Genomic DNA, 114084 nt, shown 5'->3' on the forward strand with positions numbered 1-114084 from the left:
GAGTTCACAAGACGCGTCGGGGTGGTCGCCATGGACGCGTTCGCCGGCTGGAAGCAGGCCGTCGAATCCGTCGTGCCCCACGCGGTCGAGGTCATCGACCCGTTCCACGTCGTGCAACTGGCCGCCGCCCGCGTCACCAAGGTGCGCTGCCGCCTGCAACGCGACGCCACCGGCAGGCGCGGTGTCAAGGGCGACAGGCTCTACGACTGCAGGCGCGCCCTGCTGACCAGCGACGAATACCTCGGCGCACGCGGCCGTGCCAGACTCATGACCCTGTTCGCCATCCAGACCAACCACGACCTCATGCTCGCCCACGACGTCTACCAAAGGGTCATACACGCCTACCGGTGCGACGACCGGCGACGCGGCGAACGCATGATGCGCGAGCTGATCGACGACCTGACCGGACCGGGGCGCTACAAAGGCTGCCGGGAACTCGCCTCCCTCGGCCGCGTGCTCAAAAGACGCATGCGCGACATCCTCGCCCTCTTCCGCCACCCCCACTCAAGCAACGGACCCACCGAAGCCATCAACGGCAGGCTCGAGACCCTGCGCGGCAACGCCATGGGCTTCGCCAACACCACCAGCTACATCCAACGATGCCTCATCCACAGCAGCCAACTCAAAGACATCCTTACACACTAACCTGAGAAGAGCCCCATTCGTAGATGACCGACTCGCCTTTCACCGCTCGACTATCAAATGCCAATCTCTGCTCTCCTTTACCTATCGCACACGCACGCCAATCACTGCACCACCAGCCGCGGATCGTCATGCAGGCGCTCGCGGAACGCTTCGATGGCCCATGGCAGCACGTTGAGCTCGCGTGCCATGCCGATCGTATTGCCCTCGTACACGGCCTCGGCGTACGCGTACTCGAGCGGCGAGATCAGCATCGCCGCCGCCTCGATGTCCGCGCGCCGCTCCGCCCACCGGTCGCACCGGCAGCCGGCGTCACGATGCCTCGCGTGGCTGATCTCATGCGCGAGCACGCAGCGGCGCTGCACGTCCGTCAGCCGCGAATCTAGGACGATCAGATCCAATCCGGGCACGTAGCAGCCCTCATAGCCGCCAAGCAACGGCTGTTCGGCCACACGCGCCCAGCGTGACGCTTCCATAAGCAGTGAATCTTCCATATCGGCTGATTCCTAATTATGCGAAGAATCACGGTGTAGGCCGGGAAACGAAGAGAGCCTACTACGATACAAGTCCCAGCCCCCTGCCATCGAGGATGCTGGAATAGGGGAGCACCTGTACGCCGAGATTCTCGAATGCGGTCCGGGCGTCCTTGTTCAACGCGTGCTCGCGGTCATCGCCGATGACGATGAGCTGTGACCCGCGCCGTTCCGGGCTGAGCACTGTATCCTGCCATGCAAACATGATGTCCCTCACCGCGGTCTTGTTGAACTGGTTCGGCGCATCGCAATACCGCGTCGGATGATCTGCGTTCCGCTGGAACAGGAAGTCGAAGCTATGCTCATACGTGCTCGCTCCGCGGATAATGATGTCACGCGTGAAGAACACGCCGCTCGATTCCAAGGCGTTGGCCACATCCTCGGCGAAATACGTCGCCACACGCGACGACGACGTCTCCGACAACGACCGCACATGCATGAGCGCCTGCACGAACCGATTCAACGCATCGGGCCGCGATCCCCCGGTCTTCAGCGTCACGACCCCGCCGTCGGCCGAAGCGCCGAACCTGCGCAGAATCGTCTCCATGCGGTCGCCGCGTGCGCCGGTCATCGATACGCCACGCATGGAAAGATCCGCCAAGGTCCATCCATCATCAGAAAACTCCGTCTGCCCGTCACGCACACGCATATAGAAACTCAGGTAATCATCGGATTCATCGAGCAGGGGCAGGCTGATCTCTGTCCAGCCGTTGCGGGCGCGGGTGGAGGATTGTTCCACCAGCCACTGCGAATACTCCTTGACGGGGTCCATCACCTGCGTCTTGTTCATGACAGGCTCCCTTGCATGTTCGGCCTCTCCACCACATGGAATTCATCGAGCAATCTGATTATATCCGCAACAAAATCCGGGCTGCCTATGTCTACCGCAACGGCAAACCGGTCATTGAAGCCCTCACGATACACATGCAGGTGGGATCCGTGCACCATGGTCCCATCCGGGTTCGAATGCACCCGTGAATCACCCACGCATAACCGCATCAGCATTATGTTCCCATTCGAGCGTAACGCGCAGATGCTTGAACGCCCATCGCCAAGACCTCCTTGGTACATGGCTATCGTGAACCGCTCGCCAGCGTCGGAGACGACCGGAAAGCTCTTGCCCTGCTCGCGTGGGGCCGGCACTGTGAAATAACTGACCGCCGTACGCTTGATTGCTTCAATCAGCGCATCGGCTTCACTCTGTGTAAGAGGGAAGCCATCCTCTTTCCTCTTGGCCATCGCAGACTCCTTTCTTCTTGCGGACAACTCCCTCGGCAGTATCACCGGCTGGCATCCGTTCCTCAGGTTCCTCTACCGCGTGATAATGCGAGTCGAAAAGTCCCTTGACGGAAGCAGCAGACTCGTCACGAAGTACGTGGCCATTGTCAAGGTGCTCAGCCATACCTCCGCGGCATCGCAGCCAAAGCTATTTTGATGCGGCGAGACAACCCGTGACATGCGCAACACCCTACTGCACCACCAGCCGCGGGTCGTCATGCAGGCGCTCGCCTCCATGTCTGCGTGCCGTTTCGCCACAGGTCGCCGTGCCAGTGCCAGACTTGGGTTGCATTCAGATTCTACGCAAGGATTCCATATAGTCACAGTAGTCTTCGAAGCCGCCGACTCCCATAGAATCGAATACCTGTGGTGCGATGCCCGGCAATCTCTTCATGATGTACAGCATGAGGGACTCAACCTGCTGCAGGAATTCACGATGGTCCTTCTTCGTCAATACCAGCTGTAGATCTCGCATGAGCTGGAACAGCGAATTGTTCAGGCCGAATGGGCGTGCGCAATACAATCGCTCGTCATGTGCGCAGATGTTCCTAAAGTTCTTGATACGGCTGTAAATCGAATCCAGTTTCGCCGACGTGATCGCCATCGGCTTGCGATGCGACTTGGTGTAGAGGAACTCGAATTGCCGGGCGACGGCACCCCTCTCGGCAGGGCTCATGATTCGGTAGAACGTGGTGACCTGACCGATGCTCATGTCGTTCGCCAGCACCCAGAGCGGCACTTCACCATCATGGCTGGCGATGCAGTGGTGCAGATACTCCTTGCCGCCCCTTTCTGGGGCTCTGCCACCGTTGTCGATAATCTTCTCCATCGTGCGCAACATGCCCGAAACGATGTCCCGTTGCTCGGAGGATGGCTGAAACAGGTTCTCTCGATTCAGATACGCATTGGGCTCGTCGAGATGGTCCTGAGAGAAGCAATAGGCGCATACGGTACGAAGTACGGCTTCCGCCAAGGTAAGGGCTTTGAATACGGCGAACCGTAGTCTTCGGTCAAAATCAAAGAGAGTGAGGATGTCCTCGAACCGAGTGCCAGACATGAAACGGTCGTCTCCGGCGGCGGCACTTGCATCACGGTCCAGAAAAGGATTCTTGTAACCGTTCACGACAGAATAGTAGCCCTCGCGCATCAATGCCGTCTCGGTGTCTCGGTCACAGATGACCCCACGACTCTCAAGTAAGGAGATCTGATCATCGATAGAAGTAAACGGCTTATGCATCAAACCTCCATGTAATGCGCAAAGACCGTTTCACCGAAAACGGGAAACGGTCTTTACGAACTGGACAACGCCCAGCTTTCTCACATACCCCAATCTATCTGAGAATACCCGAGTTGGCAAATTCTCACGACACGCCGTCATTCATCGTTCACCGCATCCTCTGCCTTGATACGCTCGGCCATATCATAGATGTCGATACCATTGTCCGCGTCCGCGAGCGCAGCATTCGCATCATCGACAGCGGCGTTGGCGCAGCCTTTGTGGGTGTTCGCGAGCGCCATGTTTTGTGACTCGGTAATAGCTGATTGCAACGTCTGCGGAGCAGATTTTTCGAATAATTCGCAAAGTGTGCAGAACTCATCAAGCGTTGGAGGGCCCATCGTCTCAAGGAACAATCCCGAGAGGCGAGATGGCGTCATCCCAGTCATCTTCGCCATCTGCCTATAGGAAAGGTCCCTCCGGTCCTCTTCCTTGATCTTTGCGAGGATTCTTACCGCTGCTTTGTCCAGCGAGCTCCATCGTCGTGCTGTCTTTGCCATATACCCAGCATAGTGTATTCACTTATCGACACGCCGTCTTTATTTGAGTTGACAATTGTCTTTAAGTATGTACACTGAAGGCATGATGAAGTTACTTAAAGACAGTGGGTTGGAGCTTTCGCGGCTAGCCGTGGAAGAGCTGGACCGGATGGCGGCCTATCAGGGCGAATCAAAGACGTCCATCGCCGAGGCAATCGGCATGGGCAGGCCCACCGTCTCCGCCAAGCTCAACGGCCACAAGCGCATCACGCTTGACGAATTCATCACTATGTCACAAGCAATCGGCGTTGACCCGGTGCAGGTGCTGGCGAAGGCGCTCGCGTCCAAGGAAGGAGAATCGAAATGACGACCATGAATGAGAATCCGGTGTCGGTCGAGGAATTCGAACTGGCGAATCCGGCGCTTGTCGGGGCCATGAGGAACGCCGTCCGCAGGGAACTGGAACTCTCGCGCGCGGACGGCGCCGAATCAAGGCAGGCACGGGCCCTGCGCCGAATCATCGGGGAGGAGATCGCCGGCGCGCACCTTACCGAAAACGGCAACGAGGCAATCTATCGGATCAAGCGTGCGACCGACGAAGTGCTCTCGCAGCTATCGGCGTTGAGGGCCGACCTTGTCGCTGATCACATCGACGTCGTAGGCGATGGAACCGACCCCTCCATCAAGGTCGTCCAAACCAGCGGACAGATGCGCCAAGCCCTCGCACAGCAGTCGCATCCGTTCGTCCCGGTCAGCGGACTTCGCGGCCTCGCTGAACTTGTCCGATGCGGAAAGAAAACGGGAACGCCCCATGTCGTCACCTCCTTCCTGCAACTCATCTGCATCATCACACCAATTGTCGCATCAGCGCTCATCGCCAGACAAATCAAGGCGCTCGCGTCCAAGGAAGGAGAATCGAAATGAGCATCAGGGATTCGGGAGGGTTCGCCATCATGCGTCGCCCCGACCTCGACGCCAGCGGCGCGAAGATCTGGGAGGCCTGCATCCACATCGGCAATGGGCGGCACGCCACGATCCGGTACACCAAATCCGACCTGCAATATATCCGCGCACTGATCGGCAAGGAACTCAAGGCCGAGAAGGAGGAATCGAAATGACCACCACATGTGACCTGAGCGTCGACTGGAACCGATGCGCGTACTGCAGCGAACTGCGCGATCGCGTGCAATCCGCCAGTGACCTGCGTCTCGCCTGCTCGCAGAGGCTCGACCAGGCATGGGAGGAATACCGGGCGGAACGCGAACGCGGCGTCGTGTCGTTCGGTACCGTGACGCACCGTGCCTGGCAGGCGCGCATCGACAACCTCGACCGTCAGTTGCTCGCCGCCGACGCCGCGGCGGGGGAGGCCATCGACGAGTGGGCGGACTGCATCCACGAGCACCACCGCCGCTATGAGGCCCGACAGCAGGAGGCCGGGGATGGCGAGGCGTGCGCGGACGACATGCCCTGCATGGTCGATGTGCACACGCCATGCACCGGCCACTGCTGCACCGAACAGCAGGACGCCGCGGCCGATCTGGACGAACCATTCGAAAAAGAGGACAGGCTCGCGCGGGAACTGTTCGGCAAACTGTGGTACGGCGACGTGCCCGAACTCGACCTGCCGAAAAGCTACTCGACGCTCAGTCCGATGACACTGGCCCACTGCGCACGCGCCATCGGCCTGTACAAGCGCCTGCTCACGCACCACGCGCCCGACCTCACCGACAACCGCCCGGCATGGGTGGCGCGCCGCCTGATGGACGCGTTCTACGACGCCGCCGAAGCACGCGAAGACGCCCTCGCGGACGAGAAGAGGGAGCAGGAAACAGCTTCCTTCCCCACGCCGCAGGAGCGTGCCGCGGATTTCAGTGAACGCGACCAGTGTGACCCGGACGACGGCGAACGCGAGAAGAGCCGGGAGGCGGCCCGCAGGATCATCGCCGACTACATGGGCGTCGACCCGGACGACGTGCACATCATCTGCTCCGGCGTCTTCGGAGACGGGGACGCACGATGAGCGCGCCCAAGGACAACAGCCGCGTCCCATTGGGCGAACGCCTCGCATGGAGCCCCGAACAGGCCGCCCAGGTCTACAGCCTCGACGTACGAGGCGTACGCCACGCCATCAACACGGGCGAGCTCGACACCTTCCGCGCCCCCAACCGCGAAGGACTGCCCGGCCGACGCAAGGTCAGCCGCGCCGCCATGGACCGGTGGATCCAGACACTGACGAACAAAGAATGAAGGACACACAACATGAACGACCACGAACACCGACCCTCCATCCCCGCACGCCTGCTCGCCGTGCTCAGCGTCCCCACCGCCCTCGCATCGTTCCTCTACGTGGCATGCGGCGTCGGATTCTACCGCGCGCCGTGGGGATACACCATCGCATGGCTCACGCTCATCGCATCCCTCGCCTACGGCCTGCCCATGCTCGACACCACGATCGACACGTGCGCGATCATCTGGCATCGGACCAAGCGCGCGGCATGCCATGTGCGGCGTGCGCTCGCGGACGGCCATGCCAACCATCATGCTTCCGCGTCCATGCGTCCTGTGCGTGTGGTGCGCGGCTGCGGCAAAGGACAAGCCGCAAACACCAAATAACCGAACAGACGCGCGGGGATGCGGCGGGCCCATTAACTACTCTGGCGCCGCATCCACGCGCACGGGGCCGTGCAAGCTGGCCCCACCCGCATACGATCCGGCCGCTTCTCCCAACCCACGTGTTGGCCGGTGGCGATGCGCGGTGGAGGAGGGTGCGATTCCCTCCCGGCCCGCTCAGGTGGACGCGTCAACGTCACCCCCACGTCCGGTGATAGCCCCGGCCCGGGGGAGCGATGGGAGCGGGTGCGACCACATGCTCCTGTACTCACCGGGATGCGCTCCCAGCGCGCCCACCCACCTACCTACGACACCGAAGAGAAGAAAGGAACACACATGGAGATCGCCGCACGGGAACACACGTGGCCGGAGGAGGCGCAGTGCATGACGGCCGCGCACGACCGCCTCTGCGCCGAGGGGCGGCTGCGCCCGCTCGTCGTCGAGACCGTCATGGCCGACGCGAAGTGCTCGCACCGTGTCGGCCGCGTCAAAATCCACCAGACGGAAGGCGGCAGGACCGCGGTGAGCGCGCGCTCATGGCTCGACGGCCTCACCCGCGGCGAACTGATCCTAGTCGCGGCCGCCGGCCTCAAACTGCACAATCAGGCGATGGCCCGCGCCGCCCATTACACAGGCACGGACGCGGACTCGCAGACGGAGGGGGAGTGACATGGCGGGAGAGACCATCATCACCGTCGTCGGCAACCTGACGCGTGATCCGGAGCTGCGCACCGTAGGCAACGGCGCCACGGTCGTCAACTTCACGATCGCCTCGTCGACGCGCACGTTCAACCGCAACACCAACCAGTGGGAGGACGGCGACACCCTGTTCATGAACTGCTCGGCGTGGGATTCGCAGCATACGGCGCTCGCGAGCAACATCGCGCACAGCCTGTCCAAGGGCATGTCGGTCATCGCGCAGGGACGCCTCGTGCAGCGCACGTACGAGACCGAAAACCACGAGCAGCGCACCGTCGTCGAACTGCGCGTCGACACCATCGGCCCATCGCTGCGCCGCGCCACCGCGCAGGTGAACCGCCAACACAACAACAACGGCGCCGCGCCACAGTATGCGCAGCCGTCCACGCCCGGCTCGGGCGCACCATACCAGGGCGGCGCCACCCAGACGACAACCGCACAGGACCCGTGGGCCGCCGACGCCGCCAGCGGCTTCGGCACCACCTTCGGAGCCACGCCCGCCACCAACAGCGACGAGGACGACTTCTAAGGGCGGCCACCATGTTCGAGGGACTCATCGACTGGGACAAATACATCACAGCCAACCGCGAGCGCATCGACGAGATGCGCGGCGCCAACACAGACACCGATACAACCAACAACACCGAGACCGTAAGGGAGGCACGCATGGCACGGCCGAAAAACTCAGACATCCGCATGTGGTGGCACACCGCGTGGGGCGAGCTCAACGTCAACCAGCAGCATCAGGCGACAGCCCTCTACCTCAGGGAGCACGGCGAGCAATTCGAGCCGATCGCGCACGACGTCGGCGTCCTGCTCGCCGACAACCCGCACCGCACCCTCGTCGAGGCCGTCAAGCTCGTCACCACCATGAGCGACACCACCGGCGCGGACAGCGAACCGGCCCTGGCACCAGCCGCGGACGCCATGCCTGACGTGGCGGCGCTCGCGGACACCACCATGCGTGACGTGGCTGTCTGGGAGCCGGGCATGGTAGTCGGCGAGCTGCCGCCGGACGTGCGCGACGGGGTCGAGTCCGAGGCGGAACACAACGCGAGGGTCGCGCGTGAGCATCCCGGCCGGTGGGTGCTGCACCGTGTCCTGCACGGCACGGGCAGGGCCACCACGCGGGCGGCGCAGTCCCTCGCCTCGTCCGTGCGCAACGGCCGGCCCAAGGCCGCGTTCGCTCCCGCCCACGCGTTCGACGCGTGCGCCCGCAATGTCGCCGAGGGCCTGTGGCACGTCTACATCAAGGCCACCACGGGGGCGCGGCCATGATGGCGCCGACGCACGAGGACCCCGACTTCTGCCGCGAGTGCGGCGAGACCGTGCTCTCGCTCGACCTGACCGAGCGGCAGCGACTCGTCGCCAACGGCTCGCAGATGACCGTGAGCGCGGGCGCGCGGGCCGCGCGCAAGGACGCCAAGAACGCGCTCAAGGAGCGCGGCTACCATCTGGCGCGCAACCACATCGCTCGTCATCCCGGCTTTACGCCGTTTCGACGCTGCGATGTCGCCTATGTGGTCCTCTACCCGCGTCGGCAGCCGAACGCCGACCCGGACAATTTCTTCCCCACGCTCAAGCCCGTCGTGGACGGGCTGACCATCGGCGGGCTATGGCCCGACGACTCCAGCCGATACATCCGGCAGCGCACATTCCTGCAACCGCGTCGCACGACCGGCAAGACCGGATTGTGGCGCATCGAGATCCATATCATCCCCATCGAGGGAGAGGAGGAGTCATGAGCCTGCAAGCCACCACGTGGGCGCTCTACGACGCGACACGCGACCTCGACGCCAACGAGTTCCGCCTGCTCATGGTCATGGCCGACATGGCCGACCAGAACGGGCGCAACATCTACCCAAGCGCCGCAACCCTCGCCGACCTGTGCGGCGTGACCACACGCACCATCCGCACCAAGCTCGCCAGCCTCGAAACCAAAGGCCTCATCATCCGCGACGACCAGAGCATCCTCGCCCACATCCCCGCCAACCGCCGCCCCATCGCATGGCGCCTCAACATGGACGGCAACGCGCCCACCACGGCACCGGCGACGGTGGCGGAGGCCACACAACCTAGTGGTGAAAACATTGCACCCCAGACCACGGATCCAACCGGGGCGGCCTCTGGGGTGAAAACGGCCTCTGGGGTGAAATCAGGGGTGAAACCTGATAGGAAATCTGGGGTGAAACATGCTTTCACACAAACCCATTCCAAAGGAAGAACCGTAGAACCGGGAGAGGCCGCGCGCACGCGCGAAGCCGAACCCAAACCGCAACCCGCCGCCGGCACCGAGGCCGCGCTCGCCGTCTGGCAACCCAACGCCGAGGCCCGCGCCCTCGCCGACGGGGCGCACGCCGACCTCGTCGCCGAAGCCGAGAAATTCCGCTGCAAACAACTCGCCGACGGGCACATCGCCAAGAACCTCGACGCCGCGTTCACCCTGTGGCTGCGCCGCGGCATCGAAGGCGGCTACCTCACCCCAGCCACCCGCGAACGCCCATCCGACACACGCCACAAGCCCACGCCGCCAACCACGCACCGGCACACATGGGACTGCGCACACGTCAAAGCGATCATGAAACCACACGAAGCCGAATACAGCCACGAACGGCACGGATGGGGCGCATCCGACTGGATGACCGCCTGCCAAACCGAAGCAGACCGCCTCAACCAGACCGAAGGAACATCCGCCGCGGCGCTCGCGGACGGAGGCGACGCATGAACCCCATCGGCGCATTCGGCCTCGGCGGACTGACCGCCTGCATGCTCGCCCTCATCCTCACCGGCGTCATCCGCCTCATCGACGACCACCACGACCGCAAAGGAAAACACTGATGGCCACCAACGTCAGCGAACGCGCGAGCGCACTCAACGACGTGCTCGCCCTGCTGCGCGCACATGCGCAGGCCACCGCCGAGGACCACACCCTCGATCCGCGCCATGACCTGACCGACCGCGTCTACATCGCCGGCAAACAGGCCGCGCTCGCGGACATCACCGCCGCCATCGGCGACATGCTCGCGTCCCTGTGGGCCACCAACACCAGCGAGGGGAGCGGCGACACGTGCGCGACACGATCATCCTGACCATCATCTGCGCCCTCATGCTGCTCATCAGCTGGTGGGGCGACATCCACCACTTCTAACGATCCAAACAAATGTTCGAAGGAGACACCATGACCACCGAACCCGCCGCCTACATCTTCCACGAACACCACGTGCGCATCCTCACCGACCACAACGACGCGCCATGGTTCATCGCCAAGGACGTGTGCGACATCCTCGGCACGGACACCAAGGACCTGCGCGCGATCCTCGACACCGACGAAATCACAAACCTCGATACTATCGAGGTTCAGCCCACCGCCGGCCGCGCACCGCTGATCATCAGCGAATCCGGCTTCTACAAACTCGTGCTGCGCTCGCGAAAACCGGTCGCCAAGGAATTCCAACGCTGGGTCACCCACGACATCCTCCCATCCATCCGCAGACACGGCGCGTACATGACACCCGACACCATCAAGGCCGCGCTCGCGGACCCCGACACGATCATCATGCTCGCCACCCGCCTCAAAGAGGAAACGTCACAGCGCGAGGAAGCTCAGGAACAGGTGCGCACACTGGCACCCAAAGCCCAAGCCTATGAGGACTTCTGCGAAGCGCCCGGACTGCTGACCGTGCGCGACGCCGCCTCCCAACTGACCACCGCGGGCGTGCCCATCCGCGAATGCGAACTGCGCGCATGGCTGCTCGACCACAAATGGATCTACCGCAAGGACAACGGCTACCGACCCTACGCGGCACACAAGGACGCCGGACACGTGATGCTCGTGCCACCACGACGCCCCGGCAGGCACCACAACGGCACACCATTCGCACTCGACCCCACCTGCAAGATCACCCGCCGCGGCCTGACCCTGCTCTACCAGAGGATCGGCGCCGAACGCATGCGCGGACAACTCCACTACGACAACCAATACCCATTCGACGACCAGGAGGCATAAGCATGGTCAGCAAATACAAAACAGAAATGATCCTCAAATGGCACGCTGACGGCATCAGCGTCACCCGCACCGCCAGCCTACTCGGCCTCTCCGAAGCCGAGGTCACCGACGTCATACAAACCGGTGGAAACCCAACACCCGACAAACCACAACCACCCGAATTCAGCGACGTACCACTCTGGCAAGGCGACCGACCATGAACAACAACAACCCCCTACGCGCCGCGCTCGCGGAAATCAACGACCTCTACACACACCGCGAACAAGCCCGCGACCCATGGACGAGCGACCACTACGACTACGACGACGGGTACACGAGCGGACTCGCACAGGCGATCGCCATCATCGAAGCCCACCTGAACAACCAATAAAAGCCCCATCGTCCTTCCGGACTCAGGGGCGCCGATTCCACAAGCCATGATACCGGAAGGACACCCGCATGCAGCCCACCGCCACCCGCATCCGAGACGACATCCACGATCTGCGCGAACAAGCCGCCACATTGGAGGAGCTCGCCACACGCCGAATCCGCATCCCACACGACGGCGGCCGCGGCATGACCAGCGCACCCACACCCATCAACCTCACCGCGGCCGACCTGCTCGACCAGACCCTCGCGCTCGCCCGCATGCTCGCCACCACCGCCGGCCTACGATACGGCAGGAGCATGAGCGTGCATGGCCTGCTCAAAGGCCTCGACCGCGACGAACCCTGCGCAGCGCTCGCCACCCGTACGGACGCGTGGGACATCGTGCGCCTCGTCGACGACGCCGCATGGCACGCCCGACAACTCACCGAACCCGAACCCTCGCACCGGTACGTCGGAGTCTGCGAGCGCTGCGGCTACGGCGCATGGATCCCCGAGACCCAACCCATCAATGAGACCGACCACCGGTGCGTCATGTGTGGGCATATGAGCCCGATCGCACAGATCGCCCAAGCACACGAACTCCGCCTGCTCACCAGTGGCACGATCGGCACCGGAGCCGAGCTGCGCCAACAGCTACGCGCATGCGGCCTGCCCGTCAACGCGAACACCATGCGCTCATGGGTCAAACGCGGCCGCCTCAAACCAGTCGGCACCAACGACGAGGGCATACCGGTGTTCGCGCTCGCGGACATCCTGCTGTTGAGGCGCGGGCTTGACAAACGCGGGTGCAACGCCTAGGGTTACTAGTATTGCGCGACGCGTGTAGCTGAGCGCGAGGATACGGCCTCGGACGGTGTGGACTGTCCGGGGCCGTGAACGTATCGGGGAGCGGATCATGGGACGGGCCAACCCACGCAGCGCGAACGGGCACCGCCGCCGGCAGCTGCGCGCGCGTGTGCTCGCCGCGTACGACACGTGCGCGATCTGCGGGCAACCGGTCGACAAAACATTGCGCACACCACATCCGCTAAGCGCCGAGGTCGATGAGGTCATCCCGGTGTCGCGCGGCGGCGACCCGCTCGCATGGGACAACGTACGCCTGACGCACCGGCGCTGCAACCGGCTCAAGAGCAACAAGAGCGACGACTACGCGCGAGCGCAGCTCGAGCATCGGCCGCAGCCGCAGGCGACTTCGCTGCCGTTGCACGCGAGCGCGTGGTGACCGTCGCCCGACACGCCCGGAATGGTGGGGAGGGTACCCCGGTGGGCCTTGGAGAGGCCACCTCGGGTGCAGTGCCGATATCCCCCCAAGGATGCACCAATCGTTACATGAAACGATTCGTAACGAAAGAGCGGTGATGATCATGCGATGCTGCGTATGCGGGACAGAGCTGCAATACAGCGGCCACGGCAAGAAACCACGCTACTGTTCATCCTCCTGCCGCGTGAAGGCGAAACGCATGCGAGACAAGATCGGCGCCCGCCCCGCCGCCACCAAGAAAGAGAAAGCCGTGCTCGCTGGCGACGACTTCGAATATAAGGACCGCGACATCCCCGCCAACCGCCGACACGACGTCGACCTCGCCTTCGAACGCAAGATGGATGAACCGCTCGAGACCACACTGCGACGTAACCGCGCACGCCTGCAGGAAGCGATCGACGACCCGGACTGCCCGCCGGCGGCGCTCGCGGCGCTTAGCAAACAGCTGATCGCGGTGAGCCGCGAACTCATGGAGATACGGGGCAGTGACGACGTCCTCGCGATGCTCGACGACGATGAGGTGATTCACGATGACGAATTCAGGGCGGAAGCTGTCTGACCTCGCCTCACACCTCATCATCCCCGACGGCATCGTGAAGACCCGATTCCCGCGCATCGCCAAACTCGCGCAGATCGCCGGCATCACATACGACCCGTGGCAGCAAGGGCTGCTCACTCTCATGTACGGGCTACGCAAGGATGGAAGATACGCGTGCGGGGCCGGAGGACTCGCTGCAAGCCTGCCTCGACAGGTGGGCAAGACCTTCACGTTCGGCACCGCCGCGTTCCTCGATTGCCTGCTCACCCCAGGGCTCAAGGTGCTATGGACCGCACACCGCTCCCGCACCTCCGACGAAACCTTCGCCAGCATGCAGACACTGGCGCACGACGCGAAACTTGCCCGCTACGTGGCCACCATCCGCCGTGCCAACGGCCAACAGGAAATCGGATTCCACAATGGATCACGCATCCTGTTCGGCGCTCGCGAACAGGGGTTCGGACGAGGATTCGACGGCATCGACCAGATCGTGTTCGACGAGGCGCAGATCCTGACCGAACGCGCCCTGGACGACATGGTCCCCGCCACGAACACGGCCGCCAACCCGCTCATCGTGATGATCGGTACGCCACCCAAACCGGGTGACCCCGCCGAAATCTTCCGGGACAAACGACGGACGGCACTCGCCGGCGCGGACAAGGACCTGCTGTACGTCGAGTTCAGCGCCCCGCGCGGCAGCGACCTCGACAACCGTGAGACATGGGCGTCCGCGAACCCGTCCTATCCGCAACGCACCAGCGAGACAGCCATCGCACGTATGCGCGCCATGCTGTCCGACGACTCGTTCCGCCGTGAGGCGCTCGGGATCTGGGACAAGACCGACATCGCACACGCCATCGACCCACGGCAGTGGGAGCAGGCCGGCGTCAGTAGACGGCGCGACGGCGGCGCGGTCTCGTTCGCGATCGACATGCCGCCGGACCGTGCGAGTGTGGCGATCGGCGCGTGCATGCGATACGCGGACAAAAGCGCCCACGTCGAGCTCGCACGCTTCGAGAGCACCGGACAGAACGGCGTCGCTTGGGCGGTCGACTGGATCGCCGAACGGTGGGCCCGCACCTGCAGCGTCGTCATCGACGCACAGTCGCCGGCCACCGTGCTCGTGCAGGACCTCAAGGCCCGCGGAGTGCGCGTCACACTGACCAACTCCACCGACATGGGGCAGGCATGCGGCCGGTTCGTCGACATGCTGCGCGACGGCACACTGCACCACCTGCAAGACCAGGAAGCGCTCGACATCGCCGTCAAAGGCGCCACGAAACGCAACATCGGACAATCCGGCGCGTTCGGATGGAACAAACGCACGGCCGACGTGGACATCAGCCCGCTCGTAGCCATCACGCTCGCCCTGCACGGGTCGTGCACCACACACCGCAACCCGCTCGAGACCAGAAGGGTGATACGACTGCCATGAGCCTGACCTTCCCCAACACAATCAGTGGATTGGGTTCCAGTGAGCAGAAACTCTACCGCACGCTCCTGCGCCGCCTGATCGCCAAGCGCAAACGCAACGGGCTGCGCCGCGCCTACATGGACGGCCGCAATGAACTGCACGACATCGGCTACGCCCTGCCGCCCGTCGCCGCCGACATCGACATCGTCGTCGGCTGGCCCGCCAAGGCTGTCGAAGGCCTGTCCAACAGGGTGGCCATGGACGGTCTGCAATCCGAGTCCGGCGACGACCTGACCGACCAGGTGCAATCCATCATGGACGTCAACGATCTGATGGCCGTCGCCGACAGCGTGCACACCGACGCGCTCGTGCACTCCTGCAGTTTCGTGGCCGTCCTCGCGGGCGACGCGGATCTGGGAGAGCCGGCCGTGATCGTCCAGGAGTTCACCGCGGACGTGGCCACCGGCATCTGGGACAAACGGCGCCACCGGCTTGAAAGCGCGCTCCTGTTCGACGTGTCCGACGACTACAGGCGCATCGACTGCGCCTATCTGATGCGCTACGGCATGACCATCACCATCGAACACGACCGCACCGGATGGCACGTCGCCGACCGCTACGAGGACGACGCGGACCGCATCCCGTGCGAACTGTTCGCCTACAAGCCCGACGAGCGCCGACCGTTCGGCCGCAGCCGCATCGACCGCGCCGTCATGAGCCTGACCGACTCCGCGGTGCGCACGTTCCTCAGGAGCGAAATGCAGGCCGAGCTCTACTCGGTGCCGCCCCGCTACATCCTGGGCGCGAGCGAGGAGATGTTCTCCGACGAGGACGGTACCCCGATCCCGCGCTGGCGGCTCATGCTCGACCAGATGCTCATCCTGCCGCGCGACTCCTCATCCGGCGAAGTGCCGCAGGTCGGCCAGTTCACGCAGTACAGCTTCGAGCCGCACAGCGCGCAGCTGAGGCAGACCGCGACGATGTTCGCGTCCGCCACGAGCCTGCCGCCGGATGCAATGGGCGTGCTCACCGACAACCCCAGCTCGGCCGAGGCGATCGACAAGGCCACCAAGGAGCTGTGCCTGCTCGCCGAGAAATGCCACCGGTGGTTCGGCAACCCGTGGCGCCACGTCATCGACCGCGCGCAGCGGGCCGCCGGCGACGGCGACGTGCAGGCAGTGCGCCCTCAATGGCGTAACCCATCGACACCGAGCAGGGCTGCCGCAGCGGACGCCGCAGTCAAGCTCGTGCAGGCCAACATCCTGCCCGCCGACTCCGAAGTCACCTACGACATGCTCGACCTGAGCGACGAACAACGTCGCATCCTACGCATGGAACAGCAGCGCAAGCGCAGCGAGCAACGCATAGACGAGCTGCGTGCCAGCATGATAAACGGACGGGGGACGGCGAATGCGACTGAACCGAATACCCCTCGCACCCTCCAGCAAGGCTGAATTCGAGAAGCAGCTCAACGAGCTGCACAGACTCTATGAAGCGGATCTCGAGAATCTTGTCGATGCGGCGACCTACGAAATGGAGGCCTGCCGTCCAGAGGAACGACAGGATCTAGTCCTGCAATACACGCGTGACGCCAGCCAGCTGACCAACGACTACTACATGTCCACGCGCATGATGTGGGAGCAGTACGCAGGGGTGCAGTTCCCGGAATTCACACCCGAGCTCTACGATCCATATGAGACTCTTTACCATCAGGTAGGAGGCTTCAGTGGCACGGATTGGAACGGAACGAACTACACCCAGTTGACTGAAGGTCAGTCAAGAGCTGGGTTGAGCGTCGAATCCCTCTGGCCTGATTATCACAGCGTCGATGACTGGCAACAGCTTATCGCGGAGATGATTGAACGCTCGGCCCGTGATACGACGTGGAGCAACCAGGAAAAGGATCCGACACACCCGCGATGGGCACGTGTCACGATGGGGGCAAAGCCTTGTGCGTTCTGTATCATGCTTGCCTCCAGAGGATTCGAATACCGGACAAAGAACAGCGCGGAACTCGGCGGGTCGTTCCATGACGGCAAATGCCATTGCAAAGTGGTGTGCAGTTGGGGTGCGGATCAACGCATCGCCTATGAGCAGCAACACTACCGAGCTATGTATGAGGCGGCCAAGAAGGATGCTGGAAGCGTAGATGAAGCCAAGATCCTCATGTCCATGAGACGCAAGTACTACAGGCAACTCTCAGATGGAGTACGTCCGCCCAAGAAACGCACCTCATGGGTCAAGGAGAAAAGCTTCACAAACATGCGTGAAGAACAATCCTTGAGCCCGCGGCAATGGAATAGAAGACAGAAGGCGCTTGGGATACCGCCCGGAATCGACATGCTGGAGATGCATGAAATAGTCACGATGGAACGTTTCAAAGAGCTGGGTCAGCATTTCGTCTGGGTACCTCAAGAACGGGAGAGCTTCACGCCGACAAATGACTTCAGGTGGAAGGAACGCGATCTTCTCGTCGAGCTCAAGGGAACGACGAAAAAACATCCCACCTATACTACGCTTTCCTCTTTGATTCAAAAGGCCGTGAACAAAGCAGCTAAGCATGGTGTGGTCAAAGACACTTTCCTGCTCGACCTACGTGGGGCGAAGGTAGCTCCAGAAGTATTCGAGAAACTGGCTGGATACAACCTGAGGGTGCCGATTCCAATCCGGCACCTTTTCATCATGGATGATTCACCCGAAGGACTGTGGGAGATGACACTGGAATGAGAGAAGGGAGCCAATCCCGCGCTTTCCAACTGTTATTTCAAGCCAGCACGGGGACTCCCTTCACTTCAAAGTATACAACACCCGGTGGATTGCCGCAGTAGCCGACCGGAGCCGACTGTAAATCGGCCGCCATTGAGCCGCGCAGGTGCAAATCCTGCATCCACCACTCATCGCGGACCCCGCACGCCGCGTCGCTAACCGTGCGCACCACACAGCAAAGGAAACAGCAATGCCGAAACTGCACAACCCCGACCTCTGGCAGCAGTCCAGCCCGCGCCCGTACCGCACCGTCACCGGCAACGGCGAAGGCGGCTCGTCCGACACCGAACCGAAGGAACCGCCACAGCAGGAGCCAAACGGCGAACACGACGGCGACAGTACGGACGCGTCCAAGGAGTTCAGCCATGCACTCGCCAAACGCGTCGCCGAGATCGAGCAGAAGTACGAGGCCAAGCTCAAGGACTACGAGCAGCTCAAGGAAAAGGCCGCGGCCTATGACGAGCAGCGCGAGTCGGGCAAGTCCGACATGGACAGGCTCAACGAACGGATTGCCGCGATCGAGGCGGAGCGCGACAAGCTCGCCGCCGAGAAGCAGCGCCGCGAACTCGTCTCCCGCGTCGCCAAGGAGACCGGCATCTCTTCGGACGTGCTCGCCATGCTCGCCGCCGACGACGAGGACAGCCTCAAGGCCGCGGCCGAGACACTCAAGGAGCAGTTCGGCAAGACGGGACGCAGGGGAGCTCCACCGGCCGGCCACTCCGACGGGCATGCGCCCAAGGACGACCGCCATGGCATGGACCTGCTGCGCGACGCCTACAACAACTGACTGACGAAAGGAGGCCATCATGGCCATCACATTGACGGAGGCGGCGAAACTGTCGACCACCGATCTGCAAAAAGGCGTCCTCGAGACGTTCGTGCAGACATCCCCGGTCCTTGACCGCATCCCGATGCTCGAGATCGAGGGCAACGCCTACGCATACAACTCCGAGGCGACCCTGCCGGGAGTGGAGTTCCGCGCGGTCAACGGATCCTACTCCGAATCCACCGGCACCGTCAACCAGAAGAGCGAGACGCTCGCGATCCTGGGCGGCGACGCGGACGTGGACCGCTTCATCCAGCAGACCCGCTCCAACCTCAACGACCAGCGCGCCACCCAGACCGCGATGAAGGTCAAGGCGATCTCGTACAAGTTCCAGGACACGTTCATCAACGGCGACACAACGACCGATGCGAACAGCTTCGACGGGCTGAAGAAGCGCCTGACCGGCAACCAGGTCATCGACGCGGACACGAACGGCCTGAACGTCGTGGGCAGCTCGAACGCGGACATCCACACGTTCCTCGACAAGCTCGACGAACTGCTCGCCGCCGTTCCCGGCATCAACGGCACGAACGGCGCGATCTACGCGAACGCGAAGATCATCCGCAAGATCGCGTCCGCACTGCGCCATGTGAGCCTCGACGCGGTGCTCATGGAGGACATCGCCGGCAAACGCGCCATCCAGTGGAACGGCATCCCGATCCTCGACCTGGGCACCACCGCTGCCGGAGACGACATCCTGCCCCTGACCGAGACACAGGGCACCGCCTCCAACACGTCCTCCATCTACGCCGTCAGGTTCGGCGTGGACGAGGGCGACCAGGCCGTCACCGGACTGACCAACGGCGGCGTGCAGGTCGAGGACCTCGGCCAGCTGCAGAGCAAGCCCGCCTACCGCACGCGCATCGAGTTCTACTGCGGCATGGCCGTGTTCGGAGGCAAGGCCGCCGCGCGCCTGAAGGGAGTGCTCAATGGCTAGGAAAACCACCGCCGGCTCTGAAACAGAAACCGCCGGCGAGACACCGGCTGGGCGCATCGAGGTGTTCGACGTGGACTGCCCGGACGGCGCGCGCCGCCGGGTGACGCGCAACATCGACACCGGCGAGCAGACGGTCGAGCACGTCGGCGAGTAAAGGAGGACGGCCATGGCACCGTATACGGAACCGTTCGCGTCGGTGGACGAACTCGAGGCCGGATGGCACACGCTGCTCGACTCCGAACGGGCCAAGGCAGGAGTGCTCCTGGTCCGCGCCACGCGACTGATCCGCGCGCAATGCCCCGGATGGCAGGCGGCGGAACAGTCGAATCCGGGCATCTGCGCCGACGTATGCTGCGCCATGGTGCAGCGCGCCATGGCCGCATCGGGCATCGACATGCCGGACGGTGTCAAGCAGATGAGCCAGACGACCGGCTCGTTCCAGGACTCGTACACGTTCGACAACCCCAGCGGCAACCTCTACCTGCGTGACGAGGAACGGCGCGCGCTCAGCCCACGGCGCGGGCGCGCATTCACCCTCACCTACGCACAACGATTCGGGGAGGTTCGGGCATGATCCCAACCGACTATGAGACCGTGACGGTCTCGCGCAGCCGCGTGACCATGATCGACGGCCGGCGCCACAGCGAACCGCCCGAACCGGTCGGCACAATCGGTGTGCTTGTAGCGCCTGTCACACGGGAACGGCAGCTGGAGACCGGACGGGTCACGCTGGTCTCCGGCTATGACCTGTACCGGCGCGGACACGCCACGCTCGACATACGCGAGGGCGACCTCGTCGACGTGCGCGGCGAGACGATGACCATCACCGAAACCCCCATGCAATGGAGGCGCGGGGAACGCGTCATCGGCTGGCAATGGCACTGCGAACGAAGGGAGGACCAATGGGTAGATTCTGCCGCAAATTCACATTGAACCGCGCCAACGTGCAGAAACAGCTCCTGCACAACGAGCAACTGCTCGACAACGTGCAGGAACAGGTCGAGGGCATGGCCGAAGTGCACCCCAGCATCAAGGTGTGGCGCAACGACGACCGGGACCGCGGCTCAGTGGTCGCGACCATCCCCATGTCGGTCGAGGACGCGCACCGCGGCCTGATGAGCGAACTCCTGGGCAAGGTGCGCATATGAGCATGCGACTGCTCACGGCCGACCCGTCAGCCATCGTGGTAGACGCCATCCAGTCCGCGCTCGATGGTGTGCCTGTGGGCTACGACATGCCACCGGGCAACCGGAAACTGTTCCTCACCCTCGGTGCCGGGGCGCAACCCACGGCGGCCACCCAACGCTGGACCCTCACCATCAGCGCCTACAGTCACAATGACGCCGGCGTCACAGACCACACGGACGCGCAACAACTGTGGAGGCTGGCCGCGCAGGCCATGCTCGGCCACCGGCTCGACTGGCCGTTGTGCGACGTGGCGGTCCAGTCGGGGCCCATGGACAACCACGACGCCAACCTCGGCGTCGACTACGTGTACGGAGCCCTCCTGCTCACCGTTGCATGCATCTGAACCAACCAACAACCAGAAGGAGGCCAGCATGGCCACATCCACCACACCGTCCAAAGCGACGGCCCAGACATCCGTGACGGACACCGACTTCGTCAAATCCGGCAACGACGCCAGCTTCGTGCGCCTGATCAAAGAAGCGGCGGTCTTCCGCTACGACGTGGGCGACACCACCATAGGGGATCTCAAAGCGGACTGGAGACCGGCCGAAGGCAAGCTCCCGTTCGGCTATTTCAGCGAGGACGGCATCACCGTACACCCCGAATCCGGCGACTCCAACGACTTCGCCGCCCACAACGGCGACAACGTGGTCGCCATGACCAGCGGCGGATACTGGACCTTCGCGTTCGCCGCGCTCGAATCCAAGAAAGAGGTCCTCGAAACGTACTTCGACGCCACCGTGGCCGCGGACGGGTCCCTGACCGTGACGGGGACCGACGTCACCAAATACGCCCAGTACGTGATCGCCGGCCTCACCCAGGCCGGCAACCTCATCATCGTGCACCTGCCCAAGGCGCAGGTCAACGAACGTGAGGACTTCCAGTGGAACATCTCCAACCTGCTCAACTACGGCATGACCCTGCGCACCTACAAGGGCGGCACGGACGCGCCGTACATGTGGAAGGCATGGGGCATGGCCGAAGACGTCACACCCAACGCCTGACCCAACCCACCCATCAGGGCCCGCCACAGCACACACGGCGGGACCTCCCATATCCAGACACACGTATGACAAGGAAGAACCATGAGCGAGACCATCACCATCACACCGACCGCGGTATCCGCCGACACCGAAGCGGGTGCACGCCCGGTCAAGATCCAATACGGCCACATCAAGATGAGGCTGCCCCGATTGGACGACTCCGGACAACTTCCCATCGAACTGCTCACCGCGGGCCTGTCCGTCGTCGCCCGAGGATGGGACAACCTCACCCAGGACGAACAGATCGGCGTACTCGCCGTCTTCCTCGCCTACCTGCAACGCGAATACCCATTGCTCGGCCGCGAACTCGACAAAAGCGGCGACAAGATCGCCGACCTCGGCGCCATCATCAACGCATGGGGCTCATACGGGGACACCGACCCAAAAGCCTGACCCTCATATGGTTCTGGCGCAACCATAGGGCCACCCTCCAATACGACTGGCTCCACGCATGGCACAGCCTCTATAACCCTGACACGCTACCGCTGTACGTGGCATGGGGCATGTTCCGGGAGATCCTCAAGGACCATGCCAGCCACTGCCACGCCACACTCGCGAACTGGGCGTGGATCCCCGACGCGGCCGACCGCATCCTCTACGCATTCAGCCACTCAACGACCTCGGCCCGCAAACCGGACTGGCAACAACCCACCGACGCCACCGGCCACGCCCCGGACCCCAAACCACACGACCCACAGGCACGCCACACGCTCAACCAGCGCCTCGGCATCGAATGACCCCAACGGAGGTGACCCATGGCAGAGGAACTGGGAACCGGCTACATCATCATCAGCCCCAGCACCAAAGGCCTGGGCAAAGCCATCGAAGGGCAGATCGACCAGTCCACCGCCGCCGGCGTACGCAAATCCGGCCGCACCATCGTCAGCAACCTCGGCACGGCATTCAAAAAAGTAGGACAGGTCGGCCTCGGCGCCATCACAGCCGTCGGCGGCGGCCTGACCGCATTGGCCGCCAAAGGCGGCTTCGACCGTGCGCTCAACATCGAACGCGCCCAGACCAAACTCAAAGCCCTCGGCCACGACACCAAAAGCGTCGACGGCATCATGAACGACGCGCTCGCTTCTGTCAAGGGCACGGCGTTCGGTCTGGGTGACGCGGCCAGTGTCGCCGCCGGTCTGGTCGCCTCCGGCGTCAAACAGGGAGAGCAGCTCAAGGGTGTGCTCACCACGGTCGGGGACACCGCGCAGGTCGCCGGCGTGGAGTTCAGCCAGATGGGCACGATCTTCGGCAAGGTCGCCGCCACCGGCAAGCTGCAGGGCGATGAGATGCTCCAGCTCATGGAGGCCGGCATCCCGGTATTGCAGTATCTGGCCGACCATTACAAGGTGACCGCGGCCGAGGCGCAGAAGATGGTATCCGACGGCAAGGTCAGTTTCGCTGACTTCGAAGCCGCGATGCGTGAGCATCTGGGCGGCGCCGCCAAATCAGCCGGCGACAGTTTCGACGGCATGTTCGCCAACCTCAAGGCCGCGTTCAGCCGTGCCGGCGAGAAGTTCGCCACCCCGCTCATCGGGGCCTTGACCGAATTGGGCAACAAGGCCATCCCCGTGGTCGACCAGCTCGCCAACGGCATCGGTACCCTCGCCGACAAGTTCGGACAGCATCTGGACAAGGCCGTCGACATGGCCGGCCAATGGATCGACACGTTCAGCGGCAAATTGGATTCCGGACAGACGAGCGTTACGGGCATGCTGCACCAACTGGGATTGCTCGCCGGGGGATTCGGCGCCCTGACCTTGGTCGGTGGCAACGTCGACGGCATCCTCGGTGTGTTCGACCAGTTGGGCGGCGCCATCGAAAGCGGTGGCAAGACCATCGGCCGTGGCGCGTCCGGCATGGTGTCGGGCGTCAGGAAGGTGTTCGATGGAGCCAAGGGCGCCGCCAAGGACGGGTGGGCCGCCATCCAACTGGTCGTCGAAGGACTGGACCTCAAAAAGACCGCGACCACCAAGCTCGCCGGCCTCGCGTTCGCCTTCGAGAACAATCCCGTGGTCATCGCGGTATCCACGGTCGCCGGGGCCATCAAGGACAAGGCTGGGCGTCTGTCCGGCGCGGTGGGTGGCGCGCTCGGGAAAACGGTCAACTGGGCGAAATCGGGGTTGTCCAATATCGCGGCGGCGTTCGGTAACAATCCCGTCATCGCATCCATAGGAGGGTTCTTCCAGAAGGTCGGCGGTAAGATCAGTGGGTCGTTGCATGTCGTGACCGATGTGTTCGGCACGTGGGCCAGTGGCATCGGGTCGAAGCTCGGTGCCGGGTTCCAGACCGTGTTCGGCAAGGTCGGCTCGCTCGTCGGCGGATTCTTCAAACCCGGCAATTTCATGAAGTTCATCGGCATCGGCGGCATCATCGCCGCATTGCTCGCTGGCCTTGGCTCGCTCGACACCGCGATGTTCGGCCAGATTCAGTCGATGATCGACAAGGCGGCTTCGGAAGGACCGGCGCTCATCTCGAGATTCGCGCAGTCCATCACCGCCAGCCTGCCGCGGCTGATCGAGACCGGCGGCCAGATGGTGCGGCAGGTCATCGATGCGGTCACGCTCAACCTGCCGGGCCTGATCTCCCTGGGCGCGACCATCGTCTTCCAACTGTTGCAGGGGCTCGGCCAGCAGCTGCCCACGCTCATCCCGTCCGCGGTGCAGATGGTCAGCACACTGCTCCAGGCCCTCATCGCCCAGATGCCGCTCATCCTGCAGGGCGGCATGCAGCTGCTGCAGGGCTTGGTGACCGGCATCATCAACGCGCTGCCCACGCTCATCGAGATGATCCCCACCCTGATCACCACGTTCATCAACGGCGTCATCACGAGCCTGCCGATGATATTGGAGACGGGGACGCAACTGCTCACCGCATTGGTCGAAGGCATCGTGGCGTGCATCCCGCAGCTCGTGGCGATGCTCCCGCAGATCATCGACGCCACTGTGTCCACACTGCTCAACAACCTGCCACGCATCCTCGAAGCGGGCATGCAACTGCTCATGGCCCTGATCAACGGGCTCGTGCAGGCGATTCCGCAGCTCGTGGCGATGCTCCCACAGATCATCGCCTCGATTGTGAACACGTTGGCGAACAACCTGCCGGCGATCATCAACGCCGGCGTGCAGATCCTCATCGCGCTCATCAACGGGCTCGTGCAGGCGATCCCGCAGCTCATCGGCGCAATTCCACAGATCATCTCCAGCATCAAGGACGCGTTCGCCAATGTGGACTGGGGATCGATCGGTCTGAACATCATCACCGGCATCAAGGACGGCCTGACCGGCGCGGCCGGCCAACTGTGGGATGCGGCGAAAAACATAGCCAAGAACGCATGGGACGGCGTGAAGAACTTCCTGGGCATCAATTCCCCGTCCCGCCTGTTCCGCGACACCGTCGGCAAACAGATCGCCGCGGGCATGGTGGTCGGCATGCACCAAGGCGAGGGCGACGTGTCAGCCGCTGGCACCGATCTGGCCAAGGCGTCCCTGCCGGACATGGACGCCATCCTCGGCCGGACCGCGTCCGACATGGCGCACGGCATACGCAGACAGGCGAAGCAGACATATGCGCGGAACGGTTCCACCAAAGCCGGCACATCGTACCACGGCGGGGACACCACCAACCGCACATACAACATCTACGCGAACGACCCCGACCTCGTGGTCGCCAAGATCGACGCGCGCGAGACACGGGCCAACGCCGGATGGGGAGGTGAATGATGCGCATTACTATCACCGCACCTGACGACACGATCGTCATGGACGGCGACGGCAGCCTCGACCACGACCTGACCATCCTCAAGGACGGCGTCAGCGGCTGGTATTCCACGCCGGCCGTGCGTGAAGCCGGCCTGGACAGGCCGCAACAGGACGGATGCTACTGGCCATCGCGCCTGACCCAACCCGGACGCACCGTCAGCATCCACGTGCTCGAACACGCCATCTCCAGCGTACAGGCCGCGCTCATGAGCCAACGCCTGTGCGCCCTCATGGGCCACGCGCTGACCCTGACCGTCGAGGACCAGCTTGGCGCACGCACCTGCACATGCTGGCTCGCCGACGATCCGGCCGCCGGCATGCTCGTCACACAGGCCGCGTTCGAATGCACCCTCGTGCTCTACTGCCCCGACCCATACAAATACGGCGAATGGATCTGGCAAACCCCGCAATCCGGGCGGCTCCACCTCGCCAACCTCGGCACCGCGCCCACATGGATCCGGTTCCGCGCCAGATCGCATATCACGACGTTGTATGCCGTGTGGGATGACGCGGAGATCGAGTGGTCCGGCGACGCGACGGCGCTCACTCTGGATACGCGGGACATGATCCCCTCATCCGGTCAGGTCACGGTCGATTGGGCGCTGCCCGTCCAGCCGGGATCCACATCGATCACGATCCAGACGAACTGCTCGACGCTCGACGTCGGCATCCGACCAGCATGGAGGTGACATGAGCCTGCTCGATCTGGATCCATGCACTGTGCACGCCTATCGGATCACGGACGGCGAGCACTTGTACCGTCTGCCATACTCGTCGGCGCAGTGGCAGGAGAGCATCAAACAGCCGGGATCCATGAGCGTGACTGTGCCGCTGAGCCGCGAGGCCAAACGGCTCGATTTGTGGTCGACGCTGCGCCCGTGGAAGTGCATGCTCGCATTGCAGCGCGGCCGGTCCGTGATCCACGCCGGCCCATTGACTGACCTGCAGTGGGACGCGAAATCGCGCTCGCTGGGCCTGACATGCGGCGGGGGCATGACGCTGCTGACGAAACGTTTGGTGCTCAATCGTGCGCTCAAAAACGGGTGGCGTGACGGCACGGTCATTGTAGACGAGGAGCATCCGGCCGCGAACATGACGCTCGCATGGCGGCGCACCCAATGGTGGGCGGTCGCATGCCGCCTCATCCTCGAGACGAAGCAATGGGCGGACCTGCCCATCGACCTGCCGGACATCAATGTGAGCGGCGACAGGCAACGAACCTATTTCAGTTGGGACCTGGCGACGGTCGCCGACCGTATCTCGGACCTGATGAATCTGGAGGGCGGCCCCGAACTCGCATTCGACCCATACCTGAGCGCGGACGGGCATCTGCGCTATCGGCTGCGCGCAGGCGACCCGGAATTGATCACGGCGACGCACCGGTGGGACACGGCGTTGCCGGACAGCCGGGTCGACCTCACGTCGGTATCCGGCAGTGGCGCGGCCCTGACGAACCAGGTGTGGGCTACCGGTGGCAAGGACTCCGATAAGACGCTCATGTGCCGCCGCACCGCGCAACCATTGCCCGGATACCCGCTCATGCAAAGCTCGAACACGGCGCACACGACGGTCGAGCGTCTCTCGACGTTGCAGCAGCACGCGACCGGGCAGCTCGCCGCCGGTGCATGGCCAGACGAGACATTCACACTCTCCGTGGGTGAGGAGTGGGACGTGCGCGTCGGCGATCACGCCATCACACGCTTCGTCGACGACTATTTGGGTGATCAGACGCTCGAACTCAAGATCACCGACGTCTCAGGTGACACGGGATCGGATTTGCTCACCGTCACATGCAAGGAGGTCGCCTGATGCCAACCGCAGGGCCAAGCAACGCGCCGCTTTTACGCTCGGGTGCGCGCGCCGGCAGCATCATCGTCTGGATCGGCGGCCCCATCACCGCCGGCGGTGGTGCGGGCAGTGACGCGGACCGGATGAGCACCCTCGCCAGCGCGCAGCTCGGGCTCACCGAAAAAAACTACGCGACAGTAAATGCGAAAGTGAGCGACGGGCTCGTGACCCGCTGCTATGCGGCCCGAGACGACACAAGCTACAATCACGCCGATGTGGCGTATGTGGTGCTCGCCGGTGGCCTCGAGGATCCGGTCAGCGCGCTCCAGGCCGTCATCTACAAATCCAAGGACGCGGTCAACCAGTGCCACAAGGCGTTTCCGAGCGCGCGGATCGTGTGGGCGGCCAGCCCCGGGAGCCTCGCCGGCATGGACGACGCGAAGCTTGCCGACACGAGCACGGTCACTGCGGCGATCCTCGGCCAAGCCCGCGCCACCGATAGCCTCGCCATCAACCTGCGCACCGTGCTCGGTGTGGACACGAGCCTGCAAGCCGCAGGCATCCTACCCAACGCGGCCGGGCACGAACGACTGGCCGAGGCGATCGTCGACGCGATCCGCGACGACCAAGGCCAACCCATCGACCAGCCCATCACACCTACCCGCAGCTACTCGAGCGGCCTGACCGATTGGGCCAGCCGGCAAGTCGAAGCCACCCGCAAGCGTGAAGCCGAAAAACGCGAGGCGAACCGGCCCACGGGCACAGAGCTCGGCGGGGTCACGCAGAAACTCGACGAGCTCACCCAACAGCAGGGCGTGCAGCAGGTCCTGCTCGAACAGCAGCAGGACGAGCTGGATGAACACCAGCAAGAGCTCGAGGCGCAGCAGCAGAAGCTGCAGAGCCAACAAAACCAGCTCACCAAACACCAATCCGAACTCGAATCACAGCAGAAGAGCCTCAAGGCGGCGCAGGACGCGATCAAACAGGCGCAGGACCAGCTCAAGAAGATCGTGGGCGACCAAGGCGACCAGGTCAACAATCTGCAGGCGGTGTCCAACCGACTCACCCAAGTCACAAACGACCTGCAAGCCGCGACAAGCCGATTGCAGACCATCGAAAACACAGTCAACTCGAATCTGCGCATCCGCGTCACCTACATCGAGACATGGCTCGAACACAATACCGAATTCCACCCATGGGGAGGCTGACATGAGCGTCATAGGAAGCAAGGTGGGACGGCTCGACATCCGTCTCGTGCGCGGAGACTCGCAGCGCGTGGGCGGCAGGTGGCGACGGCACAACCGTCGCACCGGCCAGATCACACCGGTTGACCTGACCGGGTGGGGCGGCACGCTCGAGCTGCGCTCGCCCGACGGCGGCGAGCAATGGTATGCGCAATCGTGCCAGACGATGAGCACGGACGGATGCGCGATAGCAGACATCCCCGCAACCGCCCTCACCGCGCCTGTGTGGGCGGTGCGGCGCAGCGGCCAATGGAAAATCAGCGTCACCAACACCGCCACCGGCACGCGCAAGACCATCGCGTGGGGCTACTGGACACTAAGCGCCTAAGGAGACAACAAGCATGACCGATCAGATCGTGGACCTCACCGAGGGCGTCATGCCCGGACCCCGCGGCCCACAAGGACTACGCGGCCCACAAGGACTGCCCGGCGTCAACGCCGTACCATCCGACACGGCGGTCGCCGGATACATCGACGCGGACGAATCCGAGACATGGGCCGCGCTCGCGGCGCGTGACGAATGCCGCATCATCATGCTCGGCGACAGCTGGACGCAGTATTATGACCAGCTGCTATCAAAGACACTCGCCGAGCGGCTGCCGGCGAAGTGGGTCAAAAACTATGGCGTGCACGGCGCGGGCATCAGAAGCATCACCACCAATCAGGTCCCGCTCGCCAAGGCGGATTCGACCGCGCGGCATCCGACGCATATCGTCGTCGTCGCCGGCATCAACGGCATCATGCACACGCAAGGCAGTTATGAGGACATGACCGACAATTCGTCGGCGATGGTCTCCGCGATTCGCGCCGCATGGCCAGGCGTGCCCATCCATTTTTGGCCCGACATGGCCCGGTGCCCCAACAATGGGCATAACAGCTTGTATGAGGCGCTGTTGCTCAATCTGACCGCGTGGGGCGTGAGCGTGCACGCTGAGAGCCTGTGGATGCCGATGCGCTCCGATTTCGCGGCCTATAGGGCCGACGACACGGATCCGATACAGAATATCGCGCATTTGACACGTGCAGGCTATACGGACCTCGCCGGGCTGATCGCCGCTGGGCTGCGCGGCCAGACGATCGCGGACCTGTGCTCGGTCGGCTACACGGTGACGTTGCAGCCGTTCGGCGAGGATGATTTCCCCGCGCCCGAGGAGCCGCAGGACAACACACTCATCGCGTCGACCAAAACCTGCCGTATGCTCGTCGCGTCCGGCATGGTATCGATGAGCCTGGAACTGTCCGGCCTGTCGACCGCGGGGAGCCTGACCACGGGCATGCGGTATCTCAACATGCGGCTGATCACACCGCGTGAGCTCAACGCGGACGGCAGCGGCGCATACCAGACCGCGACGCATTACAATCCATTCCCTCCGGCGACTCCGGTCTTCGGCGACGTCATCGTCGCGGACAGCCAAAACGTGCCGGTCTATGGCGGCACGATCCGTGCATGGCGAGCGGCGGCTCAGGGCGCGACCGCGATGGAGATCGTCGTCGACAAGGGCGACACCACCTCGGCGTGGAAACCTTTCGCGAAGATTCTGACCACGCAGACATGGCCGCTCAAGCTCGGCAACTAAGGGGGGCAGCAATTATGACTCAGGTGCATATCTCGTTACGACGGTATCTGCCGGATGGCGAGTCCGCGGCCTATGGGCGTGTCCGCTGCGCGCCCGACCGGCGACGCGTCGACGACCACCGCATCATCCTGCCGATACCATTTGATGTCATCCTCGACGACAATGGCGAGGCCCTTTTTGACCTCGAGCCGACCCGTGAGCTCTTCGCGTGGCGGCTCACTGTCATCCCGGCCGAGTCGTCGAGTTTCGAGCGCACGGTCGAAGTGCCGGACAGTACCGAGACGGAGGAATTCGCCGCCCTGCTCGATGTGGACCCGGACACGCTCATCCCGCCGGCCCTCACCACAGGGCCGCTGATGCGCGTGCATTGGGCCGAGACTGAGGACGACGCATTCGCCTACTCGAGCGCGCATCCCGATGAGCTCGTCCTGTACGAGCAGGAGGGAGCATAATGACGACTCCGAGCAGCGGGCAGCTCATGCGCGTGCACCGTGCCGCCGACGAGACGGACGCGTACGCCTACTCGGCCTCGCATCCCGGCATCCTCGTGGTCTGGGCCACGGCCGAGGACGCGGGCAGCTACATCGACGGTGTCAAATGCGGCATCCCATACTATCGGCACCAATGGGTGCAGGGCATCGTCGGCGGCAGAAAAATCTGGACGCCGCCGCCTGACCTGATCACATGGTGGGAGGGTGAACCCAACAATTCGGTCAGCGTGCTCGCGATCCGCGTGCCGCACAACAACCAAGGGGAGACGATATGAGCGACCGCATCGAAATCCATAATCTGGATACCGATCCTAACGCGGTAAAACTACGCTACAAGTGGGGGTGCGCGGCGATGACACAGGACACCGAAGGGCGGTACGTCTACACGGGCAAGGGCAACTCGTACATGGGCACCTGCAGCAATCCCCAGGCAGTCCAGGTGGGCCATGTCATCGTACTGATCGCCCGGACGGACAACCCCAATTTCGCCAACTCCAATATCTGGTATGCGAATGTACTGCTCAACGAACAGGACGGCGACACGTACATCAAAGCCTCAAAGGTCACGGAAACCGGCAGGAACCACGAGATCACCATCAGCACGTGCACGAATGGTGTTACGCTCCTTGGCAGTGCGATCTACAGTCCGGAGGATTGGGAGCAGGTGCTCAGCCTGTACCAGCGTGGAGCGCTGGAATACCAGTGGTTCGATGGCGACTCGTATCTGACCGGTGGGGGGCTTCCTCTTAGCGGCCTGTATCCACATGTGGATCGCCGCATTGCTCTGGTGGTGGTCGCATGAGCAGATCAATCTATGTGTACAATCGGCTGCCGGGTCCGAAACCTGTATCGGTATCGGCGTGGGCTGTGGGGGGCGGACGGGATATCACGCGCACGCTCACGTCAGACGGCTGGCTGCAACTGACCAACAATGCAACACATGCCGACCCGTTCGTGTTCACGCGCCTCAGCCTTCCGGCCGGATCGTGGCGGTTCGGCGCGGAAATGGATGCGACGGACACCGGATATGCTTGGGGCAATCAGCTGCGGGTCATCCACCTCAACCCGGTCTACGAAATGCGGCCCACCAAATGGGATGGCACGGCGGGTCGCATCGTCACCCCGCCGAACCAGCTCGACGCGGATTCGACTGTGGAGCTCCGGATCATGGTCGGCCCGTCTGCGGGCGACACGGTGCGCGTCCGACACCTGTGTGTCATGACGGACGACGACTACCAGCTGATGCTCGCATCCAATGTGACATGGTTCGACGGAGATACGGTCGAACGCTCCACATGAACCTCACCTCCCGATGGGAGGTGGCGGTATGAGCCGGATAGAGACCGTCCGCAATCTGCAGCAGGATCCACGCTGTCTCATGCGGCGCGGCGGATGGAACTGCTCATCCTCCATTGACAACGGCAGATACCGCTACGAGGCCAACAGCGGTGCAACCGGCGCAAGCGTGAGCGCATGGCACCCCCTATCCAACCAGTATATGGCGGGTAAAGTGCTCTACGCGCGCATCACAGCGGGTCAGGCGGTCCTCGACCTTCTCGACGTGGAAAAGGCGACGACCATCGCCCGCCATGATAATTGGATCGCCGCCCGTGTCGCCGACAGCACCGTAGGCAACCACTCCATCTGGCTCATGCGCGGACCCGTCACCCTCGAAGAAGTCGGCTGCTACAGCCCGGAGGATTGGGAGCGGCTCTACGCGCTCTACCAAAAGGGCGAGATCCAGTATCCGTGGTGCGCGGGGCCACGCGACGCCACAATGGCGGGCGAGAAAGGCCCATGGGAACTTTAGTAACAGAAATAAGCGGATAGAGAGGAGGGGAGGTGATCGAAGCGACATGACCCATGTGGAAATGCTCGTCACTCTATGCGTCGCCGTCCTCGGATGCGGAGGCTTTTGGGAATGGTGGCGCGCCCGTGGTGAGAAAAAGCATGAGGCTGTGCTACGCGGCGAACTCAACGAGCTCGTCGAGACAAGCCTGCGCAACTCACAGACCATCAAGGAGCTGGCTGAGAAAATCGACCGCAACACGCAAACCCTCAATGAGACGCGCGCGTGGGAGGAGCATCACGAGGCTGAAACCCACCGGCACCGGCTCCTCGGCCTACGGCAGGCCATGATGGAGGACCCGCACGACAGGCTCAGCCACGAGCATCAGATCGAAGCAGGCCGCGAATATCTGGCGAGCGGTGGAAACGGCATCGGGCACGCACGCTTCGAACAACTGCTCGCCGACTACAAATGGCGCCTCGCACACGCCGACTGGGACTACACCCACCGTCCACCAACCACCAACACCACAGACTAGGCCACGGCACCACCGCCATGGCCTTTTTCCATATCCAGAAAGGAACATCATGAAGAACTGGGATACGCTCGAGGCAGACCTCGACCTCATTCTCGACAGGCATTTCACCGGAGGTCGCAACGGCTGCAAGATCGACAAGGTCATCTTGCACCACAACGGCGGCAACCTCAGCGGCGAGGGCTGCTATCAGGTATGGCAGACCCGTGAGGCGTCCGCCCACTACCAGGTCGACGCGAACGGCGGCGTCACACAGCTCGTATGGGATTCCGACACCGCCTGGCACGCCGGTAACTACCAGGCGAACTGCACGAGCATCGGCATCGAGCACGCCGACATCAGCACCAACCCATGGCAGATCGGCGACGCCACCCTCGACAACGGCGCGCACCTGACCGCCGCCGTCTGCAAATTCTATGGCCTCGGCCGCCCGCAATACGGCAAGAACGTCTTCTTCCACAAGGACTTCAGCCCGACCGAGTGCCCTGCGTCCATCGCCGGAAGCCAGCGAGACGCCTACATGCGCCGCGCCCAGGAATGGTACGACAAGATGACCGGCAACAAGCCGGCCGCTCCGGCAAAACCCGCAGCCAAGCCGTCCACACCCGCGAAGAAAAGCACCGAAACGGTCGCACGCGAGGTCATCGCAGGACAGTGGGGCAACGGCGACGACCGCATGAACCGTCTGCGCAAGGCGGGATACGACGCGGCCGCCGTACAGAACCGCGTCAACGCCCTGCTCGGCGCCTCCACACCAAGCCCCAACGTCGACCTCAACGCGCTCGCGGACGCGGTCATCCGCGGCGACTACGGCAACGGCGCGGAACGCCAGCGCCGCCTCGGCTCCAACTACGCGGCCGTGCAGGCCATCGTCAACCGCAGGATGGGATGGTGAGGCCATGAACGGTGAACACCTGACCGACGACGACCTCGACCGCATGTACGACGACGCGGCGAAGACAACCCAACCGTACACGCCCGTGTTCGACGCGACGGTGAGGACCGCGGTCTACGTGACATGCGCGATCGCCGGCGCGGTCCTTGCCGTGGCAGCCCCCGTGGCGGTCGCCGCGCACGCGCCCGAATGGGCGACGATCCTGCTGTCCGCGATGGCGGGAGCGATTCCCACCGTGGCAGCGGCGTTCGGCGTCGCATACAACCCCAGCCGCAACACGGACCACTGATCCACAGACAGTGCCCCGCCCTTCCGTCTCCTATGATGGAAGGGCGGGGCGCTTTTCTGTTGTGTGCCCATCGCGCATGGAGTACAATGGTCGAAAACATAGAGTGCGTTTTGTGTGCCGCACGCAACCGAGAACCGTGCAATACCGCCGATGACCACATGACATGCGAGTTCAAGTTCAATGTCTGAGCAATAGGAGCATTACGAGACACAAACGTCGTCATTCCGACGGTCCGCGGATTGAGGACCGTTGGAATGACGACGTTGTCGCCTATGTGCCGCAGTGGTATGCCGGGACATGCGAATGCCGCGCCATCCTCGGGGGATGGCGCGGCATTCGCGTTGTCGGTGTCGCGGGTGGCGCTCCGGTTGTCCGGCGCCGCCCGCGGGATGGTCACTCGGCCTGTTCGCCGCCGGCCTTGATGCCGGTACCGTCACCGCTCGGCTCCTGCGCCGGCGGGAAGGGGTTGCTCGGCTCCGCAGGCTGCGGTGTCTCGTTCGACTTCGTTGCGCCGGCCTTCGTCTCCTTGTCCGCACATCCGCAGGTGCCGCAGCCGCAGCCCTTCGTCTCGTCGGTCGCGTTCGCCTTGCCCTGGAAGTCGAGGTCGCCGTCCGAGGATGCCCCAGCGGTCGCGCCGCCGTTCGCCGCACCGGTGTTCATGTTGTTGGAATCTGTGTTGGTAGTAGTCATGTCGGCTGCCTTTCTTTGTTGTTGTCTTTCACTATACGGAGCGCATATGTGAGGGACATGTGCGCATACTGGCAAGAGTATGACAATGCGTTCAGGCAACAGTCAGCGTTCACGATACGAAAAATCACATGCGCGCCGACGGTACCTGTATACGTCGGCGCGCATGTGCGGGCGTCAGCGGCAGCGCGCGTAGGTGAAATCACGGATGCGCGCAAGCACGCGCACGCTTTCGTCAAGCCATGTCATACATACGGGGAACACATGGCCGAGCGTGCGTGTGGGCGGCACTTTCTCGTCGTGCAGTTCGAAATCGCGGTGCGTGAGCGCGAGTGACGTCGCGAGCGCGAGCGTCCCCGCTTCGATGAAGTCGTCGCTGCTGGTCTGCAGATACAGGGGAGGCGGTGTGACGCGTTCCACGAGGGATGCGCATCGGAGGTAGGGTGCGGCGCCGTCGAGGCCTGCGAAGAAGCGCGGGCCGAGCGTCGCCTCGAGCTGTGCGCGCACCGGAGAGGCCCCGTCGATGTCGTAGACGCCGCTGATAAGCGCACCGCCCTTGATAGGCAGACCGGACGGTGCGGTGACACCGAACGCCGCGGCGGCGTGTTCGTCGCGTTCGATTGCGATCGTCAGCAGCGCGAGGCATGCGCCGGCCGAATCACCGGTCATGAACACAGCGTCCGGGTTGACGGGGAAGCGCGTCATGTTGCCGCGGATCCACCGCAGCGCATCCTGGATGTCCGCGAGCTGACCGCGCAGGTCGGTCTGTGGCGCGGGGCGGTAGTTGAGGGAGAAGACGGCGAAGCCTTGCGCGGCGAGATGCGCGCAGAAGTTGCGGTTGAGTTCCTTGTACCCGTAGCAGAAGCCGCCGCCGTGGATGTCGATGTACACCGGCAGCGCCGTGCCTCCGCTAACGATTGCAGTATGGGGGAGGCAGACGTCAAGGAGGTGGCCGCGGATCTGGCCGTGCGCGCGGTCGTAGCCACCGTCGGCGCGATAGGGGACGTCGGTGATGACGTCGATGGATTCGGGGTCGTGCCAGTAAGCGGCGCGTGGATAGTCGAATATGGCGGTGTCAAGCCGTGAACGGCGTATTTTCGCCGCTTGTTCGGCGTGTACGGACCTCAGGTCGTCGTCGATCTCGGTCCAATAGCGCGCGATCGGCGCGATGGCGCAGTCAAGGTCGTCAGGCTCCATCGTGAGTGGGTCGATATCGAGGAGGGTGAGTGAATAGGGCGTTGACATCGTATTCATTGTTTTCGTCCTTTCCCTGTTTTTGACCATACTTTTTCCATTATCGCACAGTTTCGGCGATATTCCAACGTTTTTTCGACTTCTGCACAACGGATGCACCATTCGCCCATGACGCAATCGGACGTCGTTCGTTGGATGTGCGCGGTACAAATGGAAGACATGAAAGCATTCTGTGAGAAATGGGGCAAGAGGATTGCCACCAAGGAGATGTTGCTCATCGTCGTCGTCACGCTCGCCGCGACCATCATCGGCATGTTCGCGGCGCGGTTGCCGGGTCTCAAGATCCTGGGCGCGCTCATCATCGCGCTGCTCATCGGCATGGTCGTCCAATTCCCGATCAGGGCATGGTACACGAAGGGCGACACGGCAAGGCAGGCGGGCGTCAAGGACGCCGCGGGCCTCATCGCGAACAAGTTCCTGCGCTTGGGCATCATCCTGCTCGGCTTCAAGCTCAATCTGCAGCTGCTGTTCACGACGGGCGCGAAATGCCTTCCGCTTGCCGTCGTCATCGTCTCCGTCACTGTCCTGATCACGTATGGCATCTGCCGCTGGATGGGTGTCGATCCACTCATGGCGATCCTTGTGTCATGCGGCACCGGCATATGCGGCGCGGCCGCCGTCATGGGCGTCTCCGGCTCGATCAAGGTCTCGCCCAAGCGCGAGGAGGAGAAGGAGAACGATGAGGTCACCGCGATCGCGATCGTCGCGATCATGGGCACGATTTTCGCACTGCTGGAGATCGCCGTGCTGCCGCTCTTCGGCCTCACGCAGGCGCAGGAGGGCTTCGTCGCGGGTGGCTCGCTCCATGAGATCGCGCACGCGGTCGCCGCGGGCGAAGGCCTCAACAACGAGCGGCTCGCCGCGCAGCAGGGTGTCGTGGACGCGGCCACGATGGCGAACATCATGAAACTTTCGCGCGTGCTCATGCTCGTCTTCGTCGCGATCATCGTCGCAATCTGGTGGGACAAGAAGCACAGCGAGGTCCCCGCGGACGGCGGCAAGCGCAAGGTCGCGTTCCCCTGGTTCATGCTCGGCTTCATCGCGACCGCCGCGGTCGGCACGCTCATGCTCAAGGTGTGGCCGGTGACGGCCGGCTTCGTCAATGTGCTCGGCAACGACGTCGCGAAGATCTTCCTCGGCATGGCGATGGCCGCGCTCGGCATCAACGTCAACTTCAAGGCGCTCAAGAAGGGCGTCAAGCCCTTCGTCGCCTCGCTCATCGCTTCGGTCATCCTCGTCGCGCTGTGCATCGGCCTGGCGCTGCTGTTCTTCCCCGCGAAGTGACGGCATCCGCCGGCTCCGTTCCCCGGCTGCGTTCCCCAGTGTCGCCCGATTCCTGTCATGGGATCGGGCGACGCCCGTTTTCGCCCATGGCGAACCGTGTGCGCATTGACATGATGATTGTGACGTCACATCGACCTTTCGTGACATCGGGGCCCTACAATGACGATGGCGTCCGCGCGGGGTCACCTGTGGCAGGACGCAGGAGGGCAGTCCCGAGAAGTCAAGGAGACCGTTATGACCAATCTTTCGATGGCCGGCATGTTCCGCTGGAAACTGCACGGCGATGGCAAGACGCTCGGACCGGGCGAAGTCGTCGAGCCGAACGAACGCCTCACGTGGCCGCGTACGATCGAGATCGGCGCGCAGCATGTCGTCGCGATGTTCGGCGCGACGTTCCTCGTGCCGATCCTCACCCATTTCGACCCGTCGACGACGCTGTTCTTCACCGCGTTCTCGACGGCGCTCTTCCTGCTCATCAACAGGAACATCCTGCCGTCCTACCTCGGCTCCTCCTTCGGTTTCATCGCGCCGATCACAGCCGTCTACAGCGCCGGCAAGGGCATCGCCGTCGCAAGCTTCGGCATCCTGTGCACGGGTCTGCTGCTCGCGCTCATCGGCGTCGCCGTGCAGCTCGCCGGGGCCGTATGGATCGACCGCATCATGCCGCCTGTCGTCAACGGCGCGATCGTCGCGATCATCGGCTTCAACCTCGCGCCGACCGTGTGGACGAACTTCCAGACGGCGCCGGACACGGCCCTCGTGACATTGTTCGCCGTCATCCTCGTCGCCGTGCTGTTCAAGGGCCTGCTTGGCCGCCTCAACATCCTCATCGGCGTCCTCATCGGATACGCGTACGCCTGCTTCAGGGGACAGGTCGATTTCGCGGCGATCAACGAGGCGTCCTGGCTCGGTTTCCCGCGTTTCCATCTGCCGCACGTCGATTTCTCGGTGCTGCCGATGTTCCTGCCGGTCGTCCTCGTGCTCATCGCCGAGAACGTCGGCCACGTCAAGTCGGTCGCGGCGATGACCGGTCACGACTATGACAACCAGATCGGCACCGCGCTCATCGCCGATGGCCTCGGCACGACGGTCGCCGGTTTCGGCGGCGGCTCCGGCACGACGACGTACGGTGAGAACATCGGCGTCATGGCGGCCACGAAGGTGTATTCGACGGCCGCTTACTGGTGCGCCGCCGGCTTCGCGTTCATCCTGTCGCTGTGCCCGAAGTTCGGCGAGGTCATCAACTCGATTCCCGCCGGTGTCCTCGGTGGCGTCACGACGCTGCTGTATGGCATGATCGGCATGATCGGCGTGCAGATCTGGGTCGATAACAAGGTCGATTTCAGCAAGCCGCTCAACATCATGACCGCGTCGATCGTCATGATCATCGGCATCGCCAACTTCCAGTTCGCGATTTCCGACGTCCAGTTCAATGGCATCGCGATCGGTTCGATCGCCGTCCTTGTCCTCTACCACGGACTCAAGGCGATTGGAAGGGCGACGGGTGCGATCCCGAAGTCGTCGTCGGCGGCCACGCAGACCGACAAGCCTGCGGCGCCGTTGCCGCCCGTGCAGGAGACGCATGCGCATGACGAGTCGCCACGGTGATATCGTCATGCAGCGGCATCGTGGTGACATGACCGTGCCGATGCATGGATGACAACAGTGCACCCATGCATCCTCCGCCACGTCGGGCTCCATAAGGAACGCTCGGCGTGGCGGATCGCGTATGGGTACGCCATCCGCATGGGGCTGTAGCGGGGTGCCGTTAGAATGTTCGAGTTTGCGCACACTGCGCATCGTTTCGAACATGAAAGGCCATTGTGCCCGTATCACTTCCAGACATGAACCACGAACCCACAACCGACGACGACCGAGTCAACGACGTATACGAAGAGAACGAACAGACTTTCGCCGAACTCGGCGTCGACGGACCGATCGTCCATCTGCTCGCTGACGAAGGCAAACGTGTCGCGTTCCCGATCCAGCAGGACACACTTCCCGATTCGCTCGCAGGGCGTGACGTGCTCGGCCGCGGCCGTACCGGTTCCGGCAAGACGCTCGCGTTCGCGATCCCGCTCGTGACGCGCGTCGCCGCGTCCTTCGACGACGACCGCGAGCATGGACGCCGGGACCGACGCGGAGCGAAACCGCATCCGCGTGCCCTCGTCCTCGCACCGACGCGTGAGCTTGCGAACCAGATCAACGACGTCGTCGCGCCGCTCGCCGCGCTCTACGGCATGACGACGACGAGCATCTACGGCGGCGTACGCTACGCGCGCCAGTTCCGCGACCTCAACGACGGTGCGCAGATCGTCGTCGCATGCCCCGGACGCCTTGAGGACCTCATCGAACAAGGCGCGCTCACATTGGACGATGTGCGCGTCGTCGTGCTCGACGAAGCCGACGAGATGGCGGACATGGGATTCCTCCCGCCGATCAGGCGCATCCTCGGGCAGATCCCACGCACGGCGCAGCACATGCTGTTCTCGGCGACGCTCGACCACGGCGTCGACGCGGTCGTCGAGGAGTTCCTCAACGACCCGAAGGTGCACAGCGTCGACGAGGTGACCGACAGGGCCGACCTGATGACGCACCATGTGTTCCTGACGACGAAGGCGGACAAGAACGAACTCGTGCGCACGCTCGCGAGCGGCACAGGACGGCGCATCCTGTTCACGCGTACGAAATTCCAAGCGAAGAAACTCGCGAAGGCGCTCACGCAACAGGGTATCCCGGCGGCCGAACTGCACGGCAACCTGAGCCAGAACCAGCGTGACCGCAATCTGCAGGCCTTCGAATCGGGATCGGTCAATGTACTCGTCGCGACCGATGTCGCCGCGCGTGGCATCGACGTGAGCGGCGTCGAACTCGTCGTCCAAGTCGATCCGCCGGACGATCCAAAGTCGTTCCTGCACCGTTCGGGGCGTACGGCGCGCGCCGGCAAGGCGGGCGACGTCATCACGGTCATCACCCCCGACCAGAAACGCTATGCACGCGGCATGCTGCGGCGCGCGGGTCTGTCGGTCAAGCCGCTCGAAGTCAGGCCCGATTCGCCGCAGGTCCTTGAACTCGTCGGTGAAGTCGCGGACAAGGTCGAAGGCTGGCAGCTGCCGGAACTCGAACGCAAACGCACAGGCGGACGTCGTGGCGGCAACGCCTCGCGCCGCGACGGCTCACGGCGCGAGGCGCGCGAGTCGCGCAACGCGAAGGCCCGTCGCAACCAGCGGCGCACACGCGAACGCAACCGCGAGCTGCAGCGTGAGATCGACGCGGAACAGCGCGAATTCGCCGCGCGTTTCCTCGGCGACGTGCACAGCGTGCGCGATGACACCACGGATGCTGGCACGGCACACCGCGCACACGGTGGGGACGCGCATCGTGGGGACGCGCCGCGCAACCGCCAGGAACGCCGCGCCCGGCAGTACGGCGACGAACGTGCACGCCGCGAACGGCGTGGGGAGTGGTATGACGGCTACGGGCGCCATACGCGCCGTGGCTGGTCCGACGGACGCGCGTCGGAAGAACGGCACGGTGGCAAACGCATCCACCGCAAGGAGCAGCGCATCGTGCACGACGAACGCGGTGAGGATGCGAAACGTCATGAGCGCCGTGAGGATGCGAAACGCAGGCGTCGGTACGACAACAGTGATTTCGCGAAATCGGGCAAACGCGCGGGGTCGAAGAAGAACGGCGGCATGAAGCGCCGCGCGAAAGGCAAGCGCCGTTCCGCGCCGTTCCGCACACGCTGAGTGTTGGAAATGCGATGGGGGCCTGCGGCACATGATGACATGTGCCGCAGGCCCCCATCATGTCAGTGGCATATGCCATCCGTGTCCACTATTCACTGTCCGTCCGCGGCGCGTGGGTCGCCGCCGTTCGCACGTGCCGCGATGCGCGCGGCGAGTGCACGCGGCACCAACCGCGCGCCGAACGCGACCATCTTCGCGAGCGCGCCCTGATAGGCGAGCGCACTGCCCGCCGCCATCTTCGCATAGGCGAACGCGGCGGCCCTTTCGGGTGTCGATGGTTTGCATATGGGAAGTGTGAAGAAGTTGCTGCCGTGCATGTGCGCCGCCTGTTCGAAGCCGGTCGTGACCGGTCCGGGGCACACGGTCGTCACCGACACGCCCGTGCCGCGCAGTTCGTAGGAGACGGCTTCGCCGAGTGAGCGGACGAACGCCTTCGTCGCGTAGTACATCGCCATGTATGGTCCCGGCACCGCTGCCGCGACCGACGCGATGTTGAGGATGCGCCCGTGGCCGCGGTCGCGCATGTCACGTCCGAAGCGGTACGTCAGTTCCGTGAGCGCGACCATGTTCACCTGCATCATCGAGCGCAGCCGTTGTTCGTCCATATCGAGGAACGCGCTCCAGTCGCCGAAGCCGGCGTCGTTGATGAGTGTGTCGATCGTGATGTGCCGTTCGCGGGTGAAGCGGTGGAGGCGTTGCGCTGCGTTGGGCTGCGACAGGTCGAGGGTCACGGCGATGACGTTCGCGTTGAGGTCGTGTTCGAGTGTCGCCTTGAGCGTGGCAAGCCTGTCGGCATCGCGTCCGGTGATGATGATGTCGGCGTCGTGCTGTGCGCACAGCATCGCGAGTTCGCCGCCGATGCCTCCGGTGGCCCCGGTAATCAGTGTCGTCATGATCGTCCTTTCGCGTGTGCGTGGCGGCGCGGTCCGCCCAGTGGCCGCATGCGCCACATCATGTTGGTCCCTTGCGCACCCACTGTATCCCGGCATGATGAGTGCCGCATGGTTTTCAGCTTCCCGGTGACGCGACGCGCCCGGCATCGGCATGTCTGCGGAATACCGTCGATTCCAGACGCGTTATGCTGTTGAGGATTCCTACATACATGGATCATGACGGATGGGAGCGGAACAAGTGACGACAGTGGTCATCATCGTTGTGGCGGCGCTCATGAGCGCACTGCTGCTGTGGTATTGCCTTGCGCCGAAGCGCGCCGCGCGGGCGGACATCGACGGAGGCGTGCAGCGTGTGCGCATCGCCGTCAAAGGCGGCTATGACCCTGGCACCGTCGTCGTGCGCGCCGGCGTGCCGACGCTCATCGATTTCGACCGGCGTGAGGGCGGCGAATGCTCATCGCATGTCGTCTTCCCCGATCTGGGCATTGACGTCGCGTTGCCGGCGTTCACGCACACCGAACTGAGGTTGCCTGCGTTGGCGTCCGGCGAATATCCGTTCGCATGCGGCATGAACATGCTCCATGGGATGCTGCGCGTGCAGGGTGGGGATGGCGTGGCCTCCGAAGGGACGGTGGATACGCGCACGTCTGGCGCCGTCGCCGAAAGCGAGGAGGTGCTGCGTGCCCGCCAGAGTGCCGAGGACGCCGACCGTGCGGGGGAGATCCGTGCGCTCATACGCCGCCTCATCGTCGGCGCCTCATGCACGGTGCCACTGCTGCTCGTCGCGATGCTGCCGATGATCCCTGCCGTCGGCGCGTGGATGCGCACATCGCCGATCTCATGGATGTTGAGCCCTTGGTTGCAGTTCGCGTTGACGGTGCCGGTCATGTGCTATTGCGGATGGCCTGTGCACCGCACCGGCTGGCTTGCGATCGCGCACCGGGCGCCTGAGATGAACTCGCTCGTCACGCTCGGTACGATCGCCGCATTCGGCTACAGCCTCGTCGCCACCGCATGGCCAGGGCTCCTGCCCGCCGGTGCGCGCGAACCATATTATGAGGCTGTGGGCACGATCATCACGTTGATGATCCTCGGCCAATTGCTTGAGGCGAAGGCGCGCGCGGGCACTGGTGACGCCATCCGCGAGCTCATCGGGCTGCGTCCCGACACGGCGCACGTCGTTCGCGGCGAGAACGTCGTGCCGATCGCGACGGCGGACATCGCCGTCGGTGACATCATCGAGACAAGACCGGGCGAGCGGCTGCCCGTCGACGGCATCGTCATATCCGGGTCGAGTGCCGTCGACGAATCGATGATCACCGGCGAATCGCTCCCCGTCGCCAAGTCGGCCGGCGATGCCGTCACCGGTGCGACGATGAACACGACCGGCGCGTTGCGCTACCGTGCGACGCGCGTCGGCGCCGACACGGTGCTCTCGGGCATCATCCGCCTCGTGCGCGCGGCGCAGACATCGAAGGCGCCGATCCAACGCATCGCCGACAAAGTCGCGGGCGTGTTCGTCCCCTCCGTCGTGCTCATCGCGATATGGACCTTCGTCATCTGGTGGTGCACGGGTGCGCAGCCGCGTGGCGTCATCGGACTCATATGCGCGATATGCGTGCTCGTCATCGCATGCCCATGCGCGCTCGGCCTCGCCACGCCGCTATCGATCACGACGGCCACAGGACGCGGCGCACGCCACGGCGTGCTGTACCGCAACGCCGAGGCGATAGAGACGGCCGCGAAGATCGATGTCGTCGTCTTTGACAAGACCGGGACGATCACGCACGGCACGCCGCATGTCACCCATATCGCGGCGCTCGGCGCCGATGGCGCGTATTCCGCGGACCTCGATGACGCGACACTCGCGGCGGTCGCCGCAGCGGAAGCCCAATCGGAACACCCGCTTGCGCGCGCCGTCGTCGAAGCCGCGCATGAGCGGCATCTTGATGTGCCCGAATGCCTGACCTTCACGAGCGTTCCCGGCGGTGGCGTGCGCGCCGACGTCGACGGACAGCGGATCGTCGTCGGTTCCGACCGGTTCGTCGAAGCCGATGCCCGCCCAGACGATCTCGATGCGGCACGTGAGACGATGCGGCTCATCGCGCAGGACGGGGCGACACCGGTCCTCGCGGCGGTCGACGGACGCATCGCCGCCGTGTTCGCAATCCGTGACACGATCAAGGACGATGCGCGCGCCGCCATCGACGAACTGCACCGCCGTGGCATCGGCACGATCATGCTTACCGGCGACAACCGTGTGACGGCCGACACGATCGCCCATGAAGCCGGCATCGCCCACACGGTCGCCGACGTACGCCCCGAGGACAAGGAATCGGTCATCCGCGCATTGCGCAGGCGGGGATTCCACGTCGCGATGGTCGGCGACGGCATCAACGACGCGCCCGCGCTCGCGGGGGCCGACCTCGGTATCGCGATGGGCACCGGGACCGACGTCGCGATCGAAGCGGCCGACGTGACGTTGATGAACGGGTCGTTGCGATCGGTCGTCACGGCGATTGACCTTGGACATGCGACGATGCGCAACATCCGGCAGAACCTCGGTTTCGCGCTTGGTTACAACGCGCTCGGCATCCCGGTGGCCGCCGGATGCCTGTACCCGGCGTGGCATCTGCTGCTCAACCCGATGATCGCGGGCGCGGCGATGGCGTTCTCATCGCTTTCGGTCGTGCTCAACGCGAACAGGTTGCGCGGTTTCACGCCCGATCGGGAACGCCGGTACACGATGCACGCTGCGCCCATCGCCGAATCGGAGCTCGAAGCCTTGCGCAGGGGAATCGCGCGTGCACACAATGAAGGCGACAGTCGACATATGGCGACGGAAGGAGACAATACCATGGCGGACGATACCGCGGAGGAGATCCTCGAGGACGCAATCAACGAACAGCTCAGGCAAGAGGAGGAGGACGCCGATGACGTCATCGACCCGGTCTGCGGCATGACGGTCGATCCGAAGACGGCGGCGGCGAAACGTGTATGGCAGGGGCGCACGGTCTACTTCTGCAATCCGCATTGCGCCGAGGTCTTCGATGAGGACCCCGCGAACTACATCGACAAGGACTGAGCGCGCCGGCGGGCGGCGGCCCCTCAGCGGCGCACACGTCTGCGCGCGAGCGAGACGACGACGCCGATCGCGAGGCCGACGCCCGCGGGCGCAAGCCAGCCGAGCGCGATGCCGTTGAGCGGCATCCAGCCACATGCCGTCTCAAGCCATGCCCAGCGGCCGCCGAACGCGGCGACGAGATGGGCCACGCCGTTCGCGACGCTGTCGATCGCCGTGAACAGCACCGTCCAGAAGTAGACGGCGGGGAAGTGCCGGGAGAACATGCCATCGAACAGCGACAGCACGACGAGGACGATCGCGATCGGGTACAGCATCTCAAGGACCGGCACCGACAGCTTGATGATCGTGCTCAGCCCCATGTTCGCGATGAGCAGCGCGACAAGCGCGAACAGGACCGTCCATCCACGGTAGGACAGCGGTTTCGGGAACTGTGTATGGAAGTACGACGAGCATGTCGAGATGAGTCCCGCGCATACGTTGAAACATGCGACGACGAAGATGACGCCGACGAAGACGGTGCCGGCGTGGCCGAAGACCTCTTCGGTGAGGTTCGTGAGCACGGTCGCGCCCGTGTCGCCGGTGCCATTGATGCGCCGGTAGGAGCCTGAGACGGCGCCGACGAAGGCGAGCTGCGCGTACACGGCGACGAGCATGACGCCGGTGAACAGGCCGCCGAGGCCGGTCTCGCGCCGGTTGCCGGCCTCGGCGGCGACACCCATCGTGCGGATGTTCGCCGAGATGACGATGCCGAAATACAGCGCGGCGAGCAGGTCCATCGTCTGATAGCCGTCGAGGAACCCCTGAAGCAGCTGGCCATGCGCATAGGCGCCGCTCGGCGCCGCGAACGGCGGGTGGGGAACGCACAGGCATGTGATGAACAGGACGGCGATCATGATAAGCAGCAATGGGCCCATGAGTTTGCCGAGCACTTGCGAAAGCCGGTCGGGATGCTGCGCGACAAGCCAGGCGAGCGCGAAGAAGACGATCGAGTAGACGAATTGGACGATGCGCGTATGGCCGCCGGCGAACGGTGCGAGCGCCATCTCGAACGATGTCGACGCCGTGCGCGGAATCGCGAACAGCGGGCCGATCGTCAGCATGATCGCGATGCCGAGGACCAGTGCGAACCGCTTCGACACACGGGAGCTGAGCGCGCCGAAGCCGCCCGCCCTGGCGACGACGATGACGCCGAGGATCGGCAGGCCCACTGCGGATATGACGAAACCGGCCATCGCGGCGGCCGTGCGGCTGCCTGCAAGCGCACCCAGATACGGTGGGAAGATGAGGTTGCCGGCGCCGAAGAACATCGAGAAGAACGTGATGCCGACGACGATGCGTTGACGGCGCGTGAGCCGTGCCTCCCGTGCGCCCGGAAGCAGCACGCCGTCGGCGCGTTCGACGTGTTCTGCGATGTCTTGCGCGACTTCGTCCGCGGATTCCCGGGCGGGATCGTCGGCCGCCATCGTCTGGCGTCCGGGGGTGGATCCTTCGGGGTTGCCGTTTGGGGTAGTGGAATCCGGTGTGCGCATCGTCGGATCGCCTCCAGCGAAATCGGGGGATATGGAGCGGGGGTGGACTGTTCAATCCTAGTCGCCGTGTATGGCGTCTCTGAAGGCGCGCGCTGTCGGCGAACAACCGGACAGATCGTCACCGTGTGCGGTGCACCCCTACACTGGAGGAAGGAACATGCGCGGTGATGGTGTACGGACCGCGGGACAGGGAAGGCCTACATGGAGCAATCGAACGACAGTGCCGGCATGGATGCCGCATCGCGCGGCCGGTGCCGCATGCTGCTCGCGTCGGCGGCGACGGGGCTGCTGCCGCTCATGCGTGCATGGGTCGATGATCTCGACGCCCGGACGATCGCGTTCATCCCGAACGCGAGCTTCGTCGAACGCTACGGGTTCACGAACCGGATGGTGGCGCCGTGGTGGCGCACGCAAGGGCTGCATGTGCGCGTCGTCGACCTGACGGGGCGCCGTGCGGATGTCTTGGCGCAGCTCGATGGATGCGACATGCTGTATGTGTGCGGCGGGAACACCTTCCATCTCATGCGTTGCCTGCGTGGTGCGGGTGTCGTGCCGCTCATCCGCGCCCTCGTCGCGCGCGGTGTGCCGTATGTGGGGGAGTCGGCCGGCGCCGTCGTCACGGCACCGGACATCGACTACATCGAGCCGATGGACGAGCGGCGCGAACCGGCGGCGACGTTGCGGCGCCATATGGCCGCGCCGGCATGGACGCCCGGGCTTGGGCTCGTCGACGTGCACATCGTCCCGCATGTCGGGGGAAGGCTCCTCGGCGCCCCGGCCGACGCCATCCTGCGTGCGCACGCGGCGGACCCGACGTACATCGGGCTGCGCAACGACGAGGCGCTCATCGTGGATGGCGGGGATATGCGGCGTGTCCGGACGCGATCGGTGTTGAGCCGGTTCATGTGAGCGTCCACGCCGCTTCGATGCGCCAGCCGATGTGCCCGCAGCGCAAGGCGCAGCCGTCCCGCGGTGGGCGGGAACGCGGTGCGTTAGACTTGAGGGCGGTATCGTCTATATCAATGGAGGAACGCATATGAGCGCAGAAGCAAACGTCGGCGTCGTAGGACTCGCCGCGATGGGCGCCAGCCTGGCGCGCAACCTCGCACGGCATGGCAACAGCGTCGCGGTTTACAACCGGCACTATGCACGTACCGAGCATCTCATCGACGCCTATGGCGACGAAGGCGAATTCCATCCGGCGAAGACCGTCGAGGAGTTCGTCGCATCGCTCGAAAAGCCGCGCACCGCGATCATCATGGTCAAGGCCGGAGCGGCGACCGACGCCGTCATCGACGAGCTCGCCGAGTACATGGAGCCGGGCGACATCATCGTCGACGGTGGCAACTCCTATTTCAAGGACACGATCCGCCGCGAGAAGGAATTGCGCGCGAAGGGGCTGCATTTCGTCGGCATGGGCGTGTCAGGCGGCGAGGAAGGCGCGCTGCTCGGCCCATCGATGATGCCGGGCGGCAGCGACGAATCATGGACGCGCCTCAAGCCGATCCTCGAATCGATCGCGGCGAAGGCCGGGGACGGCGAACCGTGCGTCATGCATGTCGGCGAGAACGGCGCAGGCCATTTCGTCAAGATGGTGCACAACGGCATCGAATACGCGGACATGCAGCTCATCGCGGAAAGCTATGACATCATGCGCCGCGGGCTCGGCATGGACCCCGATGAGATCGGCGATGTCTTCGAGCAGTGGAACAAGACCGACCTCGACTCGTACCTCATCGAGATCACGGCCGAGGTGCTGCACAAGAAGGATCCGCAGACCGGCAAGCCGCTCGTCGACGTCATATTCGACCATGCGGGCATGAAGGGCACCGGTACGTGGACCGTGCAGACGGCGCTCGAGCTCGGTGTGCCGGTCACCGGCATCGCGGAGGCCGTGTTCGCGCGTGGCCTGTCGGACCAGACGGCGTTGCGTGAGAAGGCGCAGGACGATCCGTTCGCCGGCCCCGACGGCCATATCGAACTCGGCGCCGAGACGCGTGGGACGTTCATCGAGCGGATCCGCCAGGCGCTCTACGCGTCGAAGATCATCGCCTATGCGCAGGGCTTCAATGAGATCGGCCGTGCCGCCGAGACATACGGATGGGACATCGACATGGCGCATCTCGCGCGCATCTGGCGTGCGGGCTGCATCATCCGCGCGAAGTTCCTCGACCGCATCTCCGAGGCGTTCAAGGACGGCGCCGCCGACATTTCGCTGCTGTTCGCCCCGTACTTCAAGCAGGGCATCGAAGCGAGCGAGCCCGATTGGCGCCATGTCGTCGCGACGGCCGCCCAGGTCGGCCTGCCGGCCCCGGTGTTCTCGTCGTCGCTCGCGTATTTCGACGGCCTGCGCGCGAAGCGCCTGCCGGCCGCGCTCATCCAGGGGCAGCGCGACCTGTTCGGCGCCCACACCTACAAGCGCGTCGACGAGCCGGGCTCATGGCACATCCTGTGGGCCGAACCGGACCAGCGCGAGGTGAAGATGTCCGACTGACGCCTCCTCTCGTGCGGGACCTTGCCGTCATCAGGCGCACAGGACCGCGCGGGACACATGGCTGGGGGCCGTACGTCAGCCGCGCAGCCGCGCCGCCGATGCGCGGTCGGTGATCCACAGCACCTCCTGTGTCGCGTCGGCGAACGACGCGGGGTAGTGCGGGTCGCGCACATTGCGGAATGTCTCGTAGACGGCGTCGGCCTTCGCCGCACGCGAGCCGCATATCCATAGATACGACGTGCGCGCGATCATCGGCACCGTGAACGTGATCCTCGTCGGCGGCGGTTTCGGCGAATCGTCGACGCCGACGACAAGCGTGCGCGGGTCGTCGATCGCGAGTTCGCCGTGGTCGGGGAACAACGACGCGAAATGCCCGTCGGGGCCGACGCCGAACATCATGATGTCCATCGCCGCCGTCTCACCGAGCTCGCCGAGGAGTTCGGATTGGTAGACGGCGGCGGCGTGGCGCAGCGCCTCACGCGTTTGTTCAGGCGTCGCGGCGGCGCGTTCGCGCTCCGGGCGCGTGTCCGCGGGCATCGCGTGGATCTGCGCATCATCCATCATGCCGGCCGCGATGAGCCCATCGAAGAGCGCATCCCGTGCCGCGTTCTCGTTGCGCTCGTCGCTTCCCGCGGGCACGAAGCGTTCATCGCCCCACCAGATGTGCACGCGGTGCCAATCGACGACGCCGAGCAGCGGCGACGCCGCGATCGCGCGCAGGATCGCGGTGCCGTCGGTGCCGCCCGTCACCGCGACGTCGACACGTTCACGGCCGTGCGCGCCGAGCACCTCGTTCATCGTCAGCAATGTGCGCGTGGCGACGGCCTCGGCGAACAGATGTTCGTCAGGGTAAGTGACCAGTGTGCGTTCCATCGTCATCCCATGCTCCTCCGTCATCCTTGCCTCTGTCCTTGTGCAGCCCCGGCCGGATGGATGCGCCGCCATCCGTCGGTGATGACCTTCGCGTAGATCTCGTCGGGGTAGAGACGGCCGAGCTCCTCGCTCAGGCAGTCGCCGAGCGAACGCATCGGCAACGGGATTGTCTGGGAAGACTGCTCGGGCACGCTTATCGTGACGATGTCGTCATGGTCATGGCAACGCACGAGGCTCAGCACCCCGCCATCCTCACGTGTGAGGCTCACCTCACAGATCGCCGTCGCATCGGCGTCGTCCTCGATCGAGACGGGGACGTCGAGGCTTGTCGCAAGCCATGCGGCGAGCAGGTCCTTCGGCAGGTATTCGGGTTCACCGATGACGTTCGCGGCCGTGATGCGCATGTGCGGCGGCTGGTCGAGCATCGCCGCGAGGAGCGCGCGCCATCGTGTGAGCCTCGTCCACGACATGTCCACGTTCTTCGGGGAACGGTTGCGGCGCAGGTCCTCAAGCGTACGCACCGGATTGGCCGAACGCATCGCGTCGGTGATGCGCGACTGCGCCATCGCGCCGACGAGGTCCTTCGACGGGTTGGCGGGCGCATCCGTCGGCCACCATGCGACGACCGGCGCATCCGGTACGAGCAGCGGTGTGACGAGCGTGTCGAGATGGTGGATGAGGCCGCCGCGCGGACGCAGCACGATGATCTCACCGGCGCCGGCGTCGGCGCCGATGCGCACTTCGGCGTCCAGATACGTGCGGTCCTCCTCGGATTCGGTCATGCGCCGCGAACTCGGCGCGATCGCGATGACACGGCATGGATGGTCGCGGCTCGCCTCGTTCGCGAGGACGAGCGTGTTCTCCAGATGGTCCTCATCGGTCACGATGAGCAATGTGAGCACACGTCCGAGCGCGACCTCGCCGCGTTCCTCGTGCAGTTCGTCGATCTTGTTCGAGATCTCATTGGTCTCGGTGTCCCTCATCGTGATGATCATGGCATCCTCCAACGGTGTCCATCGCGTGCAAGCATCTCCACGGCCTCTTGCGGCCCCCATGTACCGGCTCGGTACGGCTGCGGCTGTCCAAGCGTCGACCAGAAGTCCTCGATCGGATCGAGGATGCGCCATGACAGGTCGACCTCCTTCGTCGTCGGGAACAGCGGCGGGTCACCGAGCAGCACGTCGAGGATGAGCCGTTCGTAGGCTTCGGGGGAGGATTCGGTGAACGAGCGTCCGTAACTGAAGTCCATCGACACATCGCGCACCTCCATCGACGTGACTCCGGGCACCTTCGAACCGAAACGGATCGTGACACCCTCATAGGGCTGGATGCGGATGACGATCGCGTTCTTGCCAAGCTCCTGCGTCGCCGTCGATTCGAACGGCAGATGCGGCGCGCGTTTGAACACGAGTGCGATCTCGGTCACGCGGCGGCCGAGTCGTTTGCCGGTGCGCAGATAGAACGGGACGCCGGCCCAGCGGCGTGTATCGATGTCCAGACGGATCGCCGCGTACGTCTCGGTCGTCGAATCCGGGTCGATGCCCTTCTCCTCGAGATACCCGCACACCGGTTCCGACCCCTGCCAGCCGGCCGAATACTGGCCGCGTGCCGTATGCGCCGCCAGATCGGAGGGCAGCCGCACCGCGGACAGCACCTTCGTCTTCTCGGCCATCAGGTCGCGCGCCGAGAACGAGACCGGTTCCTCCATCGCCGTGAGCGCCATGAGCTGCAGCAGATGGTTCTGGATGACGTCCCTCGCCGCGCCGATGCCGTCGTAGTAGCCCGCGCGTCCCGCGACGCCGATGTCCTCGGCCATCGTGATCTGCACATGGTCGACGTAGTTCGCGTTCCAGATCGGTTCGTACATCATGTTCGCGAACCGCAGCGCGAGCAGGTTCTGCACCGTCTCCTTGCCGAGGTAGTGGTCGATGCGGAACACCGAGTCCGGGTCGAAGACCTCGGAGATGACGTCGTCGAGCTGCTTCGCGCTCGCGAGGTCGTGGCCGAACGGTTTTTCGATGATGACGCGGCGCCAGGCGTCTTCGGTGGATTTCGCGAGTCCGCAGTTCGCGAGCTGTTTCGCGACAACGGGGAAGTCGCGCGGCGGCACCGACATGTAGAACGCATGGTTGCCACGCGTGCCGCGGTCGCGGTCGAGTTCTGCGACGGTGTCGCTCAGGCGCGCGAACGCGTCCGGATCCTCGAACGTGCCTTGCACGAAGCGGATGCCTTTCGCGAGCTGCTCCCATGTCGCGTCGTTGAATTGCGTGCGGCAGTGCGCCTGCACGTTCTCTTTGACGAACTCGCGGAAGTGCTCTTCGGTCCAGTCACGGCGCGCGAAGCCGGTCAGGCCGAAGCTTGGCGGCAAGAGGCCGCGGTTCGCGAGGTCGTATATGGCGGGCAGCAGTTTCTTGCGCGACAGGTCGCCGGTCACGCCGAAGATCACGATGCTGCATGGTCCTGCGATGCGGGGCAGTCGCAGATCCCTCGGGTCGCGCAATGGGTTGACCCATTCGAGCGGCGCCGCCCCCTGTTCTGTTGTCTCTGTCATGGTTGCCATCCTAACGCCGTGGGCGGCCGTGCGCACGGCCGCCCCGCGCGATTCCACGATTGGGGCAATGGATGCTCTCATGTATGCGTTTGTATGAGCCGTCGTATATGTGACACAATCGATGCCCTGTTGCGCGCCGACGCGGGAAGCAACGGGCAACCGGCGCATACGGGCGAATCGGGGTCGGGCGCGCACGCGCCGCCTGCGCACCCGCTTGTCAATTCGACGATGTCTATCGTGCCCTGTCGCCGCGCATGGTCGACGACCTGTTCGACGAATGCGCGCGGCAGTCCGCGTTCCTGTGCGATCTGCGCGACGCTGCGTCCGCGTGTGAGGTCGTCGACGATGTCGGCGACGATATGTGTGCGTCCGCGCGCGCCGCCTTCCGATGCCGCACCCGTATGTCTGAAACCGCTCACAGCACCCATCGCAACGTCTGGAACGCGACGACCGCGAGTATGTATGCGACGATGAGGCCGAGTCCGACCGATTGCATCGCTATTTTCATCGAATACTGCCGTCTGAGTTCCGCGACGGTCGCGAGGCAGGGCGTGTACGCGAGTGTGAACAGCATGAACGCAACCGCCGCCGCCCTGCCGTGGCCTCCCGAGCTTTCGTCGAACGAGGCGCGCATCGCCGCGCCGAGTGAGCCTTCGCCCTGCTGCTGCTCGTCCTCGTCACCGGTATCGATGCTGTAGGATTGCGCCATCGACGCGACGACGACCTCCTTCGCGACGAAACCGGTCATAAGTGCGGCCGAGGCGTGCCAATCGTTGAATCCGGCGGGTGCGAACACCGGTGCGACACGGTCGGCGACGACGCCGTAGACGGAATCGTGGACGTCGTCGACGTGTGCGAACGAACCGGCGGCGGCCGTCGCCGGGATCGCCTGGAGGAACCACATGACGACGAGCATCGAGATGATGATCGAACTCGCGCCGTGCACGAAACCCCACAGGCGCATGAGGACGGATTTGACGAGTGTCACGAGGCGCGGCACCTGATAGGGCGGCAGGCTCATCGCGAACGGTTCGGACCTGACGTCGCGGAAACGCACCTGCTTGAGGAGGACGCCGACGAGCAGGATGAGCACGATCGAGCACACATACATCAGGAAGACGACGAGTCCTGCCTGATCGCGGAAGAACGCATAGGCGAGCACGAGGTAGACGCTCAGGCGCGCCGTGCAGCTTGAGAACGGCACGAGCATGCCGACGAGGACACGTTGGCGTGAATCGGGCAGCGTACGTGTCGCGGCGAGCGCGGGGAGGTTGCAGCCGAAGCCGATGACGATCGGCAGGAACGCGCGCCCATCGAGCCCCATGCAGCGCATCGCGCGGTCCATCACGAACGCGGCGCGCGCGAGATAGCCGGAATCCTCAAGCAGGCTCAGCAGGATGAACATGATGCCCATCGGCGGGATGAACGTGCCGATCGTGATGACGCCGTCGATGACGCCGTCGATGACGAGCGAATGGAACCATGTGTCGAGCGCGCTGGGACCGAAGAGCGCGAACACCCAGTCGATGCCGGTGGTGAGCCAGTCGCGCACGCTGCCGTCGATCCAATCCTGCGCGGGGCCGGCGAGCGTCGTCGTCGCCTCGAACATGCCGAGCATGAGCAGCAGGAAGACGACGATGCCGAGGACCGGGTTGAGCAGCACGCGGTCGATGCGGTCGGAGACAGTGACACGGTCGCGCGCATGCATGTCGAGACATGAGAGCACGTCGGCCGCCCAGTCGAAGCGGGCGTCGGCGCCGCCTTCGACCCACGCCTGCACGTCGATATGCGCCGGGTCGACCGGTGCCAGGCCATGCGGCATCGGTGTGCCGCCGAGATGGGCCGCGACGGCGTCCATGAGCGCCTGCCGCCCGGCCCCTGTGCGTCCATTGACCTCGACGACCGGCACGCCGTCAAGAGCCTGTGACAGTTCACCGGCGTCGATGCCCGCGCCCTGCTTCGCGGCGAGGTCGTTCATCGTGAGCGCGACGATCGTCGGGCGTCCCAATTCAAGGACGGTCGCGAGGAAATACAACGCGCGTGAGATGTTCGTCGCGTCGACGACGGCGACGACCGCGTCCGGGGCTCCCTGTCCGCCGGTGCCCATGACGGCTTTCGCGGCGACCTCCTCGTCCGGTGAAAGCGGCAGCAGCGAATAGGTGCCCGGTGTGTCGATGAGGTCCCAATCCTCACCACCGTGGTCATAGACGCCCTCCTCGAGGAGCACGGTCGTGCCCGGGGCATTCATGACGCGCGTCTTCGCGCCGAGGATCGCGTTGAACAGCGACGATTTGCCGACGTTCGGATTGCCGATGAAGACGATGCGCGGCATGCCGTCACCGGCGACGCGGCGGCCGCCGGTGTCGCAGCAGGGTTTGCCGGCATGTGTGTGGCCGGCGTGTGTGTCGTCGTCGTGGGCGTGCGGGGAAGGCAGCAGCGCGGCGATGCCGCGCCTGTGGCCCTGATGGTGGGAGGTCATGGGTGTCCTTGAGGATGTGCGGATGGGTGGTCGTCTGGTCGTCCGATGGTCCGTCGTCCGTTCGGCCTGTCGTGTGGATGGTGCGCCGTTCACACGCCTTCGGCGGGCGTGACGGCGACACGCGCGGCGGTGTGCCCGTCGATCGCGATGCGTTCGGTGCCTTTCGCGATGACGCGGCCGCCGAAATTTGATTTCTGGATGACGCGGATGATGGTGCCGACACGCAGTCCGAGTTCGAGCATGCGGAAGCGGTGCCGTTCGTCGATGTCGATCGCCGTGATCGTCATGTCCGCATCAAGCGGACAATGTTCGACGGTCAGTGGGGAAGAGGTGTCCATAACCGCACATTGTTATGTCGACTGTCGGGAAAGTCAATAGGTTTCGGCAAAAACCACGAAAAACGACTGTGTGGGGTTGTCATGCGATGCGCCTACGTCCCACCCAGTCGGCGTCCGTCACGGCATTGCCGACGGTTCGATCGTCAACGCCATGGCCGAGCGGACGGCACGTCTGCCCAAGACCGCGGCTCAACGCGACGACATCGGTCAGATGGTCGACTTCGGCGTCGGAAAGGGAGGTGTGCGCCTTCGCCGCATCGCGCACCGTGACCCCCTCGGCCATCGCATCTTTCGCGATCCGCATCGCATGATCATAGCCGATCGCATCGTTGAGCGCCGCCGCAATCGACGGCGACTCCTCGGCGTGCCTGCGCCCACGTTCGACATCGACACGGATGCCCTCGACGCATTTCGTGCGGAACATGTCCATCGCGTTGATAACAAGCGTCATGCCGGTGAGTATCTCATGGATGATGACCGGGTCGAACGCGTTGAGCTGCAGCTGGCCTTCGGCGGCCGCCCAATTGACGGTCACGTCCATGCCGAAGATGACGAAGCAGCATTGGTCGACGCATTCGGGGATGACCGGGTTCACCTTGCCCGGCATGATCGACGAACCGGCCTGTCGCGCCGGCACCTTGAGGTCCCCGAGCCCGCAGCGCGGTCCGGAATTGAGCAGACGCAGGTCGTCGGCCGCCTTCTTGAGATGGACGGCGAGGTTCTTGAGACATGCGCTCGCGGCGATGTAGGCGCTCATGTCGGTGATCGAGGCGACCGGGTCGAGCGCGGCATGCACTGGCAGGCCGGTGAGCCGTGCGAGGGTGCGCGTCACCGTGGCACGGAAGCGCCTGTCCGCGCATATGCCGGTGCCGACCGCCGTAGCGCCGAGGTTGAGGTCGCACAGTTCGTCGATGAGCGCGTCCATCGCCTGCAGGTCGAGTTTGAGGAACGTCGCCCATGCATGGAACTCCTGTCCGAAGGTCATCGGCACGGCGTCCTGCAGTTGTGTGCGTCCGATTGTCACATCGTTCGCGTGCCGGTCCGCGAGGTCATGGAACGCCTTGCGCAGGCGTTGGGCGGATGCGGCGAGCGGTGTGAGCCCCCCGCAGATCGCGAGTTTGCATGCCGCCGGATAGGTGTCGTTCGTCGACTGCGAACGGTTGACGTCGTCGTTTGGGTGGATGCAGCCATAGTCGCCGCGTGGATGGCCGAGGATCTCGAGCGCGCGGTTCGCGATGACCTCGTTCATGTTCATGTTGAGGCTCGTGCCGGCGCCGCCCTGCAGCACATCGACCGGGAACTGGTCGGCGAGCGCGCCGTCCTCGATCTCCTCGCACGCCTGCTCGATCGCCTTCGCCTTGTCCGGTTCGAGCAGACCGAGTTCGGCGTTCGCGATCGCGCATGCGCGCTTGACGACGGCGTAGGCGTGGATGAGCGCCTCATGCGACGAGTCGGGGATGCCGCTGACCGTGAAATTCTCAATCGCGCGTTGCGTATGGATACCCCAGTACACGTCGGCCGGCACGTCAAGCGTCCCGATGCAGTCGTGTTCGACGCGCATCGCCGGCCGCGCCTGCCCCGTGTCCGTCCGCAGTCCCTCGTCGTGCCCGTTCATCGCTGCGCTCCTTCGCTTGCCGTGCCTCCATATTCGAGGCAATAATTCTAGGCTCGCGGCATGTTGTACGCCACCGCCGATATTGCTTACAGCCGATTGCCCGCGCGTCGCGCCCCGGGTGCGCTTGAATGGGGGGCTATGGAAAACTTCGAGACCAACCAGAGCATGCAGTTCACCTCGTCCAAGCCGATCTACGACTTCTATGTGGCGGGACCCTACGAGACGCCCGAGCAGGTCGAGAGCATGGAACGCCTCGAACGCGTGCTCAAGGGCCGCGGCAAGAACCTGTACCTGCCGCGCTTCGCGATGGACGTCAACGTCGCAGGCCCTCGCGCCGTGTTCGAGGACCGCATCCGCGCGATCGGCAACTCGGCCGCGCTCATCGCCAACCTCGACGACAAGGATCCGGAGACGATCTTCGCGATGGGATACGCCAGCGCGCTCGGCAAACCGGTCTACGCGTACTGCGAGGGCATCCTGCCGAACGCCCGCATCAGCCTGATGATCGACCAGGCGGCCACCGCCGTGCTCGACGGGCCCGCGGACCTCGAAAGCCTGCTCGATTCGGGCCGCGTCAAGCCGCTGGATCTCGACCAGCACTGACCGGCGCCGCCACGGCGCGCGCGGCCGCGCGGCGCGATGCGCTAGGCTGGTGACGATGACGACCGACGACACTCCACCGTTCGAGCCGCCGCGCGACCTGATCGAACGCGCGCAGACGGCGCATGGCGACGCCGACGCGCAGCTGCTCGCATTCTTCGAGGAGCTGCGCCGCGTCGACCTCATCTACGGCGCCTACGGGCGCCGTTCCGGGCTATCGCTGATCGTGTACCTGATCTTCGACTACATCTGCGAGAACGACGGCACGTCGCAGCGCGAGATCTGCGCGTACACGCTGCTACCGCGCCAGAGTGTGAACAACGTCGTCGACTCGCTCGCCGCCCAGGGCCTGCTGTGCCTCGAGGACAGCGAGCGCGACCGGCGCGTCAAGCGCATCCGCCTCACCGACGAGGGGCTGCGCTACCGCGAACGCATAATCGACCCGCTACGCGGCGCCGAGCTGCGCGCGATGGCCGAGCTCGAGCCCGCCGAACGACGCGCGATGATCGCCTACGTCGACAAGTTCATGAATGCGCTCGAACGGCAGATCGGCGCCCTCGAGCGCTGAACGTCCGTCCCGTCACGCCCGTGCGAGCGGGGCGGCGACGGTGAGTCGCACGGCGCCGACCGCGAAGTGCGCGCCGCGCCTGAGGTCGACGTGCTCGGCGAGTCTGCGACTCTCGACGAACTCGTCGGAGACGGTGACGAGCAGCTGGAACGTGCCGCGGTCGACCAGATAGTAGCGGTCGCGCCGATCCCTGACCGAGTCGAGGATCTGCGGGATGCCGAAGCCCGCGGGCGTGAGGAACCCGAGGACGTTGTCGACGACCTTTTCATCGTGCGTCAGGATCGGCTCGCTGACGAGCCGGTGGATCGTCGCATCCGGCCACATCCCGCGTACGATCACGTCCTTTTTGGCGGCCTTGATGCTCCATCCGCTGTCCGCCGAGCGGCGCGCATCGACGGACGTCAGGTCGATCGGTTCGCGCAGCGCGCGCGTCGCCGCCTCGGCGTCCTCGCCATCGTCGAGCAGATAGTCGACGCTGACGCCGAGCAGCCGCGCGAGCCTCCTGAGATTGCCGATGTCGGGCACGCCCTTGCCGTTTTCCCATTTTGTGATCGCCTGACGCGAGACGAACAGCTTACCCGCCATCTCGTCCTGCGTCAGCCCGGCCTCGAGTCTCGCGGCCCTGATCTTGTCCCCGAGCGTCATGCGCCCGTCCGTTGTCCTGTCCATCGTGGTGTGCTTCGTTCCCGTCGGTGTGGGTGATGACGCCCTTTACGGTACGGACCGGCGGACGGGGAACGCAAGCCGGGCGTCCGAACATGCCGTGGCATCGTGGCCGCGCGCCGTGGCATCCGCGCAATGCCGCGGTTTTCGCCGTGTACCGCTTCGGGATTATGCGAATATGTTGCAAGGATGACACGCCGTCGTCGATTCCGGCGTCCGTCATCGGTATGCTTGTAGATTGTCCCAATATGGGACAATCTTTCCGACCTCGTCGAATGACGCCGCTTTTCCACCCACCTTGAGGAACTATGAGACTCGTACTGCGTTTCATGAAACCATACCGTCCGTTGCTGGCCCTGACGATGGCGCTGGTGATCGTCGACGTCGTCGGCGCCTTGCTGGTGCCGACGCTGGCGGCGAGGCTGCTCAACGAGGGCACCGCCGCGATGTCGTACCATGCGATGACGGTCACCGCGTTGCAGATGCCCGCCGCATCGCTGGTGGTCGGCTGTTGCGCGATCGGCGCCGGTTACTGCTGTTCGGTGCTCGCCGCACGCGTCGCGAAGGACATGCGCGACGCGATCTACGCCAAGTCGCTCGACCTGTCCGTCTTCGGCTTCCGCCGGTTCGGCACCGCGTCGATGGTCACGCGCACGATGAGCGACGTCGTCAACATTCAGGTGGCCATCACGAACGTCATCATGATGATGCTGCCGGTGCCGTTCATCTTCGTCGTGGCGCTCACCTTCGCGTTCAGCCTCGATGCGGTGCTCGCCTGGTAGCTCGTCGGCGCGATCGTGTGCGTGTGCGTCATCGCGGCGTTCATCCTGCGTTCCGCCTCGCCGCTGTACCGGCGCCTGCAGCGTCTGCTCGACCGCATCGGCGCCGTGCTGCTCGAGAACCTCACCGGCGTGCGCGTTCCAGATCGGCGACATCGTCGCGATCGTCGAATACGACGTCCTCGCATTGTTCTACCTCATGGCCGCGCAGATGGTCATCGCGATACTGCCGCGTGCGCTCGAATGCTGTCGCCGTGTGCGCGAAGTGCTCGATGCGCGGCCGAGTGTGATCGACCCAGCCGAAGGAGACGCCGTCGACATGGCGAACCGTGGACCGCTCGCCGATGGCGAAGTGCTCGCCTTCGACGACGTGACGTTCCGCTTCGCCGACGCCGAAGAGGACACGCTGCGGCATATCAGTTTCAAGGCGCGCATAGGTGAAACGGTGGCCATCATCGGCGCCACCGGATCGGGCAAGTCGACGATCGCGCAGGCGAGCGCCTTCATCGAGCAGGGTGAACACGGCGTGGCCACGAAGGTCGCCCAAGGCGGCACGAACTTCTCCGGCGTCCAGCGTCAGCGGCTGTCGATCGCGCGTGCACTCGTCGGCGACGCACAGCTTGTCATATTCGACGATTCGTTCTCCGCGCTCGACTTCGCGACCGACGCGGCGTTGCACAAGGCGTTGCGCGAGCATATGCGCGACCGCGCGGTGCTCATCATCGCCCAACGTGTGAGCACAATCGCCCACGCCGACCGCATCATTGTGCTCGACGACGGCCATGTCGCCGGCGAGGGCACACATGGGAAATGGCTGCGCGATTGCGCGGTCTATCAGGAGGTCGTCGCATCGCAGACGAACGAATCCGAACACCGATGAACGGATGCCGGTGTATGGCATACGGAACCGAACCATATACGTACGGGATTGTCAAGGAACAGCAACATGACGAAACAGGATGTGCAGATGTGATGATGACCGTCTACTCGTGGTTGCTTACGCTCGTGTTCCTCGCATTCGTATGCATCAACCTCGTCATCACGAAGATCGTCGCGGGCAGGAACCTTGAGGTCGCGGCCGCGAGACAGGAGGCCGTCGGGCGCCTGACGGGCGCGGTGGAGGAGTATTACCAGGGCCGTGACGTGATCAGGGCGTCGAACCGCGAGGAAGGCAGCGCCGCACGCATCGAAGGGCTCACCGAGGACGTGCGCGCCGTGGCCCAGAAAGCGGACTTCTCCACCAATTGCATCAACTCGCTCATCCGCATGGTCAACCGGTGCTCACAAGCCCTCGTCGCCTTGCTCGGCGGCGGCATGATGCTGCAGGGCACGATGTCGATCGGCATGCTGCAGACATTGAACCATGTCGCGATAATGGCAGACGACATACGGCGAAGCACCGTTTCATCTGGTGGCGAAAAATGCCCATATACTGAAACGCCGCCAGTGTCGTAATCCGCGGTCCCTACTGTGTTGCACGCGCCGGACGACCATCAGAGAGACGGTCGTCCGGCGCATGCATGCACACAAGAGGGACCAAGGAGGCAACAGATGAAGACCGCTGAGACAGCGGCGCCACAAGCCGCGCCGGACACGGCGTACACGCCCGGGGAGGCCGCGCGCGTCATCCGCAACACGAAGGGACTGCCGGTCGGCATACGACCGAAGATGGTATGGACATGGCCCAAGGCGTTGCTCTGGGCGCTCGTCGCAATCGTCGGAGCGATCGGATGGTCGGTGCTCGCGCTCGCGCGCGGCGAACAGATCAGCGCGGTCTGGTTCCTCATCGTCGCCCTGTGCTCGTATGCGATCGCCTACCGTTTCTATGCGTATTACATCCAGCTCAAGATCATGCGCACCGACGACGCGAACGCGACGCCCGCCGAACGCGTCCACGACGGTGCGAACTTCGAACGCGCCGACCGCCGCGTCCTCTTCGGGCAGCATTTCGCGGCGATATCCGGCGCGGGTCCGCTCGTCGGCCCGATCCTCGCCGCGCAGATGGGCTATCTGCCGAGCGTCCTGTGGATCATCCTCGGCGTCATCTTCGCCGGCGCCGTCCAGGACATGCTCATGCTGTGGATCTCGGCGAAGCGCCGCGGACGCTCGTTCGGCCAGATGGCGACCGACGAGATGGGCAAGGTCGGCGGCATCATCATATCCGTATTTCTCGTCGTCGTTACCGCGATCGCGATGGCGTTCCTCGCGCTCGTCGCGATCAAGGCGATGGCCTCGTCGCCGTGGGCCGTCTTCTCGCTTGGCATGACAATCCCGATCGCCCTCATCATGGGCTGCTATGAGCGTTTCCTGCGCCCGGGGCGCGTCATCGAGACGACGGTCCTCGGCTTCGTGCTCCTCGTCCTCGCGATCGTCGGCGGCGGCATGATCGCCGCGAACCCGACGCTCGCGCCGATCTTCACGCTCGACGCGAAACAGCTTGTCGTCGCGCTCATCATCTATTCGTTCGCGGCCGCCGCATTGCCGCACTGGCTCCTCGTCACGCCGCGCGACTACCTGTCGACATTGATGAAGATCGGCACGCTCGCGCTCCTCGTCGTCGGCATCGTCATCGCGAACCCGCGCGTGCAAGTGCCGGGGCTCACGACGCTCGCTGGCCGTTCGGACGGTCCGACGTTCTCCGGCTCGCTCTTCCCGTTCCTGTTCATCACGATCGCATGCGGCGCGCTTTCGGGATTCCACGGAGCCGTCTCCTCGGGTCTGACGCCGAAGGCGATCGAGAAGGAGAACCAGATTCGCATGATCGGCTACGGTTCGATGCTCGTCGAATCGTTCACGGCGATCATCGCGCTCATCGCCGCAGTCACGATCAGCCAAGGTGTCTACTTCTCGATGAACATGTCGCCCACGCAGATCGAGGCGGCCGCCGGCGCATCCTATTCCGCGACGGCGAGCGCCGAGGACAACGCCGTCGCCGCGATCGGCAACATGGACGTCGACACGATCGAAGGCAAGCATATGGAGGTCTCATGGACGTCCAATGGCACGACCTACGAAGGCGCCGCCGCGCTCGACGCGGCCGCGCACGATGTCGGCGAGACATCGCTCGTCTCACGCACCGGCGGCGCGACGACGTTCGCGATCGGCATGGCGAACTTCCTCAAGTCCTACCTCGGCGGCGAAGGCACGATGGCGTTCTGGTACCATTTCGCAATCATGTTCGAAGCGCTCTTCATCCTGACGACCGTCGACAACGGCACACGCGTCGCCCGCTACCAGATCGGCGACCTGCTCGGCAATGTCCGCAAACTCAGGCGGTTCGCCGACCCCACATGGCGTCCCGGCAACCTCATCACGACGTTCATCGCGACCGCCGCATGGGGCACGATGCTCTACATGGGCGTCTCGGACGCCAATGGCGGCATCAACGCGATGGTGCCGATATTCGGCATCTCGAACCAGCTGCTCGCCGCAGGCTGCCTCATGCTCGTCACCGTCTGCGTCGTCAAGGCAGGACTCGCGAAATACGCATGGATACCGGTTGTGCCGCTCCTCTGGGATGTCGCCGTGACGTTCACCGCCGATTTCGAGAAGATCTTCGACGACAAGCTCGGCTATTTCGCCGCGGCCGCCAGCTGGCGCGAGAAGATCGCCTCCGGTGCGCTCGAAGGCGAGGCGCTCGCGAACGCGCGTGCGTCCCTGTCGAACGCGTACCTCGATGGTGCGCTTTCGGTCTTCTTCCTCGTCATGATGACGGCGTTCCTCGCCGTCGGTGTCAAGGTGTGCGTCGCCACGGCGCGTGCACGCAGGTTCGGCGCCGAGTTCACGAGTGAGGAGCCGTTCGTCGAATCGACATGGTTCGCCCCGTCGGGGCTCCTTGCGACGAAGCTCGAACGCAAGGCTCTCGCCGAATACGACATGATCGTGGGAACGTCCACGGACGCGTCCCGTGACGAAGACGATGCGGACGAGGAGCGTCCCGCCGTTGGCGCAGTAGCCGCGCAGGTGCCGGCATGACGGCCGTCGCGTTGAGGATGGCGCAGGCCGCCATGCGCGTATGGCGCGGCGTCGTGTGGTATGTGCGCGAGCTGAGCGGCGAAGCGCGCTACGACCATTACCTCGAGCATATGCGCCGCGACCATCCCGGTACATGCACGCTCACGGAACGGGAATTCCTGCGCGCACGCGAACGCGCGGAGCGTGAGCATCCGAACACGAGCTGCTGCTGCTGAACGGGGGATGCACGTCCACGGATGCGTGAAGGCCGGGGCCGCCCACACAATCGATTGTGTGGGCGGCCCCGGCCTTCACGCATCCGTATTCAGTCAATGATGCTCATTCGATGAGGCCCATGCCGATCTTCAACGCGACGACGCGTTCGGCCGACGCCGTGACCTTGTCCGCGAACGCCGCGTCAGCCGTCGCACGTTCGCGCAGCCCCTGCAGGATCGGCGTCGTATACGACGGATCGTTGATGCACGCGATGTCGCCGCCCGCCTCGACGAGCCGCACGCCGAGCTGTGCCGGTTCGATGCCGCCGACCGCGCTTGCCGAAAGCGAATCGGATATGATGACGCCGTCGTAGCCGGTGTGCTCGCGCAGCAACCCGGTGACGATCCTCGACGAGAACGCGGCCGGAACGCCGGGGTCAAGCTGGGTGTATGAGGCGAGCGACATCATGACCATCGCCGGCCTGCCGTTCCTGATCGCCTCGGTGAACGCGGCCACTTCCGGCCCGTCGGCGCTCGTCGTCGCGTCGACGATGCCGGCGTCCGTGAAATCGGTGTTGCCGGTGACCGATCCGAGGCCCGGATAGTGTTTGACGGCCGTCGCGACGCTCGAGGCGCGCATGCCGTCGATGAACGCGACGGCATGCGCCGCGTTGCCGGCCGCGTCGAGACCGAAATCACGGTCGAGCGCGCCGATCGGCGCATTCGATGCACGGTCGATCGTGACCGTGTCGACCGAGGGCGCGAGGTCCACGTTCACGCCCGCGGCATGCAATTGCGCGCCCCATTGGCGGCTGTCATCCTCAAGCGAGGCCGTGGTGAGCTGCCCTTGCATGCGCGCGCTCGGCATCGTGTCGAATCCGGGTCCTTGCAGATGCTGCACCTGGCCGCCTTCCTGATCGGTCGCGATGAGGAGCGGGGAGCCGGATCCGGCATAGCCCTGCAAGGTGTCGGCCGCGGCGCGCACGCCATCGACGCCGCTCGTCCAATTGCCCATGAGGATGACCGAACCTATACGGTCGTCGGCGATGAGCGCGCGCACAGCCGACGGATCCGTCCCCGCGGCGAGCGGCGCCATGACGAGCTGCGCGGCACGCTCATTCAGGTCCATCGACGCGACGATCTGCGTCGCGCGCGCTTTCGCCTTCTCGCTTGTGTGGTGTGTCGCGGTCGGTGTGGGGGAGGAGGACTTGGTCTCCGTCGGCGTGGGTGCCGCACTTGGGGTGTCCGTGACGTCCGCGCTCGCGGAGGCGCTTGGCGTCGCTTGCACGCGACGGCGCTCGCGGTGCCCGGCGCCGGCGGCGAACGCGACGCCGAACGCGAGCGCGAGCGCGACGACCGCCGTGATGACGACCGCGAGGACGCGCCCGCCCCGCCCATCCGCGCCGTTCCTGCCATGCCTACCGTTTGACCGTGCCCCCATGCCGCACACACCTTCCGTTGTTCCTGTCCCGCCATATCCGATGTGCCATCCGACCTGTCAGCGGCCCATCGCGGCGGCTCCACGCGCCCAGTCTAGCAACCACGCGTGCCACGGGCCCGCGGCATCCCCACGATTCCTTCACATGGCGGGATGCGTGTCTTCATATCCGTTTTGTAGACTGGTCGAATGTCTTTCTTCGATTTCGGGCCCCTCTTCGGGCAGGGACCGCACAAGCGGCCGGGACGGTCGGCGCATACGTCCAATGACGATCCGATTGTCATCAACATCGAAACGGACGGCGACGAGGCGCCGTCCACGTCCGGCACGCCGCCGACGAACCGGCCGCGCATCACCCGACAGACGCCGTCGGGCGGCTCAAACCGTGGATACAAGATCCTCATCGCCGTCGTCGTCGCGCTCGCCGTCGTCGTCGGCTTGTTCTTCGCGGTCGCGTCGTTCGCGACCGATGTCATGTGGTACGACCAGCTCGGGTTCTCGAGCATCGTATGGACGTTGCTCGGCACGCGCGTCGGCCTGTGGATCGCCTATGCGCTGCTCATGGTGCTCGTCACGTACGTCGCGGCGACGCTCGCGATTCGTGCACGCCCCGATTTCGCCGACGGCTCGACGATCCGCATCAACGGCGACACGATCGAGATCGGACGGGGCGTCTCGTCGAAGACGGCGCGCCGTGTCGCCGTCGGTGTCTCGCTCGTCGCCGGCCTGTTGTTCGGTTCGAGGTTCAACGCGAACTGGTCGCAGATCCTGCTCATGTTCCATGCGAAGCGCTTTGGCGTCGCCGACCCGCAGTTCGGCATCGACAACGGTTTCTATGTCTTCGTGTTGCCGGGCCTGTCGTTGCTGCTGTCGGCGCTTTCGGCGCTGTTGTTCGTCGCGCTCGTCTTCTCGATTGTCACGCATATCGCGATGGGCGGCATCCGGTTCACGATGCCCAAGCGGGGACGTGGCATCTTCTCGATGACGCGCCGCGCACGCCGCCAGATCGCGGTGTGGCTCATGCTGTGGATGTTCTCGTGGGCGGCGAACCAGGCGCTTTCGGTGTTCTCGACGCTCACGGCCGATGGCGACCGCATCACCGGTGCGACCTACACGACGGTCAACGCGTCGATCCCGATCACGTTCATCCTCGCGGGGCTCACCGCCGCCGCTGGCGTCATCCTCGGCGTATGGCTCATGCGTTCGCCCGCGCTGACCGACGCCGCTTCGGCGAAGACGGCGCCGTTGGCGAGCGCATGGAAGGAATGGCGTGTGCCCGCGGTCACCGTCGCGTCATGCGTCGTGCTGTCACTGCTGCTGTCATCGTTGTGGCCGGCGCTCCTGCAGCGTTTCCGTGTCAACCCGAACGCGCAGGAGATGGAATCGGCGTACATCCAGCGCAACATCGACGCGACGCGCGCCGCCTACGGGCTCGACGCCGTCAAGACCGAGGAATACCGGGCTACGACGAAGGCCGAGGCGGGCGCGCTCCAGCAGGACACGGAGACGACGGCGCAGATCCGCCTGCTCGACCCGCAGATCGTCTCGCCGACGTTCAAGCAGCTGCAGCAGATGAAGCAGTACTATACGTTCGCGGACACGCTTTCGGTCGACAAATACGACATCGACGGCGTCAACCAGGACACCGTCATCGCGGCGCGTGAGATGGACCTCACCGGCAACGACAACCGCAACTGGGTCAACGACCACACCGTGTACACGCACGGCTACGGCGTCGTCGCCGCCTACGGCAACCGGGTGACGAACGATGGGCAGCCTGAGTTCTTCGAATACGGCATCCCGACGCAGGGGTACCTGACCGAGACGCAGCATTACGAGCCGCGCATCTACTTCTCGCCGAACGCGCCCGAGTATTCGATCGTCGGCGCGCCGGAAGGCACGAAGTCGTGGGAGTTCGACTATCCGACGTCCGGCGCCGAGGGGGCGACGACGACGTTCGATGGGGATGGCGGCCCGAAGGTCGGCAACATCGTGTCACGTCTGCTGTATGCGATCCGTTTCGGTTCCGACCAGATCCTGTTCTCCGACCGTGTCAACGCCGATTCGCAGATCCTCTACGACCGTTCGCCGAAGGAGCGCGTCGCGAAGGTCGCGCCGTACCTGACGCTTGACGGACGCGTGTATCCGGCGGTCGTCGACGGCCGCGTCAAATGGATCATCGACGGCTATACGACGTCCGACAAGTACCCGTACGCGCAGATGACCGACCTCGCGTCGGCGACCGAGGATTCGACGACGGTCTCGTCGTCGTCGGTCGCGGGGCTTGGCAACAAGCGCGTGAACTACATCCGCAATTCGGTCAAGGCGACCGTCGACGCGTACGACGGCTCCGTCGACCTGTACACGTGGGATGCGGACGACCCCGTCCTCCAGGCGTGGCAGTCGATCTTCCCGGCGAACTACCATCCGATGTCCGAGATATCGGGCGATCTCATGGCGCATATGCGCTATCCGGAGGGGATCTTCAAGGTGCAACGCCAGCTGCTCGCGAAATACCATGTGACGCAGGCGAGCCAGTTCTTCTCCGGCGAGGACTTCTGGCAGACCCCGGTCGACCCGACCGAACCGCAGGCGCAGCAGGCGCAGGACGTGCTCCAGCCGCCGTATTATCTGACGTTGCAGACGGGAGGGTCGAAGGAACCGGTGTTCTCGCTCACGAGCACGTACATCCCGGCGGGCGCGAGCACAAGGGAAATCCTCACCGGCTTCCTGTCCGTGGACTCCGACGCGGGGCGCACGAAGGGCGTCAAGGGGCCCGATTACGGCACGATACGCCTTCAGGAGCTGCCGAAGGATTCGAACGTGCCGGGCCCGGGGCAGGCGCAGAACAACTTCAACGCCGACGCGGACGTCTCGAAGGAGCTCAACCTGCTCGAATCGGGTTCGACGCAGATCGAACGCGGCAACCTGCTCACCTTGCCGCTCGGCGGCGGCCTCGTCTACGTCGAACCGGTGTATGTGAAGTCGTCGGGTGCGACGAGCTATCCGCTCCTCAAGAAGGTCCTCGTCGCGTTCGGTGACAAGGTCGGCTTCGCGGACACGCTCGACGAGGCGCTCGACCAGGTCTTCGGCGGCGACTCAGGTGCATCGGCGGGCGATGCGGGCAACGCCGGGGCGACGGCCCCGTCGGACGCGGACAAGCCTGCATCGAAGGACGACGCGTCATCCGGTGACGTCTCGAAGGGCGGCGCCTCGTCCGGACAGACGAAGGACCCCGCGCTCAAGGCGGCGCTCGAGGACGCGTCGCAGGCGATGAAGGACGCGGACAAGGCGATGAAGTCCGGCGACTGGAGCGCCTACGGCGAGGCGCAGAAGCGCCTTGAGGAGGCGGTCGGCAAGGCGCTCGAACTCGAACAGTAGCGTCCACCGACCATCGGCGGCCGTCCCACGGGCTGCACCGGCCCGTGGGACGGCCGCCGTTTTTGCGCCGCGCGGCGAAGCGAAGGCGGTCGAATTCCGCAACATGGTTATGCTAGGACGTTATGACCACATACAGCTACAGGCAGGCCACCGACGATGACGTGACCGTCGTCACCGACGTCTACAACGAAGCCGTCATCGAAGGCGGATCGACGACGGACCTCACGCCGGTGGGCTACGGCGAGCGCAAGGCGTGGCTCGACCGGCACCGCGACCCGTATGCGGTGTTCATCATCACCGCCGACGACGGGCAAGGCGTGCGCCGCGACATCGGATTCGCGTCGATCTCGGTGTTCTACGACCGTCCCGGATACGACGGCGTGTGCAGTCTCGCCTACTACATCGCGAAGGACGCGCGTGGCGCCGGCGCCGGATCGTTCACGATGCGCACGCTCCTCGATGAATGCGCCGCACGCGGCATGCGACGCGCCTGCACGACGATCTTCGCCGACAACGCCGCATCGACCGGCCTGTGCGCGCGCTTCGGCTTCACACGCTACGGCCTCATGCCCGACGCCGCCTACGATTCACAAGACACGCTCCACGGCATGAGCTACTGGTACTTCGACGTGTGAGCCACACCCCCATACAATGACACGACCGACAGGGCAAGAAGGAAGGAACGACAGATGGCATCGGACTACTGGCTCATCGCAGGACTCGGCAACCCTGGGGCGAAATACCGCAACACGCGGCACAACATCGGATTCATGACCGTCAACCTGCTCGCGGAACGCTGGAACGTGCGCTTCGCGAAGCACAAAGGCCTCGCCGACCTCGGCAAAGGCGTCATGACGATGGGAGGCGCGCGCGAGAAGGTCTTCCTGTGCAAACCGCTCACCTATATGAACGACTCCGGGCAGGCAGTCCAATCGATCCGCGAGTACTACCATATCGAAACCGACCGTATCATCGTCATCCACGACGACATGGACCTCGACTTCGGACGCATCAAACTCAAATCCGGAGGATCCGCCGGCGGTCACAACGGCATCAAATCGATCGACCGTTGCCTGCACACACCCGACTACGCGCGTGTACGCATGGGCGTGGGACACGCGAGCCGCGCGGGCGATGCGCATGACAACACGATCAACTGGGTCCTCGGCGAATTCAACGCCGCCCAAAAAAAACAGCTCCCCGAATTCCTCGCCGACGGCGCCGACGCGGCCGAGGCGATCGTCTTCGATGGACTGACGAAAGCACAGGACAGGTTCAATGCCCGCTGACATGAACGAACACGAACTCCACCATGGTTCGCTCGCGGCGCTGCGCGCCGCGCTCGACGCCGACCCCACGTTCCATGACCTCGCCCACGGACTCGCCGACACCCCGGACGCGGCGGGCGACCCCAGTCTCGTCATCGGCGCTCCCGACGGCATCCGCCCCGCGCTCGCGGCGGCGCGCGCCGCGCTCGACCCCATCGTCATCGTCGTGCCGTCGGGCCGTGAGGCCGAGGAGCTCGTCGACGATGTGCGCTCATGGTACGACGGCGACCCGGCGGCCGTAGCCCAGCTTGAGGCATGGGAGACGCTGCCGCATGAACGTCTTTCGCCACGCGCCGACACCGTCGCGAACCGCATGGAGGTCTTCCGCAGGCTGTGCCACCCCGAGCCGGGCAACGCGATGTTCGGGCCGATCCGCATCCTCGTCATGCCGGTGCGTTCGCTCATCCAACCGGTCGTCGCCGGCATCGGCGACGTCGAGCCGCTCGTGTTCACGGTCGGGGAGGAGGTCGCGCTCGACGAGGCGTCCGCGGCGCTTGTGCGCAACGCCTACACGCGCGTCGACCTCGTCATGGACCGCGGCGAATTCGCCGTGCGCGGCGGCCTCATCGACGTGTTTCCGCCTACACTGCCGCATCCGGTGCGCATCGAGTTCTTCGGCGACGAGATCGAATCAATCCGTGAATTCCACGCATCCGACCAACGCACCTATGGTGGGACCATCGAAACCGTATGGGCGACGCCATGCCGCGAACTGCAATTGACACCCGAGGTCCGCGAACGCGCGCGTTCGCTCATCGGACGCATCCCGAACGCCGACGACATGCTCGAATCGATCGCGCAGGCGATTCCCGTCGAAGGCATGGAATCGCTCATGCCGGCGCTCATCGACGACATGTGCCCCGTCTCGTCGATGCTGCCGCGACGCTCCGTCGTCATGCTGTGCGACCCCGAGAAGCTGCGCCGTGCCGTCGACGACCTCGCGAAGACCGCGAACGAATTCCTCGCGACGAGCTGGCATGTCGCCGCGTCCGGACACGGCGCGGGTGCCCCTATCACCTTCGACGGGGCGAACTTCCTCGCCTACGACGAAGTCGTCTCCTCACTCGCATACAGCGAACGCGAACTGTGGAAGGTCAGTGGGTTCACCGTCGACACATCGATGCCCGGCCATCTGCAGATCGACGCGCAGACGCCGCGGGAGTTCCGCGGTGACGAGCGGCGCACCGAACAAGGCGTGCGCACACTGCTCGCCGACGGCTACGCCGTGACGCTCACGGCGGCTGCACAAGGCACGCTCCACAGGCTCACGCGCATGCTCAACGCCGTCGGCGTGACCGACGTCACACCGGTGCGCTCGCAGGCGCGCGACGGCTTCATCGAACACCGTGCGAAGGTCGCGCTGCTGACCGAACGTGACATCACCGGGCGTGAAAGCGCCGCCGGTGGGCCGAAGACGCCACGCAAACGCCGCAAATCCATCGACCTCATGGAGCTCAAACCCGGCGATTTCGTCGTGCATGAACAACACGGCATCGGCAGGTTCATCGAGATGCGCCAGCGCACGACCGGTTCGGGAAGGAACCGCACGACGCGCGAGTACCTCGTCATCGAATACGCGCCGGGCAAACGCAACGCGCCGCCGGACAAGCTGTTCATCCCGACCGACCAGCTCGACCTCGTGAGCAAGTACATCGGCGCCGAGATCCCGAAGCTCAACAAGCTCGGCGGGTCGGACTGGGCGGCGACGAAGGCGAAGGCGAGGAAACACGTCCACGAGATCGCGCAGAACCTCATCAAACTGTATTCGGCGCGCCAGCGCACGAAGGGGTTCGCGTTCAGCAAGGACACGCCGTGGCAGAAGGAGCTTGAGGACGCCTTCCCGTACCAGGAGACCGCCGACCAGCTCACGACGATCGACGACGTCAAGGCGGACATGGAGAAGCCGCTGCCGATGGACCGCCTCATATGCGGCGACGTCGGCTTCGGCAAGACCGAGATCGCCGTGCGTGCCGCGTTCAAGGCCGTGCAGGACTCCAAACAGGTCGCCGTGCTCGTGCCGACGACGCTCCTCGTCCAGCAGCATTATGAGACCTTCACCGAGCGCTTCGAGGGGTTCCCGGTCAACGTCGCGGCGATGAGCCGTTTCCAGAGCACGAAGCAGATCAACGAGACGATCAAGGGCCTCGCCGACGGTTCCGTCGACGTCGTCATCGGCACGCACAAACTGCTCAATCCGAAGATCACGTTCAAGGACCTCGGCCTCGTCATCATCGATGAGGAGCAGCGCTTCGGCGTCGAGGCGAAGGAGGCGCTCAAGGCGATCCGCACGAACGTTGATGTGCTGAGCCTGTCGGCGACGCCGATCCCACGTACGCTCGAAATGGCCGTGACCGGCATCCGTGAGATGTCGACGCTCGCGACGCCGCCCGAGGACCGTCTGCCGGTCCTCACCTATGTCGGCGCGTACGAGGACGCGCAGGTCACGGCGGCGATCCGCCGCGAACTGCTGCGCGGCGGCCAGGTTTTCTACATCCACAACCGCGTCGAGGACATCGACAAGAAGGCCGCGAAACTGCACGAGCTCGTCCCCGAGGCGCGCATCGGCATCGCACACGGCAAAATGGGGCGCAAACAGCTCGATCAGGTCATCCGCGATTTCTGGCACCGGGACATCGATGTGCTGCTGTGCACGACGATCGTCGAGACCGGGCTTGACATCTCGAACGCGAACACGCTCATCGTCGACCATGCCGACCGTTTCGGCTTGAGCCAGCTACACCAGCTGCGCGGACGCGTCGGCCGCGGCCGCGAACGCGCCTACGCGTATTTCCTGTACGATCCAGGCAAGCCGATGACCGAGCAGTCACACGAACGACTCGTGACAATCGCGCAGAACACGGCCTTGGGAAGCGGCTTCGATGTCGCGATGAAGGACCTCGAGCTGCGTGGCACCGGCAATCTGCTCGGCGATGAACAAAGCGGCCATATCGAGGGTGTCGGGTTCGACCTCTATGTGCGCATGGTTTCCGAGGCGATTGAGGATTATAAGGAGCCGGACCGCACCGAGCCGCCCGTCGTGTCGATCGACCTGCCGATCGAGGCGTCGATTCCGGTCGACTACATCGATGCGGACAAGTTGCGTCTCGAGGCGTACCGCAAACTCGCCGAGGCGAGGGACGACGACGACCTCGAGGAGCTGCGTGAAGAGCTCACCGACCGCTACGGCAAGCCGCCGCAGGTCTTCACGTCGCTTTTCGACATCGCGAGGCTGCGTGAGCGCGCCCGTGGCCTCGGCATCACCGAAATCGTCGGCCAAGGCGGCAAGCTGCGCGTCGGGGGGATCGATCCGCCCGAATCGGTGCGTATGCGCATCGAACGCATCTACAAGGGTGCCCAATACCGTCCGCTCACGCACACCTATATGATTCCGACGCCGTTCGAGGGGACGCTCGGATCGGGGCCGATGTCATCCGATGACGTCATCAAGTGGACCGAACAGCTGCTCGACGACCTCGCATGGACGCCGAAGCCGCGCACATGACGGCATGCCGGCTATGCGTGGTCCCGGCCGGGATGTGCTTCCCTGCCGGGACCCTCAGGCGGCCAGGGCGTCGCGCAACCGCTGTTCGAGCAGTGCATGGCCGACGGGACGCCCCACGTCGTCAAGCGAGGAGCGGTCGACATGCATCTCGTCATGGATCTCGCCGCCGGCGAGCACGAGGATGCGGTCGGCAAGCCGCACCGCCTCGGCGACGTCATGCGTGACAAGGACCGTCGCGAAGCCGAGCTCCGCACGCAGGCCGGCGAGCAGGTCCTGCATGTCGAAGCGTGTGAGTGCGTCGAGCGCGCCGAACGGCTCGTCGAGCAACAGCAGCTGCGGTTCGCGTACCAACGCGCGGGCGAGCGAGACGCGCTGACGTTGGCCTCCCGACAACGCCGCCGGCATCATGTCCACGGCATCGGCGAGCCCGACATGCATGAGCGCCCGTTTGGCGGCCGCCTTGCGTGCCCGGCGCATCGACGAGGCGCCGTCCGGCCTCATGCCGAGCGTCACATTGTCCCAAACGCGCAGCCAGGGCACGAGCCGCGCATCCTGGAACCCGAACGAGACGCGGGCGTCTGTGCTCACCGCACCCCGTTCGGGTTCGAGCAGGCCGGCGATGATGCGCAGAAGCGTCGATTTGCCGCATCCCGAGCGTCCGATGAGCGCGACCGTCTCATGCACGCCGACATGCATGCGCACATTGGAGAGCACATCGTGGCCGCCGAATGATTTGCATACGCCGTCGAGTGTCACGGCCTGCGTCGGCGCGTTCATGCGCTGCAGTCCATCGTCGCGGCCGCGATGTCCGGCGTCGTGTCGATGAAACCGAAATCGACGTATTCCTTCGCCTGCGCTTCGAGCATCGCACGCCCTTGCGCGTCAATCGGCAGGATCTTCGGCACATCGAACTGTGCGATCTGCTCGGCGGTTTCATCCGAAGCGCCGAATTCCTTGTAGGCGTCGGTGATGATCGTGGGACGCCGCTGCGCCGCTTCGGACTCTTTGACGAGCGCACGGTACATCGCCTTGACCGCTTCGGGGTGTCTTGTCGCGAAATCCTTCGAGACGATGTGGATTGACACGTTGTGGTTGTCGTAGTCCTCGCCATCGATGAGCAGCTTCGCGCCCGGTGTCGCGACCGCCGCGGCGAGGTTCTGGTCGAATGACGAGAGCGCGTCGATCTGCCCGGAGGTGAACGCGGCCTGGAAATTGCTCGGGCTCATTTCGACGACGTCGACATCCTCGACGTCGACATCGGTGTGTTCGAGCGCCTTGTGCAGGACATAGTCGCCCGTGCCGCCGCGTTTGATGATCGCGACCTTCCTGCCCTTCAGGTTATTGAGTGACGTGATGCCGGAACCGGGGGCGGCGACGATGCCTTGCGAATCGCCTTCGTAGTATTCGATCGCGAATGCCATCCATGGCTGGCCCTGGGCGAGGAAGTCGATGAACGACCCGGTCCCGGTACTTGTCGCATCCGCGTTGCCGGACAATACGGCGGCATAGGCGTCGGTCGGGTTGTATGGGCCGGTGAATTCGACGTCGGTCGCGCCCATCGTCTCATCGAGGAAAGGCTCGTCGCGCACCGTCGTCAGGTAATTCGCCGTGGACAGGTAGGCGACACGCATCGGGGCGTCGCCGTCGGAGCGTGCCTGCGGTTGCTCGCCGCATGCGCATGCGGCGAGCGCAAGCGCGGCCGCGCTCACGGCTGCGGCGGCTGTGCGTGCGAGTCGCGGCATCGGGCGGGACATAAGGGATTTGGATGACATGATGCCTCCTTCTGGCATGGCGGGGCCGGCCGGGGATGACCGGACCGTGTGGGTGAATTCGATGAAGGTGATGGTTGGTGAAACAGACGGCTGTCAGGCATGCACACGCACTGCGCGCTCAAGCATCGACACGAGCCATTCGCTCAGCAGCCCGAGTGCCGCATACAACACGATGCACAGCACCATCTGGTCGGTGCGGAAGAACTGCTGGGCCCGGGAGAGCAGATAGCCTATGCCGGCAGAGGAATTGACCGTCTCACATGTCACGAGGGCAATCCACGAGACGGTGAGCGCGAAGCGCAACCCGGTCATGAATTGCGGCAGCGCACCGCGCAGCAGGATCTTCATGAAGACGACACGCCGCGGCATGCGGTAGGCGCGTGCAAGCTCGAGGAGTCCCGGGTCTATCGCGCGCACGCCGTCACGTACGTTGACGTAAATGAGCGAGAACGCGCCGATCGCGATGAGGGCGACCTTCATCGCCTCGCCGATGCCGAGCATGACGATGAGCAATGGCGCAAGCGCGGGGAAGGGGATGGCGCGCAGCATATGTGCCGGTTTGCCGATGACGGCTTCGCCGATGCGGCTCGCACCCGAGATGATGCCGGCTGGCACGGCGAGTGCGACACCGATCGCAAGCCCCGCCATGACGCGCGCCACGCTGACGCGCACCGATGGCCACAACACGCCGTCGGACGCGAGTGAGGCGGCAGCGGCGGCGACTTCGCCGGGGGAAGGCAACGCACGCGTGCCGGCGGGAGAACGTGTGCCGAGGAACCACAATACGACGAGCACGGCAGTCGACGCCCACGCGATGAGCGTATGCGCCGCGAGATACGGCATGCGTCGTGCGCATGCGGCGAAACGGCTGTCCGGCTGGCCGCCGTGCGCGCCGCGGTGTATGGCATCGCGAGCGCGCATTTCGTGGTGTGTGGGCACGATGGTGCCGGGATCCTCCAAGGTCGACATGACATTCCCTTCGATAGCATTGTCTATTTCAGGTTCGACGAGTGTGATCTCAGCCCAGCCGACCCGCTTTCCGCGCCGCTCCGCATCAAGCGGATCGCAGCGGACGTCCAGCATGTTCAAGGTCATGGCCCGGGCACCCCGTGTCGGCGAACATTATCGCCGCGACCACTGGACAATGTCCATCCGTGTGTATGGTTCGGACGCGGCGTGGGCCGCCTGCGGACACATCGCGCGCATCCGTTGGAGGAGGGTGAGCGCTCACATTATTCGCTCGGGAAACTTGCGTCTCGTCCAACAACGGCATTACTCTTGCAAATGTCATCACAACCCGTACACATAAGGAGCAGTTGTGGCAGCAATTGAAAGCGTGTATGCACGCCAGATCCTTGATTCCCGTGGCAACCCGACCGTCGAGGTCGTACTCGACACCGAAGACGGCGCGCGTGGCATCGGCCTCGTCCCGTCCGGCGCGTCGACCGGCGAAGCGGAGGCTTGGGAGCGTCGCGACGGCGACAAGTCCGTATACATGGGCAAGGGCGTCCTCAATGCGGTCAAGGCCGTCAACGAGGAGATCGCGCCGAAGGTCATCGGCATGGACGCGGCCGACCAGCGTGCGCTCGACGACCTGATGATCGAGCTCGACGGCACCCCGAACAAGGGCCGTCTCGGCGCCAATGCGATTCTCGGCGTCTCGCTCGCAGCCCTCTACGCGGCCGCCGAGACCGCCGAACTGCCGCTCTACCGTTACATCGGCGGCACGAACGGCCACATCCTGCCGGTCCCGAACATGAACATCATGAACGGCGGCGCGCACGCCGACTTCGCGACCGACATCCAGGAGTACATGATCTCCCCGTATGGCTTCGAGACCTATTCCGAGGCGCTCCAGGCGGGTGTCGAGGTCTACCACACCCTCAAGAACGTCCTCAAGAAGCAGGGCCTTGCGACCGGCCTCGGCGACGAGGGTGGCTTCGCTCCGAAGATGAAGACGAACGAGGACTCGCTCAAGTACATCATGGACGCGATCTCGGCCGCCGGCTATGAGCCGGGCAAGCAGATCGGCATCGCGCTCGACGTCGCCTCATCCGAGTTCTACAACAAGGAGACCGGCCTGTACCACTTCGACGGCGAGGACCGTGACGCCTCCTACATGCTCGACTTCTACGAGCAGCTCGTCGACCAGTTCCCGATCGTCTCGATCGAGGATCCGTTCCAGGAGGAAGGCTGGGAAGACTGGGCGAAGATCACGAAGGCGCTCGGCGACCGTCTGCAGTTCGTCGGCGACGACCTCTTCGTCACGAACCCGGTGCGCCTCAAGAAGGGCATCGACATGGGCGCGGGCAACTCGCTGCTCGTCAAGCTCAACCAGATCGGCACCGTCTCCGAGACGCTCGACGCAATCGAACTGGCGACGAAGAACGGTTTCACGTCGATGGTCTCCCACCGTTCGGGCGAGACCCCGGACACGACGATCTCCGATCTCGCGGTCGCGAAGAACACCGGCCAGATCAAGACCGGCGCCCCGGCGCGTGGCGAGCGCATCGCGAAGTACAACCGCCTGCTCGAGATCGAGGAGGAGCTCGGTTCGACCGCCGAGTACGCCGGCTACAGCGCCTTCAAGGCCTGCAAGCAGTACATGTGATCGCACATGCGGCGCGCATCGTGACGCGCGTCGCATGATCATGTGACCAATCCGCCCGCCGCATCCGCTCGTCGAATGCGGCGGGTATTTTCGTGTCCATGAGCACACGGACACGCGCCACACGACCGAAACCGGCGACGCCGCGCAAGACGAGCGCGGGGCCGATCGCCTTCTTCGTCGCGCTCTTCATCATCGCATTGGGGCTCATCCAACTCGTCTCGACATTCCATTCCTATGCGCTCGACCTGTCCGAGCTCAACAGCCTGAGGAAGCAGGAGGCGGCGCTCGTCGCCCAGAAGAAGGAACTCGAGAACGACATCGACCGGTGGGACGACGACGCCTATGTGACCGCGCAGGCACGTGAACGGCTCGGCTATGTGTTCCCGGGGGAGCAGCCGATCCGTGTCGAGCATCCCGAGGCGGTGACCGGCAGGAAGACGCCGACGCCGCTCGACGGGACGAACGGCGCACAGGAATCGACGTTGCCGTGGTACAGCGAGATGGCGTATTCCTTCAAGGAAGCCGACGCAGGCAAGACGAAGACACAGGACGGAGACCATGGCGAAGGCGCCACGCAGCCGGACGGCGCGGGCGACGACAAGACGAAGGAGCAGCAGTGACCGAATTCGACGCCGATATGATGCAGCAGGCGAGCGCGCTCGTGGACCGGTTCCTCGCCGAACCCGCGGACAAAGGGGACATCGCGACCGTGGGCGCGCAACTCGGAAGGTATCCGCGCGGCATGGTCGCCGTCGGCGCACGCTGCCGCTGCGGCCGTCCACTCGCCGTCATCACGCGTCCACTCGTCGACGGGAGGATCCCATTCCCGACGACGATGTACCTGACGAGTCCCGAAGCCGTCAAGGCCGCTTCACATCTCGAAGCGGACGGCGTCATGAGGGAATACAACGCGCGCCTCGCCGAAGACGAAGACCTGCGACGCGCCTACGAACACGCCCATATGATGTACCTCGCGTTCCGCCATGCGCTCGCCGCGCGGCTCGGTGACAGCGAGGAGCACATCGAGGGCACGAGCGCGGGAGGCATGCCGACACGTGTCAAATGCCTCCATGCACTCGTCGCACAGAGCCTCGTCATGGGGCCGGGTGCCAATCCAATCGGTGATGACGCGTTGGCGCGCATGCGCGATGAATTCACGCCGGACGCGTGCCGTTGCGTGCCACTTGACAAAGCGGACGCCGGAACACGCGCGCGTCGCGCTTCCACGCGTGGTGGTACGGCGGAGGGACAGAGGGATGGTCAAGCGGACGACGGCGCGCCGTCGGTCACCGTCGCCGGCATCGACTGCGGCACGAATTCGATCCGTCTCAAGATCGCCCGTGTCGACGCGAACGGCATCCACGATGTCGTCCCCCGCATGCTGCGCGTCGTACGCCTCGGCGAAGGCGTCGACAAGACGCACCGCTTCGCCGAGGACGCCCTTGAGCGCACCTATGCCGCCGCGCGCGAATTCGCCGAAGTCCTCGCGACGCACGATGTGGACGCGCTGCGGTTCGTCGCGACATCGGCGACGCGCGACGCCAGGAACCGCGAAGAGTTCGAGGACACGATCGAATCGATCCTCGGTGTGCGCCCCGAAGTGATCAGCGGCACCGAGGAAGCAGACCTGAGCTTCCTCGCGGCGACGGCGATGACGACGCGCGACGACCTCGAACCGCCGTTCCTCGTCGTCGACCTCGGGGGAGGGTCGACCGAACTCGTCGTCGGCGGCGCCGGGAACGAGGCGACGACGGTGTGCGCCGCGTTCTCGATGGACATCGGTTCGGTACGCATGACGGAGCGCCATCTGCATGCCGATCCGCCGACACAGCAGGAGGTCGATGACACCGTCATGGACATCGACCGGCACATCGACGAGGCCTTCGCCCATGTGCCCGCCGGCACCGTGAACACGATCATCGGCGTGTCGGGCACCGTCACGACGATGACGGCGCTTGCGATGGGATTGACGCAATACGACCATGCCGCCGTCGACGGTGTGCGCATGGATTTCGCGACCGCCTTCGACGTCGACGACCGATTCCTGCATATGACGCGTGAAGAACGCCGTGCGTACAAGACGATCCATCCGGGGCGCATCGATGTCGTCGGCGGCGGCGCGCTCATCTGGAACCGCGTGCTCGCGCGTGTCGCCGAAGCCGCCTTCGACGACCACGGCAAGGTCATCGACTCGTATGTCGCAAGCGAGCATGGCCTGCTCGACGGGCTTGTGCTCGACTTGGGACGTCGTTTGCTTGCCAAACGCTGATATGGCATAATGACGGTTTGGCCGCCGGCGCGGCCCGCCCCCATGGCGAAATCGGTATACGCATTCGACTTAAAATCGAACGCTTCGGCTTGTGGGTTCGAGTCCCACTGGGGGCACCGGAAACGTGGGCCTCCCATCCGCCGCGACATGTCGCGGCGGATGGGAGGCCCACGCGCATCCGATGGCGGACGCTCCTCACGCACACGTCATGCCCCCGTAACACAATGCGCGCTTTTGCTCCGTACACTCCCAAGCATCATGGCAATCAGACGAACGGACGATGGGAACGACATGGGCGAATCAACCTCGATGCGGACGGCGGACACGACACGCGCACGGCGGTACATGGACATCACGAAGGACAAGACAAGCGGCGTGCCGATCATGCTCGCGCAGGCAGTCGTGCTCGCCGCGACACTCACAGGTTGTGAGATCTTCTGCGCACCGCTCACCGCGAACCTCGAACCGTCCGTCTTCGCGCTCGTGCCGTGGGCTGGCGTCTGCGCGTTGCTCGCCGTCATGTTCGCGTATGTCGTCGGCTTCGCACTGCTGTGGTGCGCCGAATCGTTCGCCTACCGCATGCGCCGCAAGCTCCGGCCGCTCGTCTACGCGTCGGTCGGTGCGCTCTCGTTCGGCGTATGGACGGTGTGGGTCATCCTCGGCATCCGCAATATGATCACCGGACGGCTCGGCGCGGGCGTGCTTTCCTCGCACGACACGATGCTCATGGGGGTCAACGGCGCGTTGCTTGGCCTTGCCGCGTTCTTCGCCGCCTATACGCTCGGCGAACGGCTCGCGAAGCACCGTACGGCGCTCATCGTGGCCGCAGCCGCCACGGTGCTCATCGCCTGCTATGGCGGTTATGTGCTGTACACGATGATCCACGCGCTGTGACACCGCGGCGCCGTCGGCTTACGCGTCGCGCGAGCGGCCATGGCATTGCGGGGGACGCGCACCTATACTGCCGTGTATGTTCAGCGTGCTTGATCTGTTCTCCATCGGGGTCGGCCCCAGTTCATCGCATACGGTAGGGCCGATGCTCGCGACGCGGGCGTTTGCCGCGGCGATGCGCGAACGCGGTGTGCTGCCGCATGTCGGACGCGTCGCCGTCGTGCTGTACGGATCCCTTGCGCTCACGGGACTCGGCCACGGCACCGACCGCGCCGCCGTCGCAGGGCTCGAAGGCAATGATCCGCAACACGTCGACACGACATATCTCGCCGACATCCACACACGTTGCGACGCGCGCGGCACGATCGATCTCGATGGCACACGCACGGTCCCGTTCGATTTCGACCATGACATCATCCTTGACGTGTGGCATCGCCTCGCGGCGCATCCCAACGGGATGCGCCGCATCGCCTACGGCGGCGACGGTACCGTCATCTTCGAACAGGTCTGGTATTCGATTGGCGGCGGCTTCATCCAGGAAGGGCTCGTCAACGACGCTGTCCTGCCGCTGCACGAGCACGGTGCCGAGGCCGAGCGCGTCGCGAAGGAGACACGCGAAGGGGAGTACCGAAGTCAGGACGAGCTCAACGGTGTGCCGCATCCGTTCATAAGCGCGGACGAGCTGCTCGCGATATGCGACCGCGAACACAAGCCGATCGCGCGCATCGTCCGTGAGAACGAGGCGGCGTTGCACGGCGCGGATGTGCTCGACAGGCGCCTCGACGCGATTTGGGAGGCGATGCGCGCATGTGTCGTCGCCGGCTGCACAAGCGTGCAACGCACGCTCCCGGGAGGGCTTGACGTCCCGCGCCGTGCGCCGGGCGTCTATGCGCGCCTGCGCAACGCCGGCGACGTACTGCACACGGGCGTCGTGGGACGCTTCCGGGAACTTGAATCCTCGCCGACGGCGTGGGTCGACCTGTTCGCGCTCGCCGTGAGCGAGGAGAATGCGGCGGGCGGCCGTGTCGTCACGGCGCCGACGAACGGGTCGGCGGGGGTCATACCGGCCGTGCTGATGTACTCCCGTACGCTCCTCGCGGATGCGCGCGACGAGGACGTACGCGATTTCCTGCTCACGGCCGGGGCGATCGGCTACCTCATCAAGCGCAACGCGTCGATATCCGGCGCCGAGGTCGGCTGCCAGGGCGAGGTCGGCTCGGCGTGTTCGATGGCGGCGGCCGGGCTGTGCGCGGTCGTTGGGGGCACGCCCCGGCAGGTCGAGAACGCGGCGGAGATCGGCATGGAACACCACCTTGGCTTGACATGCGACCCAGTCGGCGGATTGGTGCAGATACCGTGCATCGAACGCAACGCCGTCGCCGCGAACACGGCGCTCGTCGCGGTGCGTATGGCGATGCTCGGCGACGGCTCGCACATCGTGACGCTCGACCAGGTCATCCGGACGATGAAGGAGACCGGCGAGGACATGATGGCGAAGTACAAGGAGACGTCGAAAGGCGGCCTAGCGCTCAATGTCGTCGAATGCTGACGGCGCGGCCGCGGCGTCCGGTTGGGCCTTCAGGCGCAATGGGGCGGCGTGTGCTACTCTATGTTGCGTCGTGCTGAGAACCAAGGAGGAAACATGGCTCAGGATATGCCAGCGGTCGAGGGCGCGTTCGGCGACCTTCCGGTGATGACGTTCCCGCAAGGGGATGCGCCCAAGGGGCTCAAGGTCGTCGAACTCGTCGAGGGCAATGGCCCGATGGTGCGCCGTGGCGACACGGTGACCGTCAACTACCACGGACAGGTGTGGGGCAATGACAAGGCGTTCGATTCGAGCTTCGAACGCCATCAGCCGGCGAGTTTCGGCATCGGCGTCGGCCAGGTCATCAGGGGATGGGACCAGACCGTCCCAGGCCACAACGTCGGCTCGCGTCTGCTCATCTCGATCCCGCCGGAGTACGGCTATGGCTCGCGTGGCGTGCCGCAGGCCGGCATCGGCGGCGATGACACGCTCGAGTTCGTTGTGGACATCATCTCGACGCGCTGACAATGGCGCGGGGCCGCACCGCGGCCTTGTATGAAGGAGGACACACATGGCGGAAGAGGAAAAGACCGTCCTGCTCACGCAGGACGCCTATGACAAGCTCAAGGAGGAACTCGCATACCGCGAAGGCGAGTACCGCGAGGAGATCACCGAGCGCATCGCCGCGGCCCGCGCCGAAGGCGACCTGTCCGAGAACGGCGGCTATCAGGCCGCACGCGAGGAGCAGGGCAAGAACGAGGGGCGCATCAACGAGCTCATCGTCAAGCTGCGCAATGCGAAGATTCTCGAGGCGCCCGATGCCGGCACCGTCGGCAACGGCTCGCTCGTGACGATCGACCTCGCCGGCCGCGAGATGAAGTACGTGCTCGGTTCACGTGACATCGCCGTCGCAACCGACTACGACGTCATCAGCCCCGAATCGCCGATCGGCGCGGCGATCCTCGGTGCGCACGAAGGCGATGTCGTCACCTACAAGGCGCCGAACGGCCGTGACATCTCCGTTACGGTCAAGGAGGCGAAGCCGCTCGACTGAGCGCACCACGGCATGTACGGATATGCGGGGGCTCCCGGGGGAGGTCCGTCGACGGACCTCCCCCGGGAGCCCCCGCATATCCGTACATGCCGTGGTGCGCCGCTAGGCGAGGTGGCAGATGACGAGGTAGATCGCGACCATATGGCATGCGTATCCGGCGATTGTCCCCAGATGGAAGATCTCGTGGAACCCGAAGGCCTTCGGCCACGGATCGGGACGGCGCAGCGCGTAGACGACCGCTCCTGCGATGTAGCATGCGCCACCGGCGAGCAGCAGCCAGACGACAGCGGGACCGGCGGCGGGGGAGGTCCAGAACAGGCCCATGAACGCGACGCCCGAGACGCCGAAGATGATATAGACAATCGTGTACAGCCAGCGTGGCGCGTTGATCCAGATGACGTGGATGCCGATCGCGACCGCCGTGCACGACCACATGCCGATGATGATCGTGTTGCGCCAGAACGCGTCGAGTGCGAAGGAGACGGGCGTGTAGGTGCCGGCGATGAGCAGGAAGATGTTGACGTGGTCGATGCGGCGCAGCACGTCGGTCACGCGCGGCGACCAGTCGCCCAGATGGTAGGCGGCGGAATTGCCGAACAGGATGAGGGACGAGGTCATGAAGATCGCGCATGCCCATTTGAGCCCTGCGCCGTGCGCGAGGCATATGAGCACGATGCCTGCGGCGACCGCGAGCGGTGTGGCGCATGCGTGCAGCCAGCCGCGCATGAGCGGCTTCTCGCGCCCGTGGACGTCGAGGCGGATCTTGCGGGGTTTGCGCGCCGTCCGGACGCCTTCGATCCTCGCCGCCTTGGCTTCGCCTTTCGCGATGACGTGTTCCGCCCTGCCGTCGGCCTTCGCGCGGATTGCCGCCGCTTTCGCATGCGCCTTGCCGCGCACCGCTTCGGCTTTCGCCTCGAGCGCTTTGCGCTGCGCCTGTGCCAGCGCCTCGCGCTTCGCGTCGAGCCGCGCCTGCGTGCCCATGTCCCTGTACACGCCGCCCACGTCATGCGCCGGGCGCGCGTCGACCGTCTGGTCTGTCGTCATGCCGACCACCCTCTCTAGGTTACGCAATCGTAGGTTACTTTATCGTAGGTTGATGACGTGTGTGGCTTCCTGCGGACGGATTGCGCCGAGCGCGAGCGCAACGGACGCCGTGCCGCCGCGGCCGTGCTGCCATTATCATGGTGGCATGGCAGATTTTTCACAGATTCTCGCGACTCGTCCCGATTTCGACGCGTCCGACAAGGAATGGCTCCATCATCTCGTCGCCGACTGGCAGGTCATCGCCGATCTGAGCCTCGCCGACCTGCTGCTTGTACTGCAAAAAGGCGACGGCAGCTTCGTCATCGCAGGCCAATGCCGCCCATCCACGGTCGTGAGCCTGCGCGCCGACGACGTCGTCGGCGAACGTGTCGACGACGAACTGCAGGAGGAGATGACCGAGGCGATGGGGTCGACGGGCATCTACCGCTCGTCGGTGCTGCGCAAGGTCGGTGATTCGACGGTCTGCAATGTCTACGCGCCACTGCGTCACAACGGCAAGACGCTCGGCCTCGTCATCAGGGAGACGAACCTCGCGACGCGCGAATCGAACGGGCGCTACGAACTCGAAAGCATCCGCGCGGGCAAGCAGCTCTATGAGATGATCCCCCGCGGCCAGTTCCCCTACAAGGACGCGGTCCTCAGCCAGCGTCACAACGCCCGCGTATCCGACGGGTTCATCCTGCTGTCCGCCGACGGCATCGTCCAATACGCCTCCCCGAATGGCATCAGCTGCTTCCGCCGCCTCGGCATGGTCGACATGCTGCAGGGCGAGAACCTGAGCGAGGTGGGCACGAGCCTGATCCATGAGAACGATCCGGTCCCCGAATCATTGCCGCTCGTGCTCCTCGGCAAAGCCGCGATCGATTCGGAACTCGTCGCGAACCGGTCGGCCGTGTCGATGCGCTCGCTGCCGCTCATGGACGAGACTGGCCGCATCGGTGCGGTCGTGCTGTGCCGTGATGTGAGCGAACTGCGCCGTCGTGAAGTGGAGCTGCAGACGAAGGACGCGACGATCTCCGAGATCCACCACCGCGTCAAGAACAACCTGCAGGCCGTGTCAGCGCTCCTGCGCCTTCAGGCGCGCAAGACGAAATCGGAGGAGGTCAAGAAGGAACTCAAAGAGGCGCAGCGTCGTGTGCAGACGATTGCGATGGTGCATGAGGGGTTGAGCCAGTCCGCCGATGAGATCGTCGATTTCGACAAGGTCATCGCCAACCTGCTGCGTATGAGCGTCGACCTGACGGCGATGAGCGACCAGCGCATCTCGGTCGACTTCGTCGGCAAATTCGGCATGATGCCCGCGCAGGACGCCACGCCATTGTCGCTTGTGCTGACCGAACTGACGACGAACGCCGTCGAACATGGCTATGAGGGGCGCAAGGAAGGCCATATCACGGTCACGGTCGGCCGTCAGGGCAACCATCTTGACATCGTCGTCCAGGACGACGGCAACGGCATGGGTAGCGAGGAGGAGGACGGCATGGCTCGTGCCTCCGGTTCGGGGCTCGGCACGCAGATCATCAACACCTTCGTCACGAACGATTTCGGAGGGACCGTCGATTGGGAACCCGTCGAGACGGGAGGTACGCGCGTGCGGCTCAACATCAAACTGCGCGCCGCATAGGCCTGTGTCCGTCCCATCAAAGGGGGAAGGCCCTGTGTGTGGCCGCCACAATCGTCGTGGCGGCCACACACAGGGCCTTCCTGATGTTCCGGTGATGCGGTATGCCGCGGACCGTTCAGCCGAGCTGCATCGACGCGGAACGGCGCGCGCGCATCGCACGGCGTTTGAGCGCCCTGCGTTCATCCTCGCTCAGGCCGCCCCATACGCCGTAGTCCTGGTTCGTGTCGAGCGCGCATTTGAGGCATGCGTCGATGACTTTGCAGGTACGGCAGACGGACTTGGCCTCCTCGATCTGCTGATAGGCGGCGCCGGTGTTGCCGACAGGGAAGAACAGTTCCGGATCCTTGTCGCGACATGCCGCCTTCGCACGCCAATCGAATGCACTGCTCATACTGATGACATCCTTCTGTCTGATTTCGATAACGAGTACGTTGCTTATGCTAAGCAATAACCCGCGCAATTTCAAGAGCCTGCGTGAAATTCGGCGGTATGCATCGTGATATCGCCGCCGTGGCGCGTCAGGGGCATGCGCATTGCACGAGGCGGATACGGCCGGCTTCGATGAGGACGCCGCGGCCCGCGTTGCGCATGTCCTGCGCGTTCATCGCGTCGAGGAGCGGCGCGGGGATGCCGTCGGCGAGATCGACGGCGCGGTCACCCGTCGGGAAGATGAGGCGGCGTGTGCAATGGTCGGGGACGCGCAGCCGCCGGGTTGTGCCGAGCGCAAACACGACGCATCCATGGCCGTTGCACACGAGATCCTGGATGCGCACAGCCTCGGGATCGGCGTTGAACGGGTCGAACCATGCGTCGGCGTCGTCGAGGCATACGACGTCGAGACCGCGCGCTTCGGCCTGGGTCCCGATGAGGGTGAGCAGCGTCGTGCGCCCCCGCCCGGGACGGCCGATGACGGCGAGGTTGCCGTCGGATGTGTCGAGCATGCAGGCGCCGGTCGCCACGCCGTCGTCCTCAAGGCCGATCGGGATCATCGTCGGCGCAGCGGACCGGGCATCGGCCATCCGCGCGACATCGCAGGGCCGTACGCGCGTGGGCAGCGGGGCGGTGAACAATGCGGGTTCGGTGCGCGCCCCGTGCACGCGCGCCGCACGGCGCACCTCATCGACGAGCCGTGCCGGATCGGGATTGGCCGCACAACGCAGGAGCGTATGCGCGTCATCCTGTTGGGCGATTGCGGCGCCCGGCGCCTTCGCGCCGATGAAGGCGGCATCGCTCACGCCGAGGAGTTCCTGCGACTGCATCGGATCGCGTACGCGCAGACAGACGCGCAACGCCATGTTCGCCTTCATCGGTGCGCTGACCTCGCCGAGCGGGTTCTGCGTGCAGACGATCAGATGCATGCCGAGCGAACGGCCGAGTGACGCGATACGGGCGAGGCGTCCGGTCAGATCGGGCAACTGCCCGGCAAGCATATGGAATTCATCGACGATGACGACGAGTCTCGCAGGTGCGTCGGCGATGTCCATGAGGTCGGATGCATGTTGCGCGGCGGCGATTCGTTCGCGCCGTGTCAGTTCGCGTTCGAGCGCGAGCAGCGAGCGTTTCGCATAGGCGAGGTCGAGGTCGTTGACGCAGCCGCGGACGTGGGGGAGCGCGCCGAGCACATCCATCGCCGATCCGCCTTTGAAGTCCAACAGCACGAATTGGATGCGTTCCGGCGGATAGCGGCACGCGAGCGCAAGGCACCAATCCTGCAGCAGTACCGATTTGCCCGATCCCGTCGTCCCCGCGACGATCGCATGTGGTCCGAAGCGTCCCATGTCGATGTCGACGGCGTCGCCTGCGGTGTCGAGGCCCACGGGCGCATGGCAGCCGGCGTCGTGGATGCACCACAGGTGCGCGATTGAGCGGAACGGTGCGGCGTCGTCGGCGAATCCGAGCAGTGTTGGCAGGTCCGGGGGTGCGATGCGGGCGGCCGCGGCCGCAATCGTGGCCGCCGCCCGGTCCCCGTCGGGCGTGGACATGCCGCCATATGCGGCTGGGGCGCCTATGGCATCCGCGTCGTCGCCGGCATGTGGATGCGCCGTCATGAGCATGAGCGATGCGAGTGTCGCGACGCAGCCCGAGCCAATCATCATCGCGAAGAGCCACTGGCGTTGGATGACGAGCATCATGAGCATCACGCACTGCGCCACGAGCGGCGCCGCATAGGCGCACAGCTGCAGGCGGCGCATCTTCGCCGTATGCCCCGTGTCCCTCGTCGTGCCGTTTTTCATGCGCACAGTGTCCATGGATAACGGTTGCTGTGGCAAATGGCCGGTGCGCCGTATGGCGCCTCAGGCCATGGGGTGCACCGGCCGCGGATGGCCGGTGCACCGCGTCATTGCTGCGTTTCCGCCTGTGTGCCGACGGCGCCGGGTGTGTGTTCGCCGTTGGCGAGCTGCTTGAACAGGTCGGTGTTGCGCGCGTCGTCGAGCAGGACCGACGACCCGACGCCATCGACGTAATAGTCGGGGTCGGTCCAGTACACGGTGCCGGTTATGCCGTCCGCACCCGAGGCGTCACGGAAAGCGAGCAGCATCCTGAGCATCGTCATCGGAGATGCCTGTTCGTCGACGGTGACCGCGTCCATCGCCGCGTCGCCGACTTTCGTCAGCTTGCCGATGTTGAGCAGTGTCGAGGGGGATGCCGCTTTCTTCGCGATTGCGCCGATGACCTGGCGTTGGCGCATCGCACGGCCGAAGTCGCCTTGTGGATCGGAGTAGCGCATGCGTGAGAACGCGAGCGCCTGCGTGCCGTCGACGACATGGCAGCCGGCCTTCCAGTGCATGTCCGATTTCTCGTCGTCGACATCCGCGTCGTAGCACAGTTCGACGCCTCCGAGCGCGTCGACGATCGTCGTCAGGCCGCCGAAGTTGATTTTCGCGACATGGTCGATCTTCTGGCCGGTGATGCCCTCGATCTGCGCGACGAGTGCCTTCCTGCCGTACAGGCCGAGCACGGCGTTGATCTTCGAGAGGGTCCCGTCGACTTCGACGAGCGAGTCGCGCGGGATCGAGATGAGTGAGCTGGGTCCGTTCTTCGGTTTCGTCAGGACGAGGATCGTGTCGGTGCGTTCGCCGGTCGTGCCGTCCTGGCCGGTCGTGCCGTCGCGTTCGTCCGAGCCGAGGATGAGCCATGAGGTCGCCGGTCCTGATGGAGTGGCGGTGAGCCAGTCCTCGCGTCGCAGTCCGTTGTCGACCCAATGCCATGCGCTCACGCCCGCGATGGCGACGGCGGCGAGCAGCAGCACGAGGACCGTCACGACGACGTTGCGGACGCCGTGTTTGCGCGGTGGTGTGTTACGCGTTGCCGCGGAAGTGCCGCGGGCGGGATTCGGTGCGGATGGAGGTGTGGCGGTTGCACGGGGTGTCATGGATGGTGCCGGTGCATGACGCTCGGAAGCGGTGTGCCGTGACGCACGCGGTGGAATCGCCGCCGTTGGTGTGGGGGTTGTGTGTGCACGTGCGCAGTGGGGCGCGAAGCTCGGCGGCGTCGTGGGCGATGTTGGCGTCTGCCGACGCTCCGCGGGGGTGGACGGTGTCGTCCGGCGCCTGGGTTTGGGGGCGAAGCTCGGTGGTGTCGTCGAATCATCGGTGCCGCTCATCGTTCCTCCACTGGGCGCGTCGCGCCGTTGTGATCATGCATGGATACGTCGCCCCTCATTCGTGCTTCGTCGGGACCGAGCATATGGTCGAGTTGAGATATTGGTAGGCGATGCCGATGTACTGCCCGGTGTCGGGGTCGGTGATCGCTCCGTTCTCCGGGTCGACGGTGCCGTTCGTGTCCGGGTCGATGAGTGTGCCGTCCTCCTGCTTGATGAGGCCGGTCTTCGGATCGACCGTCGGTTGTGGTTTCGCTGTAGGCGTAGCGGTGGTTCCGTCTGACGGGGCGGGAGCGTCGCTCTCGGACGGAGAGACGCCCTCGGATGGTGATGTGCTGTTGGATGGCGACGCGCTTTCAGACGGTGACGCATTGTCGCCCTGGTCCGTCTGCGGGGCGTCATCCTCCTTTGTGTCCACCTCATCGCCACCGTAGAGCGGCTTGTCGTCGCGCAGCTTGTGCCAGACCTCGTCGGCGGTGTCTGCCCATACGACGCGGTTCGGGTCGAACGGCGCCGGCACGACCGGCACGGTCTGCGCGTACACATGCGAGATGTCGAGGTTGCGCAGGCTCAGTGCGAGCGAGACGAGGGCGTTCGTGTCGGCCATGCCGGAGCTGATGTTGAGCGACCGGAGTGCGGCGAGCGCCAACTGGTACAGCTCGTTCGTCTGGGTGAACATGTTCTTCGATATCGCCTCATTGATGACCGATTTGATGAGGTATTGTTGGCGTGTCGTTCGCATGATGTCGGATCCGTCCGTGCCGGAGCCGTGGCGCATGCGCGCGTAGTTCGTCGCCGCACGCCCGTCGAGATGGTGCAGGCCCTTCCTCAGGTCCATGTCGGTGTTTGGGTCGACGGTGTCGACGGGGATGCACACGTCAACGCCGCCGATCGCGTCGATCATGTCCGCAAGGCCTTTGAAATCGACGACGATGAAGTTCGTGATATGCATGCCGGTGAGCGAGTTGACGGCCGTCACGGTGCAGCTCGCGGCCGTCGACAGGTCGCCGCCCTCGCGGTACGCGGTGCTGAACACCGAGTTGAACATGACGCCGTATTGTGCGGGGATGTCCTTGCCGCCCGTTGTCTTGCAGCTGGGCACGTCGACGATCGAGTCGCGCGGGATCGAGACGATGTTGATGAACGAGCGGTCGGCGCTGATGTCGACGACCATCGTCGTGTCGGCGTTGTGCAGGCCATCCTCGCCGTCATGCAGGCCGCCGGACAGGTCGGCGTTGCCGTCGTCGCGCGTGTCCTGACCGATGAGGACGAATTTGATCGCCTTGCCTTTGTTGGGGTCGAACCGTTCCTCCTGCGGGATGAGCGATTCGACCTTGCCGTCGATGATGGCGTCGTTGAGGCTCAGCCATGTCGCCGCGGCGACGGTGCCGACGAAGACGAGCGCCGCGGTGACGACGCATGCGATGATACGCAGCAAGCGGTGGTGGATACGCCAGGACGACGCGCTGTGCCGCGGATGCGAACGGCGTGAGCTGCCCAGATATGCTTCGCGTGTCTTCTTCGCGGTGTGAGAGGCCAACGGTCCAACCTTTCGTGCGTCGTTCCTTGGGTTCGGCGAACCCATGCGCGGCATGGCCTTCACCGTGCCGGTACGCGTAATCGTAAGCGATTATAAGGCATGATGGTGAGAAGCACGTCCATGAAGGCCGCGCCATGGGTGCCCCCAGATGCGGCATCGCCCGCGATGGGGCGGATATACCCTCTTGCGTACACTGGGACGCATGACACTCTCGGGCAACAGTGAGATCCAGCGCATCATCGGCTCCGCTTTGGCGACGCGTCCCTATTCGCACAGCCAACGCACGCAGCGGGACGTGACCGCCGTCATCACCGTCGAGGACGATCTGCGCTATCTGCCCCGCACATTCCGTGCCGTGCTCGCGCAGAGCGTACTGCCCTCCACGATCGTCATCGCCGACTGTTCGGGACACACCGTGCAATCGGTGCAGACAAGCTTCGAGATCATCCCCACGAAGGAGGATGTGCTCGAATCGATGCCACAGCCGCAGCGCATCACGATCCAGATCGTCAGGGTCGCGCAGGCGCGTTCCTTCGCCGATGCCGTCACGAAGGCGTTGCGCAACGCGCAGGTGGACACATCGACGAAGACGCTGTGGCTGTTGCATGACGAATCAAGGCCGGCGAACGACCACTGCCTCGAACATCTGCTCGACGCATGGGCGAACTCACCCACGGCCGCGCTGCTCGGAGCCAAGCAACTCGACTGGGAGGGCGAACGGCTGCACGATGTCGGCTGTTACGCCGCCCGCGGCCGTGTCGTCTCACTTGTCGTCGACGGCGAACCCGACCAGGAACAGTACGACGGACGATCCGACGTCTTCTCCGTCTCGCTTGCAGGCGCGCTTGTCCCCGTCAACACCTTCGGCGCGGTGCACGGCATCAACCCATGGTTCGGCACATTCGACGAATCCGAGGATTTCTGCCGGCGACTCTGCCTGAGCGGCCATCGTGTCGTCGTCGTGCCCGAGGCGCGCATCGCGCACCGGCGCGCCCGCTACGACGGCGTGCGTTCCCGTGACGGCGAGGCGATTGAACCGGCGGATGCGACCGACTCATCGATGGCGCAACTGGCCGGCGCGCAGAAATACGCGATGACCGACGTCGCCGCGCCATGGTGGCCGCTGCTGTGGATCGTGGGCCTGTTCGCCGCATGCGGCAACGCGGTCGCGCTGCTGTTCCGCAAACGCCCGTACCGTGCGGCCTGCCGGCTCGTCCTGCCATGGGTCGCGCTCGCCAACATGCCGGGCGCACTCGCCGCAAGGCACCGCATCACCGCTGTGGCGCGTGCGCCACGTGCCGCACTCGCGCCATTGTGCGCCGACAGGCGTCAGATACGCCAATGGAAGGCTCGCTCACGCGCGTTCGCCGACGAACGGCGCAACATCGTACTCGACCCACTCGCGACCGTGCATTTGCGCCGTCGCCGCATCCGGCGCTGGACCTATGCCATCCTCGCCGCCATCCTCGCCCTCGCCGCCACAGCCATCATGTATTGGCCGATCCTGCGCTACGTGGGTTCTGATACGTCGATCTACTCGGCGCAGCTGCTGCCGACCGGTGCGACATGGCGCCAGCTCGCCGACGCGGCGACGACACCTTGGGTGTTCGGCACCGGCACCGGGGTACCCGCGCCGCCGGCGCCATGGCTCCTCGTGCTCATGGCCGCCACCGTGCTCACCGCCGGCCACGTGAGTGTCGCACTCGCCCTCATCTTCTTCCTTTCCGCCCCCGCATGCGTGTTCTCGTTCTGGGCGCTCGCAGGGGTCGTCACTCGTTCGAACCCCATCCGTGTCGCATCCGCGTTGTGCTGGTACGGCCTCGCGCTCGCGCTCGGCCTATACGACACGGCGAACCTGCCGATGCTCACCGTCATGGTGTTCCTTCCCGCCGCGTTCGCATTGTCGTTCAAAGCCGTAGGCATGTACCACACCGAGGATCCCGTCAACCCACGCTCTTCGGTGCAGGCCGCCGCGGCCGCCGCCCTGTTGTTCATGCCGGCCGTCGCCGCCGAGCCGCAGCTGCTGCTTGCGCTCATCGTCATCTTCGTGGCCTTCCTTGTCTTCGTGCGCAGGCACCGTCTCATGCTGCTGCTCATCCCATTGCCGTCCGCGTTCGCGCTCGCGCCGACGCTCGTCAATGCGGTGCGTTATGCCGACGAGGGGATGTGGCGCCAGCTGTTCGGCGATGTCATGATCCCGTCATCCCAGGCCAATGCGGCGCCCGCGGCGATCAACCTCACGACGATGGTGTGGCGCGCGTTCGGCATGGATGTGCCTGCGTCGTCCGCGCTGTTCTCCCCGGATACCGTGGTACGCACCCTGATCGTCATATGCTGCGCGGTATGTGCGCTCATCGCGCTGCTTACCCTGCTGCGTCCGACGATGTTCCGGCCATGCCGCATCCTGTGGACCGTCATCCTGTGCGGACTGCTGCTCGCGATCACTTCAGCCGCCGTCGTCATAGCCGTCATGCCGTACGGGGCCGCCGCAGGACCGGTGCTCCCCGGCGTAGTGCTCGCCGCATGCGGAATGCTCGCATGCGTCGCGATGGCCTGCGGTCCTGCCGTCCAGCCGTTCCACCGGCTTGTCACCGAACAGACGCGTGGCAACACGTCCGGTCTGCTCGTCCAAGGCGCCGTCGCGTTGTTCCTGACGGCGATGACGGCTGTATGCGTGCTGTTCGGCATGCAGTCGACCCATGCGGGAGGCATCGGCATCACCGGTTCGGGATTGCCGATGGTCGCCCAGGACTATCTCGACCAGCAGGCCGACCGCCGTGTGCTCGCATTGGCGGCGACGAACACGGACACTGTCGCATACACGGTCATGCGCACGGGCCGCGGCGACCTGATCGACAGTTCCGCCGCATACCGTGTCAGCCGTGCATACGGCCACGAGCGGCACACCGACGACATACAACTCGCGCATGTGGCCGCACAACTACTCGCGAACAGCGACAATGAAGCGATCAGCGAGCTTTCCGACCTCGGGTTCGGCGGCATCTACATCCTCACCGACACGGACCGCGACATCAGCGGCAAGGCGAGCGAACAGCTCCAAGCGAACGTGACGGCATCACAAGGCACCCAAGAGGTCGTCAGCAACACGCAAGGCGCGTATTACCGCCTCACAATCGACAACACACCGGACCAGCACATCGACACATCCGAACAGACGCTCATGCGGCACAGCCCATGGCGCACAGCGTGGCTCACATGCCTCGCCGTCATCACCGTGCTCTACGTCATCACCGCGATTCCACGCAGCCACGGCATCAGCAAGGAGGACCAGCAATGAGCGAGGAACCGAGGAACATCGACGATGTCACCCACAAGACCCGCTCGGTCATATCGACGGCTGTGACAAGCGCCGCCATCGTGGCATTGTTCGCCGCGCTGACATTCGTGCCCACCCGGACAACCACGCACGACGCGCCGATCCTCACACACGCCGCGACAAGCGAGGAGGTCGCCGCGAAGCAGACGATGCAATACTGTCCGGCGAAGATGGACATCGCCGACGACGCATCCTACGGCGACAAGGAATTCCACACATCGACCGGTGACCTGTCGTCAAGCCGTGGCTACGCCGCGTTCGGCTCCATCTTCCACGCGCAGGCCGACACGCTCGGGGCGGTGGGCGGCACCGACGGGCTCGTCCTCGAAGGGCCCCAAAACGGCGCCACGGACGGCGCAAGCGCATTCATCGCGACACAGGACAAAGCCGACGCCGCGACGCTCCTCGACACACGGCTCCTATCCGCAGGGGCGGGGACCGGCTCAACAGGCACCGTCACCTCATGGGCCACGAAAGGGGACATCCCCGGCGCCGCTGCGGCACGTTGCGTGACAACAGCGCTCACCCAACGCTTCCTCGTCCCCGCCACGACGACAGGCAACACGCAGCAGCTCGTCGTCACGAATCCCTCAGACAAGCCGACAAGCGTCCAAATCGCCGTATGGGGCACCCAACACGGCAAAGTGACACTCGCCACATCAAGCGTGCTCACCGTCGCCGCCGACGCGCAATCCGACATGCTCCTCAACGCCGCCGCCCCTGACGAACAGGCGTTGTACGTGACCGTATCAAGCCAGGACGCGCCAATCGCCGCGATCGTGCGATCGGTCTCAATGGACGGACTGACCCCACGCGGCAACGACTACATCACACCACTGTCCGACATGGCGACGACCCAGACGATCCTGCTGCCCACCAACCGGCACAAGACGACACTGATGGCCTACGCGCAGGAACACACGAACGTCACCCTGTCATGGATAAGCGACCACGGGCTCATCGATCTCGGCAAATTCGACATCGAAGGCGGCAAAGCCACAATCCACACCATCGAGGAACGGCCCAAGGACGCCCGCGCGATCCTCGCCCAAAGCGACAGGGCATGCGCGCTCGCGGCAACGCTCACCGTGGAAGGCGACGACAAGCAGCAGGACTTCGCCGTCGTCAACGCGGGCACGGCCTACGCGCAATCGGCGCTCGCGGTCACACCAGACACGTCGGCGGGCGTCACACTCGTCAACATGGCCAACCAAGAGGCGAAGGTCACATTCGAAGGCTACGACGCGCACGGTGAGCCGACAGGGGAGAAGACCGTGCGCGTCGACGCCGACTCCGCGGCGACACTCAAGACGGCCGACCTGGGACGCGATGTCGCCGCCGTGCGTGTCGATGACGCGGACACGACGATCATCTGGGGCATGTTCCCGACGAACAAGGCGGTCTCCGACGCACATGTCGCCGCCCTCGCATTCGTGCCCGCGACAGGGCTCATCATCCCCAAACAGCTCATCCACGCCGTCAACGACCAACAGATCGTACGCTGAACACCATCCACGATCGTCACAGCCCGTAATCGGGATCGATCTCGTCAGGGCGGCGCCCATACAATTCGGCGACGGCCGCGACGATCTCGTCACGGATCGCCAACTGCAGGTCGGTGCGATCCGTCGCATGCGTCTGGATCGGCAGACGGTACAACACAATGCGCGCCGGCAACCCATGCTCCGCGGGGAACGCCTGCGCGCACACCCGCGGCTCACGCTCCCACGGGGCAGGCGACGACGGGGGCACATCCTCGACCGCGAACTGCAACGGACGGACAAGCTCCGGCCACGCAAGCGACAACCTGCGGATCTGCGCGACGACAAGATCGTCGAACATGCCACCACGGGTACGGTACCGTGGCAGACGCGTGCCGAACATAGGCCTGCGCATCCCACGCCCATGACGATTGCGGTACACTTTGGCATTCCAAGGCAATTGAGGCATGCCACCCACTGTAGGCCATCGCCACGGCAAGCTAGGATGGACCAATTGGCCCAACACTGACAGGGAAGTGAGACGGGATATGAACGAACCGCACATCACCAACAGCGCGGACGTCGACATCGACGCCCTGTGCACGCATATGCGCATAGCCGCATTCGACCTCGACGGCACACTCGCACGCTCGAAAAAGCCGATGCACGCCGACATCGCGACCGCCCTGAGCGAACTGACGACACTCATCCCCGTCGCGATCGTCTCCGGCGGCATCATGCAACTCGTCGAAAGCCAAGTCACCGACATGCTCACCCCCGAAGCCAACCGGGCGAACATGCACCTCATGCCCACGACAGGCACCCGGTACTACCGGTGGAACAACGGAACATGGACGACGGTCTACGAACGGGACCTCAGCGAATCCGACCGCGCCGCCGCAATCGCGTCACTGACACGACGCGCCCACGAACTCGGCATATGGGAAGACGACACATGGGGACCCATCATCGAAGACCGCGGCAGCCAAATCACCTTCTCCGCCCTCGGACAACACGCACCCGTCGACGCCAAGGAACGCTGGGACCCCACCAACGAAAAAAAGAACGCGCTCGCGAAAGCCGTCCAACACGACGTACCCAACCTGCAGGTCCGCTCAGGCGGATCGACAAGCGTCGACATCTCCGCACGCGGCATAGACAAATCCTACGCCGTACACGAACTCGCGAAAGCCCTCGGCACAACCGTCCAATCCATCGCCTTCATCGGCGACCGCATGGACCCCGACGGCAACGACTACCCAGCGGCCGCGGCAGGCACAATCGCCATACGCGTGCACGGCCCCGAAGACACCCTCGCCCTCATCAACCGCATCAACACACGACTGCGCCACTGAGGACCACGACAATGCCACCAACACGACCCATACCACGATGGCGGCACATCATCGGCACGATACTGCCACGCGGCTGCGCAGGATGCGGCAAACCAGACGAAACACTCTGCGAGACATGCACCCAGGCACTGCACACCCCCGTCGCATACCCACTACCGGACACACTCACCGGTCACGGCATCGCATGCGGCACCTACGAAGGACCGGTACGACACGCGATCCTCTCATGGAAAGACCACAACGACACCGAAATCGACACCCCACTCGGCGACGCGCTCACCGACCTGTTCGACACAACCGCCACACACACCACGGCGCTCCTCGACACACACCCCAACGGACTCGGCATCGTCCCGGCACCCTCGACACCCCACTCCACGCGCCGACGCGGGCGCAGACAACTCGACCCCCTCGCCCAAACCCTCGCCACACACTGCCGCACACACGGATACCCCCACACCACCGTGCTGCCACTCCTGCGCACAGACAACGCACGCGGCAAATCAGTGCAGACCACCGGCGCGCGCGACCGTATGCGCCGCATCAACGGACACGTCACGATCGACAAGCACATCCACGCCGCAACACCCCCCATGCCACTCATCCTGCTCGACGACATCGTCACAACAGGCGCGACCATGGGCGCATGCGCACATACCCTCACCGAAGCCGGCTATGATGTGCTCACCGCGCTCGCGCTCGCATATACGCCTCCCAAAGACGATGCACGGCATGAGGACGGTGGACGCGGGAAGTCGTAGCGCGTCATTGTCCGTCGTATCGTCATTGTCCGTCGTATGCGGCATCGGTGTGTTTGCCGGCCGCGGGCACCCCTGTGCGCTGTGGACCGGGATGCCTGACCGGAAGCGTGATCTCGAAGTCGACACCACGTGGGTCATCGACGACCTGTACCGTGCCACCGTGCAGTTTTGCGGCCCAGCGTGCGATCGACAGGCCGAGCCCCGTGCCGCCGGACTCGGTGCCAGGCCCTGACGTGCCTTTCGCGAACCTGCGGAAGATGTCGTTGCGCACTTCCTTCGGGATGTCCGAGCCGAAGTTGACGACGTTGATGATCACATGGTCCCGGTGCTCATCCGCGTGCGCCTCGACGAGGACTGCCGTGCCGTCATGCGAATGCTTGAGCGCGTTCGCGATGATGTTCGTCAGCAGCTGGCGCAGCCGCGCCTCGTCGCCTTCGACGACGAGGTCGTCGGGGACACGCTGCTCGATTGTGTGCCCATGCCCGGCGTCGGCGTATTCAAGCGGTCCGACTGTGCCGTCAATGAGCTGCGCGACGTTGATCTGCTCAAGTTCGAGGCTTGAGGCCCCCGCTTCGACGCGCGACATGTCGAGCAGGAACGAGATGAGGTCGGACAGGCGGTGCGTCTGCTTGAGGATGTTCTCCATGTTCGCGGGTGTCGGCTCGACGACGCCATCGGCCATGTTCTCGACCATCGCCTGCAACGAGGAGACCGGTGTGCGCAGCTCGTGGCTCACGTTCGCGATCATGTCACGGCGCATCTGGTCGGCGTGCTCAAGATCGTCGGCCATCGCGTTGAAGGATTCGGCGAGCTGGCCGATCTCGTCGTTCGAGTCCTTGTTGAGATGGACGCGCACCGAATAGTCGCCCTGCGCCATCGCCTCGGCCGCATCCCGCATCTGCCCGAGCGGGCGTGTCAGGCCCCGGGACGTGAAATAGATGAACGCGAGCGTGATGATGATCGTCATCGGCATCGCCATCCAGCCGTTGATGCCGCACAGCGACAACAACCATGCGATGACGAACGCGAGAATCGTCGCGACGACGATGAGGACGCCGAGTTCGGCGCGCAGCGAGGAGAACACGCCGATGGGGCGTCCGGCGGCCTCGGCCGGCCGCGGACGCCCCATCGGGTCTCCGGGGGATTTGGGCTTCGTCATCGCTGTTCCGGAGGTTCGAAGGCGTAGCCCACGCCATGTACGGTCCTGATCGTCGCCGCGCCGAGCTTGTGTCGGAGTGCCTTGACATGGGAATCGACGGTACGCGTGCCCGAGGCGTCGACCCAGTCCCAGACCTCCTCGAGGAGCTGTTCGCGCGTGAGCACCGACTTCGGCTTGCGTGCGAGCGTCGCAAGCAGGTCGAACTCGGTAGGCGTCAGGTGCACCGTTTCGCCGTTGAGTGTCACACGACGCGTCGCGGGGTCGATGACGAGCGAGCCGAAGTCGAGAATCTTCTCATGCTCCGACTTGCGCGCGATGACCTTCGCGCGTTCGACGCGGCGCAGGAGCGCCCTGATGCGTGCGACGAGCTCACGCATCGAGAACGGCTTCGTCATATAGTCGTCGGCCCCTGCGCCGAGCCCGAGAATGACATCCGATTCGTCGTCACGAGCCGTGAGCATGAGCACGGGGACCGGGCGTTGGGCGATGATGCGTTTCGTCGCCTCGATGCCGTCCATGCCCGGGAGCATGACGTCCATGATGATGAGATCGGGTTGGAGCTGCGCGGCCGCCTTCACGGCGTTGACGCTGTCCGAAACGATGCGTGCCCTCCAGCCTTCGGCGGTGAGACGTTGCGCGATAGCGGTGGCGAGCGTCGGCTCATCCTCCACGACGAGAATCGTGTAAGGCGACGGCGTCTGTGCGTGTGCGGCCATGATCACCAGTCCTTGTCAGTCAGTGGTTCAGTTGTTGTCCGGGACGAGGAACACGGCGCCGAGTGCCGGAACCGTGATGCGCGTCGACCATTCGCGAGAATGATACGCACCCGCGTTCGCCTCGATGTCCGTATTGTGGATGTTGGAACCGCCGTATTTCTTGTCGTCGGTCGTGAGCACTTCCTTCCAACGGCCACCTTGTGGAAGCGCGACCTGATAGTCCGCCCACGCCGTGCCCGAGAAGTTGACGACGACGACCATGCGTTCGCCGTGCGCGCCGATGCGTTCGAAGCTGAGCGTGTTGTGGTCGGCGTCATCGCTCGTGAGCCACTGGAAGCCGTCCGGCGTGAAGTCCTGGCTCCACAGGGCGGGCGATTCCTTGTACAGCTTGTTGAGGTCGGCGACGAGCTGCTGGACGCCGTTGTGGTCCGGCCAGTTGAGGCAATCCCAGTCAAGCTGGTTGTTGTAGTCCCATTCGCCGTATTGCGCGAGTTCGTTGCCCATGAACGTCAGGTTCTTGCCCGGATGCGCCCATTGGTACGCGAAGAGCGAACGGACGCCGGCGTACCGCTGCCAGTCGTCGCCCGGCATCTTGCCGAAAAGCGAGCCCTTGCCGTAGACGACCTCATCATGGCTTATCGGCAGCACATAATGCTCGGAATACGCGTAGACCATCGAGAACGTGATCTCGTTGTGGTGCCATTTGCGGTTGATTGGCTGTTCGTGCAGATATTCGAGCGTGTCGTGCATCCAGCCCATGTTCCATTTGAGGCCGTAGCCGAGGCCTCCCTGGTCGGTCGGCGCGGTCACGCCAGGATATGCGGTCGACTCCTCGGCGATCATCATGATGCCCGGGTTGTTCTTGTAGGCGGTCGCGTTCGCCTCCTTGATGAAGTCGATCGCTTCGAGGTTCTCGCGTCCGCCGAACTTGTTCGGATGCCACTGGCCGGGCTGACGGCTGTAGTCGAGGTAGAGCATCGAGGAGACGGCGTCGACGCGCAGGCCGTCCATATGGTATTCGTCGAGCCAGAAGCATGCGTCGGCGACGAGGAAGTTGCGCACCTCGCGGCGTCCGAAATTGAAGATGTAGGTGCCCCAATCCGGGTGTTCGCCACGTGTCGGGTCCGGGTCCTCGTACAGCGGCGTGCCGTCGAAGCGGCCCAACGCGAACGCGTCCTTCGGGAAGTGCGCCGGGACCCAGTCCATGATGACGCCGATGCCGGCCTCATGGAAGCGGTCGACGAGGTACTTGAAATCATCGGGGCCGCCGAGGCGCGAGTCGACGCCGTAATAACCGGTGACCTGATAGCCCCACGAACCTGAGAACGGGTACTCCTCGAGCGGCATGAACTCGACATGCGTGAAGCCGAGCTTCTCGACGTACGGCACGAGCTTGTCGGCGAGTTCGCGGTAGTTGTGCACGTCCTTGCGCCAGCTGTTGGCGTGCACCTCATAGATGCTCACGGGGCCCTGGTGGGGGTCGGAGGACGCGCGCCGCTCCATCCATGCGCCGTCCTGCCAGTCATGCGTGGATTCGACGACGATCGAGCCGGTGCGCGGCGGCACCTCGTGCGAGCGCTCCATCGGATCGGCCTTCATCTCCCAGTTGTTGTAGGCGTTGAGGATATGGAACTTGTAGATCTCACCGGACTGGACGCCCGGGACGAAGAGCTCCCAGACGCCTGAGGAGCCGAGTTCGCGCATCGCATGGCATGTGCCATCCCATGCGTTGAAGTCGCCGACGACCTGCACGGCGTGCGCGTTCGGCGCCCAGACGGTGAACGACGTGCCGACGACCTGCTCGCCCTTCGTGCCGTCGTTGCCTCCGAGCGGATCGTCATAGCGGCGCACATGGGCGCCCATGACCTCCCATAGGCGTTCATGGCGGCCCTCGCCGAACAGGTAGAGGTCCATGTCGCCGATTGTGGGCAGATATCGGTATGGATCGTCCTCGGTCACGGTCGTGCCGTCGGCGCGCACGGTGCGGATGCGGTAGTCGGGGACGGTGTGGCCGTCCTTCGTGGCGGGCGCGGGGACGAGCGCGACGAATACGCCGTTATGCTCCGGACGAGCCTCGAACTCGCCGTCGGCGGTGATGATCGTGACCTGTTGCGCGCCCGGACGCAGCACGCGGATCGTGCATGTGTCGGGGAAGTCGGGGGAGCCGAGATGGGCGCCGAGGATTTCGTGGGGGTTGTAGAACGCGCCTTTGCAGACCTCGTCCAGCTGATCGCCGTTGACGGGGACGATGGCTTTTTCATTGAAAGTGAAGTTTGTCATGTAATCGACAATACGCATTTTTCCGCCGCGGCACGAGCGGTTTTGCCGTTTTCGTCATCTTTTTTCCCAAACTTCCACCAAGTCCACACAAAATGGCATAATTGTTGGCGTTTCTGATTTTTCTCACGGAGGATTCATGGGCTACAAGGTCGGCGATATGGTCGTGTACCCGCGTCATGGCGCGGCGAAGATCGAGGCCATTACCGAACGGACTGTCAAAGGCGTGACGCGTGAGTATCTCAAGCTTTCGGTGCTTTCCTCCGATGACCTTGAGATCTTCGTCCCCGTCGACAATGTGAAGAAGGTCGGCGTGCGCGACATCGTGGACGGCGACGAGGTGGCGAAGGTGTTCGAGATCCTGCGCACGCCGATCATCGAAAAGGAAATGAACTGGTCGCGCAGGTACAAGCTCAACGTCGAGAAGATCTCGACGGGCGACGTCAACAAGATCGCCGAGGTCGTGCGCGACCTCGCGCAGCGTGACGTGGATGAGCACGGACTGTCGGCGGGCGAGAAACGCATGCTCACGAAGGCGCGCAGCATCCTGACATCCGAGATCGCGTTGTCGGAGAAACTCGAGGAAGAGGAGGCGCAACGCCTGCTCGACGTCAACCTCGGTTACAGCGAACCGCAGCCGGGGGATGACGAGCACCATACACAGGCACCCGAAGAAGCGGCGAGCGATACACTCGCGCGCATCGAGTCCGAATCGAAGAAGTCGAAGAAGAAGTGAGCGCGATACGCAACGGACTGGGATTCGACGCGCACCGTTTCGCCGGTGGCGGCGACCCCAGGCCGTTGTATCTCGCGACGCTCGTCTGGGAGGGCTCCGGCATCGAGGGGGACTCCGACGGTGATGTTGTCGTCCATGCGCTCATCGATGCGTTGCTCGCCGCGGCGCATCTGGGTGACATCGGCACATTGTTCGGTGTCGGACCCGCCTCGCAAGGTGCCGGCATGCACGGCGCGGACATGCTTGAACGCACTGTGCGCCATCTCGGCGAACATGGATGCACTCCGATGAGCGCATCCATCGCCATCATCGGCAACCGGCCGAAGATCGGCCAGCGCAGACGGGAAGCTGAGGACGCATTGTCCGCGATATGCGGCTGTCAGGTGTCGCTTACGGCCACGACGACGGACGGCATGGGATTCACGGGGCATGGCGAGGGCATAGCCGCGATGGCGACCGCCCTTGTCGAAGTGGCCGGATGCGACGGCTGTCACGACGGAACCACAGCCTGACGCCGGCCGGTTGCGGTGTCACATGGCACCATTGCTCACGCCGCGGAGTGGTGGCGCAGTGATTCGATGCCTTTCGCGATGCCCCAGAACAGTGTCGAAAGCGTCACGATGACGAAGCTCGGGGGAGCGGGGAACATCGCGGCGATGACGAGCCCTCCCCATATCGAGACAAGGCAGAGCGCCGTCGAGACGAGGATCGCGCGCAACGGTGTCGTCGTGACGATTGTCGCGGTCGCGGCCGGTGTGACGACGAGCGCGAAGATGAGCAATGTGCCGACAGCCGGCACGGCGATCGTGATGACTCCGGCGAGGATGGCCATGAAGAGCGCGTTCATGATGCCGATTGGCACGCCTTTCGCCTGTGCGACCTGTTCATCGAGCGAGCTGAACAGCAACGGGCGGTAGATGACCGTGATGACGGCGAGCAGGATGGCGTCGAAGACCGCGAAGCCGATGATCTGGTCATCGGTTATCGTCAGGATCGAACCGAAGAGAATCGATTGCAGCTGTTGCGATGCGGAACTCGACATGCGCGCAAAGAACAGGCCCAGTCCCGTCGCGAATGCAAGGACCGTGCCGGTCGCGATCTCGCGCTCCGAGGCGCGCTTGCCGAGCGCCGCGATGACGAGCGCGCCACCGAGCGCGAACCCGCCGAGACCGACCGCGACCGGCAGGCCAAGCAATACGGCTCCCGTCGCGCCCGGCAGGCCGATGTGCGCGATCGCATGGGCGGCGAACGTCGAATGCCGCGCAATCGTGAAATAGCCGACGACACCGGCGGCGACGGCTATGCACAGGCCGGCGAGGGCCGCGTTGAGCATGAACGGCGTCGTGAGTGTCTCGGCCCATGCTGGGTCGTAACTGAACGAATTCATTGTGCCTCCCCTTCCGCGCCGGCATGCGCCGACGCGCCGCCGTGATGGCGGAACCGTGCGATTTCGCCCGCGTCGTGCATGTCGCGTTCCCCGGCCGATTCGGACATGTTCGGCGTGACGAACATGTCGCCCTGGGGCGTCGTGACGACCTGCACCTTCGTGCCATACAGGTGTGTGAGCAGCCGTGAGTCGAGCACGTCGTTGAGCTTCGCGTAGTGCGGGTGCCCGTCGAGCAGATAGACGGCGCCCGTGAGGATCGGCAACAGCATGTTGAGGTCGTGCGCGACGATTTGGATCGACATGCCGAACTCGGCGTTGAGCTTCGCGAGAATCTGCACCGCCGTGCGCTGGCTCGCCAGGTCAAGGTTCGCGAGAGGCTCGTCGAGCATGAGCAGCTCGGGGTCGCATACGAGGGCCTGGGCGATCGCGACGCGTTGGCGCAGCCCGCCGGACAATTCGGAAAGCCTCAAGCCGGCTTTGTCGGCGATGCCGATGAACGCCATCGCCTCATACGCTTTCGCGCGCTGTGCGCGCGTCACGGGATGGAAGCCGAAACGGGTGCCGGTCAGCCCGAGCAGGACCGATTGCTCGGCGGTGAGGTTCGAATCGATGTCGTTCGTGTAGCTTTGTGGCACATAGCCGATGCGGGAGTTGCGCTCGCCCGGGGCGGCCCCGAGTACGCGCATCGTTCCGTGTGAGAGCGGGATGAGTCCGAGCTCGGCCTTCATGAGCGTCGTCTTCCCGGCCCCGTTCGTGCCGACGATCGCCGTGATGGTGCCACGGGGAATTGTGAATGTGCCGTGGCTCCATATCGTGTTGTCACCGCGTTTGATGGCGATGTCCCGGCATTCGACGCTCGGCCCTCGGGAGGGGGCCGTATCCATCCGTTGCATGACGGCTCCTTGTCTTGTCATTCGGACGCGAACAGTATCGCAACCGATATTGACAATGATTCTCAATAATGCCCATCCGCCTGGGTGAAGGGCCCGCGTCAGGCCCGATCATCGTGTAAGGGGCGACCGTCATCCGACGGTCGCCCCTTACACGAACGGTTGTGGTGCGATGGGCCGGTCTTTAGTCGTCGTCGCCTTCGTCGATGGCACGGTCCTGTTCGGTGTTGCCGCCGTTGGCGGCGTCGCCGGCCTCATCGGTCGCGTTGCCGGTCGGGCAATCCTTCGAGGACGCCGGGCATGTCCCCATGTCCTGTTCGACCGTGTCGAACAGCGCCTCGATCCATGATGTCAGGTCCTTGTACTCCCCGGGCATCTGCTCGGTGACGTCGAGCACCGGCGTCTTGCCTTTGCGCGCGATGTCGACGAATCCTTGCGTCGTCTCATTCTCCTCCTGCGGGTTGTTGACGAGCAGCTTGGCGCCACCGTCGTCAAGCAGCTTCTGGAAGTCCTTGATGTCCGCGGCGGAGGGTTCGGAATCCGATGCCATCGCGCGTGCATAGCCGCTTGGTGTCTTGTCCTCGAAGCCCATGTCGTTCATCAGATAGTAGGCGACCGACTCGGTCGCCGCGTAGGTGAGGTCGTCATGCCCCTTGCCGAACGCCTCGATACGCTGTTCAAGCGCATCCTCGTCCTTCTTCCAGTTCTCGAGGTTCGTCGAGAACGTCTTCGATTCCTTCGCGCGCAACTGCGTGAACGTGTCCTTGATCGCGTCGGCCATCGCGTACCGCGCGTCCCGCGAGAACCACAGATGCGGATTGTCGCCGTCCATAGCGCCGACGATGTCGGCGGCGGAGACGAGCGTGACCGACGACGGCAGGTTCTTGCTCGCCCATGTGTCGTATCCGGCGCCGTTGACGATGACGACGTCGGCGGCGTGCAGCGTCTTGACATCCTGTGCGGTCGGCTCGAAGTCGTGGGCGTCCGACGTCGTCGACGACAGGATCGATGTGACTTTTGCGTCGTTCCCTCCGATGCGGGCGGCAAGCGACCCCCATTGGTTGAGCGACGCGACGACGGTGATCGGCCCCGTCGTCTGCTTCGCCGAGGCGGAAGGCGAGGGCTCCTCCTGCTTGGAGAAGGAGCAGCCCGCGAGCGTCACGCCCAGCGCGAACGCGATGGCGGCTGCGATGGCCGCCCGCAGGCGGTGGGGCGGAGTTGAAATGCTCATGGCGGTGGTTTCCTTTGCATATGCTCACGGCCGTGACCCGCGTGCGCCGCGCCGGCGCACGCGCGTTGGCGCGGCGGTATCGTACGATACGGCAAGGCACATCGTTCCACGGCAATGAAGGGGTTTTCCTCATGGCAATGATACTCGACGGCAAAGCGGTCGCCGCCCGTGTGAAGGCGGATTTGGCAGAGCGCGTACGTGTCCTGCGTGCGAGGGGCATCGTGCCGGGTCTCGGCACCGTGCTTGTCGGCTCCGATCCCGGCTCGGTCAAATACGTCGCCGGCAAGCACCGCGACTGCGAGGAGGTCGGCATCGCGTCGATCCGCCATGAACTCCCCGCCGACGCGACGCAGCGGGAACTGCTCGACGTCATCGCCGAGCTCAACGCCGACCCCGCATGCACCGGCTACATCGTCCAGTTGCCGTTGCCCGGAGGCATCGACCAGAACGCCGTCATCGACGCGATCGATCCGGCGAAGGACGCGGACGGCATGCACCCCTACAATCTCGGGGAACTTGTCCTGCATACACGAGGCGCACTGACGACGCCGCTGCCGTGTACGCCGAACGGTGTGCTCACGTTGCTCGACCATTACGGCATCGACCTTGACGGCAGCGAGGTGTGCGTGCTTGGGCGCGGCATCACAATCGGCAGGACGATCGGGCTCATGCTCACACGCGCCGATGTGAACGCGACCGTCACGTTGTGCCACACCGGCACGAAGGACGTCGCCGCGCATATGCGTGAAGCGGATGTCATCATCGCCGCCGTCGGATCCGCCGGATTCGTCAAACCGGACGATGTCAAACCGGGGGCCGTGCTCGTCGACGTCGGGGTCTCGCGAGTCGCGGACGAATCGGGGCGCATGCGCATCCACGGCGACATCGACCACGGCTGTTATGACGTCGCCGGCGCGTATACGCCCAATCCAGGTGGGGTGGGGCCGATGACGCGCGCGATGCTGCTGCGCAATGTCGTCGAGGCCGCGGAACGCGCGGCGGGGGAATAGCGCGCGCCGGGCCGTTGGATATGGCGTGCGCATGTGGATGCGGTCCGCGGCGCACGGCGCGCCAGCAGGCGCGACACGCCCGAAATGATAAGGACGTGTTTGGGCATGGCTCGCGGTAGTCTTATCCTTTGACCGCGCGCGTGCGCGGCCGCGATAACTGAATATCGATATTATCCATCCACTATTTTGTAAGAACCACATTAATGGCAGAAAACAATAAGGAAGTCGAAAAGGTCGCCATCAACGATATCGGCACCGTCGATGACTTCATCAAGGCAGTCGATTCCACCATCAAGAACTTCGATGATGGTGATCTGGTTGAGGGCACGGTCGTCAAGGTCGACCACGATGAGGTCCTCCTGGACATCGGCTACAAGACCGAGGGTGTGATCCCCTCCCGCGAGCTTTCCATCAAGAAGGACGTCGACCCGGATGAGGTCGTCAAGGTCGGTGACACGATCGAGGCCCTTGTCGTCACGAAGGAAGACAAGGAAGGACGTCTCATCCTGTCGAAGAAGCGCGCACAGTACGAGCGTGCCTGGGGCGACATCGAGAAGATCAAGGAAGACGACGGCGTCGTCGAAGGCACCGTCATCGAAGCCGTCAAGGGCGGTCTCATCGTGGACATCGGTCTGCGTGGCTTCCTGCCGGCGTCGCTCGTCGAGATGCGCCGTGTGCGTGACCTGTCCCCGTACATCGGCCAGAAGATCAAGGCGAAGATCCTTGAGCTCGACAAGAACCGCAACAATGTCGTCCTGTCGCGCCGCCAGTACCTCGAGGAGACCCAGTCCGAAGTGCGCGAGACCTTCCTCTCGCAGCTCAAGAAGGGCCAGATCCGCGAAGGCGTCGTGTCTTCGATCGTCAACTTCGGCGCATTCGTCGACCTTGGCGGTGTGGACGGCCTCATCCACGTCTCCGAGCTCTCCTGGAAGCACATTGACCACCCGTCCGAAGTCGTCAAGGTCGGCGACAAGGTCACCGTCGAGGTGCTCGACGTCGATCTCGACCGCGAGCGCATCTCGCTGTCGCTCAAGGCGACGCAGGAGGATCCGTGGCAGCGCTTCGCCCGCACGCATGTGCCGGGCCAGATCGTCCGCGGCAAGGTCACGAAGATCGTCCAGTTCGGTGTCTTCATCTCCGTCGAGGACGGCATCGAGGGTCTCGTGCACATCTCCGAGCTCGCGAACCGCCACGTCGAGAACCCCGAGACCGTCGTCAAGCCGGGCGAAGAGGTCTTCGTCAAGGTCATTGACGTCGATCTCGATCGTCGCCGCATCTCGCTGTCGCTCAAGCAGGCCAACGACTCCGTCGACCCGGCTTCCGAGGACTTCGACCCGGCCCTCTACGGCATGCCGGCCGAGTACGACGAGGAAGGCAACTACAAGTATCCGGAAGGCTTCGACCCGAACACGAACGAGTGGATCGCCGGATACGAGAAGCAGCGCGAGGAATGGGAATCCCAGTACGCCGCCGCCCACGACCTGTGGGAGCAGCACAAGGAATTCGTCGCGAAGGAACTCGAGAACGCCGAGGCCTCGGCCGCCGAAGACGGCCAGAATGCCCCGAAGGAAGAGAAGGTCGAGGAGATCTCGAACTACTCGTCCGATTCCGAGTCCAACGGCACGCTCGCCGATTCCGATCAGCTCGCCGCCCTGCGTGAGCAGCTGCTGAACGAGAAGAAGTGAGCCCTAGCCGGCCCGGCTTCGTTACGGAGGCGCCATGCGCAACGCGCGCGTGGCGCCTCCTGCCATATACGACTCGACGAGGCAGGCATCGGCGCATATGGACCGAGAAGGAGGGATGATGCAGGGCATCGGAGGAGTATCGTGTATGCGCATCGCGCTCACCGGTGGCATTGCCGCGGGCAAAAGCACCGTCGCGGCGAGAATGGCTCAAGATGGTGCCGATGTGATTGACTATGACTTCCTCGCGCATATCCTGCAGGAACCATGCTCGCCGGCCATCAACCCGCTCGTGGGGGCGTTTGGCCCCGGTATTCTGGACGAGCGGGGTGGCGTCGACCGCCGTGCATTGGCCGAGCGCGTGTTCGGCGAGGGCGTGCCGCAAAGCGCGGTCGCCACGCTCAACGGCATCATGCATCCGCAAATCTATGAGCTTGCCCGCAATAGGGAACGGCGGATCGTGGGCGACGGCCGCAAACACGTCATCGTCCATGACATTCCGTTGTTGGGAGAGGTCATGGAATCGATTCCGTTCGCATTCGACGCCGTGGCCTGCGTTGTGGTGCCGGAAGATGTGCGTGTACGCAGGCTTGTTGATACGCGTGGCATGTCCGTCGAGGAGGCGCGCGTGCGTGTACGCGAGCAGGGCGATGACGCGTCCCGTCTGCGGTACGCCAATGTCGTCATCGATGCAACCCAGCCGTTAGAACAGATGTTCGATTATGTTGATACCCTCGTTGAGGAATGGTTCGACGAGGAGTAAGGATCGCCATGGGATTCAATATCGAGCGCACGAACAAGCCGTTCGTCGTCAAGTCGCCATACAAGCCTTCAGGGGACCAGCCCCAGGCGATCGAGGAACTCGCCACGCGCATCGAGAACGGCGAGAACGACGTCGTGCTCATGGGCGCGACCGGAACCGGCAAGACCGCGACGACCGCGTGGCTCATCGAACGGCTGCAACGCCCGACGCTCATCATCGAACCGAACAAGACGCTCGCCGCGCAATTGTGTGCGGAATTCCGTGAACTCATGCCCGACAACGCCGTGAGCTACTTCGTTTCGTATTACGACTACTACCAGCCCGAGGCGTACATCCCGCAGACCGACACCTACATCGAGAAGGACTCGAACATCAACGACGACGTCGAGCGGCTGCGGCACGCTGCGACGGCGAACCTGCTCACGCGCCGCGACTGCGTCGTCATCGCGACCGTCTCGTGCATCTACGGCCTCGGTACGCCGGAGGAGTATGCGGGACGCATGCTGTTCCTCAGGCAGGGCCAGCAGATCGACCGCGACCATCTGCTGAGGTTGTTCGTCGACATGCAGTACACGCGCAACGACATCGCGTTCACGCGCGGCACGTTCCGTGTGCGTGGCGACACCGTCGAGATCATCCCCGTCTATGAGGAGCTCGCCGTGCGCATCGAGTTCTTCGGCGACGAGATCGACCGCATCTCGATGCTGCATCCGCTCACCGGCGACGTCATCGGTGAGCAGGAGGAAGTGCACATCTTCCCGGCGTCGCATTATGTGGCGGGTCCCGAACGCATGGAGAAAGCACTCACATCGATCCAGCAGGAACTTGACGAGCGCGTCGCCGCATTGCGCAAGCAGGGCAAGGAGCTTGAGGCGCAACGCCTGACGATGCGTACGACGTATGACCTCGAGATGCTCTCGCAGGTCGGCGTGTGCTCGGGTGTCGAGAACTATTCGCGGCATTTCGACGGGCGTGCCCCCGGTACGCCGCCGCATACGCTCCTTGATTTCTTCCCCGACGATTTCCTGCTCGTCATCGACGAGTCCCATGTGACCGTTCCGCAGATTGGTGCGATGTACGAAGGCGACGCGAGCCGCAAACGCACACTTGTCGAACATGGCTTCCGCCTGCCGTCCGCGATGGACAACCGGCCGCTCAAGTGGCCTGAGTTCCTCGAACGTGTCGGGCAGACCGTCTACCTGTCCGCGACGCCCGGTGACTATGAGCTTGGTCTGTCCGACGGCGTCGTCGAGCAGATCATTCGTCCTACCGGACTCGTCGACCCGAAGGTCGAAGTACGTCCTGTCGACGGCCAGATCGACGACCTGCTCGCCGAAATCAAGGACAGGGTCGCGAAGCACGAGCGCGCGCTTGTCACGACGCTCACGAAGAAGATGGCCGAGGACCTCACCGATTATCTGCTCGAACGCGGCATCAAGGTCGAATACCTGCATTCCGACGTCGACACATTGCGCCGTGTCGAGCTGCTGCGCGAACTGCGCGAAGGCAAGATCGACGTCATCGTCGGCATCAACCTGCTGCGTGAGGGCCTCGATTTGCCTGAGGTCTCGCTCGTCGCGATCCTCGACGCGGACAAGGAGGGATTCCTCAGGTCCTACCGTTCGCTCATCCAGACGATCGGCCGCGCGGCGCGCAACGTCTCCGGAACCGTCATCATGTATGCCGACGATATGACCGCCGCGATGGAGAAGGCGATCGGGGAGACCGAGCGCCGCCGCGAGATCCAGATTGCCTACAACAAGGAGCACGGCATCGACCCCAAGCCGCTCATCAAGAAGATCAGCGACGTCAACGACATGCTCGCGAAGGAGGATGTCGACACGCAGACCCTCCTTGAAGGCGGATACCGCAATGCGGGCAAGGCCGGCAATTCACACCTCGGAGTCCCATCGGTGAGCGCGAAGGAAGCGGACCGCAGGCACGAGGAGATCCTCAAGGCCGGACTGCCGGCGCAGGACCTCGCAGACCTTATCCGCCAGCTGTCCGATCAGATGCACACCGCCGCCGAACAGCTCCAGTTCGAACTCGCCGCGCGCCTGCGCGACGAAATCCGCGACCTCAAGAAGGAACTGCGCGCGATGACCGAGGCCAAGCGCTGAGTGTGCCGGGGCCTCGCCGTCCATTGTGTGCGGCGCCGGCCGCCCATGAGCCGCACACCGTCGCCGACGCTCCGTAAGCTGGGTGCCTATGGCAGAAACCCCCCTCTCGTTCATGATCGGCACGTATGTTGTGCTCGCCGTCTTCTTCATCGTCGACCTCTTCATCCTCGGCCGGCGCCCGCATGTGCCGTCGACGAAGGAGTGCGTCCGGCACATCGCGTTCTTCGTCGCGATGGCGCTCGTCTTCGGTGGGCTCATCTGGTGGGTCGCGGGCGCGAAGCCCGCGGTCGAGTTCTATTCGGGATGGCTCACCGAGTATTCGCTGAGCATCGACAACCTGTTCGTGTTCGTCATCATCATGTCGAATTTCGCGGTGCCGAAGCAGCTGCAGAAATTCGTGCTGTCGGTCGGCATCACGATTGCGCTCGTGTTGCGCGGCGTGTTCATCCTTGTCGGCGCGGCGCTCGTCCAGCGGTTCACCTGGGTGTTCTTCCTTTTCGGCGCGTTCCTCATCTACACTGCGGTCAAGGTCGCGCGCGGCGAGGACGATGACGAGGAGTTCCATGAGAACGCGCTCATTCGCGCATTGCGTAAGGTGAGCCATATCACGAACGAATACGACGGGGAGCGGCTGCGCGTCACGAAGGACGGTGTGCGCTATTGGACACCGATGCTGTTCGTGTTCCTGACAATCGGCACGACCGACGTCATGTTCGCGTTCGATTCGATTCCTGCGATATTCGGGCTGACGAAGGACCCGTTCATCGTGTTCACGTCGAACGTGTTCGCGCTCCTTGGCTTGCAGCAGCTGTATTTCCTGCTCGGCGCGCTGCTCGACAAGCTTGTCTATCTTCCGGTCGGATTGTCGGTCGTGCTGGGATTCATCGGCGTCAAGCTTATCCTTGAGGCGCTCCACGGCAACACATTGCCGTTCATCAACGGGGGGCGGCCAATCACCGCGGTACCCGAAGTGCCGACATGGATGTCGCTCGCCGTCATTGTGCTCGCGATCGGCGGCGCGGCGATTGCGAGCGTCATCAAGATGCGTTCGGTTGAACGGGGATGATCTCGGCCGCCGCATGTACGTCGTGTTGACGACATGTCATGCGATACTTATGTGAGCGCTCACATATACTGCTTGGCGAAACCGCGCACAAGCGCCACGATGGAGTAAGCTGATAACGGCATTCGGGTCACACCGAAGAAATAACACAAAGAATAGGCAGGCATTCATGCGCAAAGCAAAGATCGTAGATACCATCGGTCCGGCGACCGAATCTCTCGAGAACCTCACCGCGCTCGTTGAGGCGGGAATGGACGTCGCTCGTCTCAACCGCTCGCACGGCACCCCGGAAGACCACCTCCGCGTCTACAACAACGTGCGCGAAGCCTCGAAGACGACCGGCCGTAACGTCGCGGTCCTCGTCGACCTGCAGGGGCCGAAGATCCGCTGCGGCTGGTTCAAGAAGAACGCCGAAGGCGAGGACAAGGTCCTGCTCAAGGAGGGCCAGGAGTTCATCATCACGACCGATGACGTCGAAGGCGACGAGCACATCACGTCCACGACGTTCAAGGGCCTGCCGGGCGATTGCCATCCCGGCGACCCGATCCTCATCGACGACGGCAAGGTCCGCCTTGAGGTGACGAAGGTCGAAGGCAACAACGTCCATACGAAGGTCATCGTCGCCGGCCCGGTCTCGAGCCACAAGGGCATCAACCTCCCTGGCGTCGCCGTCTCGCTGCCGGCGCTCACCG

Annotated in this window: 116 protein-coding genes and 2 tRNA genes (1 of these 118 only partly in view); 85 read left to right on the forward strand and 33 right to left on the reverse strand. The window is 64.3% G+C overall.

The window, feature by feature from the left end; all coding sequences use genetic code 11:
- Positions 1–645: transposase (locus B1526_RS06485; protein WP_162287950.1), on the forward strand; the 645-nt coding region annotated here is incomplete at its 5' end.
- A gap of 101 nt (positions 646–746) precedes the next feature.
- On the opposite strand, the gene B1526_RS06490 is transcribed toward B1526_RS06485, so the two are convergent.
- The 5 genes from B1526_RS06490 to B1526_RS06510 form a co-directional block, all read right to left on the reverse strand.
- Positions 747–1136: an ImmA/IrrE family metallo-endopeptidase gene (locus B1526_RS06490; RefSeq protein WP_133088494.1), complete on the reverse strand. Its 390-nt coding sequence runs from the start codon at positions 1134–1136 to the stop codon at positions 747–749.
- Between the two features lie 61 nt (positions 1137–1197).
- Complete coding sequence (locus B1526_RS06495; protein WP_095615260.1) at positions 1198–1965, reverse strand: DUF1829 domain-containing protein; 768 nt, start codon at positions 1963–1965, stop codon at positions 1198–1200.
- Positions 1962–2414 carry a DUF6978 family protein gene (locus tag B1526_RS06500; RefSeq protein ID WP_095615261.1) on the reverse strand — a complete coding sequence of 151 codons (453 nt, stop codon included), beginning with the start codon at positions 2412–2414 and terminating at the stop codon, positions 1962–1964. Before B1526_RS06500 ends, B1526_RS06495 begins: the two co-directional genes overlap by 4 nt.
- Positions 2415–2745: 331 nt before the next feature.
- Positions 2746–3690, reverse strand: coding sequence for an Abi family protein (locus B1526_RS06505; RefSeq protein ID WP_095615262.1), 945 nt, complete (start codon positions 3688–3690; stop codon positions 2746–2748).
- Positions 3691–3827: 137 nt separating this feature from the next.
- Positions 3828–4229 (reverse strand): hypothetical protein, encoded by a 402-nt coding sequence (locus B1526_RS06510; RefSeq protein ID WP_133088496.1) that lies wholly within the window; start codon positions 4227–4229, stop codon positions 3828–3830.
- 82 nt (positions 4230–4311) lie between these two features.
- Here B1526_RS06510 and B1526_RS06515 point away from each other — a divergent pair, with 82 nt between their 5' ends.
- The 46 genes from B1526_RS06515 (at position 4312) to B1526_RS06725 (ending at position 34231) form a co-directional block, all read left to right on the forward strand.
- Positions 4312–4575, forward strand: a complete 264-nt coding sequence (locus B1526_RS06515; RefSeq protein ID WP_157908711.1) for a helix-turn-helix domain-containing protein — start codon at positions 4312–4314, stop codon at positions 4573–4575.
- Positions 4572–5132: a hypothetical protein gene (locus tag B1526_RS06520; protein WP_095615265.1), complete on the forward strand. Its 561-nt coding sequence runs from the start codon at positions 4572–4574 to the stop codon at positions 5130–5132. Before B1526_RS06515 ends, B1526_RS06520 begins: the two co-directional genes overlap by 4 nt.
- Entirely contained in the window at positions 5129–5326 is a 198-nt protein-coding gene (locus B1526_RS06525) for a hypothetical protein (RefSeq protein ID WP_095615266.1), read from the forward strand. Before B1526_RS06520 ends, B1526_RS06525 begins: the two co-directional genes overlap by 4 nt.
- Positions 5323–6228, forward strand: coding sequence for a hypothetical protein (locus tag B1526_RS06530; RefSeq protein ID WP_095615267.1), 906 nt, complete (start codon positions 5323–5325; stop codon positions 6226–6228). The genes B1526_RS06525 and B1526_RS06530 overlap by 4 nt, the downstream gene beginning before the upstream one ends.
- The gene (locus tag B1526_RS06535) at positions 6225–6455 is read left to right on the forward strand and encodes a hypothetical protein (protein ID WP_095615268.1); all 231 of its coding nucleotides are present in this window, start codon (positions 6225–6227) and stop codon (positions 6453–6455) included. The genes B1526_RS06530 and B1526_RS06535 overlap by 4 nt, the downstream gene beginning before the upstream one ends.
- A gap of 12 nt (positions 6456–6467) precedes the next feature.
- Complete coding sequence (locus B1526_RS06540; RefSeq protein ID WP_095615269.1) at positions 6468–6821, forward strand: hypothetical protein; 354 nt, start codon at positions 6468–6470, stop codon at positions 6819–6821.
- Between the two features lie 333 nt (positions 6822–7154).
- On the forward strand, positions 7155–7487 hold the full coding sequence (locus B1526_RS06545; protein WP_095615270.1) for a hypothetical protein: 333 nt from the start codon (positions 7155–7157) through the stop codon (positions 7485–7487).
- Position 7488: 1 nt separating this feature from the next.
- Positions 7489–8046, forward strand: coding sequence for a single-stranded DNA-binding protein (locus B1526_RS06550; protein ID WP_095615271.1), 558 nt, complete (start codon positions 7489–7491; stop codon positions 8044–8046).
- 11 nt (positions 8047–8057) lie between these two features.
- Positions 8058–8795, forward strand: coding sequence for a hypothetical protein (locus B1526_RS06555; protein ID WP_095615272.1), 738 nt, complete (start codon positions 8058–8060; stop codon positions 8793–8795).
- Positions 8792–9262, forward strand: a complete 471-nt coding sequence (locus B1526_RS09185) for a RusA family crossover junction endodeoxyribonuclease (RefSeq protein ID WP_162287951.1) — start codon at positions 8792–8794, stop codon at positions 9260–9262. The genes B1526_RS06555 and B1526_RS09185 overlap by 4 nt, the downstream gene beginning before the upstream one ends.
- On the forward strand, positions 9259–10242 hold the full coding sequence (locus tag B1526_RS06560) for a helix-turn-helix domain-containing protein (protein ID WP_162287952.1): 984 nt from the start codon (positions 9259–9261) through the stop codon (positions 10240–10242). The genes B1526_RS09185 and B1526_RS06560 overlap by 4 nt, the downstream gene beginning before the upstream one ends.
- A gap of 112 nt (positions 10243–10354) precedes the next feature.
- On the forward strand, positions 10355–10606 hold the full coding sequence (locus tag B1526_RS06565; protein ID WP_095615274.1) for a hypothetical protein: 252 nt from the start codon (positions 10355–10357) through the stop codon (positions 10604–10606).
- 89 nt (positions 10607–10695) lie between these two features.
- Positions 10696–11523 carry a BRO family protein gene (locus B1526_RS06570; protein ID WP_162287953.1) on the forward strand — a complete coding sequence of 276 codons (828 nt, stop codon included), beginning with the start codon at positions 10696–10698 and terminating at the stop codon, positions 11521–11523.
- A gap of 2 nt (positions 11524–11525) precedes the next feature.
- On the forward strand, positions 11526–11723 hold the full coding sequence (locus tag B1526_RS06575) for a hypothetical protein (protein WP_095615276.1): 198 nt from the start codon (positions 11526–11528) through the stop codon (positions 11721–11723).
- Positions 11720–11893: a hypothetical protein gene (locus tag B1526_RS09135; protein WP_157908712.1), complete on the forward strand. Its 174-nt coding sequence runs from the start codon at positions 11720–11722 to the stop codon at positions 11891–11893. Before B1526_RS06575 ends, B1526_RS09135 begins: the two co-directional genes overlap by 4 nt.
- A 68-nt stretch (positions 11894–11961) precedes the next feature.
- Complete coding sequence (locus tag B1526_RS06580) at positions 11962–12690, forward strand: hypothetical protein (RefSeq protein ID WP_095615277.1); 729 nt, start codon at positions 11962–11964, stop codon at positions 12688–12690.
- A gap of 97 nt (positions 12691–12787) precedes the next feature.
- Positions 12788–13114 carry an HNH endonuclease gene (locus B1526_RS06585; protein ID WP_095615278.1) on the forward strand — a complete coding sequence of 109 codons (327 nt, stop codon included), beginning with the start codon at positions 12788–12790 and terminating at the stop codon, positions 13112–13114.
- Between the two features lie 238 nt (positions 13115–13352).
- Positions 13353–13712, forward strand: a complete 360-nt coding sequence (locus B1526_RS06590) for a hypothetical protein (RefSeq protein WP_133088501.1) — start codon at positions 13353–13355, stop codon at positions 13710–13712.
- Positions 13684–15126, forward strand: coding sequence for a terminase large subunit domain-containing protein (locus B1526_RS06595; RefSeq protein ID WP_095615280.1), 1443 nt, complete (start codon positions 13684–13686; stop codon positions 15124–15126). Before B1526_RS06590 ends, B1526_RS06595 begins: the two co-directional genes overlap by 29 nt.
- Positions 15123–16559: a phage portal protein gene (locus B1526_RS06600; RefSeq protein WP_095615281.1), complete on the forward strand. Its 1437-nt coding sequence runs from the start codon at positions 15123–15125 to the stop codon at positions 16557–16559. Before B1526_RS06595 ends, B1526_RS06600 begins: the two co-directional genes overlap by 4 nt.
- A complete protein-coding gene (locus tag B1526_RS06605) occupies positions 16516–17832 on the forward strand; it encodes a VG15 protein (RefSeq protein WP_095615282.1) in 1317 nt (438 codons plus the stop codon). Before B1526_RS06600 ends, B1526_RS06605 begins: the two co-directional genes overlap by 44 nt.
- An 83-nt stretch (positions 17833–17915) precedes the next feature.
- Positions 17916–17998: transfer RNA gene (locus B1526_RS06610), tRNA-Tyr, on the forward strand.
- A 63-nt stretch (positions 17999–18061) separates the two neighbouring features.
- Positions 18062–18658: a capsid assembly scaffolding protein Gp46 family protein gene (locus tag B1526_RS06615; RefSeq protein ID WP_095615283.1), complete on the forward strand. Its 597-nt coding sequence runs from the start codon at positions 18062–18064 to the stop codon at positions 18656–18658.
- 19 nt (positions 18659–18677) lie between these two features.
- Positions 18678–19634, forward strand: coding sequence for a major capsid protein (locus B1526_RS06620; protein ID WP_095615284.1), 957 nt, complete (start codon positions 18678–18680; stop codon positions 19632–19634).
- Positions 19627–19788: a hypothetical protein gene (locus B1526_RS09140; protein WP_157908713.1), complete on the forward strand. Its 162-nt coding sequence runs from the start codon at positions 19627–19629 to the stop codon at positions 19786–19788. Before B1526_RS06620 ends, B1526_RS09140 begins: the two co-directional genes overlap by 8 nt.
- Positions 19789–19800: 12 nt before the next feature.
- The gene (locus B1526_RS06625) at positions 19801–20208 is read left to right on the forward strand and encodes a Gp19/Gp15/Gp42 family protein (RefSeq protein WP_095615285.1); all 408 of its coding nucleotides are present in this window, start codon (positions 19801–19803) and stop codon (positions 20206–20208) included.
- On the forward strand, positions 20205–20567 hold the full coding sequence (locus B1526_RS06630; protein ID WP_095615286.1) for a hypothetical protein: 363 nt from the start codon (positions 20205–20207) through the stop codon (positions 20565–20567). The genes B1526_RS06625 and B1526_RS06630 overlap by 4 nt, the downstream gene beginning before the upstream one ends.
- Before the next feature lie 11 nt (positions 20568–20578).
- The gene (locus B1526_RS06635; protein ID WP_235607087.1) at positions 20579–20782 is read left to right on the forward strand and encodes a hypothetical protein; all 204 of its coding nucleotides are present in this window, start codon (positions 20579–20581) and stop codon (positions 20780–20782) included.
- Positions 20779–21165 (forward strand): hypothetical protein, encoded by a 387-nt coding sequence (locus B1526_RS06640; RefSeq protein WP_095615288.1) that lies wholly within the window; start codon positions 20779–20781, stop codon positions 21163–21165. The genes B1526_RS06635 and B1526_RS06640 overlap by 4 nt, the downstream gene beginning before the upstream one ends.
- A 28-nt stretch (positions 21166–21193) precedes the next feature.
- On the forward strand, positions 21194–21826 hold the full coding sequence (locus B1526_RS06645; RefSeq protein WP_095615289.1) for a hypothetical protein: 633 nt from the start codon (positions 21194–21196) through the stop codon (positions 21824–21826).
- A gap of 81 nt (positions 21827–21907) precedes the next feature.
- On the forward strand, positions 21908–22258 hold the full coding sequence (locus B1526_RS06650; RefSeq protein WP_095615290.1) for a hypothetical protein: 351 nt from the start codon (positions 21908–21910) through the stop codon (positions 22256–22258).
- Positions 22259–22368: 110 nt separating this feature from the next.
- Positions 22369–22602 (forward strand): hypothetical protein, encoded by a 234-nt coding sequence (locus B1526_RS06655; protein ID WP_095615291.1) that lies wholly within the window; start codon positions 22369–22371, stop codon positions 22600–22602.
- 18 nt (positions 22603–22620) lie between these two features.
- Positions 22621–25584 carry a tape measure protein gene (locus B1526_RS06660; protein WP_095615292.1) on the forward strand — a complete coding sequence of 988 codons (2964 nt, stop codon included), beginning with the start codon at positions 22621–22623 and terminating at the stop codon, positions 25582–25584.
- Positions 25581–26312 (forward strand): phage tail family protein, encoded by a 732-nt coding sequence (locus tag B1526_RS06665; protein WP_095615293.1) that lies wholly within the window; start codon positions 25581–25583, stop codon positions 26310–26312. Before B1526_RS06660 ends, B1526_RS06665 begins: the two co-directional genes overlap by 4 nt.
- 1 nt (position 26313) lies before the next feature.
- Positions 26314–27432: a hypothetical protein gene (locus B1526_RS06670; RefSeq protein WP_095615294.1), complete on the forward strand. Its 1119-nt coding sequence runs from the start codon at positions 26314–26316 to the stop codon at positions 27430–27432.
- Positions 27432–28619 (forward strand): SGNH/GDSL hydrolase family protein, encoded by a 1188-nt coding sequence (locus B1526_RS06675; RefSeq protein WP_095615295.1) that lies wholly within the window; start codon positions 27432–27434, stop codon positions 28617–28619. Before B1526_RS06670 ends, B1526_RS06675 begins: the two co-directional genes overlap by 1 nt.
- 1 nt (position 28620) lies before the next feature.
- The gene (locus tag B1526_RS06680; RefSeq protein ID WP_095615296.1) at positions 28621–28983 is read left to right on the forward strand and encodes a hypothetical protein; all 363 of its coding nucleotides are present in this window, start codon (positions 28621–28623) and stop codon (positions 28981–28983) included.
- Between the two features lie 13 nt (positions 28984–28996).
- Positions 28997–30232, forward strand: a complete 1236-nt coding sequence (locus tag B1526_RS06685; RefSeq protein ID WP_095615297.1) for a GDSL-type esterase/lipase family protein — start codon at positions 28997–28999, stop codon at positions 30230–30232.
- 14 nt (positions 30233–30246) lie between these two features.
- A complete protein-coding gene (locus tag B1526_RS06690) occupies positions 30247–30684 on the forward strand; it encodes a hypothetical protein (protein WP_095615298.1) in 438 nt (145 codons plus the stop codon).
- Positions 30684–30998, forward strand: coding sequence for a hypothetical protein (locus B1526_RS06695; protein WP_095615299.1), 315 nt, complete (start codon positions 30684–30686; stop codon positions 30996–30998). The genes B1526_RS06690 and B1526_RS06695 overlap by 1 nt, the downstream gene beginning before the upstream one ends.
- Complete coding sequence (locus B1526_RS06700; RefSeq protein WP_095615300.1) at positions 30995–31525, forward strand: hypothetical protein; 531 nt, start codon at positions 30995–30997, stop codon at positions 31523–31525. Before B1526_RS06695 ends, B1526_RS06700 begins: the two co-directional genes overlap by 4 nt.
- The gene (locus B1526_RS06705; RefSeq protein ID WP_133088503.1) at positions 31522–32022 is read left to right on the forward strand and encodes a hypothetical protein; all 501 of its coding nucleotides are present in this window, start codon (positions 31522–31524) and stop codon (positions 32020–32022) included. The genes B1526_RS06700 and B1526_RS06705 overlap by 4 nt, the downstream gene beginning before the upstream one ends.
- A 28-nt stretch (positions 32023–32050) precedes the next feature.
- Positions 32051–32533, forward strand: a complete 483-nt coding sequence (locus B1526_RS08990) for a hypothetical protein (protein WP_133088505.1) — start codon at positions 32051–32053, stop codon at positions 32531–32533.
- A gap of 46 nt (positions 32534–32579) precedes the next feature.
- Complete coding sequence (locus B1526_RS06715; protein ID WP_095615303.1) at positions 32580–33050, forward strand: hypothetical protein; 471 nt, start codon at positions 32580–32582, stop codon at positions 33048–33050.
- A 49-nt stretch (positions 33051–33099) separates the two neighbouring features.
- Positions 33100–33942: an N-acetylmuramoyl-L-alanine amidase gene (locus tag B1526_RS06720; protein WP_095615304.1), complete on the forward strand. Its 843-nt coding sequence runs from the start codon at positions 33100–33102 to the stop codon at positions 33940–33942.
- 4 nt (positions 33943–33946) lie between these two features.
- Complete coding sequence (locus B1526_RS06725) at positions 33947–34231, forward strand: hypothetical protein (RefSeq protein ID WP_095615305.1); 285 nt, start codon at positions 33947–33949, stop codon at positions 34229–34231.
- A gap of 393 nt (positions 34232–34624) precedes the next feature.
- Here the strand turns inward: B1526_RS06725 and B1526_RS06730 are convergent, their stop codons facing one another.
- On the reverse strand, positions 34625–34921 hold the full coding sequence (locus tag B1526_RS06730) for a hypothetical protein (RefSeq protein WP_095615306.1): 297 nt from the start codon (positions 34919–34921) through the stop codon (positions 34625–34627).
- A 174-nt stretch (positions 34922–35095) separates the two neighbouring features.
- Positions 35096–36172, reverse strand: coding sequence for an alpha/beta hydrolase (locus B1526_RS06735; protein WP_235607088.1), 1077 nt, complete (start codon positions 36170–36172; stop codon positions 35096–35098).
- 159 nt (positions 36173–36331) lie between these two features.
- Between B1526_RS06735 and B1526_RS06740 the strand changes: the two genes are divergently transcribed.
- The 3 genes from B1526_RS06740 (at position 36332) to B1526_RS06750 (ending at position 41208) form a co-directional block, all read left to right on the forward strand.
- Entirely contained in the window at positions 36332–37456 is a 1125-nt protein-coding gene (locus B1526_RS06740; RefSeq protein WP_164470456.1) for a YeiH family protein, read from the forward strand.
- A gap of 258 nt (positions 37457–37714) precedes the next feature.
- Positions 37715–39064 carry a uracil-xanthine permease family protein gene (locus B1526_RS06745; protein WP_407641013.1) on the forward strand — a complete coding sequence of 450 codons (1350 nt, stop codon included), beginning with the start codon at positions 37715–37717 and terminating at the stop codon, positions 39062–39064.
- A gap of 236 nt (positions 39065–39300) precedes the next feature.
- Positions 39301–41208 carry a DEAD/DEAH box helicase gene (locus B1526_RS06750; RefSeq protein WP_095615308.1) on the forward strand — a complete coding sequence of 636 codons (1908 nt, stop codon included), beginning with the start codon at positions 39301–39303 and terminating at the stop codon, positions 41206–41208.
- 92 nt (positions 41209–41300) lie between these two features.
- Here the strand turns inward: B1526_RS06750 and B1526_RS06755 are convergent, their stop codons facing one another.
- Complete coding sequence (locus B1526_RS06755) at positions 41301–42101, reverse strand: SDR family NAD(P)-dependent oxidoreductase (protein WP_095615309.1); 801 nt, start codon at positions 42099–42101, stop codon at positions 41301–41303.
- Between the two features lie 223 nt (positions 42102–42324).
- Between B1526_RS06755 and B1526_RS06760 the strand changes: the two genes are divergently transcribed.
- Positions 42325–45186, forward strand: a complete 2862-nt coding sequence (locus tag B1526_RS06760) for a heavy metal translocating P-type ATPase (protein WP_235607089.1) — start codon at positions 42325–42327, stop codon at positions 45184–45186.
- A 23-nt stretch (positions 45187–45209) separates the two neighbouring features.
- Here the strand turns inward: B1526_RS06760 and brnQ are convergent, their stop codons facing one another.
- The gene (gene brnQ, locus B1526_RS06765) at positions 45210–46715 is read right to left on the reverse strand and encodes a branched-chain amino acid transport system II carrier protein (protein ID WP_268802231.1); all 1506 of its coding nucleotides are present in this window, start codon (positions 46713–46715) and stop codon (positions 45210–45212) included.
- Between the two features lie 201 nt (positions 46716–46916).
- Between brnQ and B1526_RS06770 the strand changes: the two genes are divergently transcribed.
- Entirely contained in the window at positions 46917–47624 is a 708-nt protein-coding gene (locus tag B1526_RS06770) for a Type 1 glutamine amidotransferase-like domain-containing protein (RefSeq protein WP_095615311.1), read from the forward strand.
- 127 nt (positions 47625–47751) lie between these two features.
- On the forward strand, positions 47752–49209 hold the full coding sequence (gndA, locus tag B1526_RS06775) for an NADP-dependent phosphogluconate dehydrogenase (RefSeq protein WP_095615312.1): 1458 nt from the start codon (positions 47752–47754) through the stop codon (positions 49207–49209).
- A 75-nt stretch (positions 49210–49284) separates the two neighbouring features.
- Here the strand turns inward: gndA and pgl are convergent, their stop codons facing one another.
- The 7 genes from pgl to B1526_RS06810 form a co-directional block, all read right to left on the reverse strand.
- Positions 49285–50082, reverse strand: coding sequence for a 6-phosphogluconolactonase (pgl, locus tag B1526_RS06780; protein WP_201260142.1), 798 nt, complete (start codon positions 50080–50082; stop codon positions 49285–49287).
- A 20-nt stretch (positions 50083–50102) separates the two neighbouring features.
- A complete protein-coding gene (locus tag B1526_RS06785; protein WP_095615313.1) occupies positions 50103–51077 on the reverse strand; it encodes a glucose-6-phosphate dehydrogenase assembly protein OpcA in 975 nt (324 codons plus the stop codon).
- Entirely contained in the window at positions 51074–52642 is a 1569-nt protein-coding gene (gene zwf, locus B1526_RS06790; RefSeq protein WP_407641007.1) for a glucose-6-phosphate dehydrogenase, read from the reverse strand. Before zwf ends, B1526_RS06785 begins: the two co-directional genes overlap by 4 nt.
- A gap of 68 nt (positions 52643–52710) precedes the next feature.
- Positions 52711–53052, reverse strand: a complete 342-nt coding sequence (locus tag B1526_RS06795) for a peptidase M20 (RefSeq protein ID WP_095615315.1) — start codon at positions 53050–53052, stop codon at positions 52711–52713.
- Positions 53049–55112 carry a ferrous iron transport protein B gene (gene feoB, locus B1526_RS06800; RefSeq protein WP_407641008.1) on the reverse strand — a complete coding sequence of 688 codons (2064 nt, stop codon included), beginning with the start codon at positions 55110–55112 and terminating at the stop codon, positions 53049–53051. The genes B1526_RS06795 and feoB overlap by 4 nt, the downstream gene beginning before the upstream one ends.
- An 89-nt stretch (positions 55113–55201) precedes the next feature.
- Positions 55202–55450, reverse strand: coding sequence for a FeoA family protein (locus B1526_RS06805; protein ID WP_095615316.1), 249 nt, complete (start codon positions 55448–55450; stop codon positions 55202–55204).
- Positions 55451–55529: 79 nt separating this feature from the next.
- Positions 55530–57065: an aspartate ammonia-lyase gene (locus B1526_RS06810; RefSeq protein ID WP_095615317.1), complete on the reverse strand. Its 1536-nt coding sequence runs from the start codon at positions 57063–57065 to the stop codon at positions 55530–55532.
- Positions 57066–57203: 138 nt separating this feature from the next.
- Between B1526_RS06810 and B1526_RS06815 the strand changes: the two genes are divergently transcribed.
- Together B1526_RS06815 and B1526_RS06820 are read left to right on the forward strand one after the other, a co-directional pair.
- The gene (locus B1526_RS06815) at positions 57204–57668 is read left to right on the forward strand and encodes a nucleoside 2-deoxyribosyltransferase (protein WP_095615318.1); all 465 of its coding nucleotides are present in this window, start codon (positions 57204–57206) and stop codon (positions 57666–57668) included.
- Between the two features lie 55 nt (positions 57669–57723).
- Entirely contained in the window at positions 57724–58233 is a 510-nt protein-coding gene (locus tag B1526_RS06820) for a MarR family winged helix-turn-helix transcriptional regulator (protein ID WP_095615398.1), read from the forward strand.
- 12 nt (positions 58234–58245) lie between these two features.
- Here B1526_RS06820 and B1526_RS06825 read toward each other — a convergent pair whose 3' ends face one another.
- Positions 58246–58902: a helix-turn-helix domain-containing protein gene (locus B1526_RS06825; RefSeq protein ID WP_095615319.1), complete on the reverse strand. Its 657-nt coding sequence runs from the start codon at positions 58900–58902 to the stop codon at positions 58246–58248.
- Positions 58903–59243: 341 nt separating this feature from the next.
- Here B1526_RS06825 and B1526_RS06830 point away from each other — a divergent pair, with 341 nt between their 5' ends.
- From B1526_RS06830 to B1526_RS06850, 5 genes are all read left to right on the forward strand, one after another.
- A complete protein-coding gene (locus tag B1526_RS06830; RefSeq protein WP_235607090.1) occupies positions 59244–59678 on the forward strand; it encodes an ABC transporter transmembrane domain-containing protein in 435 nt (144 codons plus the stop codon).
- Between the two features lie 184 nt (positions 59679–59862).
- Positions 59863–60555: an ATP-binding cassette domain-containing protein gene (locus tag B1526_RS06835; protein WP_095615320.1), complete on the forward strand. Its 693-nt coding sequence runs from the start codon at positions 59863–59865 to the stop codon at positions 60553–60555.
- A 14-nt stretch (positions 60556–60569) separates the two neighbouring features.
- A complete protein-coding gene (locus B1526_RS06840; RefSeq protein ID WP_157908714.1) occupies positions 60570–61130 on the forward strand; it encodes an ABC transporter transmembrane domain-containing protein in 561 nt (186 codons plus the stop codon).
- Positions 61131–61226: 96 nt separating this feature from the next.
- Positions 61227–63650, forward strand: a complete 2424-nt coding sequence (locus B1526_RS06845; protein WP_095615322.1) for a carbon starvation CstA family protein — start codon at positions 61227–61229, stop codon at positions 63648–63650.
- Positions 63647–63865: a CstA-like transporter-associated (seleno)protein gene (locus B1526_RS06850; RefSeq protein WP_235607091.1), complete on the forward strand. Its 219-nt coding sequence runs from the start codon at positions 63647–63649 to the stop codon at positions 63863–63865. The genes B1526_RS06845 and B1526_RS06850 overlap by 4 nt, the downstream gene beginning before the upstream one ends.
- 103 nt (positions 63866–63968) lie before the next feature.
- Here the strand turns inward: B1526_RS06850 and B1526_RS06855 are convergent, their stop codons facing one another.
- A complete protein-coding gene (locus tag B1526_RS06855; RefSeq protein WP_095615323.1) occupies positions 63969–65285 on the reverse strand; it encodes a glycoside hydrolase family 3 N-terminal domain-containing protein in 1317 nt (438 codons plus the stop codon).
- A gap of 186 nt (positions 65286–65471) precedes the next feature.
- On the opposite strand from B1526_RS06855, the gene B1526_RS06860 reads away from it, so the two are divergent.
- The 4 genes from B1526_RS06860 (at position 65472) to mfd (ending at position 73493) form a co-directional block, all read left to right on the forward strand.
- Complete coding sequence (locus B1526_RS06860) at positions 65472–68663, forward strand: UPF0182 family membrane protein (protein ID WP_095615324.1); 3192 nt, start codon at positions 65472–65474, stop codon at positions 68661–68663.
- 122 nt (positions 68664–68785) lie between these two features.
- The gene (locus B1526_RS06865) at positions 68786–69298 is read left to right on the forward strand and encodes a GNAT family N-acetyltransferase (protein ID WP_095615325.1); all 513 of its coding nucleotides are present in this window, start codon (positions 68786–68788) and stop codon (positions 69296–69298) included.
- Between the two features lie 54 nt (positions 69299–69352).
- Complete coding sequence (pth, locus tag B1526_RS06870) at positions 69353–69952, forward strand: aminoacyl-tRNA hydrolase (protein ID WP_095615326.1); 600 nt, start codon at positions 69353–69355, stop codon at positions 69950–69952.
- Position 69953: 1 nt separating this feature from the next.
- Positions 69954–73493, forward strand: coding sequence for a transcription-repair coupling factor (gene mfd / locus B1526_RS06875; RefSeq protein ID WP_235607092.1), 3540 nt, complete (start codon positions 69954–69956; stop codon positions 73491–73493).
- Positions 73494–73547: 54 nt separating this feature from the next.
- Here mfd and B1526_RS06880 read toward each other — a convergent pair whose 3' ends face one another.
- From B1526_RS06880 to B1526_RS06890, 3 genes are all read right to left on the reverse strand, one after another.
- The gene (locus tag B1526_RS06880; RefSeq protein ID WP_095615328.1) at positions 73548–74270 is read right to left on the reverse strand and encodes an ABC transporter ATP-binding protein; all 723 of its coding nucleotides are present in this window, start codon (positions 74268–74270) and stop codon (positions 73548–73550) included.
- Entirely contained in the window at positions 74267–75265 is a 999-nt protein-coding gene (locus B1526_RS06885; RefSeq protein WP_235607093.1) for an ABC transporter substrate-binding protein, read from the reverse strand. The genes B1526_RS06880 and B1526_RS06885 overlap by 4 nt, the downstream gene beginning before the upstream one ends.
- 93 nt (positions 75266–75358) lie before the next feature.
- Positions 75359–76186, reverse strand: coding sequence for an ABC transporter permease (locus B1526_RS06890; protein WP_456061923.1), 828 nt, complete (start codon positions 76184–76186; stop codon positions 75359–75361).
- Between the two features lie 397 nt (positions 76187–76583).
- Between B1526_RS06890 and eno the strand changes: the two genes are divergently transcribed.
- The 8 genes from eno (at position 76584) to B1526_RS06930 (ending at position 83615) form a co-directional block, all read left to right on the forward strand.
- The gene (gene eno / locus B1526_RS06895) at positions 76584–77876 is read left to right on the forward strand and encodes a phosphopyruvate hydratase (protein WP_095615330.1); all 1293 of its coding nucleotides are present in this window, start codon (positions 76584–76586) and stop codon (positions 77874–77876) included.
- A gap of 98 nt (positions 77877–77974) precedes the next feature.
- Positions 77975–78496 (forward strand): FtsB family cell division protein, encoded by a 522-nt coding sequence (locus B1526_RS06900; RefSeq protein WP_095615331.1) that lies wholly within the window; start codon positions 77975–77977, stop codon positions 78494–78496.
- 17 nt (positions 78497–78513) lie between these two features.
- On the forward strand, positions 78514–80145 hold the full coding sequence (locus tag B1526_RS06905) for a DUF501 domain-containing protein (protein WP_095615402.1): 1632 nt from the start codon (positions 78514–78516) through the stop codon (positions 80143–80145).
- A gap of 36 nt (positions 80146–80181) precedes the next feature.
- Positions 80182–80261: transfer RNA gene (locus B1526_RS06910), tRNA-Leu, on the forward strand.
- A gap of 142 nt (positions 80262–80403) precedes the next feature.
- A complete protein-coding gene (locus B1526_RS06915; RefSeq protein ID WP_235607094.1) occupies positions 80404–81039 on the forward strand; it encodes a cadmium transporter in 636 nt (211 codons plus the stop codon).
- A 76-nt stretch (positions 81040–81115) separates the two neighbouring features.
- Positions 81116–82585, forward strand: coding sequence for an L-serine ammonia-lyase (locus B1526_RS06920; RefSeq protein WP_095615332.1), 1470 nt, complete (start codon positions 81116–81118; stop codon positions 82583–82585).
- Between the two features lie 93 nt (positions 82586–82678).
- A complete protein-coding gene (locus tag B1526_RS06925; RefSeq protein WP_095615333.1) occupies positions 82679–83086 on the forward strand; it encodes an FKBP-type peptidyl-prolyl cis-trans isomerase in 408 nt (135 codons plus the stop codon).
- Between the two features lie 46 nt (positions 83087–83132).
- Positions 83133–83615 (forward strand): GreA/GreB family elongation factor, encoded by a 483-nt coding sequence (locus B1526_RS06930; protein WP_095615334.1) that lies wholly within the window; start codon positions 83133–83135, stop codon positions 83613–83615.
- 102 nt (positions 83616–83717) lie between these two features.
- Here the strand turns inward: B1526_RS06930 and trhA are convergent, their stop codons facing one another.
- The gene (gene trhA, locus B1526_RS06935; RefSeq protein WP_095615404.1) at positions 83718–84596 is read right to left on the reverse strand and encodes a PAQR family membrane homeostasis protein TrhA; all 879 of its coding nucleotides are present in this window, start codon (positions 84594–84596) and stop codon (positions 83718–83720) included.
- A gap of 208 nt (positions 84597–84804) precedes the next feature.
- Here trhA and B1526_RS06940 point away from each other — a divergent pair, with 208 nt between their 5' ends.
- A complete protein-coding gene (locus tag B1526_RS06940; RefSeq protein WP_095615335.1) occupies positions 84805–86283 on the forward strand; it encodes a sensor histidine kinase in 1479 nt (492 codons plus the stop codon).
- A gap of 115 nt (positions 86284–86398) precedes the next feature.
- Here the strand turns inward: B1526_RS06940 and B1526_RS06945 are convergent, their stop codons facing one another.
- The 4 genes from B1526_RS06945 to B1526_RS06960 all read right to left on the reverse strand — a co-directional run bounded on the left by B1526_RS06945 (position 86399) and on the right by B1526_RS06960 (position 91424).
- Positions 86399–86674 carry a WhiB family transcriptional regulator gene (locus tag B1526_RS06945; protein ID WP_024541252.1) on the reverse strand — a complete coding sequence of 92 codons (276 nt, stop codon included), beginning with the start codon at positions 86672–86674 and terminating at the stop codon, positions 86399–86401.
- A gap of 127 nt (positions 86675–86801) precedes the next feature.
- Positions 86802–88517 (reverse strand): FtsK/SpoIIIE domain-containing protein, encoded by a 1716-nt coding sequence (locus B1526_RS06950; RefSeq protein ID WP_157908715.1) that lies wholly within the window; start codon positions 88515–88517, stop codon positions 86802–86804.
- 104 nt (positions 88518–88621) lie between these two features.
- Positions 88622–89545, reverse strand: coding sequence for an LCP family protein (locus B1526_RS06955; RefSeq protein WP_235607095.1), 924 nt, complete (start codon positions 89543–89545; stop codon positions 88622–88624).
- A gap of 397 nt (positions 89546–89942) precedes the next feature.
- Positions 89943–91424: an LCP family protein gene (locus tag B1526_RS06960; protein WP_407641009.1), complete on the reverse strand. Its 1482-nt coding sequence runs from the start codon at positions 91422–91424 to the stop codon at positions 89943–89945.
- Positions 91425–91626: 202 nt separating this feature from the next.
- Between B1526_RS06960 and B1526_RS06965 the strand changes: the two genes are divergently transcribed.
- Together B1526_RS06965 and B1526_RS06970 are read left to right on the forward strand one after the other, a co-directional pair.
- On the forward strand, positions 91627–94722 hold the full coding sequence (locus tag B1526_RS06965; protein ID WP_095615339.1) for a glycosyltransferase family 2 protein: 3096 nt from the start codon (positions 91627–91629) through the stop codon (positions 94720–94722).
- Complete coding sequence (locus B1526_RS06970; RefSeq protein ID WP_095615340.1) at positions 94719–96266, forward strand: DUF5719 family protein; 1548 nt, start codon at positions 94719–94721, stop codon at positions 96264–96266. Before B1526_RS06965 ends, B1526_RS06970 begins: the two co-directional genes overlap by 4 nt.
- Before the next feature lie 16 nt (positions 96267–96282).
- Here B1526_RS06970 and B1526_RS06975 read toward each other — a convergent pair whose 3' ends face one another.
- Positions 96283–96711, reverse strand: coding sequence for a metallopeptidase family protein (locus B1526_RS06975; protein WP_095615405.1), 429 nt, complete (start codon positions 96709–96711; stop codon positions 96283–96285).
- Positions 96712–96790: 79 nt separating this feature from the next.
- On the opposite strand from B1526_RS06975, the gene B1526_RS06980 reads away from it, so the two are divergent.
- Both B1526_RS06980 and B1526_RS06985 read left to right on the forward strand, forming a co-directional pair.
- Positions 96791–97597: an HAD-IIB family hydrolase gene (locus tag B1526_RS06980; RefSeq protein WP_095615341.1), complete on the forward strand. Its 807-nt coding sequence runs from the start codon at positions 96791–96793 to the stop codon at positions 97595–97597.
- Positions 97598–97608: 11 nt separating this feature from the next.
- Entirely contained in the window at positions 97609–98358 is a 750-nt protein-coding gene (locus B1526_RS06985; RefSeq protein ID WP_095615342.1) for a ComF family protein, read from the forward strand.
- 22 nt (positions 98359–98380) lie between these two features.
- On the opposite strand, the gene B1526_RS06990 is transcribed toward B1526_RS06985, so the two are convergent.
- Genes B1526_RS06990 through glgB form a run of 3 tightly spaced genes read right to left on the reverse strand, consistent with a single transcriptional unit; the run spans position 98381 to position 102513 of the window.
- The gene (locus B1526_RS06990; RefSeq protein WP_095615343.1) at positions 98381–99487 is read right to left on the reverse strand and encodes a sensor histidine kinase; all 1107 of its coding nucleotides are present in this window, start codon (positions 99485–99487) and stop codon (positions 98381–98383) included.
- Positions 99488–99513: 26 nt separating this feature from the next.
- Entirely contained in the window at positions 99514–100233 is a 720-nt protein-coding gene (locus tag B1526_RS06995) for a response regulator transcription factor (RefSeq protein WP_095615344.1), read from the reverse strand.
- 27 nt (positions 100234–100260) lie between these two features.
- Positions 100261–102513: a 1,4-alpha-glucan branching protein GlgB gene (gene glgB, locus B1526_RS07000; RefSeq protein WP_095615406.1), complete on the reverse strand. Its 2253-nt coding sequence runs from the start codon at positions 102511–102513 to the stop codon at positions 100261–100263.
- 136 nt (positions 102514–102649) lie between these two features.
- Between glgB and B1526_RS07005 the strand changes: the two genes are divergently transcribed.
- Positions 102650–103246 carry a CarD family transcriptional regulator gene (locus B1526_RS07005; protein WP_095615345.1) on the forward strand — a complete coding sequence of 199 codons (597 nt, stop codon included), beginning with the start codon at positions 102650–102652 and terminating at the stop codon, positions 103244–103246.
- A 5-nt stretch (positions 103247–103251) separates the two neighbouring features.
- Complete coding sequence (locus tag B1526_RS07010; RefSeq protein ID WP_095615407.1) at positions 103252–103758, forward strand: 2-C-methyl-D-erythritol 2,4-cyclodiphosphate synthase; 507 nt, start codon at positions 103252–103254, stop codon at positions 103756–103758.
- A 35-nt stretch (positions 103759–103793) separates the two neighbouring features.
- On the opposite strand, the gene B1526_RS07015 is transcribed toward B1526_RS07010, so the two are convergent.
- From B1526_RS07015 to B1526_RS07025, 3 genes are all read right to left on the reverse strand, one after another.
- Entirely contained in the window at positions 103794–104633 is an 840-nt protein-coding gene (locus tag B1526_RS07015) for a metal ABC transporter permease (protein WP_095615346.1), read from the reverse strand.
- A complete protein-coding gene (locus tag B1526_RS07020) occupies positions 104630–105526 on the reverse strand; it encodes a metal ABC transporter ATP-binding protein (RefSeq protein WP_407641010.1) in 897 nt (298 codons plus the stop codon). The genes B1526_RS07015 and B1526_RS07020 overlap by 4 nt, the downstream gene beginning before the upstream one ends.
- Before the next feature lie 181 nt (positions 105527–105707).
- Entirely contained in the window at positions 105708–106754 is a 1047-nt protein-coding gene (locus B1526_RS07025) for a metal ABC transporter solute-binding protein, Zn/Mn family (protein ID WP_095615348.1), read from the reverse strand.
- Between the two features lie 131 nt (positions 106755–106885).
- Between B1526_RS07025 and B1526_RS07030 the strand changes: the two genes are divergently transcribed.
- The 6 genes from B1526_RS07030 to pyk all read left to right on the forward strand — a co-directional run.
- Positions 106886–107764 (forward strand): bifunctional methylenetetrahydrofolate dehydrogenase/methenyltetrahydrofolate cyclohydrolase, encoded by an 879-nt coding sequence (locus B1526_RS07030; protein ID WP_095615408.1) that lies wholly within the window; start codon positions 106886–106888, stop codon positions 107762–107764.
- A 203-nt stretch (positions 107765–107967) separates the two neighbouring features.
- On the forward strand, positions 107968–109449 hold the full coding sequence (gene rpsA / locus B1526_RS07035; RefSeq protein ID WP_024541270.1) for a 30S ribosomal protein S1: 1482 nt from the start codon (positions 107968–107970) through the stop codon (positions 109447–109449).
- A 145-nt stretch (positions 109450–109594) separates the two neighbouring features.
- The gene (coaE, locus tag B1526_RS07040) at positions 109595–110209 is read left to right on the forward strand and encodes a dephospho-CoA kinase (protein WP_235607096.1); all 615 of its coding nucleotides are present in this window, start codon (positions 109595–109597) and stop codon (positions 110207–110209) included.
- 8 nt (positions 110210–110217) lie between these two features.
- Positions 110218–112329, forward strand: coding sequence for an excinuclease ABC subunit UvrB (uvrB, locus tag B1526_RS07045; protein WP_095615349.1), 2112 nt, complete (start codon positions 110218–110220; stop codon positions 112327–112329).
- 88 nt (positions 112330–112417) lie between these two features.
- On the forward strand, positions 112418–113395 hold the full coding sequence (locus tag B1526_RS07050; protein ID WP_095615350.1) for a TerC family protein: 978 nt from the start codon (positions 112418–112420) through the stop codon (positions 113393–113395).
- Positions 113396–113561: 166 nt separating this feature from the next.
- Positions 113562–114084, forward strand: the 5' end (the start) of a protein-coding gene (gene pyk / locus B1526_RS07055) for a pyruvate kinase (protein ID WP_095615351.1). It continues 920 nt past the right edge of the window; the window shows 523 of its 1443 coding nt (coding positions 1–523); it begins with the start codon at positions 113562–113564; the stop codon falls past the right edge of the window.

It is taken from the genome of Bifidobacterium criceti (assembly GCF_002286935.1).
Classification (GTDB): Bacteria; Actinomycetota; Actinomycetes; order Actinomycetales; family Bifidobacteriaceae; genus Bifidobacterium; species Bifidobacterium criceti.

Coding starts and splice junctions, on each gene's coding strand:
- B1526_RS06645 (WP_095615289.1), top strand. CDS start 21,194: ATGGCCACATCCACCACACCGTCCAAAGCGACGGCCCAGACATCCGTG.
- B1526_RS06725 (WP_095615305.1), top strand. CDS start 33,947: ATGAACGGTGAACACCTGACCGACGACGACCTCGACCGCATGTACGAC.
- B1526_RS06510 (WP_133088496.1), bottom strand. CDS start 4,229: ATGGCAAAGACAGCACGACGATGGAGCTCGCTGGACAAAGCAGCGGTA.
- B1526_RS06705 (WP_133088503.1), top strand. CDS start 31,522: ATGAGCAGATCAATCTATGTGTACAATCGGCTGCCGGGTCCGAAACCT.
- feoB (WP_407641008.1), bottom strand. CDS start 55,112: ATGACCTCCCACCATCAGGGCCACAGGCGCGGCATCGCCGCGCTGCTG.
- B1526_RS06740 (WP_164470456.1), top strand. CDS start 36,332: ATGAAAGCATTCTGTGAGAAATGGGGCAAGAGGATTGCCACCAAGGAG.
- zwf (WP_407641007.1), bottom strand. CDS start 52,642: ATGGCAACCATGACAGAGACAACAGAACAGGGGGCGGCGCCGCTCGAA.
- B1526_RS06600 (WP_095615281.1), top strand. CDS start 15,123: ATGAGCCTGACCTTCCCCAACACAATCAGTGGATTGGGTTCCAGTGAG.
- B1526_RS09185 (WP_162287951.1), top strand. CDS start 8,792: ATGATGGCGCCGACGCACGAGGACCCCGACTTCTGCCGCGAGTGCGGC.
- B1526_RS06985 (WP_095615342.1), top strand. CDS start 97,609: ATGCCACCAACACGACCCATACCACGATGGCGGCACATCATCGGCACG.
- coaE (WP_235607096.1), top strand. CDS start 109,595: ATGCGCATCGCGCTCACCGGTGGCATTGCCGCGGGCAAAAGCACCGTC.
- B1526_RS06975 (WP_095615405.1), bottom strand. CDS start 96,711: ATGCCTCAATTGCCTTGGAATGCCAAAGTGTACCGCAATCGTCATGGG.
- B1526_RS06990 (WP_095615343.1), bottom strand. CDS start 99,487: ATGGGGCGTCCGCGGCCGGCCGAGGCCGCCGGACGCCCCATCGGCGTG.
- B1526_RS06505 (WP_095615262.1), bottom strand. CDS start 3,690: ATGCATAAGCCGTTTACTTCTATCGATGATCAGATCTCCTTACTTGAG.
- B1526_RS06555 (WP_095615272.1), top strand. CDS start 8,058: ATGTTCGAGGGACTCATCGACTGGGACAAATACATCACAGCCAACCGC.
- B1526_RS07025 (WP_095615348.1), bottom strand. CDS start 106,754: ATGAGCATTTCAACTCCGCCCCACCGCCTGCGGGCGGCCATCGCAGCC.
- B1526_RS06890 (WP_456061923.1), bottom strand. CDS start 76,186: ATGCGCGCTCGCGATGCCATACACCGCGGCGCGCACGGCGGCCAGCCG.
- B1526_RS06735 (WP_235607088.1), bottom strand. CDS start 36,172: ATGAATACGATGTCAACGCCCTATTCACTCACCCTCCTCGATATCGAC.
- B1526_RS07020 (WP_407641010.1), bottom strand. CDS start 105,526: ATGCAACGGATGGATACGGCCCCCTCCCGAGGGCCGAGCGTCGAATGC.
- B1526_RS06825 (WP_095615319.1), bottom strand. CDS start 58,902: ATGGACAGGACAACGGACGGGCGCATGACGCTCGGGGACAAGATCAGG.
- B1526_RS06650 (WP_095615290.1), top strand. CDS start 21,908: ATGAGCGAGACCATCACCATCACACCGACCGCGGTATCCGCCGACACC.
- B1526_RS06585 (WP_095615278.1), top strand. CDS start 12,788: ATGGGACGGGCCAACCCACGCAGCGCGAACGGGCACCGCCGCCGGCAG.
- glgB (WP_095615406.1), bottom strand. CDS start 102,513: ATGACAAACTTCACTTTCAATGAAAAAGCCATCGTCCCCGTCAACGGC.
- B1526_RS06665 (WP_095615293.1), top strand. CDS start 25,581: ATGATGCGCATTACTATCACCGCACCTGACGACACGATCGTCATGGAC.
- B1526_RS06575 (WP_095615276.1), top strand. CDS start 11,526: ATGGTCAGCAAATACAAAACAGAAATGATCCTCAAATGGCACGCTGAC.
- B1526_RS06685 (WP_095615297.1), top strand. CDS start 28,997: ATGACCGATCAGATCGTGGACCTCACCGAGGGCGTCATGCCCGGACCC.
- B1526_RS06500 (WP_095615261.1), bottom strand. CDS start 2,414: ATGGCCAAGAGGAAAGAGGATGGCTTCCCTCTTACACAGAGTGAAGCC.
- B1526_RS09135 (WP_157908712.1), top strand. CDS start 11,720: ATGAACAACAACAACCCCCTACGCGCCGCGCTCGCGGAAATCAACGAC.
- B1526_RS06545 (WP_095615270.1), top strand. CDS start 7,155: ATGGAGATCGCCGCACGGGAACACACGTGGCCGGAGGAGGCGCAGTGC.
- B1526_RS06525 (WP_095615266.1), top strand. CDS start 5,129: ATGAGCATCAGGGATTCGGGAGGGTTCGCCATCATGCGTCGCCCCGAC.
- B1526_RS07015 (WP_095615346.1), bottom strand. CDS start 104,633: ATGAATTCGTTCAGTTACGACCCAGCATGGGCCGAGACACTCACGACG.
- B1526_RS06945 (WP_024541252.1), bottom strand. CDS start 86,674: ATGAGCAGTGCATTCGATTGGCGTGCGAAGGCGGCATGTCGCGACAAG.
- B1526_RS06675 (WP_095615295.1), top strand. CDS start 27,432: ATGCCAACCGCAGGGCCAAGCAACGCGCCGCTTTTACGCTCGGGTGCG.
- B1526_RS06845 (WP_095615322.1), top strand. CDS start 61,227: ATGAAGACCGCTGAGACAGCGGCGCCACAAGCCGCGCCGGACACGGCG.
- B1526_RS06920 (WP_095615332.1), top strand. CDS start 81,116: ATGTTCAGCGTGCTTGATCTGTTCTCCATCGGGGTCGGCCCCAGTTCA.
- B1526_RS06565 (WP_095615274.1), top strand. CDS start 10,355: ATGGCCACCAACGTCAGCGAACGCGCGAGCGCACTCAACGACGTGCTC.
- B1526_RS07005 (WP_095615345.1), top strand. CDS start 102,650: ATGGGCTACAAGGTCGGCGATATGGTCGTGTACCCGCGTCATGGCGCG.
- B1526_RS06855 (WP_095615323.1), bottom strand. CDS start 65,285: ATGGGGGCACGGTCAAACGGTAGGCATGGCAGGAACGGCGCGGATGGG.
- B1526_RS06660 (WP_095615292.1), top strand. CDS start 22,621: ATGGCAGAGGAACTGGGAACCGGCTACATCATCATCAGCCCCAGCACC.
- B1526_RS06570 (WP_162287953.1), top strand. CDS start 10,696: ATGACCACCGAACCCGCCGCCTACATCTTCCACGAACACCACGTGCGC.
- B1526_RS06905 (WP_095615402.1), top strand. CDS start 78,514: ATGATGCAGCAGGCGAGCGCGCTCGTGGACCGGTTCCTCGCCGAACCC.
- B1526_RS06595 (WP_095615280.1), top strand. CDS start 13,684: ATGACGAATTCAGGGCGGAAGCTGTCTGACCTCGCCTCACACCTCATC.
- B1526_RS06950 (WP_157908715.1), bottom strand. CDS start 88,517: ATGAAAAACGGCACGACGAGGGACACGGGGCATACGGCGAAGATGCGC.
- B1526_RS06560 (WP_162287952.1), top strand. CDS start 9,259: ATGAGCCTGCAAGCCACCACGTGGGCGCTCTACGACGCGACACGCGAC.
- B1526_RS06540 (WP_095615269.1), top strand. CDS start 6,468: ATGAACGACCACGAACACCGACCCTCCATCCCCGCACGCCTGCTCGCC.
- B1526_RS06745 (WP_407641013.1), top strand. CDS start 37,715: ATGTTCCGCTGGAAACTGCACGGCGATGGCAAGACGCTCGGACCGGGC.
- B1526_RS06755 (WP_095615309.1), bottom strand. CDS start 42,101: ATGACGACACTGATTACCGGGGCCACCGGAGGCATCGGCGGCGAACTC.
- B1526_RS06615 (WP_095615283.1), top strand. CDS start 18,062: ATGCCGAAACTGCACAACCCCGACCTCTGGCAGCAGTCCAGCCCGCGC.
- B1526_RS06580 (WP_095615277.1), top strand. CDS start 11,962: ATGCAGCCCACCGCCACCCGCATCCGAGACGACATCCACGATCTGCGC.
- B1526_RS07030 (WP_095615408.1), top strand. CDS start 106,886: ATGGCAATGATACTCGACGGCAAAGCGGTCGCCGCCCGTGTGAAGGCG.
- B1526_RS06590 (WP_133088501.1), top strand. CDS start 13,353: ATGCGAGACAAGATCGGCGCCCGCCCCGCCGCCACCAAGAAAGAGAAA.
- B1526_RS06535 (WP_095615268.1), top strand. CDS start 6,225: ATGAGCGCGCCCAAGGACAACAGCCGCGTCCCATTGGGCGAACGCCTC.
- gndA (WP_095615312.1), top strand. CDS start 47,752: ATGAGCGCAGAAGCAAACGTCGGCGTCGTAGGACTCGCCGCGATGGGC.
- B1526_RS06865 (WP_095615325.1), top strand. CDS start 68,786: ATGACCACATACAGCTACAGGCAGGCCACCGACGATGACGTGACCGTC.
- pgl (WP_201260142.1), bottom strand. CDS start 50,082: ATGGAACGCACACTGGTCACTTACCCTGACGAACATCTGTTCGCCGAG.
- B1526_RS06640 (WP_095615288.1), top strand. CDS start 20,779: ATGAGCATGCGACTGCTCACGGCCGACCCGTCAGCCATCGTGGTAGAC.
- B1526_RS06860 (WP_095615324.1), top strand. CDS start 65,472: ATGTCTTTCTTCGATTTCGGGCCCCTCTTCGGGCAGGGACCGCACAAG.
- B1526_RS06605 (WP_095615282.1), top strand. CDS start 16,516: ATGCGACTGAACCGAATACCCCTCGCACCCTCCAGCAAGGCTGAATTC.
- B1526_RS06490 (WP_133088494.1), bottom strand. CDS start 1,136: ATGGAAGATTCACTGCTTATGGAAGCGTCACGCTGGGCGCGTGTGGCC.
- B1526_RS06730 (WP_095615306.1), bottom strand. CDS start 34,921: ATGACTACTACCAACACAGATTCCAACAACATGAACACCGGTGCGGCG.
- uvrB (WP_095615349.1), top strand. CDS start 110,218: ATGGGATTCAATATCGAGCGCACGAACAAGCCGTTCGTCGTCAAGTCG.
- B1526_RS06750 (WP_095615308.1), top strand. CDS start 39,301: ATGAACCACGAACCCACAACCGACGACGACCGAGTCAACGACGTATAC.
- B1526_RS06940 (WP_095615335.1), top strand. CDS start 84,805: ATGGCAGATTTTTCACAGATTCTCGCGACTCGTCCCGATTTCGACGCG.
- B1526_RS06630 (WP_095615286.1), top strand. CDS start 20,205: ATGATCCCAACCGACTATGAGACCGTGACGGTCTCGCGCAGCCGCGTG.
- B1526_RS06815 (WP_095615318.1), top strand. CDS start 57,204: ATGGAAAACTTCGAGACCAACCAGAGCATGCAGTTCACCTCGTCCAAG.
- B1526_RS06785 (WP_095615313.1), bottom strand. CDS start 51,077: ATGATCATCACGATGAGGGACACCGAGACCAATGAGATCTCGAACAAG.
- B1526_RS06760 (WP_235607089.1), top strand. CDS start 42,325: ATGGGAGCGGAACAAGTGACGACAGTGGTCATCATCGTTGTGGCGGCG.
- B1526_RS06690 (WP_095615298.1), top strand. CDS start 30,247: ATGACTCAGGTGCATATCTCGTTACGACGGTATCTGCCGGATGGCGAG.
- B1526_RS06680 (WP_095615296.1), top strand. CDS start 28,621: ATGAGCGTCATAGGAAGCAAGGTGGGACGGCTCGACATCCGTCTCGTG.
- B1526_RS06715 (WP_095615303.1), top strand. CDS start 32,580: ATGACCCATGTGGAAATGCTCGTCACTCTATGCGTCGCCGTCCTCGGA.
- B1526_RS06980 (WP_095615341.1), top strand. CDS start 96,791: ATGAACGAACCGCACATCACCAACAGCGCGGACGTCGACATCGACGCC.
- B1526_RS06670 (WP_095615294.1), top strand. CDS start 26,314: ATGAGCCTGCTCGATCTGGATCCATGCACTGTGCACGCCTATCGGATC.
- B1526_RS06720 (WP_095615304.1), top strand. CDS start 33,100: ATGAAGAACTGGGATACGCTCGAGGCAGACCTCGACCTCATTCTCGAC.
- rpsA (WP_024541270.1), top strand. CDS start 107,968: ATGGCAGAAAACAATAAGGAAGTCGAAAAGGTCGCCATCAACGATATC.
- B1526_RS06515 (WP_157908711.1), top strand. CDS start 4,312: ATGATGAAGTTACTTAAAGACAGTGGGTTGGAGCTTTCGCGGCTAGCC.
- B1526_RS09140 (WP_157908713.1), top strand. CDS start 19,627: ATGGCTAGGAAAACCACCGCCGGCTCTGAAACAGAAACCGCCGGCGAG.
- B1526_RS06915 (WP_235607094.1), top strand. CDS start 80,404: ATGGCAATCAGACGAACGGACGATGGGAACGACATGGGCGAATCAACC.
- mfd (WP_235607092.1), top strand. CDS start 69,954: ATGAACGAACACGAACTCCACCATGGTTCGCTCGCGGCGCTGCGCGCC.
- trhA (WP_095615404.1), bottom strand. CDS start 84,596: ATGGGCACGCAGGCGCGGCTCGACGCGAAGCGCGAGGCGCTGGCACAG.
- B1526_RS06900 (WP_095615331.1), top strand. CDS start 77,975: ATGAGCACACGGACACGCGCCACACGACCGAAACCGGCGACGCCGCGC.
- B1526_RS07050 (WP_095615350.1), top strand. CDS start 112,418: ATGGCAGAAACCCCCCTCTCGTTCATGATCGGCACGTATGTTGTGCTC.
- B1526_RS06695 (WP_095615299.1), top strand. CDS start 30,684: ATGACGACTCCGAGCAGCGGGCAGCTCATGCGCGTGCACCGTGCCGCC.
- B1526_RS06840 (WP_157908714.1), top strand. CDS start 60,570: ATGGCATACGGAACCGAACCATATACGTACGGGATTGTCAAGGAACAG.
- B1526_RS06550 (WP_095615271.1), top strand. CDS start 7,489: ATGGCGGGAGAGACCATCATCACCGTCGTCGGCAACCTGACGCGTGAT.
- B1526_RS06620 (WP_095615284.1), top strand. CDS start 18,678: ATGGCCATCACATTGACGGAGGCGGCGAAACTGTCGACCACCGATCTG.
- B1526_RS06850 (WP_235607091.1), top strand. CDS start 63,647: ATGACGGCCGTCGCGTTGAGGATGGCGCAGGCCGCCATGCGCGTATGG.
- B1526_RS06885 (WP_235607093.1), bottom strand. CDS start 75,265: ATGTCATCCAAATCCCTTATGTCCCGCCCGATGCCGCGACTCGCACGC.
- B1526_RS06625 (WP_095615285.1), top strand. CDS start 19,801: ATGGCACCGTATACGGAACCGTTCGCGTCGGTGGACGAACTCGAGGCC.
- B1526_RS06925 (WP_095615333.1), top strand. CDS start 82,679: ATGGCTCAGGATATGCCAGCGGTCGAGGGCGCGTTCGGCGACCTTCCG.
- B1526_RS06805 (WP_095615316.1), bottom strand. CDS start 55,450: ATGGACACCTCTTCCCCACTGACCGTCGAACATTGTCCGCTTGATGCG.
- B1526_RS06655 (WP_095615291.1), top strand. CDS start 22,369: ATGTTCCGGGAGATCCTCAAGGACCATGCCAGCCACTGCCACGCCACA.
- B1526_RS06530 (WP_095615267.1), top strand. CDS start 5,323: ATGACCACCACATGTGACCTGAGCGTCGACTGGAACCGATGCGCGTAC.
- B1526_RS06820 (WP_095615398.1), top strand. CDS start 57,724: ATGACGACCGACGACACTCCACCGTTCGAGCCGCCGCGCGACCTGATC.
- B1526_RS06880 (WP_095615328.1), bottom strand. CDS start 74,270: ATGAACGCGCCGACGCAGGCCGTGACACTCGACGGCGTATGCAAATCA.
- B1526_RS06995 (WP_095615344.1), bottom strand. CDS start 100,233: ATGGCCGCACACGCACAGACGCCGTCGCCTTACACGATTCTCGTCGTG.
- B1526_RS06970 (WP_095615340.1), top strand. CDS start 94,719: ATGAGCGAGGAACCGAGGAACATCGACGATGTCACCCACAAGACCCGC.
- B1526_RS06770 (WP_095615311.1), top strand. CDS start 46,917: ATGGAGCAATCGAACGACAGTGCCGGCATGGATGCCGCATCGCGCGGC.
- B1526_RS08990 (WP_133088505.1), top strand. CDS start 32,051: ATGAGCCGGATAGAGACCGTCCGCAATCTGCAGCAGGATCCACGCTGT.
- B1526_RS06810 (WP_095615317.1), bottom strand. CDS start 57,065: ATGAACGGGCACGACGAGGGACTGCGGACGGACACGGGGCAGGCGCGG.
- B1526_RS06520 (WP_095615265.1), top strand. CDS start 4,572: ATGACGACCATGAATGAGAATCCGGTGTCGGTCGAGGAATTCGAACTG.
- brnQ (WP_268802231.1), bottom strand. CDS start 46,715: ATGCGCACACCGGATTCCACTACCCCAAACGGCAACCCCGAAGGATCC.
- B1526_RS06700 (WP_095615300.1), top strand. CDS start 30,995: ATGAGCGACCGCATCGAAATCCATAATCTGGATACCGATCCTAACGCG.
- B1526_RS06965 (WP_095615339.1), top strand. CDS start 91,627: ATGACACTCTCGGGCAACAGTGAGATCCAGCGCATCATCGGCTCCGCT.
- B1526_RS06495 (WP_095615260.1), bottom strand. CDS start 1,965: ATGAACAAGACGCAGGTGATGGACCCCGTCAAGGAGTATTCGCAGTGG.
- pth (WP_095615326.1), top strand. CDS start 69,353: ATGGCATCGGACTACTGGCTCATCGCAGGACTCGGCAACCCTGGGGCG.
- B1526_RS06930 (WP_095615334.1), top strand. CDS start 83,133: ATGGCGGAAGAGGAAAAGACCGTCCTGCTCACGCAGGACGCCTATGAC.